General features: G+C 28.0%; 90 protein-coding genes, 3 tRNA genes and 1 riboswitch (2 of these 94 cut by a window edge). Of the genes, 32 read left to right on the forward strand and 61 right to left on the reverse strand.

Annotated features, from left to right (window positions below; all coding sequences use genetic code 4):
- From atpF to BCF59_RS00250, 5 genes are all read right to left on the reverse strand, one after another.
- A protein-coding gene (gene atpF, locus BCF59_RS00230) for a F0F1 ATP synthase subunit B (protein ID WP_134109994.1) crosses the window boundary here: on the reverse strand, positions 1-403 show its 5' portion. The gene continues 167 nt to the left of window position 1, outside the view; only the first 403 of its 570 coding nucleotides appear in the window; it begins with the start codon at positions 401-403; its stop codon lies off the left edge, out of view.
- Positions 404-408: 5 nt separating this feature from the next.
- A complete protein-coding gene (atpE, locus tag BCF59_RS00235; RefSeq protein ID WP_318025642.1) occupies positions 409-783 on the reverse strand; it encodes an ATP synthase F0 subunit C in 375 nt (124 codons plus the stop codon).
- 9 nt (positions 784-792) lie between these two features.
- Positions 793-1,578 carry a F0F1 ATP synthase subunit A gene (locus tag BCF59_RS00240; protein WP_134109997.1) on the reverse strand — a complete coding sequence of 262 codons (786 nt, stop codon included), beginning with the start codon at positions 1,576-1,578 and terminating at the stop codon, positions 793-795.
- Between the two features lie 2 nt (positions 1,579-1,580).
- Positions 1,581-2,009: a hypothetical protein gene (locus BCF59_RS00245; RefSeq protein ID WP_134110000.1), complete on the reverse strand. Its 429-nt coding sequence runs from the start codon at positions 2,007-2,009 to the stop codon at positions 1,581-1,583.
- 230 nt (positions 2,010-2,239) lie between these two features.
- Entirely contained in the window at positions 2,240-2,470 is a 231-nt protein-coding gene (locus BCF59_RS00250) for a hypothetical protein (RefSeq protein ID WP_134110003.1), read from the reverse strand.
- 211 nt (positions 2,471-2,681) lie between these two features.
- Here BCF59_RS00250 and BCF59_RS00255 point away from each other — a divergent pair, with 211 nt between their 5' ends.
- On the forward strand, positions 2,682-3,371 hold the full coding sequence (locus tag BCF59_RS00255) for a pseudouridine synthase (protein WP_134110006.1): 690 nt from the start codon (positions 2,682-2,684) through the stop codon (positions 3,369-3,371).
- Positions 3,372-3,402: 31 nt separating this feature from the next.
- On the opposite strand, the gene BCF59_RS00260 is transcribed toward BCF59_RS00255, so the two are convergent.
- From BCF59_RS00260 to BCF59_RS00290, 7 genes are all read right to left on the reverse strand, one after another.
- Entirely contained in the window at positions 3,403-7,011 is a 3,609-nt protein-coding gene (locus BCF59_RS00260; protein ID WP_134110009.1) for a hypothetical protein, read from the reverse strand.
- A gap of 265 nt (positions 7,012-7,276) precedes the next feature.
- Positions 7,277-8,785 (reverse strand): endonuclease, encoded by a 1,509-nt coding sequence (locus BCF59_RS00265; RefSeq protein WP_134110012.1) that lies wholly within the window; start codon positions 8,783-8,785, stop codon positions 7,277-7,279.
- A gap of 83 nt (positions 8,786-8,868) precedes the next feature.
- Complete coding sequence (locus tag BCF59_RS00270; RefSeq protein ID WP_134110015.1) at positions 8,869-10,605, reverse strand: Na/Pi cotransporter family protein; 1,737 nt, start codon at positions 10,603-10,605, stop codon at positions 8,869-8,871.
- Between the two features lie 145 nt (positions 10,606-10,750).
- Positions 10,751-12,025 carry a cell division protein FtsZ gene (locus BCF59_RS00275; RefSeq protein WP_134110018.1) on the reverse strand — a complete coding sequence of 425 codons (1,275 nt, stop codon included), beginning with the start codon at positions 12,023-12,025 and terminating at the stop codon, positions 10,751-10,753.
- Positions 12,026-12,033: 8 nt separating this feature from the next.
- Positions 12,034-13,218 (reverse strand): MAG3720 family protein, encoded by a 1,185-nt coding sequence (locus BCF59_RS00280; protein WP_134110021.1) that lies wholly within the window; start codon positions 13,216-13,218, stop codon positions 12,034-12,036.
- A 15-nt stretch (positions 13,219-13,233) separates the two neighbouring features.
- Positions 13,234-14,127 (reverse strand): 16S rRNA (cytosine(1402)-N(4))-methyltransferase RsmH, encoded by an 894-nt coding sequence (gene rsmH / locus BCF59_RS00285; RefSeq protein ID WP_134110024.1) that lies wholly within the window; start codon positions 14,125-14,127, stop codon positions 13,234-13,236.
- The gene (locus tag BCF59_RS00290; protein WP_134110027.1) at positions 14,127-14,552 is read right to left on the reverse strand and encodes a division/cell wall cluster transcriptional repressor MraZ; all 426 of its coding nucleotides are present in this window, start codon (positions 14,550-14,552) and stop codon (positions 14,127-14,129) included. Before BCF59_RS00290 ends, rsmH begins: the two co-directional genes overlap by 1 nt.
- A 257-nt stretch (positions 14,553-14,809) precedes the next feature.
- Between BCF59_RS00290 and BCF59_RS03680 the strand changes: the two genes are divergently transcribed.
- The 3 genes from BCF59_RS03680 to BCF59_RS00300 are packed head-to-tail and all read left to right on the forward strand — an operon-like array spanning position 14,810 to position 18,810.
- Entirely contained in the window at positions 14,810-15,166 is a 357-nt protein-coding gene (locus BCF59_RS03680) for a type III restriction endonuclease subunit M (protein ID WP_234851406.1), read from the forward strand.
- Positions 15,167-15,182: 16 nt separating this feature from the next.
- Positions 15,183-16,490 carry a site-specific DNA-methyltransferase gene (locus BCF59_RS00295; protein ID WP_234851419.1) on the forward strand — a complete coding sequence of 436 codons (1,308 nt, stop codon included), beginning with the start codon at positions 15,183-15,185 and terminating at the stop codon, positions 16,488-16,490.
- A complete protein-coding gene (locus BCF59_RS00300) occupies positions 16,477-18,810 on the forward strand; it encodes a DEAD/DEAH box helicase family protein (RefSeq protein ID WP_134110030.1) in 2,334 nt (777 codons plus the stop codon). Before BCF59_RS00295 ends, BCF59_RS00300 begins: the two co-directional genes overlap by 14 nt.
- Positions 18,811-18,843: 33 nt before the next feature.
- Here the strand turns inward: BCF59_RS00300 and BCF59_RS00305 are convergent, their stop codons facing one another.
- The 10 genes from BCF59_RS00305 to BCF59_RS00350 form a co-directional block, all read right to left on the reverse strand.
- A complete protein-coding gene (locus BCF59_RS00305) occupies positions 18,844-19,521 on the reverse strand; it encodes a potassium channel family protein (RefSeq protein WP_134110033.1) in 678 nt (225 codons plus the stop codon).
- An 8-nt stretch (positions 19,522-19,529) separates the two neighbouring features.
- The gene (locus BCF59_RS00310; protein ID WP_134110036.1) at positions 19,530-21,335 is read right to left on the reverse strand and encodes a potassium transporter TrkG; all 1,806 of its coding nucleotides are present in this window, start codon (positions 21,333-21,335) and stop codon (positions 19,530-19,532) included.
- Positions 21,336-21,358: 23 nt separating this feature from the next.
- On the reverse strand, positions 21,359-21,601 hold the full coding sequence (locus BCF59_RS00315; protein ID WP_134110039.1) for a YneF family protein: 243 nt from the start codon (positions 21,599-21,601) through the stop codon (positions 21,359-21,361).
- Between the two features lie 16 nt (positions 21,602-21,617).
- Positions 21,618-22,703, reverse strand: a complete 1,086-nt coding sequence (locus BCF59_RS00320; protein WP_134110042.1) for a zinc-binding metallopeptidase family protein — start codon at positions 22,701-22,703, stop codon at positions 21,618-21,620.
- 79 nt (positions 22,704-22,782) lie between these two features.
- On the reverse strand, positions 22,783-23,376 hold the full coding sequence (locus BCF59_RS00325) for a hypothetical protein (protein WP_134110045.1): 594 nt from the start codon (positions 23,374-23,376) through the stop codon (positions 22,783-22,785).
- The gene (gene rlmB / locus BCF59_RS00330) at positions 23,366-24,067 is read right to left on the reverse strand and encodes a 23S rRNA (guanosine(2251)-2'-O)-methyltransferase RlmB (protein WP_134110048.1); all 702 of its coding nucleotides are present in this window, start codon (positions 24,065-24,067) and stop codon (positions 23,366-23,368) included. The genes BCF59_RS00325 and rlmB overlap by 11 nt, the downstream gene beginning before the upstream one ends.
- 36 nt (positions 24,068-24,103) lie before the next feature.
- Positions 24,104-25,324 (reverse strand): class I tRNA ligase family protein, encoded by a 1,221-nt coding sequence (locus tag BCF59_RS00335; protein ID WP_134110051.1) that lies wholly within the window; start codon positions 25,322-25,324, stop codon positions 24,104-24,106.
- A gap of 85 nt (positions 25,325-25,409) precedes the next feature.
- Positions 25,410-25,485, reverse strand: a tRNA-Lys gene (locus BCF59_RS00340).
- 721 nt (positions 25,486-26,206) lie between these two features.
- Positions 26,207-26,938, reverse strand: a complete 732-nt coding sequence (locus tag BCF59_RS00345; protein ID WP_134110054.1) for a putative cysteine peptidase — start codon at positions 26,936-26,938, stop codon at positions 26,207-26,209.
- Between the two features lie 2 nt (positions 26,939-26,940).
- Positions 26,941-27,279 carry a hypothetical protein gene (locus BCF59_RS00350; RefSeq protein ID WP_134110057.1) on the reverse strand — a complete coding sequence of 113 codons (339 nt, stop codon included), beginning with the start codon at positions 27,277-27,279 and terminating at the stop codon, positions 26,941-26,943.
- A gap of 228 nt (positions 27,280-27,507) precedes the next feature.
- On the opposite strand from BCF59_RS00350, the gene BCF59_RS00355 reads away from it, so the two are divergent.
- Positions 27,508-28,494 (forward strand): Mbov_0400 family ICE element protein, encoded by a 987-nt coding sequence (locus tag BCF59_RS00355; protein WP_134110060.1) that lies wholly within the window; start codon positions 27,508-27,510, stop codon positions 28,492-28,494.
- A 38-nt stretch (positions 28,495-28,532) separates the two neighbouring features.
- Here BCF59_RS00355 and BCF59_RS00360 read toward each other — a convergent pair whose 3' ends face one another.
- Positions 28,533-30,929, reverse strand: a complete 2,397-nt coding sequence (locus BCF59_RS00360; RefSeq protein WP_134110062.1) for a putative immunoglobulin-blocking virulence protein — start codon at positions 30,927-30,929, stop codon at positions 28,533-28,535.
- Between the two features lie 282 nt (positions 30,930-31,211).
- Between BCF59_RS00360 and mip the strand changes: the two genes are divergently transcribed.
- Genes mip through BCF59_RS00375 form a run of 3 tightly spaced genes read left to right on the forward strand, consistent with a single transcriptional unit; the run spans position 31,212 to position 35,669 of the window.
- Positions 31,212-33,878 carry an Ig-specific serine endopeptidase MIP gene (mip, locus tag BCF59_RS00365; protein WP_134110065.1) on the forward strand — a complete coding sequence of 889 codons (2,667 nt, stop codon included), beginning with the start codon at positions 31,212-31,214 and terminating at the stop codon, positions 33,876-33,878.
- Positions 33,878-35,281 (forward strand): glutamate--tRNA ligase, encoded by a 1,404-nt coding sequence (gene gltX / locus BCF59_RS00370; protein WP_134110068.1) that lies wholly within the window; start codon positions 33,878-33,880, stop codon positions 35,279-35,281. Before mip ends, gltX begins: the two co-directional genes overlap by 1 nt.
- 1 nt (position 35,282) lies before the next feature.
- Positions 35,283-35,669 (forward strand): DUF1934 family protein, encoded by a 387-nt coding sequence (locus tag BCF59_RS00375; protein WP_134110071.1) that lies wholly within the window; start codon positions 35,283-35,285, stop codon positions 35,667-35,669.
- Positions 35,670-35,784: 115 nt separating this feature from the next.
- On the opposite strand, the gene BCF59_RS00380 is transcribed toward BCF59_RS00375, so the two are convergent.
- From BCF59_RS00380 to BCF59_RS00390, 3 genes are all read right to left on the reverse strand, one after another.
- Positions 35,785-38,265, reverse strand: a complete 2,481-nt coding sequence (locus tag BCF59_RS00380) for a PTS transporter subunit IIABC (RefSeq protein WP_134110074.1) — start codon at positions 38,263-38,265, stop codon at positions 35,785-35,787.
- A 143-nt stretch (positions 38,266-38,408) separates the two neighbouring features.
- Complete coding sequence (locus BCF59_RS00385; RefSeq protein ID WP_134110077.1) at positions 38,409-39,635, reverse strand: ECF transporter S component; 1,227 nt, start codon at positions 39,633-39,635, stop codon at positions 38,409-38,411.
- 27 nt (positions 39,636-39,662) lie between these two features.
- Positions 39,663-40,118: a hypothetical protein gene (locus BCF59_RS00390; RefSeq protein WP_134110079.1), complete on the reverse strand. Its 456-nt coding sequence runs from the start codon at positions 40,116-40,118 to the stop codon at positions 39,663-39,665.
- A gap of 365 nt (positions 40,119-40,483) precedes the next feature.
- Here BCF59_RS00390 and BCF59_RS00400 point away from each other — a divergent pair, with 365 nt between their 5' ends.
- The 9 genes from BCF59_RS00400 (at position 40,484) to BCF59_RS00440 (ending at position 51,516) form a co-directional block, all read left to right on the forward strand.
- Positions 40,484-45,160, forward strand: coding sequence for a DUF4011 domain-containing protein (locus BCF59_RS00400; RefSeq protein WP_134110085.1), 4,677 nt, complete (start codon positions 40,484-40,486; stop codon positions 45,158-45,160).
- 394 nt (positions 45,161-45,554) lie between these two features.
- Complete coding sequence (gene efp / locus BCF59_RS00405; protein WP_134110088.1) at positions 45,555-46,118, forward strand: elongation factor P; 564 nt, start codon at positions 45,555-45,557, stop codon at positions 46,116-46,118.
- A 1-nt stretch (position 46,119) separates the two neighbouring features.
- Complete coding sequence (locus BCF59_RS00410) at positions 46,120-46,431, forward strand: MMB_0454 family protein (protein ID WP_134110091.1); 312 nt, start codon at positions 46,120-46,122, stop codon at positions 46,429-46,431.
- Entirely contained in the window at positions 46,431-46,757 is a 327-nt protein-coding gene (locus tag BCF59_RS00415) for a hypothetical protein (protein ID WP_134110094.1), read from the forward strand. Before BCF59_RS00410 ends, BCF59_RS00415 begins: the two co-directional genes overlap by 1 nt.
- Positions 46,758-46,768: 11 nt before the next feature.
- On the forward strand, positions 46,769-47,743 hold the full coding sequence (locus BCF59_RS00420) for an MAGa3780 family membrane protein (RefSeq protein ID WP_134110097.1): 975 nt from the start codon (positions 46,769-46,771) through the stop codon (positions 47,741-47,743).
- Between the two features lie 18 nt (positions 47,744-47,761).
- Positions 47,762-48,784, forward strand: a complete 1,023-nt coding sequence (locus BCF59_RS00425) for a nicotinate phosphoribosyltransferase (protein ID WP_134110100.1) — start codon at positions 47,762-47,764, stop codon at positions 48,782-48,784.
- A gap of 240 nt (positions 48,785-49,024) precedes the next feature.
- Positions 49,025-49,108: transfer RNA gene (locus tag BCF59_RS00430), tRNA-Leu, on the forward strand.
- Between the two features lie 67 nt (positions 49,109-49,175).
- Positions 49,176-50,264, forward strand: coding sequence for a M42 family metallopeptidase (locus BCF59_RS00435; protein WP_134110103.1), 1,089 nt, complete (start codon positions 49,176-49,178; stop codon positions 50,262-50,264).
- A 157-nt stretch (positions 50,265-50,421) separates the two neighbouring features.
- Complete coding sequence (locus tag BCF59_RS00440; RefSeq protein WP_134110106.1) at positions 50,422-51,516, forward strand: restriction endonuclease subunit S; 1,095 nt, start codon at positions 50,422-50,424, stop codon at positions 51,514-51,516.
- Between the two features lie 74 nt (positions 51,517-51,590).
- On the opposite strand, the gene BCF59_RS00445 is transcribed toward BCF59_RS00440, so the two are convergent.
- The 4 genes from BCF59_RS00445 to BCF59_RS00460 form a co-directional block, all read right to left on the reverse strand.
- A complete protein-coding gene (locus BCF59_RS00445; protein WP_134110109.1) occupies positions 51,591-52,793 on the reverse strand; it encodes a restriction endonuclease subunit S in 1,203 nt (400 codons plus the stop codon).
- Positions 52,783-55,473 (reverse strand): type I restriction-modification system subunit M, encoded by a 2,691-nt coding sequence (locus BCF59_RS00450; protein ID WP_166666778.1) that lies wholly within the window; start codon positions 55,471-55,473, stop codon positions 52,783-52,785. Before BCF59_RS00450 ends, BCF59_RS00445 begins: the two co-directional genes overlap by 11 nt.
- A 192-nt stretch (positions 55,474-55,665) precedes the next feature.
- A complete protein-coding gene (locus BCF59_RS00455; RefSeq protein ID WP_134110114.1) occupies positions 55,666-56,568 on the reverse strand; it encodes a type II toxin-antitoxin system death-on-curing family toxin in 903 nt (300 codons plus the stop codon).
- Between the two features lie 380 nt (positions 56,569-56,948).
- Complete coding sequence (locus BCF59_RS00460) at positions 56,949-57,158, reverse strand: hypothetical protein (RefSeq protein ID WP_134110117.1); 210 nt, start codon at positions 57,156-57,158, stop codon at positions 56,949-56,951.
- Between the two features lie 264 nt (positions 57,159-57,422).
- On the opposite strand from BCF59_RS00460, the gene BCF59_RS00465 reads away from it, so the two are divergent.
- Positions 57,423-60,698 carry a type I restriction enzyme subunit R domain-containing protein gene (locus BCF59_RS00465; protein ID WP_134110120.1) on the forward strand — a complete coding sequence of 1,092 codons (3,276 nt, stop codon included), beginning with the start codon at positions 57,423-57,425 and terminating at the stop codon, positions 60,696-60,698.
- Between the two features lie 39 nt (positions 60,699-60,737).
- Here the strand turns inward: BCF59_RS00465 and BCF59_RS00470 are convergent, their stop codons facing one another.
- Positions 60,738-61,661 (reverse strand): site-specific integrase, encoded by a 924-nt coding sequence (locus BCF59_RS00470; RefSeq protein WP_134110123.1) that lies wholly within the window; start codon positions 61,659-61,661, stop codon positions 60,738-60,740.
- A 199-nt stretch (positions 61,662-61,860) separates the two neighbouring features.
- Between BCF59_RS00470 and BCF59_RS00475 the strand changes: the two genes are divergently transcribed.
- From BCF59_RS00475 to pfkA, 3 genes are read left to right on the forward strand one after another with little or no spacing between them, the layout of a single operon-like run.
- Entirely contained in the window at positions 61,861-64,344 is a 2,484-nt protein-coding gene (locus tag BCF59_RS00475; RefSeq protein ID WP_134110126.1) for a valine--tRNA ligase, read from the forward strand.
- The gene (locus BCF59_RS00480; protein ID WP_134110129.1) at positions 64,332-65,162 is read left to right on the forward strand and encodes a bifunctional 5,10-methylenetetrahydrofolate dehydrogenase/5,10-methenyltetrahydrofolate cyclohydrolase; all 831 of its coding nucleotides are present in this window, start codon (positions 64,332-64,334) and stop codon (positions 65,160-65,162) included. Before BCF59_RS00475 ends, BCF59_RS00480 begins: the two co-directional genes overlap by 13 nt.
- A gap of 10 nt (positions 65,163-65,172) precedes the next feature.
- The gene (gene pfkA, locus BCF59_RS00485) at positions 65,173-66,147 is read left to right on the forward strand and encodes a 6-phosphofructokinase (protein ID WP_134110132.1); all 975 of its coding nucleotides are present in this window, start codon (positions 65,173-65,175) and stop codon (positions 66,145-66,147) included.
- A gap of 26 nt (positions 66,148-66,173) precedes the next feature.
- Here pfkA and BCF59_RS00490 read toward each other — a convergent pair whose 3' ends face one another.
- The 23 genes from BCF59_RS00490 to rpmF all read right to left on the reverse strand — a co-directional run bounded on the left by BCF59_RS00490 (position 66,174) and on the right by rpmF (position 98,952).
- The gene (locus BCF59_RS00490) at positions 66,174-67,364 is read right to left on the reverse strand and encodes a hypothetical protein (protein ID WP_134110135.1); all 1,191 of its coding nucleotides are present in this window, start codon (positions 67,362-67,364) and stop codon (positions 66,174-66,176) included.
- 78 nt (positions 67,365-67,442) lie between these two features.
- The gene (locus BCF59_RS00495; RefSeq protein WP_134110138.1) at positions 67,443-69,407 is read right to left on the reverse strand and encodes a hypothetical protein; all 1,965 of its coding nucleotides are present in this window, start codon (positions 69,405-69,407) and stop codon (positions 67,443-67,445) included.
- Positions 69,408-69,409: 2 nt separating this feature from the next.
- The gene (locus tag BCF59_RS00500; protein WP_134110140.1) at positions 69,410-69,685 is read right to left on the reverse strand and encodes a hypothetical protein; all 276 of its coding nucleotides are present in this window, start codon (positions 69,683-69,685) and stop codon (positions 69,410-69,412) included.
- A 2-nt stretch (positions 69,686-69,687) separates the two neighbouring features.
- On the reverse strand, positions 69,688-70,710 hold the full coding sequence (locus BCF59_RS00505; protein ID WP_134110143.1) for a carbohydrate ABC transporter permease: 1,023 nt from the start codon (positions 70,708-70,710) through the stop codon (positions 69,688-69,690).
- Positions 70,667-71,704, reverse strand: a complete 1,038-nt coding sequence (locus BCF59_RS00510; RefSeq protein WP_134110146.1) for a carbohydrate ABC transporter permease — start codon at positions 71,702-71,704, stop codon at positions 70,667-70,669. Before BCF59_RS00510 ends, BCF59_RS00505 begins: the two co-directional genes overlap by 44 nt.
- Positions 71,685-74,261 carry an ATP-binding cassette domain-containing protein gene (locus tag BCF59_RS00515; protein ID WP_234851407.1) on the reverse strand — a complete coding sequence of 859 codons (2,577 nt, stop codon included), beginning with the start codon at positions 74,259-74,261 and terminating at the stop codon, positions 71,685-71,687. The genes BCF59_RS00510 and BCF59_RS00515 overlap by 20 nt, the downstream gene beginning before the upstream one ends.
- Positions 74,261-75,670, reverse strand: a complete 1,410-nt coding sequence (locus BCF59_RS00525; RefSeq protein ID WP_134110149.1) for a thermonuclease family protein — start codon at positions 75,668-75,670, stop codon at positions 74,261-74,263. Before BCF59_RS00525 ends, BCF59_RS00515 begins: the two co-directional genes overlap by 1 nt.
- A gap of 61 nt (positions 75,671-75,731) precedes the next feature.
- Positions 75,732-78,179, reverse strand: a complete 2,448-nt coding sequence (locus BCF59_RS00530) for a P68 family surface lipoprotein (RefSeq protein ID WP_134110152.1) — start codon at positions 78,177-78,179, stop codon at positions 75,732-75,734.
- 219 nt (positions 78,180-78,398) lie between these two features.
- Entirely contained in the window at positions 78,399-78,683 is a 285-nt protein-coding gene (locus tag BCF59_RS00535) for an antibiotic biosynthesis monooxygenase (RefSeq protein WP_134110155.1), read from the reverse strand.
- 8 nt (positions 78,684-78,691) lie between these two features.
- Entirely contained in the window at positions 78,692-80,230 is a 1,539-nt protein-coding gene (gene metG / locus BCF59_RS00540; RefSeq protein WP_134110158.1) for a methionine--tRNA ligase, read from the reverse strand.
- Between the two features lie 7 nt (positions 80,231-80,237).
- Positions 80,238-81,035, reverse strand: a complete 798-nt coding sequence (locus tag BCF59_RS00545) for a tRNA1(Val) (adenine(37)-N6)-methyltransferase (protein ID WP_134110161.1) — start codon at positions 81,033-81,035, stop codon at positions 80,238-80,240.
- Positions 80,986-83,196, reverse strand: a complete 2,211-nt coding sequence (rnr, locus tag BCF59_RS00550) for a ribonuclease R (RefSeq protein WP_134110164.1) — start codon at positions 83,194-83,196, stop codon at positions 80,986-80,988. Before rnr ends, BCF59_RS00545 begins: the two co-directional genes overlap by 50 nt.
- Before the next feature lie 2 nt (positions 83,197-83,198).
- Positions 83,199-83,435: a preprotein translocase subunit SecG gene (secG, locus tag BCF59_RS00555; protein ID WP_134110167.1), complete on the reverse strand. Its 237-nt coding sequence runs from the start codon at positions 83,433-83,435 to the stop codon at positions 83,199-83,201.
- 95 nt (positions 83,436-83,530) lie between these two features.
- Complete coding sequence (locus BCF59_RS00560; RefSeq protein WP_134110170.1) at positions 83,531-84,436, reverse strand: MAG1430 family protein; 906 nt, start codon at positions 84,434-84,436, stop codon at positions 83,531-83,533.
- Positions 84,436-85,011 (reverse strand): ribosome biogenesis GTP-binding protein YihA/YsxC, encoded by a 576-nt coding sequence (yihA, locus tag BCF59_RS00565; RefSeq protein WP_134110172.1) that lies wholly within the window; start codon positions 85,009-85,011, stop codon positions 84,436-84,438. The genes BCF59_RS00560 and yihA overlap by 1 nt, the downstream gene beginning before the upstream one ends.
- Positions 85,004-85,444 (reverse strand): pantetheine-phosphate adenylyltransferase, encoded by a 441-nt coding sequence (gene coaD / locus BCF59_RS00570; RefSeq protein ID WP_166666779.1) that lies wholly within the window; start codon positions 85,442-85,444, stop codon positions 85,004-85,006. The genes yihA and coaD overlap by 8 nt, the downstream gene beginning before the upstream one ends.
- Positions 85,419-86,618 (reverse strand): acetate/propionate family kinase, encoded by a 1,200-nt coding sequence (locus BCF59_RS00575; RefSeq protein WP_134110179.1) that lies wholly within the window; start codon positions 86,616-86,618, stop codon positions 85,419-85,421. The genes coaD and BCF59_RS00575 overlap by 26 nt, the downstream gene beginning before the upstream one ends.
- A 67-nt stretch (positions 86,619-86,685) precedes the next feature.
- Positions 86,686-87,204: a dUTP diphosphatase gene (locus BCF59_RS00580; RefSeq protein ID WP_134110181.1), complete on the reverse strand. Its 519-nt coding sequence runs from the start codon at positions 87,202-87,204 to the stop codon at positions 86,686-86,688.
- A 102-nt stretch (positions 87,205-87,306) separates the two neighbouring features.
- Positions 87,307-91,737, reverse strand: coding sequence for a DNA-directed RNA polymerase subunit beta' (locus BCF59_RS00585; RefSeq protein WP_134110862.1), 4,431 nt, complete (start codon positions 91,735-91,737; stop codon positions 87,307-87,309).
- A complete protein-coding gene (gene rpoB, locus BCF59_RS00590; RefSeq protein ID WP_134110184.1) occupies positions 91,730-95,371 on the reverse strand; it encodes a DNA-directed RNA polymerase subunit beta in 3,642 nt (1,213 codons plus the stop codon). The genes BCF59_RS00585 and rpoB overlap by 8 nt, the downstream gene beginning before the upstream one ends.
- Before the next feature lie 159 nt (positions 95,372-95,530).
- Positions 95,531-96,964, reverse strand: coding sequence for an ABC transporter permease family protein (locus BCF59_RS00595; RefSeq protein WP_134110187.1), 1,434 nt, complete (start codon positions 96,962-96,964; stop codon positions 95,531-95,533).
- Between the two features lie 396 nt (positions 96,965-97,360).
- Positions 97,361-98,545, reverse strand: a complete 1,185-nt coding sequence (gene cypl / locus BCF59_RS00600; RefSeq protein ID WP_134110190.1) for an ABC transporter thiamine pyrophosphate-binding lipoprotein p37/Cypl — start codon at positions 98,543-98,545, stop codon at positions 97,361-97,363.
- Positions 98,546-98,577: 32 nt separating this feature from the next.
- Positions 98,578-98,679, reverse strand: a riboswitch (TPP riboswitch).
- Between the two features lie 69 nt (positions 98,680-98,748).
- Entirely contained in the window at positions 98,749-98,952 is a 204-nt protein-coding gene (gene rpmF, locus BCF59_RS00605; protein ID WP_134110193.1) for a 50S ribosomal protein L32, read from the reverse strand.
- 147 nt (positions 98,953-99,099) lie between these two features.
- On the opposite strand from rpmF, the gene BCF59_RS00610 reads away from it, so the two are divergent.
- Positions 99,100-100,038 carry a nucleotidyltransferase gene (locus BCF59_RS00610; RefSeq protein WP_134110196.1) on the forward strand — a complete coding sequence of 313 codons (939 nt, stop codon included), beginning with the start codon at positions 99,100-99,102 and terminating at the stop codon, positions 100,036-100,038.
- Here the strand turns inward: BCF59_RS00610 and BCF59_RS00615 are convergent.
- The 4 genes from BCF59_RS00615 to BCF59_RS00630 all read right to left on the reverse strand — a co-directional run bounded on the left by BCF59_RS00615 (position 100,035) and on the right by BCF59_RS00630 (position 103,919).
- Complete coding sequence (locus BCF59_RS00615) at positions 100,035-101,285, reverse strand: hypothetical protein (protein ID WP_134110199.1); 1,251 nt, start codon at positions 101,283-101,285, stop codon at positions 100,035-100,037. The genes BCF59_RS00610 and BCF59_RS00615 overlap by 4 nt on opposite strands.
- On the reverse strand, positions 101,245-102,180 hold the full coding sequence (gene holA / locus BCF59_RS00620; RefSeq protein ID WP_134110202.1) for a DNA polymerase III subunit delta: 936 nt from the start codon (positions 102,178-102,180) through the stop codon (positions 101,245-101,247). Before holA ends, BCF59_RS00615 begins: the two co-directional genes overlap by 41 nt.
- A 39-nt stretch (positions 102,181-102,219) precedes the next feature.
- Positions 102,220-103,278, reverse strand: coding sequence for a ComEC/Rec2 family competence protein (locus BCF59_RS00625; protein ID WP_134110205.1), 1,059 nt, complete (start codon positions 103,276-103,278; stop codon positions 102,220-102,222).
- 143 nt (positions 103,279-103,421) lie between these two features.
- Positions 103,422-103,919 carry an MAG0490 family ComEA-like DNA-binding protein gene (locus tag BCF59_RS00630; protein WP_134110208.1) on the reverse strand — a complete coding sequence of 166 codons (498 nt, stop codon included), beginning with the start codon at positions 103,917-103,919 and terminating at the stop codon, positions 103,422-103,424.
- A 106-nt stretch (positions 103,920-104,025) separates the two neighbouring features.
- Here BCF59_RS00630 and ychF point away from each other — a divergent pair, with 106 nt between their 5' ends.
- The 3 genes from ychF (at position 104,026) to BCF59_RS00645 (ending at position 106,571) form a co-directional block, all read left to right on the forward strand.
- Positions 104,026-105,126 (forward strand): redox-regulated ATPase YchF, encoded by a 1,101-nt coding sequence (gene ychF / locus BCF59_RS00635; RefSeq protein WP_134110211.1) that lies wholly within the window; start codon positions 104,026-104,028, stop codon positions 105,124-105,126.
- A 9-nt stretch (positions 105,127-105,135) separates the two neighbouring features.
- A tRNA-Trp gene (locus tag BCF59_RS00640) sits at positions 105,136-105,209 on the forward strand.
- A 204-nt stretch (positions 105,210-105,413) separates the two neighbouring features.
- Positions 105,414-106,571, forward strand: coding sequence for a Vmc-like lipoprotein signal peptide domain-containing protein (locus BCF59_RS00645; protein WP_134110214.1), 1,158 nt, complete (start codon positions 105,414-105,416; stop codon positions 106,569-106,571).
- Between the two features lie 31 nt (positions 106,572-106,602).
- Here BCF59_RS00645 and prmC read toward each other — a convergent pair whose 3' ends face one another.
- From prmC to msrA, 3 genes are read right to left on the reverse strand one after another with little or no spacing between them, the layout of a single operon-like run.
- A complete protein-coding gene (gene prmC / locus BCF59_RS00650; RefSeq protein WP_134110217.1) occupies positions 106,603-107,319 on the reverse strand; it encodes a peptide chain release factor N(5)-glutamine methyltransferase in 717 nt (238 codons plus the stop codon).
- The gene (prfA, locus tag BCF59_RS00655; protein WP_134110220.1) at positions 107,319-108,398 is read right to left on the reverse strand and encodes a peptide chain release factor 1; all 1,080 of its coding nucleotides are present in this window, start codon (positions 108,396-108,398) and stop codon (positions 107,319-107,321) included. Before prfA ends, prmC begins: the two co-directional genes overlap by 1 nt.
- A gap of 57 nt (positions 108,399-108,455) precedes the next feature.
- Complete coding sequence (gene msrA, locus BCF59_RS00660) at positions 108,456-108,956, reverse strand: peptide-methionine (S)-S-oxide reductase MsrA (RefSeq protein WP_134110223.1); 501 nt, start codon at positions 108,954-108,956, stop codon at positions 108,456-108,458.
- Positions 108,957-109,136: 180 nt separating this feature from the next.
- On the opposite strand from msrA, the gene BCF59_RS00665 reads away from it, so the two are divergent.
- From BCF59_RS00665 to BCF59_RS00695, 7 genes are all read left to right on the forward strand, one after another.
- Complete coding sequence (locus BCF59_RS00665; protein WP_134110226.1) at positions 109,137-109,787, forward strand: hypothetical protein; 651 nt, start codon at positions 109,137-109,139, stop codon at positions 109,785-109,787.
- Between the two features lie 237 nt (positions 109,788-110,024).
- Positions 110,025-111,080 (forward strand): phospho-furanose lactonase, encoded by a 1,056-nt coding sequence (locus tag BCF59_RS00670; RefSeq protein ID WP_134110229.1) that lies wholly within the window; start codon positions 110,025-110,027, stop codon positions 111,078-111,080.
- A 17-nt stretch (positions 111,081-111,097) separates the two neighbouring features.
- On the forward strand, positions 111,098-112,990 hold the full coding sequence (locus BCF59_RS00675; protein ID WP_134110864.1) for a PTS ascorbate transporter subunit IIC: 1,893 nt from the start codon (positions 111,098-111,100) through the stop codon (positions 112,988-112,990).
- Between the two features lie 68 nt (positions 112,991-113,058).
- On the forward strand, positions 113,059-113,349 hold the full coding sequence (locus tag BCF59_RS00680) for a PTS sugar transporter subunit IIB (protein ID WP_134110232.1): 291 nt from the start codon (positions 113,059-113,061) through the stop codon (positions 113,347-113,349).
- 2 nt (positions 113,350-113,351) lie between these two features.
- Entirely contained in the window at positions 113,352-113,831 is a 480-nt protein-coding gene (locus tag BCF59_RS00685) for a PTS sugar transporter subunit IIA (RefSeq protein ID WP_208317569.1), read from the forward strand.
- 12 nt (positions 113,832-113,843) lie between these two features.
- Complete coding sequence (locus tag BCF59_RS00690; protein ID WP_134110235.1) at positions 113,844-114,500, forward strand: 3-keto-L-gulonate-6-phosphate decarboxylase UlaD; 657 nt, start codon at positions 113,844-113,846, stop codon at positions 114,498-114,500.
- On the forward strand, positions 114,475-115,343 hold the 5' portion of the coding sequence (locus BCF59_RS00695) for an L-ribulose-5-phosphate 3-epimerase (RefSeq protein WP_134110237.1). 7 nt of this gene lie beyond the right edge of the window; the window shows 869 of its 876 coding nt (coding positions 1-869); its start codon is at positions 114,475-114,477; its stop codon lies off the right edge, out of view. The genes BCF59_RS00690 and BCF59_RS00695 overlap by 26 nt, the downstream gene beginning before the upstream one ends.

Below are 115,343 nucleotides of genomic sequence, written 5' to 3' on the forward strand. Positions count from 1 at the left end.
CTAAAGCAGTTTCATTTAACATTCGTTTTGCTTCAGTTTTAGCTTTATTACGATAAAAATCAGAAACTTTTTCAGCTTTTATTTTAGCGTTAGTAATAATTTTATCGGCTTGTACATGTGCGTTTTTTAAATTTTCATTTGCTTGATTTAAAATAAGCACACTTTCTTCTTTTTGTTTAACAGAATCATCAATGTTGCCTTGGATGAATTCTCTACGTTTTTTCATTGCTTTTTTAACTGGTTTATAAAATAAAAACCATAAAAGAATTGCTGCTAAAATAAACGCTAAAATAGTAGCAATCATTAAAGGAATACTTGGAAATAAACCTTTAAATTTTTCTGATATTGTTTGGTTAATGTCAAATTTTTGAGCGACACTTACCGTTAATGAATATTGGAACATAATTTTTATTTAGTGAATAAGATAATGAAAGCAATAATTAAAGCATAAATGGATGATGTTTCAGCAATAGCAGCACCAAGGATAAGTGTAAGTTTAATTCTGGATTCAGCTTCCGGATTTCTACCAACGGCTTCAACAGCTTTACCTGACGAATATCCTTGTCCCAAACCTGAACCAATAACACCAACCATCGCAATACCTGCACCAATTGCTACAAGTCCTGCGTGATTTGAACTAGCTGCAGAAGTGGCGACTGTATTAGCGGCTGCTTCGCCAGCTTTTTGCATTACTTTTGATGTTACTTCTTTCATATTGTCTGCTGCTTTAGCTGTATTATCTGTTGCTTCAGCTAAAAGTTGAATAATTGAAGATGAAATCATAATAACTCCTTAATAAATTGATTCAATTTTTCGTTTTCCGAATTTTTTAAAAATACCAACTTGTGAATTTTGTACTTTTTTAGGTTTTTCTTCCTCAGCTGTTGATTCTATACTTCAATATACCGCTGTAAGAAGTGTAAATACCAATGTTTGTAATAAACCATCAAAAATATCAAAATACAAGTGGAAAAATGGTGTGAAAATAATACCTATAATAAATTTAAGTGGGTAATCTTCAGATGTCGATACACCTGGAATTTTGTGAAAAATAAAAGCAAACGCTGTATACATCATTGTTAAAATTAATGACCCACCGATGATGTTTCCGTAGATCCGAAAACTTAATGAAATAAGTGGCGGAACCTTGCTAATAAGGTCTCACGGAGCCTTAATATATGCTCATAAATATTTTAATTTACGATGAATTGCTCCCGCGATAAAAATTCCAAATCAAGTAGATAAAGCCAAAGTAAGTGGCACAGAATAAGCTGTAACAACTGGTTCCAAACCAAGAATTGGCAATAAGTTTCCAATTAATAAAAAGGTTGCTAAAGTAAAAATATAAAATTTTGCACCTGGAATTTTTCCGGTTGAAATCTCATCAAAGGTGCTATCTATATATCCGACGTAACCTTCAGCAACCTGTACTACACCAGATGGTGCTTTATCAGGTTTACTTTTTCGAATTTTTACAAATACGATAATACAAATGATAAAAATAATCAAAACCGTCATAATTAAAGAAAATAATTGCGGATAAGATCAATTTCAAAGCGATTCTTTAAATCCTGACAAAATTACCTCCTTTTTTTGCTTTTCTTTTTTAAATATATATACTGAACAAAAACAATGAAATAATTAATTCCTACTCCGGCACATAATGTAAAAATGTTGATTGGTAAGGTTCATAACTGTAATTTATTTACATAGTTTTTTAGTGTAAAAATCCGTGAATTTATTGCTCAAATTCCGTATAAAACTAAAGAAACTATAACAATAAAAATGAAATATTTCAAACTTATTAAAGAATAAGCAAATCATCTAGTTTTAAAACGAAATGATACAAAAATTGTTGTTATTTTATGCAGTATATAAGAGGTCAAAGCCCCAATTGCAAACCCAAAGAAAGCACCCTTAAATCATACCGATATGATTGCAAAAAAAACTAACCAAATACCAAAGAAACTTCAGAATACTCGATCGTATTCTTTTTGAAATTCTTTCATATCCCTCCTTGGTTTGCTTTTATAATTGTATAACTTTTTTTTAAATACAAAATAATTACAAACAAAAATATCACTATTTTTTAGGTGTTTGAAAATTTCTATTTAAGGGTTGATTTTTTGATGTCTTTTTGTGTAATTTTTATTTAACTATAATATTTATTTTGTTTATTAAAAAATGAAAATGTTGATCTATTAAATTTAGTAATTCATTAAGATTATTTAATGAAGAATTAACAAAAACCATTCACAAATAAACCTTCGCTTCATATAAATTTAAATTTTTCAAAATCATAGAGATAAATATTTTTTTGAATTTCTAAAAACTTAAAAATTATAAAACACTTTGCAAGTAAGGTTAAATATTGAAGATTTGATCATGAATTAGTGATATCACCTACAATATAACTGCGATCAAATTTGCATTTAGTATGTAGTTTCTGAATATTTAAACTTTTTGACAAAAATTTATCACTCACAATGCAGTTATATCATTTAATTTTAAAACCCTAGCATCCAATTCCTGCTGATAAAAAAAATGAAATATGTCAGTTTATTATCAAACATTACACTCCTTAAAAATCTTTTAGGAATTTTATTAAATTCATTCAATTTATTTTTATAAAATTAGTAAAATTAAAATTCCTTTTTTATTTTTAATTATAAAATTTAAAGATGAAACAACGAATTGAGAAAATCCTTGCTCAAAACACACAATATTCTCGGAGCCAAATCAAAAATTTAATCAAACAAAAACACATTAAGGTTAATAATATAATTATTCATAAAAGTGTTAATGTAGATTTTAATGATGAAATCAAAATTAATGATATAAAAATCCATCTTAAAGAATATTTTTATTTAGCACTAAATAAACCACAAGGTTATTTATGTGCTAAAAAAGATAACAAACATCCATTAGTATTAGATTTAATCGCTGCAGAATATAAAAATGATAAAAATATTCATATTACCGGGCGCTTAGACTTGGATACCGAAGGATTGTTAATCATTACAAATGATGGTGCGTTTACACACCGTGTTTTATCACCTAAAAAACATGTTAATAAAACATATTTGATAAAAGTAGATCAAACGCTTGATCAAAAATTAATAACTGAATTTACCAAAGGTGTTGATATTGGTGAAAACAAACTTACTAAACCCGCTACATTACATATCAGAGATAAAAATACCTGCGAATTGACTATTACCGAAGGTATGTTTCATCAAATCAAACGTATGTTTGCTGTATTTGGTTATCAAGTAATTTATCTTAAACGAATTTGTTTTGGAAAATTTATCTTACCTACTTCATTAAAAATTGGTGAATATATAGAAATTAATAAAGAAATGATAATATAAAAAGCATCATTATATAAGATGCTTTTTATCATTAATTTTGTGGATTTGAAGTAGATGCAGTTTGATTTTGAGAAGTTAATTGTGCTTGCGCTTTCTCTTTAACCATAAAAACAGACTTTGGAGTATCGGCCATTTTTAATTCGTTAAGTAACTCAGTTTTTTTATTTTGATCTTTTAACTGATTAATAAGTTGATGTGACTCATTGATTACCGATATAAATTGAGATAAGCTAAAAAGTTCTCCAAGCGATAAATTCTTAAAACTATTTTCTTGCATAAATTGTAGATTGGTATGTCTATGATTGTCAGATAGTGGAAGTTTCATCATTTCATCTAAAATCGCAAATTTGTTTTTTTCTAAAATTCGATTCATTAATATTTTAACTTTAAGATATTCAGCTTCGTTTCCTTTTGCTGCATTGATCATATTTGTAAGATCGGTTTCTTTTATTTTTTCATTGGTTTGATCATCTTTATTGATAGATAATTCATCAGGTAAATAATTAATGAAACCAGCCAATAAAATAGTAGATCTTTTGCGCAAATCAAAAAGTTCATCTGATAATGGTTTTAAACTATTTTGTGCGTTTTCATAAATAGTTTGTGCGTTGCTTAAATCAACATTATGTCCAAGTTTGAATTCTTCTCTTAATTGCATCAAGAATTTGGTTTTAGTTGCATTTGAATTAGTTTCATCAACTTTATCAATGAAGGTATCGTCTAATTTATTTAAATATTTAGCATATAAAGTAATATCAGAGTTTATTGTTCCCATTGTTTGATCGATAATTTTTCCTGAACCAAAAATAAATGCTTTTGCTTTAGTTATATCTCAGGTATCTTTATCTTTGTTAAATTCAGCAGTAAATGATTCTACTACTTGTTTAACTCCCATTGTTTCCAATAATGATGGAACCATTGCGCGATAAATGGTAACAACTTTTTCAGTAAATAATTTTTTATTTACTTCAAGTAATTTTTGAAGTTTCATTACATTATCAGTTTGTGTTTTAGCTGTTTCAAACTCTGCCTTTAATTCATTTAATTTGTTTGCGTATTTAGATGCGTTACTTTCTAATGTAGTTAATTCATTTTGAATTTGTGTCATAAACATATTTAACACATTTTCAGTAGCAGTAAGGTTTGCAGGAACATTTGATTCAAAATCTAAAAGCTTTGTATTAATTGTTTCTGAATCAGTAATCATATTTGCGTCTTTATCTTTTATGAGACTATCTAATCAAGCGACTTTAGTATCTGATTCTGCTTTGGTTGCATTAACTGCATCTTGTAAGTTCTTAATAAAAGTTAATTCAGCATCATTAATTTTCTTTAGTTCTGCATCTTCTTTTATTTTAGTTAATAAACCTAAATATTTTCCAAATAAACTTACAACTGGATATCTCACAGCTTTAGCTTCATCTTCTGTTTTAGCATTTGCTAATTGTGTAACTTTATCTACCACATCATTTCAAACAGCTTTTAATGCTTCAGCAGCATTTTCTTCTGCAAACACCGGTTTAATTGCTTCTAATTGAGTTATAAAAGCTTGTTTTTGTGTTTGATCTTGTATTGCATTAATTGTATCTAAAATATTTTTTCTATCTGCTAGATTCTTTTGTTGCACTGCAACTAACATCTTAATTAACTCTAATTTAGCCATAGAATCATTTTCAGGTTTATTAATTAAATCTGAAAATGCTTTTTTATAAGCATCGCTCAGAGTTGATTGATTAATAGCATCAATTTCTACTTTTCTTGCATTTTCTCTTAGTAATTCAGCAACTACATCCATTTTTAAAACATTAATATCATAAATTCTCGCAGTATTGCTTGTTTGTAAATCTTTTGATTGAGTTTTAAATTCTGTAAGTTTAGGATTATTTGGATTTAATTCATCTAATTTTTCAATTTCTTTATTTAATTTATTAAATGCTTGCGCCATCAAAAGACGTCCTTGCATATATGCATCAAAAAGTTCATCAAAAGTATTAGCATCAGTGATGCTGTATTGAATGGCTGTTGATGTCTTTGATAAATAATCACCGTCAAATAGCTTTTTACTATTAGTTAAAATTGTTGCTCTACTTGCAACAAAAACTTTTTGTTTAAGTGCTTGTAGTTTATCAAAAACTTCTTTAGTGTGTCATTCTACATATGTTAAATCTAAAAGTCTATTAATTTCAGGCATTAAATTATTCAATTCGTCTGCTGTATTAATAGTCATTAATTTATCTTTTAATCACATTAAATTTTGATGTGTTGATAAAATTTCTAAGAACGCATCTTTTTGAGCATTAAATTTCATTTCTGATAATTTCTCATTGCTTTGAGCAGAAAGTTTTGCTTCAATTGTAGTTTCTAAATCACTAAGTTGTTTAGCAATGTCCGCAATTTGTTGTTCGTCAATTTGTGAATCAAGTTTAAGTTTAATAGTGTCAATTTGTAATTGTAATGCAGGTTGTGAGTCTAGATTTGAAGCAACTTTATCTGTAATATTTTTAAGTAAGAAATCTAAAAAAGTAGCTTTCTCTACAGAGGTTGTATATAAAGATCTCATTGAAATAGCTTTTAGTTCATTATTAAATCCGTCTTTAGCGGTCGTATCTTCTAGCTGTTCAATAACATTTGCTAATTTTACGCTTGATTTTTCATTTTCGAGCGCTTCTTGAACTCTTATTGCATTTGCTTCATTAAATAATTCTTGATATGCAGGTAATGATAAGGTGGTTTTAAGTTTATCAATAAGTTTTGTTATTGTATTTTGATCCTTAATAGTCTCAATAATATTTGCAATTTTAACTAAGAGTTGTTGTTTAGTCATTAATTGATCTAATTGCACGACGTCAGTTACTGATGGATCTTGTTTTTTATCATCTGTATTAAAAATATTTAATTCAATTGATAATTCATAAACTTTATTATTAAAGTATGAAGTGGATGAAAATCTATTGGTTTGCAAATTTTTACTAATTGTAATAATATCATTAGCATAATTTTGTTTTTGTTTATCTAACTGATTTAATAAATCAACAATTAGATTTTGAACAGTACTATCATCTAAAGCATCTTTTAATTCTTTAGATAATTCATAACGACCTTTCACGCCTTTATTTTCATTATTAAATGCAATTTTATCAACTAATCTTGCCGCCTGAATGGTATCGGTGATAAATGGGAATAGCTCAGTTAATTTATCTTTGTTATTTTCTAAAGATGCGATAACTTGCTTAAATTTAGCAATTAAAGCTGCGCTTTCGCTTGGATTTTTATCTGCTATTTCAATTTTATTAAGTTCAGTAGTTAACTTACTAATAATATCATTTAAAGTAATTGAACTTTCTGAACTAACTGCATCTTGAGCTTGTTTAGTTAACGCATCAAGTGCGGCTGAATTTTCTTTTGAAAATCTAGGTGATAATGTTTGAAATTTTTTATCCAATGTAGCCGCTAAAGCAGGATTTTTAATTTGCTCAAACAATTTTAGATAAGCATTTCTATCATCATTATATTTCTTTTGATTCTTTGGGTCAACTTTCTCATTAGCAGATAAAACCGCAACAGCGACCCCAGCAGTTATTGCAGTAGCAACTGCAGCGGATGTTAAAATAATAAAACCAATTTTATTCTTGCTTTTCATTTAAAACTCCTAACTCAATATGAAAGTTATATTTAAATTCATAAATTATTCCAAATCGTTTTTTGGATTTTTCTTTCTTTAATGCACGTTATATTTTACTCTTTTTTTTTTTTTTTTGAGATTTATCACAAAAACTAGTTAATTTTATTAAAAAATTTTAAAAGATAGTAATAAATGCACCAATTTAACACAGTTTAAAGTTTCTAACATCTTAAAAATCATTTTTAACTACAACATAATAAAAGACAACTAATTTTGCAGTATTTTATCTAATATCCTTTAAAATACCTTTATTAACAAACGGTTTAGGATTTAACCCAAATAAGTTTTCAAAGAGATTCGGATAATCTATAAATGGGTTTCTAATTTGGGTTTTTTTATAAATCGCTTGATTTCTTGTGATATCAAATTTATCTATTGGATCTTTAGTAATTCAATTTAAATATGTTTGTAAAAAATGTCCTTTGATATTAGGGAAAACTGATGTAAAAACATTGGTATTGGGTTGAGACGTAGAAATGTTTTGGTCATGATATGCTAAAGCAAAATATAAGTAACTACGTGCAACATCGCCTTTGAATGTATCAATTACTTCAAAAGCGGTTTGGTTTTGGTTATTTTTACCTAATTTTGAGCCATTTAAACTCGTATATATTACTTTAACAACATCATCATGTGGATAGTCAGCACGCTTTGCGTTTACATAAATATCAGTAGGTCATACAAATTGAGGATCACTGACCATTGGGCTTTGTTTATTAAATCATGATTGCGGAATTAAATGTTCACGATTTGTGCCATCTCCTTCTTTTTTAGCACTACCACCGTTGCTGTTATAATTTTGATATTCATATGGGTCATTTCCGTTAGGATTTTCAGAATAGATGTCTAAAATACTGTGATCTTTTTCATAATATAAATCCTTAAATGCATCAGAAGTTCTATAAAAACTCGGGAGTTGTCTATATGGGGTTTGATATAAAATCCCTTTACGATGGCTTTGATGAATTTTATTTAAAACTTCTCAAAGTTCCATTCCACTTTTTCCATCAGCGGCAGCATATCAATTATCAGTGTTATCATAAACTAACTTATTAGTATCGGTTGCGTTCGGAAGTTGAATTTCGCTTGCTTGTTGGGGTTTGATGATTGGATCTTTAGCTTTAGAATCGTTCAGATTATTCAAATTAAATTTACTTAGATATGATTTAGTTGAAACATCCGAAACTACACCGGCTGTAATTTGAGCGATTTTATATTTTAGAATTAAAACATTATTTTCAATTTTAAAATCTATATCAGTGTTTGCTCTTATTTTAGAATCCCTAGTTGATAAATATGTAGGTTGATCAGCATTCACTAAATTAAATTCACTAGTAATTTTTGTTACTTTAAAAACATTAATGTTGCTACGATCTTTCGGAAGTTTGCGTCAATTTACTTTAGTATTTTTATCATATTTAATTATAACTTTATTTACATAATCATAAACTAATTTTAAGTTGTTATTAGTCATCAGCTCTTTAACTGTATCACTATTTAACACCTCTAAAATATTTTCGAAATTTGCGTCCGCTCATTGATCTACTTCTGAAACATATTTTGTTTTTGGTTTATTTGGGTCAACTATGATGGGTTGGATTGGTAGTTCAGAATTTGTGCGTGGTTTGGATTTCGATTTATCTTCTACGGGTTCCACCAATGAATTGCAAGCCACCGATATCAAAGGAACTATAGTCATAGATGTTGTTAATCATTTAAAAATTTTCTTCATTTTAATTACCTCATTATATAAAATGATTATATAAAATTCGCACAAATTTTTCAATTGCAAAAAACTTTGCAATCTGCAAAGTCTTATACATCAATAAATTTGTCTTGCTCAGTTTTTGAAATATTATAAATTTTAAATCTTGAGTTTTCTATATAGTGATTAATTCTTAGACAGTGATGTGCGATTCTTTCTATGGTTCTTAATAAAATGCTGTAATCAAAATCTTGTTGAAGTTGTTTTTTATCTACATCATTTTTTAAGCGTTCGATATTAGTTTTTGAAAATTCTAAAGTTAGTGAATGAATGTTTTTGTTCATCTTTTCAATGAATTTATGTCTTTGTGCAGTTGAACTATCTAGTTGATTAATTACATTTTTTAATAAGATATTTAATAAATCAACTAATTCTTTTATTTCTGTTAAAATTTCCTTTTCAATGTCAAATTCTTGTTTTTTAGTAAGATAAGTTTTATTTAGTTCGTTAATAACTTGTTTACCTAAACCCATTATTTTATCAACAGAACGTGATGATAGTACTAATGATAAATGTAGTTTTCCATCTTCACTACTTAAATTATGCGTACTAATTTGAATTAAATAGTTATAAATCGATGTCCGTGTTTCATCAATTACTGTTTCCAAATAATCATAATGTTTCAGTAATTTTTGATTTCCGGTATTAATATAGTCATATAAAATTTGCATTCCTTCGCGCGAAATTTTGCCTTGTGCATATAAAGCATTTTTAGCAGCTTTTAGCGCCAATGAAGCGTTTTGAGTGATTAATTCTCCAGGTAATAAAATTTCAAATTCCTTTTCAAATTTATTATCTTTAATCATTCAATTCACCATCTTTTCAAGATATTTAATCAATCAAAAAAAGATAAAAACTAAAATAAAGTTAAATAATAAATGCGCTATTGATAACTGCAAGGCTTTTTCGCTAGGTATCATTAATTTAATTAAGTCAGCATAATAAGTTAATGGATATAAAAATGGTAGGATTAATAGCGCAACAGAGAGGTTTGTAAATCCTCAAATAATTGCTATTTTTTTAGAATTATTATTGCGCGATGTAAAGGAAACTATTAAACCAGTTAAAGTGGTTCCTAAATTTGCACCAAAAACTAAGGCAATAGCAGAATTTAATTTTAAAACGGGTTCTGTTGAATTTGAAATTACGTCAGCAGAATTATAAACAATTTGATACAACGTTACCGTAGCGGATGAAGATTGCAAAATTCCAGTGAGGATAAATGAAAAAACAAACGACAACCATGGATTTATAGCAACTACGCCTAAAGTTGATTTAAAAAATGGTGTTTGAACAATCGTCTTAGCGGCAGATGACATAATTTTAAGTGATAAAAATACCATTCCGATTGATAAAATCAATAAAAAGATATTTGAAATCTTTTCTTTTTTAGTTAATAACGAACCAAAAACCCCAATTACCATTAATAAAATAAAATATTCAGTAAATTTAAAACTAGACTGAAACGAAACAATCAATGAAGTGGTCGCTGTTCCAATGTTTGCACCCAATAAAAATGCAATCGCCACTCTTAAATTAATAAATCTAGCTGCCAATAGTCCCATTATCAAGGCCATTGCACCATCTGATGATTGAATAAAGGTCGTAATTAAAACACCCACCAACAAGGCAATATAGTTATTTTTAGAAATAAATTTAATAACTTTTTTAAAACGCGAATCTCCCACGCTTTTTAAGCTTGCAGATAACTTTTTAGTAGAATAAATAAAAAGTGATAAACTAGCTAATGCAAAAATAATTGCTATTGGTATATCGATAAAGTTCATAACTAATATTTAATTTAAAATGTTTTATTTAATAATGAGATTATTATAATAGATATAATAACAAAACAAAACAAAAAAATAAACTAGCAATTTAAACTAGTTTATTTTTGAACACAGCTTCTAATAACTATAAATAAACTTTCTTCTAAAACTTCGAAAATCAATTTACATAGTGATCATCAGAATCTGCAGCAAAATCAGAATCGTTAGTTTTGATAGCGACTTCTTTGGTAGTTGTGTATAAGTTGAGTTCACGAGTTTCATTAAAATCAATGTTTTTACGTATGTTTTCTAAATTAAACATTGCTGGATCAAATTCATCTTCATCCAAATTATCTGATGTAGTTGAATTTGTATTTTCTAGATTAGTATCTTGTAAAATTTGTGATTGAGAAACAGATTCGTCAATCATATCTGGTGCGCTCATTAGTTGTGTTTGAATCGTAGTTTCATTGTTTTTTGTTGTAATTCCACTAATAATCATCGAGATTTTAATGGATTCATTGCTTGTTAAATTTTGTGAAAAACCTGAGATGATTTCTATATCATCACTTGAAATTTGTAAATATTCCAACAAACTATGATGAATTTGTTTGAGTTCGCTAATAGTAGTTTTGCAATCAGCATCAATATTAAGGATAATTTTTTGTGCACTTTTAATTTGATAATCAACTAAATTGTGCTCAAAAATTTTCTTTAAGACTTTTTCTGTTCGTTGGCTTCCTGTTGCCTTTGCAACACCGATAAAACTTAATTTTGCATCCTTTAAAACGGTTTTGATATCAGCAAAGTCAATATTAATAATACCAACTTCAAAAATAATATCATTAATGGTTTGTAAAAGATTTTTTAAAGTAAGATTTGATAAAGTATATAACTCTGAAATTGGCATTTCAGCATACAATTCTTCCATTTTACTGTTTGAAACTAAAAAATATGAATCAGTTTGTGGAATGATGTTTACTAAGCCGTCTTTGGCAATTTGATGTGTTCTATGACCTTCATAACTAAAAGGTGTTGTTAAAACACAAATTACTAATGCGCCTAAGTTCTTTGCAATTTCAGCAATCACAGGAGTCGCTCCGGTTCCGGTTCCTCCACCTAATCCGCTTGCTATAATCACTACATCCGCACCGGATAAGGCTTGTTGAATTGCCTCAGTATTTGCTAAGGCTGCTTGTTTCCCAATTTCAGGGTTATTACCAGTTCCTCAACCTTTATTATCGCAATCTAATAAAAGTTTATTTTCACAAGCATTATTATTCAATGCTTGTGAATCGGTATTAGCTATATAATATTGAAAATGAGGAATTTTATGTTCTTGTAATAAATGAATTGCATTTCCACCACATCCACCGACTCCGATAACTTTTACGGAAATATTTTGATTATGTAACATTTGTGAATTAATTTCTTGCATCTTAACCTCTATTGTTTAAATCAATTTTTAATTTTTCTTCACATCATTACTTTGGAGGTATTTGAAAGTTCAATTTCTTTAGTTAAAACTTGTAAATGACTACTATCTTCTTTAGCAAAATTATTTGCAGTTCAGACTGCGATTGATGCATAAATATCTAAATGATGAATTAAATTGAAATTTTCAATTAACAGATTTTGTCAATTTAAAATTTCGTAATTTATAACATTCTTTTCAGAAAGGACTTTTTTATGAAAAAATGAGAGTAAAAAATCTAATTTACTATAAATAAATAAACGTAAGTTTTCTTGAGTCAACCCGATTCAAGAATAAGTAATTTGTTTGTTTAAATAACTACTAAAATTTTGAAGTTTTTCTAAAATGATTTGATTAATTTCATCTAAATCAGTATTTTCGTTACTTAAAATAGTTTTCAAAACGTATTTTAAGCGCGCATAAAAGACCGATTTACTAAGTTGAAAGTTATCTAGATATTTATAAATGATATTAATACCAGCATTAATTTTAATCATCTTGAGGATATAACCATTTCTAACCAAACTAATAAAAAGGTTATCTTCATCAATATTAACTAATAAATTATTAGTGGTTTGATTCTTAAGTTGTTGTGCTAAGAGTTGTTGTTTGATATTCAGTAAATAAGTATTTTTATGGTTTGCTGATAAAAATTCTGTAAGTGAGCTTGTCAAACTCTCGAAAAATAGTGCAATTTCTAAATTTGTTTTAACTTGAAGTTGTGTTTTGAGGGTCGTAACACTTTGATATTCTTTATTGAGCGGAAAAAAATTATATGATTTAATAATTCCGTTGTGATCTGTTTTAAATTGGTAGTTGTAAGTGTTTAAAATAAATGTCTCTGAATTTACCTTTAAAAAAGTATGAAAATTTTGATTTTGATTGACAGCTAAATCCATGCTAATTTCTTGGATATTTAAAAATGAAATTTCTTCAAAAAGCTTTTCATCTAAAACTAAATTTAAATGTAGATGTTCTTTAGCATATAAATTTAACAAATGTTTAAGTTTAAAATCAATAAACTGCGTTGCTTGTGAAAATTTATTATAAAAATATGTTTCATCTTCAGCCGCACGAGTGTAATTTTTAGAGTTATTTTTAATTAAGGAAAAGGATATATTATTAATATTTATTACAAAATTAATAAACATTTTCATATACTCCTCCTTAATTTATAGCTTAACTAATTTTCGCAATTTTGCACTTTTTGAACGTCGATTTACTTCGATTTCTGCTTGTGTTGGTAAGATAGATTTTGTGAAATATTGTCTGGTTTCTTGCACTGGTAATTTTGCAGGATGTGTTGATTTAATTAATCTAGCAAAAGTTTGTTTAACAATACGATCTTCAATGGAATGAAATGTAATTACCGTTAAAACAGCATTACTGTTTAATAAAGCGATTGCCTCATCTAACATTTTTTGTAAAGAATTCATTTCATCATTAACTTCAATACGAATCGCTTGAAAGACCGCTTTAGCTGGATTTTTTTGTCGCAACAAAGCAGCTGGATACGCACTTTTGATAACTTCAACTAATTGTAATGTTGTTGCAATTGGACGATTTTTAACAATGGCTTTCGCAACTTGTTTAGCAAGTTTTACATCAGCGTATTTAATTAAAATTTCGCTTAATTGTTGTTGATTGTAATTATTGATTACATCATAAGCCGATAAACTTTGATTTTGATCCATGCGCATATCAAGCTGTGCGTCTTTGTTGTAACTAAATCCACGTTGTGCTTGGTCTAATTGAGGTGAGGAAACACCTAAATCCGCAATAATTCCATTAACTTCATAAACACCTAATTCATTTAATCGTGACTTAATATCCTTAAAATCTGCTTTGATTAAAGTAAAATTATTTGACACTTTTGTCAAACGTTGTCTAGCTACTTCTATAGCATAGTCATCTTTGTCAAAAGCATACAGATGTCCAGTGGTTAATTTTGATAAGATTACTTCAGAATGTCCGCCCATCCCAACTGTTAAATCTACATAAATTCCATTTGGTTGAATATTTAAAGCATCAATACTTTCTTGCAATAACACTGAATAATGTAGCATTATTTTTCCGAAATTCTTTCTGCTAGTTTTGCCATATCTGATAAACTGTATTGATTATTTAATGTATCCAATTTTTCTTTGGCTCATAATTCTACAACTGAACCAACACCAACGAATGTGATTTCTTTTTTGATAGCAAGATCTAAGGTAATGTTTTTAGGAATGCTAAAACGTCCGACTGAATCTAAGCTCGCTTGAAAAGAATTACCAAGAATAAATCTTGCAAGCATTCTAACTTCAGGATTGAATGAACTTTTTGATTCGATGATATTCTTATACTTTTCAAAGTCTGTTATACTTCGTAATTCTGCATTTCCGTCAAACCCGATGCTAACCATAAATGTACTTCCCAATGTCCCTTGAAACACCGAAGGTAAAATTACACGATTTTTATCATCGAGGTTCCGTGTATATTGTCCATACATTACCACTTCCTCCCACTATCTAACTCAATTTTACCACCAATTACCCTAGCACCCTAAATAATTTTAAAAAAATTTTTAAATGAATTATTTTTTCTTAATTTTTATTTTTAATTGGTTCATTTTTAGTCTTTTGATTATTTAATAAGGTAGTTAAAAAATATTTTGTAGTTTGATAAAGTGATTTTAAAAAATGTTCATTTGCTTTATTTTGCGAATGATAAAATATTAATAATGTAAATTTAAAATAAGGAGGAAAAATGAGTTTACTAAGCAAATTTAAAACACAACTTGATGAAATTTCATCAAAAGAACTTAATGCAGATCAAAGAGATCTTGCAATCAAAATTTTAGAAAAATTTGAAGATAAAGACTTAGAATATGTCTTTCAATTTATCATCCAAAGAGTTAAAACTGGGTTTCGTTTTGATGCAGCACCTGAATCAAATACACAAGCAATCGCATTGTTGCAAAAAGATGAAACCAAAAGTTTTAAACTAAGTGATAATGACAGTTTATATAACAATACTTTAATCATAGGAGAGAACTATGATGCATTAAAGAACTTAATAGTAATAGAGAGAGAGAGAGAGAGAGAGATTCGGCCTTGAGGCTAGATATGATGTAATCTATATTGATCCTCCTTACAATACCGAAGCAAGCAAAAACGATGGTAATAGTATCGCAGATGACAAAGAAAATGTTGCAGCAAACAAATTCGTATATCGCGATAAATATTCACGCAATGGTTGACTAAATTTAATGAACGAACGCCTAAAGTTAGCTAAGGAACTTCTCAAAGATGATGGAGTTATTTTTGTTTCAATCGATGATAGTGAACAAGCATATTTAAAAGTGCTAATGGATGAAATTTTTGGGGAAGAGAATTTTGTTGTAAATTTAAATTATCAGAAAAAAAATTCAGGTTCTGGAGCAGATACAAAATACATTAGACAATTAACAGAATACATCTTATTTTATGCAAAAGATATTGATAAACTGAAAATAAATGAAATTAAAAAAGATATACGGAATGAATCTAGATATAAATACACTGATGAATTTGTTGAAACACGTGGAAAGTATCAAAGAAAGCAATTGGATATGGCATCACTTACTTGGTCATCAGGTTTGGATTATGAAATAGAAATAGATGGTAAGAAATACTATGCCGGTGGTTCGAAAGAAAGATGAATTGATAGGCAAAGCGGAAAGCATGCACTAAAAGACTGGCGGTGAAGATGAAGTAAAGAAAAATTACAATGAGGTCTTGAAAATAAATTCATAGAAGTAATCAATAATAAAATTTTTACAAAACAATACCAATTTGTAGATAACAATAATAATAACACCATTAGAACTGAAAAATACACCAATATAATTAATAATGTAATGAATTCTGTGGGCACTGAAGAACAAAAATCTATTTTTAATGTTAAGGTTTTCGATAGCCCAAAACCTGTAGAATTAATCATACATTTAATTAAAATAGTAGAAAAAACCCAGGATACTCGTATACTTGATTTCTTTGCCGGTTCCGGAACCACAGGGCATGCTGTATTAGAATTAAATAGAGAAGATGGGGGAAACCGTACTTTTACACTTGTTACAAATAATCAAAATAATATCGGTCTTGATGTAAATTATGAAAGACTTTATCGTATCAATCATGGCAAAGGAACTAAGGATGAAACCTTTGAATGAGGCAAAAAGAATCAACCTTATCGTAGTAATTTAGATGTCTTTAATATTGAACATATTGATGTATCTTTATTTCAAAATAAAGATAATATAAGAGCAATCATCAACAAATTAATTAAAGTTTTAAATGATTTTGGTATAAAAACTAACCTTCAAAACCCAAATGAATATCTTAATTTATTAAACTCATTACACTCTTTAAAACCAGAATTAAAAAAGGACGAAGATGAAATTAACTAATTCACAAGAAAATGTTATCCATGAATTATTTAAAAAAACAGTCAATAGTCTTTTAAATAACGAAAATAGTTCTGTTTTCTTTAAAGCACCGACCGGTTCTGGTAAAACTTTTATGATGCTTAATTATATAAATCAATTAATTGAATGAAGCAAACAAGAATTTAATCAAAAATTAGTTTTTGTTATTGTTACATTATCTAGCGCTGAATTACCAAAACAAATGCACGAAAGTTTTAAAATTTATCGTCAACATCTTATTAATAAAAATATTGAAATCCAAAGAATTGAAAGTCCATCTAATATAAACAAAAACTCTAAAGTTGAAAAAAATTATCAATTTTTTGCAAAAGAAAATAATGTTTATATAATGGGTGGAGCATCATTTCGAAAAAAATCAATTTTATATGAACAAGGTTCAATTGATGCGTTTTTAGCTGAAATTAGATTGACAGGTTATAAACTAATTTACATTAGAGATGAAGCACATATCGGTTCTAAAATAACCCTAAATAAGGATGAGAAACACTTTGAAAAATCTATACAAGAGGCAGCACATTTTGTAGTTAAAATGACAGCTACACCTGATACAAGTGCCGAATGCATTGAACTTAGTGAAAAAGATTTAGAAACTGATGAAATTAAGCTATTAAAGTCATATAAAAAATATAACGCAGGATTAGAACATTTAACTACAATTGATAATGAAACAATCCTCCAAAAAGCTTGTGAAGTTTTTTTAGAAATCAAAAAACTTTATAATGATAATGAATTAGAACCCGGTTTATATGGAATTAATCCCGCAATGTTAATTCAAGTTGAAAACGATAGTTTTACTAACAAAGAACAAAATGAAAAATTCCAAAAAAACTTAGCTTCAATTATCAAAATTTTAGAAAAAAACAACTTAACTTGAGTTAAGTATTTTGACCAAAATAAGAAAGAAAGCAACCTAAGACACAAAGAAAATTATTCACTACGTGATATTTCTAAAGATTCTTCACCCATTGATGTGGTTATTTTTAAAATAGGTCCAGCAACTGGTTGAAATATTCCAAGAGCTTGTATGCTAGTTCAGTTGAGAGATGTAAGCTCAAATAATTTAAGTGTCCAAACTATCGGTAGAATTAAAAGAAATCCAAATCCAAATTATGAATTTAAAGATATTTCAGTAGCTAAAAACTATTACTTATATAGTAATATAGATATCAAAGATACAGAAATTAAATCATTCAAACTAAAAAACAAATACCAAGATCAAAAATTTATTATCGGTAATATTGAAACAAAATATAAAGAAAAAATTATTGATGAAAATGTTTTTAGCAAATATTGAATCGAAAAATTTAAAAATAAAGCATATTTCAATACTGAAGTTTTTGAAAATATGGAAAATTTAAATATAGGTAAAGAAAATGATAATAAATTTATTATTGCTAAAAGTAAAAATTATGGCGGAATTGAATTTATTAATACTAAAATTTATAACTTGATTGAGCTAGAAACTTTTAATTTCAAGTTATTTGATAAATACAAAAGGTTTTTAACATCTGAAATTTTAAAATATTTAGAAAACTTTTATCAAAATAACCTAAAAAACAAAATCACTGATACTTTATTTTGATATATTTTCTTCATTAATTATGTGGATGAAATTAAAGAGTATTATCTTAAACAACTACAAAAAGAATTGAATAACAATAGCATCAACTTCAAATTTGAAAACAAAGAATTACCACTTCAAATTAGCACAGTTAAAAAAGAAATAGTGAATATTAACGAAGATAATTTTGCTTATGAAGAGATGAAAAAAGATGAATTGCTTACGTTTTTCCTAGATTCTCAACCTGAAAAAGATTTTGTATTAAAATTGCAAAACTTTTTTGAATTTTCAGATAAAAAAATAGAGATTTGAGCTAAAAATCCAGCTAATATAGGTATCAATATTCAATATTTAACTATTCATGAACCACAGATTTATAATTCATATCCAGATTTTATTCTTAAAAATAATGATCATTATATTTATTTAGAGATCAAACAATACCATTCAAATAATGAACTTGATAAAATAAAAAATCTCTATAATGGCTATAAAAAATACATTGAGCAAAATAGGAATTCAAAGATTAAACTAACGCTTTGTATTTGTTTTGTAGAAAATAAGGATCATAATATTAAACTTTATTTTGCCGGAGCTTCCACAATTAGAGAATTAAACGAGATGTTGAATATAAGACAAACTAATGATATTAAACACCTCCACGATGAAATCAGAAGCTCTGATAAGAGTTTAAATTTAACTAAAATCTTATCGCAATAAAAAACGGTGTAGCAATAGCCACATCGTTTTTTGTTATTCATCAGCATTATTAAATCACTCAAAAGCAGCAGTTACATTATCTATTTCACCGATAACAGTTACTTGGTCATTTGGATTTAAAACGGTGTCTCCGGTAGGACGAATTTTAGTATTATTAGTTTTAATTAAAACAATAGTAATTCCATAGGAATTTAAATTTAAATCCTTAATTGTCATATTAAAAATCTTTGGATTTTTAATTTCTGATGTTCCTAACACAAACCCATTTCCGAGCTCTTGTAAATCATTGCTATATAAAATAAATTTTTGATTTGAGGCAATCAATGCAGCTCGCGTTCCAGCTTCTTGTTCGGGTCGAATAATAACACTAACTCCAATTTGACGCAATACTCTAGCATGACGACGTGATGTAGCACGTGCGATAATATTTTTGACATTCATTTCTAATAATGAAGCGATAATCTCAATGTTATCAGGAACTGCAACAATAACAGTTTCAATTTTTTCTATACCAATTGATCTTAAGAGTTTAGTTTCGGCCGCATCACCTACAATTAGTCGTTGCGCATCATCTTCATATAATTTTAATTTTTCAGGACTATCATCGATAAGGGTGATTTGTTTACCGAGTTTAATTAACTCATCTACCACCGCTGAACCAAAACGACCCAAACCGATTACAGCAATGTCTTTACTTTGTCTATATTTCATATTTTCTCCTAACCGATTGCCAAATCTGCATCGATGTATTCATAGTTACGATCTTTAGATTTTTTACGTTTTCACACTAGCAGTGTTGATGAAACTCCAAATTGACCAATAAACATAGTTAAAATGAAAGCTAATTTGGATGCAATATTAAGGTTTTTAGTAATTCCACTACTTAAACCAGTGGTTCCAAATGCGCTCGATACTTCAAAAATAATATGCATTGAATTATATACCGGTTGATTTTGTTGTTGAACTAAATTCACTGTTGCAATTGTTCCTCCGTGTGTATCAAATGATGTAAACGAAATTAAACTCACAATAATTACCAAACCAAACGCTAAAATAAAGGTTTGTGTTGCCATAAACACGGTACGTTTTTCGATTGCCCGCTTAAACATTCTGACGCGTTTGCGCCCTAACAATACCGAAAGGGTAGTCATTACTAACAACGCAAATGTTGTGGTTCTAATACCACCACCTGTTGAAGATGGTGCTGCGCCAATAAACATTAAAATGGTATATATTAAAGTTGTACTCGTAGTAAAATCGTGAATATTTACAGTTGCAAATCCTGCAGAGCGAGTTGAAAACGTGGTAAAAATAATTGCAAAAGTCCGATCAAATCAATTTCCATACATTGGACCTTGTTTGATATATTCTTGTAAAGTAGGTCAAAGTTGATCATTATCCTTGATTCTGGCTTGTAGAATATTATACAAACGAGCTTCGGTGGCATTTAAATTAGTTGCATTTTTTGCCTCTAAAACTTTTAGCAACTCAGGATTTTTATTTGTTATCTGAATTCATTGTTGATAGCTATTATAATATACTTTAGAATCAGGGAGATAAATTTTGTTTCACAATGATGTTTGCGAATGTGATGATAGTTCAAAACCTAATGCAAAAATTAAACCAACTAAAAATAATAAAACATATGAAATTAATGATACTTTGGAAAATAGTGAAAAACGATGTTTGCGTTTTTCTTTACGAAAGAGGTGTATGATAAATTCATGGATATCATAAATAGTCGGATATCCAATTCCACCAATCACAAACAAAATAATAATTCAAATTTGTAGACCATAGTTTTGTTGGTAAGGCATAATTGAATTACCAGAAACGATATCAAAACCAGCATTATTGATTGCTGAAATAGTATGAAAGAAGCCAAATCGAAACGCAATAGATCAATCACCTTGTGAGTTGATATAACCAAGTTCTCCATTTGAACCTTTTAAATATTCCCCAACACCTTTAGTATGCATTGCAGGAACATAATAAAAATAAATAGACATCGCAAAACCAGAGATCAAAATTACAGCAAGTAAAAACTTAACGGATGATAAAACTAGTTTAATAGTAGTATTAACATCTGAACCGCCACGCTCATTTTGCAACAATTGCACATTACCAATCGATGTCATGCTACGGCGAAAGATGTAATTAATAATAAAGAATTTTAACGCAAAGATTCCGATTCCGCCTAATAAAATTAAGATCGCGATAATTGCTTGACCAAAAGTATTTCAATAACTAAAAGTATCATAGACAACTAAACCAGTATCTGAAAAAGCACTAGCTGTAGTAAAAACAGCATTAATATAATTTCTAAATGAATATCAATCAGTTTGTGGATTTGCGTGAGCAAAGGGAGCTCATAAGAGTAAACTAAATAAAAAAACCACAAGAAAATACACAATTAAAAGGTACTTTAATTGTGATAAATTTCTTATTGAATTATTTAATTTTCTAAAAAATAAACCTATTTTAGAATTCTTAATGGAACTTTTGAATCTAAAAAACGATCCCATTTAACTCTCCTGATGCTTAGTAATTATTTTTTATCATCACCTTGCATTGAACGCATGATTTGTCTAATTTGTGTTTCGCTTGCTTTACGTCCCATTTGTTGGAACATAATTCTAATTTGCTTTTCAGTAATTGGTGGGTTTTCTTTTAGTTGTTTTTTAAACATATTTCTTGCTACAAAAAAAGTAACTAAAGCCGCTGCCAAGGCAACACCAATACATAAGAAAATAATCATTAATGAAAATGCTAGAGTAGTCATTGATACCATAAATAACTCCTTTTAATTAATTATACTTAATTTTTTGATATTCTTCGTTGTTAAAGTCTTTAATAAAGTTGATTAATAAATCACTAGCGGCTAATAAATCTGATATAGCACAAACTCCGATAGGACTATGCAAGTATCTTTGTGGTAGCGAAATTGTAACAGTAGCTGCTCCGCCGGGTGCAAATTGTAGTTCTTTAGCATCAGTTCCACCACCGGCTGCAACAAATTTATAAGCAGAAATTTGGTATTTTGTCGCAAGCTGAGTTAAATAATTTATTAATTTTGGATCCATTAAAGTTCCGCCATCTTTAACTCGAATCGCAACACCAACAAATAATTTTGTAGTTCCTGGAATGCAACCAAATGTATCATGTGATGATGTGGTATCTAAAGCAATTGCGACATCTGGATTAATCAAAGCAACCGATGTGCGCGCTCCTCGAGTACCAACCTCTTCTTGCACAGTTCCTACTAAATATAAATCAATATCTAAGTCTAAATTAGCAACATTGTTTGCGATTTCTTGTAAAACTGCTACTCCGGCACGATTATCCATAGCTTTTCCACCAATTAAATCCGGATCATTAAAATAAACTGTTTCACCAGACATATATACACGATCACCAATTTCTACACCACTATCAACAGCATGTTGTTGATTTTTAAAGCCAAAATCAGCATATAATTCATCATTTTTCATTGCATTTTTGATTTGTTCAGGCGTTTGGATGTGAATACTAGTATGACCGAAAACGCCTAGAAAAGTTTGATTTTGTGAGGTTAACAATTTCGCTTTAGTCCCAATTACGGTACTAGCTCAAATTCCACCAATTGGTGTTAGTAGGAGTTGACCATTTTTATCAATCATACGCACCATATAACCAACTTCATCCATGTGTGCAGCAATCATCACTTTAACAGCGTTTAATTTTTTACTTGGTTTATGAAAAATGACGCTCCCCATTTTATCACGACTAATTTTAAACTTACTTAAATCAATGTTTCTTTTTAATTGATCTACAACAGGTTCTTCAAAACGAGACATTGCTTCTATCTCTAGATATTGCACTAAAGTTTGCTTAAATTTTTCTGCTCTTTGCATAAATTCCTTATATTAAATTTTTATATTATTGTATCAAATTATAAGTAAAAGTAGCTAAAATACTTTAACTACTTTTACTTTAAAGATGTTTGTTAATTTTTTGTTTAATTTGCCAATTAAGTTCTTTAATTTTGGATGCTGAATAATATAAATTTCCTTGGTTTGAGATAAATAATTGTACGTATTTACGTTCTTGATTATTAAGATATTTTAAAAGTTTTTGGATTTCTAAGAAAGCCAGATTACGATAGTTTTGAAATTCGCTTTGCTGAATTCAATTCATTTTGCTTTGTAAGTTCGCTAAATTCATCAGATTATGTGCAATTTTAGTTTCAAATTTAGTTTGTGAATTATAGGTAGTATTAAAAGTATTTAAAATTCGAAACTTCAAAGTGGCTCAAAAGTAGTTTTCAAAGGGAACCCGGCTACTTTTGCGCTTAGTTGTTAAAATAATTAAAATTTCATAATAGGCTGAATTAATTAGTTCATCGACGCTAAAAACATTACAAAAATAAAGTCCAGCGATTTTATAACATAAATTTTGTAATTTTTTAAAATATAAGCGATTAAAAACAAACAATAATTGGTTTTGAGTGATTAACCCCGTTTTATTGATTTGCAAAAAATTAAGCACATCTATATCAAGGTCACTAATTTTTAACCTAGTTTGCATTGATTTTATTCATTAAATCAAAAAGAATAATTCCGGTTGCTACTGAAACATTCAACGACTGCACACTACCAAACTGTTTGATATAAACACTTTGATCGCATACCGAAAGTACACTTTTTGTTACTCCATCTCCTTCGTTACCAACAATAATAATTGTTGGGGTATTATAAATAATTTGAGTGTGTGGTAAAGCGTTTGCATCTAAGGTAGTTGCATATGCTCAATAACCATTTTTTTTGAGTCGACTAATACTTGCTGATAAACTATTAACTTTATAAAAGTTCATTCCAACAAAACCACCCGACGAAATTTTTAACACTGTAGCATTTAAATCCACGCTTTTTTCTTTTGCAAATATAATGTCTTTTATTCCTGCAGCATTTGCAGTTCTAATAATTGCACCAAAGTTATGTGGATCTTGAATATGATCTAAAATTAAAACACATTTAGGTTGCTTTTTAATTAAATAATTTAAATCCTTACAAATAATTTCATCAATAAGTGCAATAAAACCTTGATGATTTTGATTAGTGAGTTGATTTAAAAAATTTAGGTCTTTGATTTCTATATTCGCTAAATTTTTAAAAAAATGTTTGTTTTCTACTTTAGATAAATAAATTTTTTTAAACTTGATACCATTATTATAAGCATCTAAAACAGTGTTCTTCCCACACAGTAATAATTCTTTCATATTTATCCTTGCGTTTTTCATAATTTTAGTTCTTTTTTAGATTAACTTTAGTCTAAGCAACTCAGCGCGTAATAAATCAGCCTGTTCATAGTTTTTTTCTTGCAGTAAACTTTGTCATTGATGATATGTTGATAGATGACTTTGGTAATTAAAATCAGCGACATCAAAAGCTAAATCTTTGAAAATTTTACACAATAAATTAATATCATTGCAATTTTTATATAAGTTAATGTTTTTGATTAAATCATTAATAAATTTATTAAAATGCGAAAATTGACGTTGATATAAAAACTGCATCGCTTGTTGGTGTTGTTTAAAATCAAAATCTGAACTAGAGTTGTTGAGATGTTTTAAAAAAAAGATTTTTTTAATTCTAGCTAATAAAACATCAACATTATTAAGTAAGTTGTCATCTATATTAATGCTACTAGTTAAAGAATTAAGTAAAAAAATTAATTTTAAGTGATCGCCTGAATATTGATTTAAAAAATCTTTAGCTAAGATAATATTTTGCAACGACTTTGACATTTTTTGTCCTTTTAAATTGATTTGCCCGTTACGAATTCATTCCTTAGTAATATTATTATTTGTTGCGGCTCAATATTGAATATTTTCGTTTTCGTGATGTGGAAAGGTTAGATCCATACCACCACCATGGATATCAATTTCTGTTCCATTAAAATTTTTATCAATCAATGCAGCACATTCAGTATGTCAACCCGGTCTACCAAAGCCAAAAACCGATGGATATTTTACGCCTATGTTTGTATCTTTTCAAAGCACAAAATCTGCTGCAAATTCTTTAAATTCGGATTTTTCTTCATCAAAAATCATATGAGAAATCTTTTGATTTGATACTATACCGTAGTTATTTTGATTTTTTAAAACATTAAAATAAACATTTCCGTTTTTTTGGTAAGTATGTCCTAGTTTAGAGAGTTTTAAGATAAAATTTTCTATAACATCTAAATTTTCAGTTACATACTCTAATTTAGAAATTGTATCTACTTTTAAAATTTTTAGTAACTCTAAATAATTTTGAGCATATTTTTTAGATATTTCTACTTCGCTTCATTGATTTTTGATTGCTTGTTGAATAATTTTATCATCGATATCGGTGATATTATGCACAAAAAAGAAGTCTATTTTCAGATTTCTCGCAGCTTTTAAAATTAAATCCATCGTTAAGATTGGTCGTAAATTACCAATATGCACATCGTTATAAACCGTTGGCCCACATACATAAACTTTTAACATAGATTTATTATATATTTTTTGTTAATTTTGCTATTTAAAAATACAAATCAACTTGATTTGTATTAAAGTGATCAAAATTTTGAAATGGTACATCGTACAGGGTTCGAACCTGCGACCCGCTGGTTAAGAGCCAGCTGCTCTACCGACTGAGCTAACGATGCTATAATATTATATTACTTTTAAACAAAAAGTAATATTTTTAATTATTTATACACTAAGAAATTTTTCAATTAACGAGATAATTGTAATTGAAATAAGACCAGGAAAAGCCACGAAGAAATAAGAAACCATAAAAGGTTGATATTTAGAAAATAATAGAGGTCTTAAATCTACTGAAAGGAATAGAATTATTCATAACGTAAAAAGAAGTGTAGCATATCATAAAAATTTTATTTTTGGTTGATTTATTTTTAACGGGTTTTTAGTTAATAATTCCTTGTTTTTATAAATAATGAAAAGTGGTACTCAAATAAATAGAAATTTTTGCAATTTATTCAAGCTTGATTTTCTTACTAAAATAAATCTATATGAAATAAGGTGGAATCAGATAATAAATGCATAAAATGCTATTGACCAACTTAAGAAAAATATATTATTTCCACTTAAAATATTTGTAAAAGAAGTTACATCGCTAACAAATAACGCAAAGAATGTTATAAATAAAATAAAAAATGTTATTGAAAGGTAAGAGATTCATAAATATTTGTTTAATTTATTATATTTCATTTTATTCTATGTGCGAAAAGTCTTTAGGTGGGTGATTTTTTTTATATGTATCATCTGTTTTGAAACCATATCAATAACCAAATGAAAAAAACGATCAAACATCTTTTTTTGAAACTAATTTTTGTGCCGATTTTTCACTTCCTCAACCAAAATTTGCTAAAATTTATTTGTTCTTTTATCATATCCATAAATAACAACATTATGTCCTATATTAAAATTTGCAAACGCTAACATAACTGGTAGATTGTTTTTTAAAAGAAAATCTTCTGGATTCGATGAGTGTATTCAACTTGCACTTCATTCTGAAATAATATGATTTTTAATTTCTTTATTTTTTAAAAATGTCATTAATATTTCGTTTATTCATGAAGCACTTTTCACATTTTTCCACATACCAGAATCTTTATATAATTTCCATACAAATGAATCTTTTGGTTGATTATACATAAAGTATTTATGTTTTAATATAGCTTCATTTCCACTTTCTCCGCTTTTTGGCACATTAAAATATTGTTTATATTCTTTATTTGTTATAAATCCAGATGTTACGAAAGTTTCCATATACTCAATCATCATTGATAAAGCTATATATTCACACAAACCAACTCCATCATCTTCAACGTAACCAATTTTTTCCATTGTATTTTTTGCTCTAAATCACCAAGAATTAGGCACTTCATTGGAAACTCTAAAATTAGGATCAGCGTCACTTCAAGCATCAAAAATATCTTTTGATTTAGACCTATCTTCTATATTACTAATTTTGTACCAATAATCTCTTTTTAATTTAAATTTCGAATCATCTATTTTTAATTCCTTATTTTTATTGATGATTTGATTTTTAATGTTTGAAATTAATGAATTATCTAACTTTAGATTATCATCCATTTTTACATAACTATCGCTTTTTTTCAAACTAAACCAAAAAAAGGTAAATAAAATATCTTTTTATCTATAAAATCTGATTGATTAAACTCATATTTTGTAATTTCTTTTGATTCATATGTTTCCACATCAATAACTATATAAAAACTATTAAATTGTAAAAAAATAATTTTTTTGTCGTCTAAACTTTTTATATCTTTAATTAAAAATTTAAATGAAAGTTTAGAACCAATAAATGTTTCTATTTCTTTTCTTGCACTTTTTATATAATAGTCGTCTGTTTCAAAAATTTGACTAATATTTTGATTTTCCTGTTGTTTTTGTAGAAATTGAGTATCTATCATAATACTACCTCCTAGTTTAATTATGTTTAATTATTTCACTTTTTTAACGAAAAATCAAATAAAAAATTAATTTTTGATTTTTTTTGATTTTTTTTCATATTTTTTTCAAATTTATTAATACATTTTGTAATCTTTGATAATTTAATTTATAATTAAATTAGATAAAAAGTATCAAAAAGGGTTGATTTATATGCTAAATTTGCTCTTTTTGATAGAAAGCAGGAATTTATGAACGAAAAAGTACAAAAACATTTTGAATCACTTAAACCTTTCAAGCCTTATGAATCAGTTACTTTTGATCGACTTGAAAATAATTTTGGGGTGCATCCTATCATAATTTTTTTAGATGTATATAAAGACATTTATTACTATGTTAAAGCGCGTAGTGCGATTAATAAATACCACCACAAACGCGCTAAATTAGAACATGAAATCAAAGTGCCGAAAGCCAGAAAAGGATTATTTATCCATGATTCATTTGTAGATACATCAGAAATTTATAAAATCTCCTATGAAGATTTACACCAAGTTTTTGATGAAGAATCAATTTATTATTTAGAAACTGATTTTTTTACCTTACAAGAAATTAATGATTTATATACTAATATTATCCGAAATTTGGAAAGCAAACATCCTAGTGTTTCTCTTTGTCATGTTTTTATTGATAAAAATAAAAATGTGTGTGCAAAAACCTTATATGCATGTGAAAATTTTTTAAAACATGATTTCGAATGAGTACGACAAGATGCAACTTTAACTAAAAAAGCTCGCGAAGCTAAAAAAACTTTATTATTAGATATTCAAAAAAATCGTAATAAAAATACCAAAACATTAAAAGAACTTTCAGATTTAGCCATCTGATGTAAAAAAGAATACAAAGAAGCCTTGTTAGAATACCACGGTCGCATGAACGAGCAACAAAAACTAACTGAAAGTTTTCCTGAATTTTGTGAAAGTTGTGATTTAGGTTCATATTGTCAAGGACAATTACACGAAATTCGTAAAGGATTAGAAACTGGATTGGATATTAGTTTATATAATAATGGGTTATTTGATGCTTGGCAAATGGAAGAAATTCGTTTAGGTTTACAAACAGGTATTGATGTTAGTTTATATGCAGATCCAAAACTTTCTTGAGAACAAATGCGTAATAAACGCCAAGAACTTTCGGGCGATAACTTTGATCACAAAACATCATATCCAGAAGTAAAATAAAACTTTTATCCCTAAGTTAATGGGATAAAAGTTTTTAATTAATTAAATTCTAAATTATTACTTTGATAATCTACTCTATAACCAGCACTTTTTAGTTGGTTATATAAATTAACTTCATTATTTGGAACGAAGATTTTAAATTTATCGCCCGAAAAAGTTCCATTTGAGAAATTAATTAAGGTTGATAAGTTTGCTAATCCGGTTGAATTTAAGGTAGCGCCTTGTGCTTTTGGTTTAATTAAAATATTTTTGGTTCCTTTACCATTGCTGAAAATAATTTTAGATCTTGGCATTGGTGTTTGCTTATCAAGGATTGCATCAAATTGTGCTAAATTCATATTTTCGGTGTCTGTTTCTCAAGTTTCAGAATTATTATATAAAACAATTCTTTTAAGTTTTCTTAAACTACCTTGACCTTTATCCTCATCATAGAAAATCATATTTTTTAGACCTTTAGCTTGCGGGATTCTTGATAAATCTAATCCAGTTGGATACGAGTTTCCACTCGCATTACGGTCAGGTTTTAGACCCGGACCAAATGAACCCTGAAAAATTCTTTCGTTATTTCTGGTTACATATGCCATTCTTAAACCGTTATTAATTTTAGTCAAATCTTCTTCGCTAACTCAGTCTTCTTCATCAAAAGCTAATGAATCAAAGGTTATTCTAGTAAATACCCTAGCATTTTTTGCATAATCAAAACTTACATTGTAATCTTGAGTATTAACTCATGCAACATTTTTTAACGCTCATGGATTAATTGCTCAACGTTCATCTAAAGAATTTTGTGAAGTATATAAACCTAATTCATCGATTTCTTTATCTTGTAATGCTTCTAATCCATCAGTGTTGTATCCTTCAAAAAATAATTCTAATAATGGTAATTTATGAGGGAGCACCGATAAAATATCTTTAATTTTCTGTCTTGAATTACTTAAACCGATGTTAGTAAAACGATATCCGGTAATTTGTTCGTTGTTTTGAACTAATTTTTGTATTAATTCTTTCGCTTTTTGATAACCGCTTTCATTTGCAAAATCTACAGTTACCACAGTAGCTTCTTTTCTATTGCTTGGAATATTATTATCCGCATTTCTTGTGTAATGTGTAAATTTAATTCCATCACTATTAGAAAATCCATATTTACCTTCATATTGAGAGGTTACATTAGACTTGGTTCATCCTGGAATATCACCACTTTCAATTTGTCCGCCTGGTCTATTATAAATACTATTAAATCCAAACACACGTTTTTGAGTATTATTTCTTGTAATTTCTGAAGTTACTTTGTTAAAGATCGGAGTTCTGGTATAAGAATCAATTTGACCTTGTGCATTAACATATGTATTACGATCATCAGCACCAATATATAAACCTTTACTTAAATCAGCTTTTACACTTGGTGCTACTTCAGTCAATTTATTTGCATCAATATTAAATGCAATTCATAAATGACCCACTTTTAAAGTAGTACGATCATAACCACGAGGTGGAATATAACTTAATGTATCAGGCATGTTATATCATTGCTCATAATATTGTTGTTGCGAATCAAACATATATTTTTTAGCATTTCCAGATTCAATCAATTGTCTATATTTAAACCATAATTGTAAAATTAAATCTAATTCATTCGGTGAATTATCTAGATGCGTTTGAATGATTGCATTACCATCTCTTTTGTAATCATCAAAATATGTTGCACCAATTGATTTTCTATCACCCGGAATTCCGGTTCATAATTTATTAAATTGACTCAAAGATTTTACTCCGTTTGCTACACTCGCTTTAATATTCGCTTCAGTAACAGTAACATTAGATATATCCGGCGTTAATTCCGCAACATATGGAACACGATTCACAATTCCTTTTTCAACATCGCTTCGCTTATCAACACGAGGTGGTAGCGGTTGAGTTTCAACTGTAAATGTACCTGCATCAGTGCTAACTACTTGTTTAACTGTTCCAGGTTTTGGAGTTATTACAGCTGGCTTTGGAACAGGTACAGGTTTTACTTCTTGCTTAACCTCCGGTTTAGGAGGCACCGGAATAGTTGGAGTTGATGGTTTGGTTTGCGGTTTTGGTTGATCTGGTTTTGGAATTGGTACAGGTTTAATTTCCGGTTTTGGTTTTTGTTCAATAGGTTTTACTTCAATGGGTTGTTCAACTATTTTAATTGGTTCTTTTGGTTTAGGTTGCTCAGGTTCTTTTACTTTTGATTTTTGTTCTAAACCAAAATCTTTTGCAGAGTTAATTCCATTTTTTAAATCTAAATTATCTCTTGCATCGATAACAGGAACACTGTTTAAGTCATTATCATAATTTATCGAAGCTGATGTTTGGGTTAAATTAGCTAATGCCACAGAACCGGCAACAGAACTTGATAAAACTGCTCCTAGAACAATTAAATTAATCTTCAGAACTCTTTTTTTCATATTAACCTCCTATAGAGAAAATGATATTTATAATATATAAAAAAATATATAATATTATACTACACTAAAATTTAAAAAAATATCAACAAAAATAAAATTTAAGACAATTTTAAACATAATTAAAAATACTGAATTTGTTCATTTTCAGTTCATATCTAGTTTACTTTTGATTTTTTAATATATAGAAATTCGATACCAAATAAATATAAATCAACTTTGAAAGTCATAATTTCGCATTTAACATATGGTATAATTTAAATCAAAATTAGATAGGTAGGTCTTATGAAATCAATTTTGAAAAAAACTAAATCATTAAAACAGTTTTTATTTATTAACTCTACATTAATAACACCTATAATAACAATCGCTTGTACTCAAAATAACTCAAAAACTAATAATCCAACTTCATTACCTGAAGATAAACAGATTGATAAGCAAAAACAAAAGAATAACCAAGATAAATCTAATATGCAAGATACAGGTTCAAAACAAAAAAATCTGCAAAAAGATAGAACAGAAATTAATGAATCTAAAGATAAAGATGTAAAAAGTCCCCAAAATAATTATTATGATGATACAAAAACCCAACAATTGATAACTAATAAATCTTTTGATGAATTATTTAACATCTCTCCAATTGATAAGTCATCTATTTTGGCTTCAAAAGCCATTGCAAACACCAATGAAAGTAATTTTGGTTTTTCAAGGGATTTAATAACTATTGCCATTAGAGATACAAGAATAAAATTCAAAAGAATTAATCATATTGCTAATGACAAAAATGGTACCTTAGAATTAAGCTTTGCTTTCGGTGATGGTGGTTTTGTTAAAAACTATACAATTAGTGGCTTCCAAAAACAAAATGTTCCTGATTTCCTTATTCCAGAAGCAATTGCAAATGATAAAAATTCACAAAAAAATTATTTTAATAATTTAACAACACAGCAACAATATCAATATGATTGAGACTTAATCAAGAAATTTTATCCACAAAAAACCACAAATATAACTAATGCGCAAAAAACACAAATTAACACTGCATTAGCTAAATTAAATATTCCGAATTATGACCAATTGCATTCAAAAGGTTATACAATCGCTGTAAATAATAACGGCAAATTAACCTTACAACTTCCTGAAAGACCACCAATTGTAATCTCCAACTGAACCGATAATTTAAGACATGGTGGAAAATTAGAAGATAACACCGGTTTAGCTAGAACGCTAGTAAATCAATCATATTCAGATTTTGCTAAACAAACTTACCAAATGAATATTAGTTTTTATAAATTTTCTAGTGATCCACAACAAAGAAAATTATTATCACAAGCATTTGTTTATGACATTGATTTAGGTGAATTGATTAAATTACTAAAAGATGGTGCAACAAAAGATAAAATTAAACAAGAATTTGAAAAAATTAAAAACATCAAAGAGGCATGATATGTAGTCCAAGGTGAGGCAGAAAAACAACTTATTGATGATTATCAAGGACAAAAAGATGCAAATAATAGCGATTTATCAGCAGTTTTATATACTCAGTGAATTAAATCGGAACGACAAAAAGTTATTAATAAACTGAATACAATCAATGGTTTAAATGAAAATGTTAAAAACAGAGCTATAAATTTTGTTAATACAATAACTGATTTTAGAAAGTTAGAAAAAGCAGAAGAACAAAAAGAAGGAAATGCCGGAACTGCTTCTATTTTAGATTATCAAATCCCAGATAATCCTAATAAATATCCAACAAAATTTTATTTTATTACTAACTACCATGTGGTAAACGGATTAGCTTCTAGAGATAATTTTGATATTAGTTTAACTCGTTTAAATGATAATGGTTCATTTATTGGTAATACCTTAAAACCTTTATTTTATGATCAAAATTTTACATCCTTTAAAATTGATAAAGAAGCTTTCAAAGTAATAGTAGACGGTCGTGATTTTTTAAAATTTGATCCATCATTAGTTGCAAACAATACTGTTGCAAATTCTAATGAATTGGTCGATTTTGCAATCTTTGAAGTTGATACTACTAAAATTATCGATTCATATAATCGTTCAGCAGAGCAATTTGCAAAAGAATTAAGTAATAATTATGCAAATTTACCAGATGAGAAAAAAGTTAAGATTCCAACTTATGATTACTTGCAAAAAGAAGGTTATCAAAAAATAGATGCTCCACTTTTTGTCGGTCAAAAAGACAAAAAAGATGTCAATGATTATGATTTATTATATATCATTGGTTTTCCTAAAAGCCAAAACTCTCAAAATGGTTTAGTAGACTTCTTTTTATTAGAAGGTCCAAATGCACAATACGAAAATGAAGACCTTATCAAAAATGCTAGATACTCATTTTCTTTATGAACTAATGCGGATCGTTCATTATATAAAGTTGCGGACCTAGAAAATAACCGTTACGCTAAGAATGGTGGATTTTTATCAACTACTAATTCATTAAGTGAGTTTATGGATCGTAAAGGAGTATTTGATCGCTTTATCGCGCTTCCGTTTGTAGCAAATAAAAATACCGAAAAACCAACTCCTCAACTAATTGATTCTCTTGATGATAATAAACATTATTATAATGCAGGTTTATCATTTGCAGTACGTGACTTTAACATCGGTGGTGGTGCCTCAGGTAGTCCAGTACGTAGTAAAAAGAACGAATTAATAGGATTAATTGATTCAACTTTCTTTAATTCACACGTAACAATTGCAACTGCATTGCGTTCATCTGGTTTGGATTACCAACAAGCATTTGGTGATTATAATTTACCACAATATGACGTTGTTTACGGCGGTGGAAAAGACCAAAAAACTTCATTTAAAGAAAAATTAGCAACATTATACGGAAACAATATTAAAACCTGACTTCTCAAAAATGGTGTGAGTGTTACATACCCAGATTATGATTTTAATAAAGCAAGTACACAAGGGAAATAATGAAAAAGGTTCGTACACGTTATGCACCTAGCCCAACCGGGTATTTACATATCGGTGGAGCTAGAACTGCATTATTTAATTACTTATTCGCAAAACATTTTGGTGGTGATTTTATTTTTCGTTTGGAAGACACAGATATCAAACGAAATGTTGAAGGTGGCGAGGCATCACAACTAGATAATCTTGTTTGATTAGGAATTATCCCTGATGAATCTCCGTTAAAACCAAACTTAAAATACGGTAAGTATCGTCAAAGTGAAAAATTGCAACGCTATCAAGAAGTTGCAAATTGATTAATCAATCAAAATTATGCATATAAAGCATATGATACACCTGAAGAATTAGAAGCACAAAAACAAGAAAGCGATGCAAAAGGAATACCTAGTTTTCGTTACAATGCAAAATGATTACAAATTTCAGAGAGCGAAAAACAACATAGAGATGCAATCAAAGCATATTCAATTCGTTTGAGAATGCCTAAGAATCAAATTTATCAATGAAGTGATATCGTGCGTGGTGAGATTAGTTTTAATTCAGATGATATAGGTGATTGAGTTATTTTTAAATCCGATGGATATCCTACTTATAATTTTGCAGTAGTTGTAGATGATCATGATATGCAAATTTCACATATTTTACGCGGTGAAGAACACATCGGAAACACTCCAAAGCAAATTGCTTTATATCAAATGCTAAAATGAGAGACACCGCAATTTGGACATCTCACCATTATTACTAATATGGAAGGTAAAAAATTATCTAAACGTGATACATCATTAAAACAATTTATAGAAGATTATAAAAATGAAGGTTATCTCCCGGATGCAATTTTTAACTTTTTATCCTTATTAGGATGAACTGCAGCGGATGCAACCGAATTAATGGATAAACAAACAAATATTGTAAAATTTGACCCACAAAGACTCAGCAAGAGTCCATCTAAATTTGATATTTCTAAAATGAATTGATTTTCAAAACAATATATGAAAAACAAAACAAACAATGAAATTATAGAAGTTTTAAACTTAAATAATTTAAATAAAGACCATGCTTGAGTCGAATTATTCATTGATACATTCAAACAATCTGCAATTACTTTTGAGGATTTAAAGCACGATTTAGCAATTTATCTAAATTACGTTGATCAAACAATTACATTTCAAGATGATGAATTAAAAGTAGTACAAGAGTTTTCTAAAAACTTATCTAATAGCTTGGAGTTTTCAATCACAAGTATTCAAAACGCAATTAATCTAACATCACAAAACTTAGCTATAAAAGGTAAAAAATTATTTATGCCAATTCGTTTAGCTACTACTTCGAAAGAACACGGACCTGAGTTGGCTAAAGCCATTTATTTATTTGGTCAAGAATTTATTAAGAAAGCGTTAGGAAAGTATTAAAATGAAAATTAATTTTAAATCTACAATAAAACAAAATAACGATGAAAGAGTAGTAGACTTTGATGCAGATTTAGAATATACAAATGAAGATGGTTATCAAGTATTTACCTTTAGTGAACCGTCAGAAGGAATAAGAAATCGTATAGAGGTTTCTGATAATGAAATTAATATTTATGCAGGTTCTACTTCGGTATATCTAAAATATAATCAAGTTTATAATTTTGATTTAGATATTGACCATCATCAATGAAAAAATCAGATAATCAATTTAGATTCACATTGATTTCTTAAAGATTTTCAAGAAAACTCCTATTCATTCACATACACCTTATCACGTAATGGTACATTATTAGGTGAATATGCTATTACATTAACCATCAAAGAATAAGAAAATGTCCCAATAGGGACTTTTTTATTATATTTCATTTGCTTTGGCCAATATAATGTTGCTGACTCCATTAAAAAACCAGCATCTCTGCTGGTAAAAAGTTTTCAAACTTTTTTTATCTGACTCTACCAATTAAATCACTGGTAGTTTCAGCTGTAGTTTTATCTTCAACAATGCTAAAGTTAGACATTGTTCCTTCATTAAGAATGATTACAATTACATCACTACGCAAGTTATGTTGTTTCAATAACTCTAAATCTACAGCAACTAATTTATCTCCGGCTTTAACTTTGTCTCCAACTTTAACGAATTCGACAAATCCTTCACCATTTAATTTCACTGTATCAATTCCGATATGTACTAAAACTTGTACACCTTCTTTACTTGTGATACCGATAGCATGTTTACTTGGAAACACCGAAACAATCTGACCAGAAATTGGGGCATAAACATTTCCAATTTTTTCTGCATCAAATTCAACTGCAAAACCATTTCCCATTAGTTTTTCTGAAAAAACACCATCACGCAAGTCTTCTAAAGCAACCAATTTTCCTTTAGCTGCGGTTTGAATTTTAACAGATTTAGTAGATGTAACTACTTCACTCGGCATTTCGGTTTGAACTGATGTTTGAGTTTCATTTAATTTTTCTTGATTTTTTTCTACTTGTGATTCTAGAGCTTCGGGATTATTTACTAATGCTGCTTCATATTTAGCAATTAAACTTCTTTGAGATTTAATTTTTGCATTAAGCTGTTCTGAAGCCGGACCCATAATTGCTTGAGCGTGATTTCCACCTTCAAATTTAACTCCAAATGCACCAGCTTTTTTAAGTTTCTCAACATCAACTTTCGAAACGTCTTTAACATCATATCTTAATCTTGAAGCACAGTTATTAAATGCAGTAATATTATCAAGACCACCAAATCCTTCAACAATTGCAACCGCTTTCATATCTAAGTCTTTAAATTCTTCATTAGAATGAAATGATTTTTTAAGAAAATCTGCTTTGTTGAATAATTTAGTATTTCCACCTCTACCTGGAGTTGCTAAATCAAATTTCTTAATTGAGAAGTAGAATACAACAAAGTATATTGGAACATATCCAAGACCGATAACTAGTGATCATCAGAAGTGTGTTCCTTTTGATACTGGAATAATTCCGTATGAAATAAAGTCTAACAACCCACCTGAGAATGCTTGTGGAATATGCACACTTGCTAAGTTCGCAAACATAAAGGACAATCCGGCCATTAATGCATGGAACCCTCAGAACAATCAAGGAGCTAAGAATAAGAATGTAAATTCAATTGGTTCAGTAACCCCGGTTAACATTGCGGTAAATCCAGCCGGAAGCACTGTCCCTAAGGCAACTTTACGATTTTCCTTTGGAGCCGCCAAAATCATTGCAGCAGCTGCCGCAGGTAACCCTAAAATCATAAACGCAAATTTACCGTCGGTAAATCTTCCTATTTTCATTCCTATACTTGCTATAAAATCAAATAATTGAACAGAGCGTATATCTTTACCAACTTTTCAATCAACTGTAGAACCAAAATTTAAAAGTGATAAAGCTGAGGTTGAATCACCTTGAAACTTACTTGGTTCTGCAGCAACCGCTTCTTTTAAAGTGATTAAACTTTGCCCAGCTTCAAAGCCTGGTTTTGCGCTTTCTGCATTATATCATGTAGTTAGTAAACTATTGATATCTCCACCAGCGTTTGAATATCATAATGGAGCATAGAAAACGTGGTGTAATCCAAATGGAATTAATGATCTTTCAATAACACCAAATATTAATGATTCAAAACCATACGGTACTTTACCTAATGACTCACCAAATTTATTTAAACCAACTCCGATTCAAGGTCAAAATAACAAGAATATCAGAGCAAGCACAAATGATGATGGAATTGCGATCAATGAAACAAATCTTTTTCCACCAAAGAACGAAATAACTTGTGGTAATTGAATTGTGTGAAATTTATTATATAAATATTGCACCATCAATCCAACTGCAATACCACCAAATACCGAAGTTTGTAATGAACGAATACCTAGTGTATTACCGATTAAATTTTTCATACTTTCAGGGTTTCTTCCTCCACCTGAAAATAGAACAATATATCCTTTAATATCATTAACATTAGTAACCTTGCCAGTGACAAGATTCTTTGTCGGTACTTTTTCATAAAACTCTCAAATAAATACGCTTTGTACTGATAAAAAGATCAAGAACGCAACGATGGTTGCAAACACACCGACACCGGCTTCATCAGTAAAGGCAATGACAAAGGCTGTTGCAAATAATATTGGTAATGCAGCGAAAACTGGATCACCTAACGCTTTAATTGCATTACCAAACACACTTAAGGCATAATTTACTACGTTACCATCTTTATCAAGCGAACCGGTAAAAATCGCAGCACCAATACCTAAAAAAAGTCCGGCAATTGACATAACAGAAATAGGTAGCATAAATGCACCAGAAATTTTTGATAAAACTTTACGCGCTTTACCAGAATTACTATTATTTAATTTCTTATTTGCATCTACTTTTGCATTTCTGCTTTTAAATAGCAATTTAATAGATTTCATTTTTCCTTTCTAAAATTTTTAACAATTTCTATAATTATAACAAAATAATAATAAAAGAACAAATATATAACTAAAACTTGAAAAAATAAAACCAGTAAATTTATCAAATTTTAACTAAAAATTAACAAATATTTAGCCTGTTTTTAGTATGTAATTCCTGCTTCTTTTTTTGCATAATGTTTTTTGATTAATGACAGCGGAACTAATAACGCAAATAATACTACTATATAAATAGGAATTGAAATTAAAGAACGAATTACAATCGGTGTCATAAAGACTAAATAATAATCTTTAACTATATAATTTCTTCCTAGATAAAAATTAGCATATCTAATGAATGCAAATGGTCCTCAGATTCATCTTGCTACCACTATTATTGAAACTGTTAAAAAGAAAGATAAAATTAAAATTCCGATGCGATTTTTCTTATTACTATCGTTTTTTGTTTTTAGATAATAAATTGATAAACCAATTAAAATACTAATAAAAACTCCTGCAAAAGTCATTAAAATTATTCCAGCAACTAATGAAATTCTTGAAACTCCAAAAGTTTTAGAAATTTTAATTCCTTTAGGATCATTTACTTGTGTGCTAAAAACATATATTAAGATAGCAAAAATAACTATCAACGCCACATTCATCACAATCATTGATTTATTTTGATTCTTTTTAAATAAATCAATGATAAAACCAATCATTATCGTTGTTATTATCGGAACAATAGCATAAACTCAGTGATAAAAACCGATTCGTCCAGCGAATAACAATCCAAAAAAGTCAGCCATAAATGAAAGTAATGAACCTTTAAACTTACCAAAAAAATATGCGAACAATATATAAAAGACATATTCAAAATCTAAGTTAATAATTCTTGCAACGGTAAAATTTTTAATTAGCGAAATTATTAGAAACAAAGAAAACAAAATTCCTGCAAACGCAATATCTTGGATTGAAAATCCATATTTTCTCCGTCTTGCTAATTTAAAATTATATTGATAATAACCGTCTTCAAAATATATTCCAATTAAGAAAACTATCCGAAAAATAGAGCCAATTAAATACGAAAACAATGATATATAAAGTCATTTAACTATTTTTTTTTGCCTTAATTTTGGTGATAAAAAATCAAAAATAAAATTTTCTCAATAATAACCCTCTCAAAATGAACTGGCTATTGATATAAAAAATAACACTATTACACAAAAATATAAAAAAGCAAGTTGTGATACTTGCTCAACTTTTAGATTAATTATGCCTAAACTAGGGATTGAAATAATACAAAATATAAATAAACCTAAAAAAATAAGTTTTAATATTACATTTAATCATAATTTATTTCAAATTTGTTTTTCTTTAGCAATAATTTCCATAAATCAATTTTAGCAAATAAAATTAATTTAATGAACAATACTTTTACTTTGTGTGTTTTTTTTAGGATAAATATAAGTTAACTTAGTATCTGCATCTAACGTTGTAAAGTAATATTTTAATTTATCTAAAATATTTAACTCATTAACTTCACTAACTTGACCTAAGGAAATGGTTTCTTCGTCTTCATATATATATTCATTCAATATTTTAGAATTCATTCGATAAAAGTTTTTATAATATAGTGCTGAGTCTCACATTTTTTCGTGGTTATATAAATCTGTTACATCCTCGTTTTCTTGTACTTGATCAACATTTCTAACTTCACCAAAAATAATGTCATCTCCAATATATAAAATTGGTAACAATCTATCAATTTCATATGAAGCAAACTTGCTGATTGATTTTTTTAATTTATCAGTCATTTTATAAATTTTAAATAATTGGATTTTTGTTGGATTGATTTTTTGCATATTTTCTTTCATTTTTACCTCAGTTTCTATATAACACAAGTATTAAAAATAAACCAAAAAAGAACAAAAAAATTTTATGCGTAGCATTTCAACAAAAATACGTGAATTTGCAAAATAAATATAAAATGCAGAAACAACAATTTCTTCTCGGTTTTTTTAAAAAAATTAGACAAAAATCAAAAAAAAAAAAAAAAAAAAAAAAAAAAAAAAAAAAAAAAAAAAAAAAAAAAAAAAAAAAAAAAAAAAAAAAAAAAAAAAGAAATGTTTTGTGATATCATAAGAAAAATTTAGATTTTTCCGCCCACGAATTAACTAAAAAGCTATTTTAATTAAATAATGTTTTAAAAACAAATTTACCATCAAAGTCAGGAGAATCAATGAATTCAGAAAAAGAAAATTTAAGCAATATCAATATTGAAAGTTGAAAACGCAAATTATTAGACATCTCAAACAAAAATAGAAGTATTAATTTTGTTATTGATAGTTACAAATCTAAAAATCCAAGTCAAGTAAAAATCATCTATCCCGAACTACCTAAACTTTTAACATTAATAGATGAAAGTTCAAAAAGTACCTTTCATATTGAAGATTATTATTTAGAAGATGAAGACGACTATAGTGCAAATCCCAATTCTCCGCATACACTAGAAGAAATATCAGAACGCATAAAATTAAAGGAAACTAGTTTATATCCAGAATTTTTTGGTGTCTTTTTAAATAACGCACTAAAAAACCTATCTAAGAAAGCTACTGATTTTAGAAACGAATATTCTATTGACATAATGTATTTAACAGTCGGTTTATTAAAATGATATGAAGATGTAAACTCTGATATTGCGCATTTTGCTCCTTTAATTTTATTTCCTGTAAATCTTAGTAAATCATCAGATGGTAGGGGATGAGATTTAGAGTTTAATGATGTATCTAACATTCAAAAAAATGAAGCCTTATTTTTAAAATTAAAAGAAGAATATCAAATAGAATTTGACTGAAATTTTGAATCTGATAATGATTTATATAACAAGTATCAAGAATTAACATTTAGAATAACTGAAAAAATGCATCTGGTTGATAAACGTTGAGCAATTATTGATTGATGCTATATTTCTAATTTTAACTTTAGTAAAATTCATATTTTTGAAGACTTAGACAAAAATGCTCAAAAAATAGTTGAAAGCGAATTCTTTGAGGGTCTAAAAGGTAATGGTGATTTAAGTAGATTTAATATCGATAAAATTAATAACGAAAACATCAACGAACACATTGATATACACCAACAATTCAAAGTTTTAGACTCAGATTCATCCCAAGAAGTAGCTATTCAGAATGCTATTTTAGGTAAATCATTTGTTTTGCAAGGTCCACCCGGAACCGGTAAATCACAAACTATTACTAACATCATTACCGAATTAATTGCACGTGGTAAGAAAGTTTTATTTGTCGCTGAAAAAAATACTGCATTACAAGTTGTTTATAACAATTTAAAAAAAATCGGACTTGAAAAATACGCTATTCCAATTCATGATGCAGCAGTTGATAAACGAGTAATCTTGCGCGAAATAGTTGATTCAATTGAAAGTAGTAAAAGTTATGAAATCGATAATGAAAAAGTTAATTTAGTAATTTATAAGCACCAACAGACAAGAGAAATATTAGAAAAATATGGTGATGTTTTACTTAAAAAACGTAATCCAAAAAATCAAAATTTATATCAATATATCAGCGATTTTTATGAACTCAGAAATTATCCTGATTTAGAATTTGAAAATATTAATTTGGCAGATATAGATAATCAAGGGTTAGATAATATTTTAGAATTAATCAATACTTTTTATAAAGCATATAAAGAACTAAATTTTGATAAAAAACAAAATCCTTGATATGGTTTAAATATAGATAGTAAAAACGCAGATTTATACCATAGTATAGAAAATTCACTGAATCATTTAATACTACATTTAGACAAAATCAAGCCTTTAGTTTCTAAAATTTTAGATGTTCCCACTGATAATTTTTTAAGTGATGTGATGTTAATCTGAAAATATATAAATTTATACCAACAAAATAATCTCCAAAATTTTAAAATTACTAGTATAGAACACCTTATAGAAATTAAAAATGATTTAAATAAAATTTTAGAATTAAATAAACAAAATAATGAACTTTTAGTATTACTAAATCAACATTTTAATGATTCTAACGAATTATCAAACATTGATTTAGCAAAATTTTCTTATAAACTTAAAAAAGTAGAAAATTCTTGAAAAAAATTCTTTTCAATCACTTGATGAAGATCTAAAAAATTACTTAAAGAGGAATCTTTTTATAATTTTCAAAATAACGAAACCCCTATTTCTCAAATATTTTTTAAAACTGTTATATATCAAGAGAATATAAAAGAAATTAATAGATTATGAAAAAAATTAGAACATCCAAAATTGAATGACTTGGTTGTTTTAACTCAATTAAAAGATATTTTTGAAGAAATAGATAACTTTTATAATCTAGCATCGAAAAACTTCATCAATATCACCACTAATATCAATGAATTCATAAAAATATATGATGAAATACAAAACTTTGTCAATCAAACACAAACTTTTTGATCCTTTTTTAATGTAGATGAATGTGATTTTAAAGTATTAAATGCTTCACAATTAAATAAAAAATTACTTGAACTCAAAAATAATTTTTATTTAATTGATGCATATATTGAATTAAATTATGCAATCAAGCAACTTACTGATGCAAAATTAACATCATTCGTTGAAGCAATCATAAACAGTGATATTAAAAAAGACTTTGATAAAATATTTTTACGCAAAAATTATGAAAAATTTATAAGAAACATAATTTGAAGCGAAATTCCTAATACTCAAGCAGCTTTTTTAAGTTCTAATTTAGACCTTTTTAGAGAAAAAGATATTGAAAGTTTAAAATTATCAAAAGAGCGTATCAAATGACAGTTAGATAGTAACATTCTACAAAAAATCAGTATAACTCATAATAGTCCTGCATTTAGATTGTTAAAAGCTGAAAGCATGAAAAAACGGGCTTTTTTACCTTTTAAAAAAGTCTTTGAAAAAAGTTATCATTTTATTTTAGATATCAAGCCTTGCTTACTTTTATCTCCATCTATTGTTTCAATTTTCTTTAAGGATATTGATTATCAGTTTGATACCGTAATCTTTGATGAAGCTTCACAAATTAAACCAGAAAGCGCAATATGTTCACTATTTCGTGCTAAACAAGCAATTGTTGTAGGAGACGAAGAACAAATGCCCGCAACCTCATATTTTGAAAAGGTTTTAGAATCCGATTATGTTGCTCCTGTAGATGAAGAAGATGATTTATCAACCGGTTATGATTCACTCCTGACATTTGTTGCCGCAAGATACCGTTCAATTAAATTAAAATGACATTATAGATCTCTGTTTGAAGAATTAATTTATACATCTAATCAAAACATCTATAAAGATTTGGTGACTTTCCCTAACTCTAGACCACCTAAAAAACTTGAAGGATTAAATTTTATATACGCAGCTAATCATGATATTCGTAAATCCGATTTTAATCTTTTAATGGATGAAGCAACTAATTTATTAAAAGAAATTATTAGCACTTATAACGACAAATATTCAGTAGGTTTTGTGGTATTTAACACTAATGTCTTAGATATAGCGGAACGCAGAATAGATAAATTTATCGACGAGAATCCTGAATACTCATTCTTTTTCAAACAAAATAAAAAAGAACCATTCTTTATCAAAAATATTGATGGAGTACAAGGAGATGAGCGCGATATTATTGTTTTTATAATCGAAGGAAAACGCAATAGTTCTGGTCGTTTTAGTGCGGATTTTGGTGCGATAAATCGCAGCGATTCAGGTTATAAACGTTTAAACGTTGCTATTACACGTTCTAAAAAAGGAATGTTTGTTATTTCAAATTTCAAGAGCTCTGAAGTGGACTGATTTAGAAGTAATAAACGAGGAATTGCAATTTTAGAACAATTTATTAAAAACGCAGAATACGGTATTGATAACTTAAGTGATAATAAAGGTTTTAACCAACAATATTTTGATTCACAATTTGAGGCAGAAGTTTATGATAGATTAACTAATGAAGGTTTAGATGTACGTACCCAAATAGGTGTATCTGGATACCGGATTGATCTAGGAATCTTGCACCAAAATAAACATCATTTTATTTTAGGAATTGAATGTGATGGTGCTTTATATCGCTCATCAAAATCTTCTAGAGATCGCGATCGTTTAAGACAGCAAGTTTTAGAAAATCGTGGTTGAAATATTCACCGGATTTGATCTACCGATTGATTTATGAATCCGCAAAGAGAAGTTGATAAAGTTTTAAATAAACTTAATTATTTAAAACAACAAAAATATAGTGCTCATACATCTACCTTGAAAACCCAAATGGATCTAAATTTTAATGATGAAAACACCTTTATTAAAGAAAGAAAAATAGAAGAAATCAAAATCGACGTGTTTAAAGGCTATAGTGGATTTCAAAAAATTGTTAAAAGATATTCATTCGTTTTTGTTAATTCTCTATCAAAAGAAGAAAAAAGAAAAATTCTTATAGAAATTTTCAAATTAACCGGGGCCTTACCGTTAAGTAAATATCATCAGTTATTAAAATTACTTTTCTATAAAAGTAGCGTTGATAGTTCTATTAAAAATTTTGCATATAGTACTATTAAATTTTGAGATGTCGCTTACTTAGATGATGATGAATTTGTTATTCCTAATTATCCTGAATTTAATTTTGAATTTCGCGAAAGTTTTGAGGAAGTTGATCGTAGAACAATTACAGATATTCATGATAAAGAAATTGAATATTTCATTTTGAAATTATTTGAATATAATAATATTTGTGATTACATAACCATATCTAAAGAATTACTACAGAGAACCAAAAATAAATCACAAACTTATTACACATCAGATAAAATTAAAAAAGTTATTAACAATCTTTTATATCAGGGAATTATAAAACAAACTGAACAAGACTATTATGAAATAGTTAAATAACAAATCAAAAATACAAAGAGTTTTATACGATTCTTTGTATTTTTGATATAAAAAGTTCCTAATCAAAGAAGAAATCCATCAAAGGTTGTGTGCTTAATATAAACTTAAATAAAAAGATAGCTTATCCAAATATGTACCAAAAAACATAACTACTAATATTAATCAACAAAATGCACGAGTTTAAGAATAATCAAAGGTTCTTTCTTGTTTTTATTAAACGTTATTTGTAGAAATGTCAGTTATTTGTCACCAAAAAAACCTTAGTTTTAATATAAATAGTGTATAAGCAATTTTACATTTCAATATATATAAATAGTGTATTAAAATATATATTTTAAAGTATAATTAGCATAATTATTCAAATTTTAAAGATTTTATTAAAGGAGTCATATTAATGATTAATGTAAATGAATTTAAACCTGGAATTACTTTTCAAGATGAAGGTGAAATTTTTGTAGTTTTAGAAGCACAACATTCAAAACAAGGTCGCGGTCAAGCTAACGTCAAAGCAAAAGTAAAAAATCTAAGAACTGGTTCTACTACTATTAAATCATATACAGGTGGTGACAAAGTTAAACCAGCACACATCGACAAAAGAAAAACCGATTATTTATATTCAGATAACGAAAATATTATTTTAATGGATAAAGAAACATATGAACAAATTGAAATTCCATTAAAAGTTGTAGAATGAGAAATGAATTTCTTAAAAGAAGGACAAGAAGTTCAAATCCGTAAGTTTGAAAATGAAGTTTTAGACATTGAATTACCATTAAACATTACATTAAGAGTCACATCTGCTCCTGATGCAGTTAAAGGAAATACAACAACCAATCCACAAAAAAAAGTAATTGTTGAAACAGGTTTTGAATTAGAAACTCCAATGTTTATCAAAGAAGGTGATTTAATTACTATTTCAACTGAATCTGGTAAATATGTAGGAAAAAGTAAAGAATAAAATGCAAAATTACGTGAATGTTTTATTTAATTCAGACCAAATTTATGTGGTTAAAGAGAATGCTTTTTTAGATATTATTAAAAATGTTTTTGCAAACCTTAAAGGTATAAAATTATCTTCAAAACCTTTTCTTGTTTTCGAAACAGACCACTCAAATTTAACAATATGCTTAGACATAAAAATCAAAACAACTTTAAAAAATAATTTATACAACATCTGAAAAAATTTGATTAAACAAATTCAAGTCGGAATTCAAAACCTTATCGGCGTAAAACCAAAAAACATTCAACTTATTTTTAGTGGATTTTATTAGTGAAACAAAATAAGAAAATTGATAACTCTACAGATTTAGCGATCTTACGAACTAAATTTGATTTATTAATATCACTAGAATTACAAAAAATTTATAAAATTAAAAAACCCAATAAATCAACTTTAGATTATAAAACAACCATAACTCAATTACAAAAACAATTAAAAAACTATAGTATTAAAAGTAAGGATTTAAAGATTAATTATCTTGCTTTTTGTAAAATAAGACGCAATTATTATTTAAAAAAATATAATAAATGAGTTATCTTAGTTGTATTAATTGTTTTTATTATAGTGCTCGCTATCGCAATTCCATTATCGATATAAAAGAGGTTAAAATGAAAAAAACACTCAAGAAGTTTCTACATACTTATCAAGAATTTAATAAAAAAGACTGAGCAACTTTCTTAATTGGTTTTTTTCTGATTATGGTTTACCTTTGCATTATAATGTGAGATTGAAGTGATAAAAGTTTTAGTACTTGACAGGTTTTTAATAAAATTTATAAAGATGACCCAGACTTCTTTGAAAAAATAAATCAAATGGCTAATTCAGTAAGTTCACACGATGAAAAAAGTGCAATTTATCGCGCAACATTACCAAATGCTGTTTTAATTTTATGAGGTGGAACTTCATATTGATTTACCTTTATCTGTAATGTTTTAATGGCTATTAGTATTTTATTATTTCCTTTTTTTAAAGAATCTAAAAAAGCACAAAAATTTTATTTTGCCGGAATTGTTTATATTATTATTGTTGTCTTAGTTTTTTGGTTTGGTTGATTGACCGATAAAACTATCGGTGGTAACTTTAGTAGAAACGACTTTTATCGCACTTTAGTTTGACATGCGATTGCACCTTTTTTTGGAATTATTACACTAATTTGGGAGCGCAAAAGAATTCGCATTAGTACTCAAGTAATATGAAGTTATTCAATTTTTCCTATTTGTTACTTAATTTTTCTTTTATTAATATATATTTTTGGTTATAAATTCAAAAATTTCACTTCCGCTGATTTTTTACCAAACTCAGAAAATCAAAACCATCCTAATGTAATACCGAATGAATTCAATACTGAATTAGATCGCGGAATTGCTATTTATTCAATTATAAGTTTTTGAAATCCATTAGGGTACACTGGTGATAACTTTTATTTAAAATCTGTTTTAATAATTATAATCGTGCTTTCTTCTTTTTTGACTGCACCAACAATTGGCTTTATTTTAAGAAAAGTTTTAAGAATCTTACAACCAGGACAAAAAAAACTTCCACCACTTCGTTTTTCGGCACAGAAAAAAACAAAAAAATCCTAATTATATAAAGGGGCAAAAATGCAATCTAAAGAAGAATATATTGCAAGCTATTTCAAAAAAACTCAAGTTATTTTAGAAAACGAAAAACCAAATAATATAATAACCTTACAATTTTTTCAGCGTAAAGACAATTCTATTCTGGCAGGAATGCAAGAAGTTTTGAATTTATTACAAGAAGTAACTGATACATCAAAATATCAAATTAAATATCTACCTGATGGTAGCAAAATCAATAATTTAGATATAGTTTTAGAACTAACAGGTCACTATCAAGATTTCGGAATTTGAGAAGGAATGATCGATGGGATCTTAGCACGCAATACTTCAATCGCGACCAATGCTTACCATTGTAAAATTGCTGCCAAAAACAAAGAAATTATTTTTATGGGTGATCGTGCAGACCATTATATAAATCAAAAAGTAGACGGAATCGCTGTACATATTGGTGGGATTAAAATGGTGTCAACTTTGGCACAAAAAACTACCGAGACAGTCAAAGATGATGAAAACATTTTTGGTAGTATGCCACATATTTTAATCCAGGCTTTCAAAGGTGATGTAGTGGCGGCAACAAAGGCATTTCATAAAAATTTTCCTAAGCACAAAATTATTGCATTAGTTGATTATAATAACGACGTAATTGGTGATTCAATTAAAATTTGAAACGAATTAGGAAATAAGGTTTGGGGAGTTCGAATTGATACATCAAAAAATATGGTTGATAAAATGTTTGAAAATCAAACCCCTAAATATGGGGTAAATCCAGATCAAGTGATAAATTTAAGAAAAGCATTAGATATTGTTGGTGCCAAAAATTACAAAATTGTTGTTTCATCAGGTTTTGATGCTCAAAAAATTAAAGAATTTGAAGAACTTAATGTTCCTGTAGATTACTACGGAGTGGGCCAAAGCATTTTTAAATTGAATAATTCCTTTTCTGCAGATGCAACACTTTTAAACGGTCAAAAAGAGGCTAAACAAGGTCGCGGATATCGTTATAATCCAAATTTAATTTTATATAATAACAAAGATTCTCACTAAACATAGCGATTTTTGATAAAATTCAAGTTCTAAAGTTTTAAGCTTAATCGTGAAATATTAGAAAATTATATAAATATTTTTCACATTTTACTCCTTAACTTTTATATTAATATTTCACAATATTTATATAAATAATTAACTAAAAACAAACTAAATAAGAACAAAATAAAAAAACATAATATTACATTTAATTATATTTTTAGTTGTATATTCTTAAAAATAATGTAATATATAAATGATGCCTTAGTGGTGGAATGGCAGACACTGCGGACTCAAAATCCGCCGGAGAAATCCATGCAGGTTCAAGTCCTGTCTAAGGCACCAACATATTAATTTCAGCCTTATGCTGATTTTTTTATATAGTAGTTACTTAATTAATTGGGAGGTTAATATGGATCAAAAATATCAAAATTTAGCATCAAGGCTAAAGCAATATATGTCAATTAACGCTATTTCTCGTTTCGAAGAAGCAATAGTCGATAAATTAAAAGCTAACATCAAATCTGGTTTTCAAATTATACGCGATAAACTAGGTTCAATTATTTTTTATAAAAAATCACACCTTGCAAATGCACCTAAAGTAATGCTGGCAGCACACATGGATGAGGTAGGTTATATGGTGCGTAGTATTAAGGATAATGGAAATTTAATGCTTACACCAATTGGTGGAGTATGAGCTAGTGTTGTAATAGGGACAAAAGCATCTGTTGTAGCATCAGCTACTAATAAAATATATACAGGAGTTTTTGGACATACCAGTATTCACATCCAAACACCTGAACAAATCAAAAATGCAATGAAAAATGATGATTTATTTGTAGATTTAGGTTTTAAAAACAAACAAGAAGTCGAACAAGCACAAATCAACATCGGTGACAAAGTGTTTATGAGCGGAGAATATATTGAATTAGCTAACAATTTAATCGGTGGTAAAGCAATGGATAACCGCGCTGGAGTTACAGTATTAGAATTTATCGCTAATAATATTGCAGATTTAAAACTTAACTGCGATGTTTATTTAGTTGGTACTGTACAAGAAGAAGTTGGTACGCGAGGAGCAAGAACTGCTGCAAGCATTATCAATCCTGATGTCGCATTTGCAATTGATACCGGTGCAGCACACGACACAACTGGTGCCAAAGAAGGAACGCCAGTATGTGGAAACGGAGTAAGTTTATTAGTCAAAGATGGCGGAACTTTGCCAGATCCAAAACTAATTAAATATCTAACCGACATTGCAAAAGAGAAAGATATTCCTACATACAAATATGTTGCTGGTGGCGGCGGAACCGATGCGGCCGAATTACAATTTGCACCAGGTGGTGCATCAGTTATGACTATATCAATACCACAAAGGTACTTACATAGCCCAATCGGTGTAGCATCATTGGTAGACATTCAAGCAACCATTGACTTAATGACTGAATTTATTAAAAGTTACTCGCCAGAAAATCACGATAAAAGATTAGCGTATAAATAATTTTATCTAACCTAATTGGTTAGATTTTTTTATTTTGTTTGGATAATGACAAAAAGTACCGAGAGTTTGAAAGCGGTGAACTGCAAAGGATTTTATTGTTCCCTACTTTAATAAAAATGTTGAAAATCTTAAATTAGAAAGTTATTCAGTTTCTAATTTGCAAGGATTTGTAAATCAAAAATCCTTTTTTTCCAATGGTGGAAAAGCTATTAATGCAGACAAAAGAAATTCGCAAATAATCGATCAATATTCATTTGGTTTTAATCCATCTAGAATCAATGTTGGTTCCATTGGATACTATGAGAGAGTTGAAAAAGGTTTAATCGGACCATCGTATTTTGTATTTAAAACAAAAGATTTTGTTAATAATCATTTCTTATATACTTGATTTAAATCTAAGAAATTTAACAAAATCGTTGAATTAAATAAACAAGGAAGTGTAAGAGAAAATTTTAACATAGATGATTTACTACAAATTACATTTCTGATGCCGAGTAAGTTAGAACAAAATATAATTGCCGAAATATTTAACACTATAAATGCCTACCTATCACTTCTTCAACGTAAGTTAGATAAGTTAAAAAACATTAAAGAAACTCTTTTAGAGAAGATGTTTGTGAGTCAAAATCAAGAAATTCCAAGCATTCGTTTCAAAGAATTCACTGACGTTTGAAAGCGGTGAAGCGTGGGTGATTTGTTTGATTCTGTAGGTGGTTCATCTTTAGAAAAAGAATTTAATAAATATGGAAAATATTATGTAATAAATATTGGTAATTATTCAGAAGAATTTGTTTATAGAGATCAAGGCATTAGAATTGATTTAAATAAAAAAACAAAAGAATTTCTCTTGAATAAAGGTGATCTTGCTATGATTATGAATGACAAAACTTCTGAAGGAAAAATTATTGGTTCTTGCTTGTATATAGGAGAAAATAATAAATTTATATACAACCAAAGAACACAAAGATTGATACCAAAAACAGAAATAATTGATAATGAATTTTCATATATATTATTAAATAATTTTGTAAATAGAAAAAAAGTAATAAACGAATCACAAGGAAATACTCAAATTTATATAAACTGATCAAATGTTATAAATATTATTCATAATATCCCCCTCAATAAAACAGAACAAAAATTAATTTTTAATTTTTTTAACAATATAAACTCCTATTTATCACTTCTTCAACGTAAGTTAGATAAGTTAAAAAACATTAAAGAAACTCTTTTAGAGAAAATGTTTGTGTAAATTTTAATAAAAAATGTGTCTAATTAAGTAATTTCAAACATTTATTTACTTAACTAGAGACTTTTTTATTTTAATTAATAATTAATTATTATGACAATAATTAATGAATAATGCAATTTTACAATGATTATTACAAAAACTTTGTTGCGTTGAAGAAGTGATAGGTAGGAGTTTATAAATTTAAATGTATTTGAAATAAAAATTTGTTCATCAAAAGTTTTTGGTAAATGTATTTTAAAACCATTTAAGTGGGTAATTAAAATAGATGGTATTGTTGTTGTGTTTGATTTCTTTATTAATTCATTTTGTTTGTACTTTAAAGATAAATAAATTAAATAATTATTAATATTTTTATCAATAGAATCCAATGAATATACCGAATTTCCGGCTCAAAAATCACAATCTACATAATTTATTCAACCCGCGGCTCCTCTGGCAGCAATAATTATTTTATCTTTATATTGATTATAATTTTTATAAAAACCCGTATTTTCTATACCACCATTATAAACAGGAAATTTATAGTTATCACGCTGTAAATTTTTATTAACAAATTCTCCTGTAAAAATATTTGTAATTTCCCCCAAGCTTCACCGCTTTCAAACAAAAGTCATTTCTGAATAAAATACAATAATTTTGTTGTCAAAAAAACATATTTTGAACACAAAGACAGTTAAAATTGCAAAATTGTACTTTCGTTGAAGAAGTGATAGGTAGGTATTTAAAGAAGTAAATAAAGAAGTTATTTTTCCTTGTTCAGTTATTTTGGGGATTCACATTTCAATATTATTAAAATTATTTAGACTTATAAAAAATCTTTGTACTCCTTGTGCTTCAATTTGAAAAATTTGTCGATATTTCGAAGTTTGAACTATATTATCAATATAACTATCAACAAATATATTACAATTTGGTCTAAACCTTACTAAATGATACGAAAATACTGCTTTTTCTATCGTTTTTAATGCAGTTTTAGCATAACCAATATCCATAATAGTTTCTGATGAGGGAGTAAAAAATACATCGGATTTTCTTATATCAAATTCATATGTTTGTTTTAAACTAGCACTATTAAATACTAAATTTTTTTCTATTATTTCTTCACCCTTATATACATTTAAATAATTTAATAAATACACTTTATTTTCATTTGGTCTAATAACTTTATCTACTGAACTACTTTTAAAATTTCCTAAATCCCCCAAGCTTCACCGCTTTCAAGCGTCAGTGAATTCTTTGAATCTAATTGCGGGAACATCTTCTTTTTTAGAACTCATTATTACCCTTTAAAATCTTAATAAATTCATTTATTCCTTTTAAATCTGCTTCATCACCTTTTAAATCAGAAAGCATTTCAATAAGTTTAGTTTCTTGTTCTTTAATTTGATTATCAATATCACTTAAGGTTTCATTATATTTTTCGGATAAAGTTTGTAATTTATTTATAAAATCCTCAATGATGTTATTTGCATGATTATCGATATTTTCAAATAATTTTTTTAATCATTTAGATTGTAAATTGTTAATAATTTCTGATTCAGTTATTTCTAAAACAGATTGATAAGATTTGGTTTCTAATTCTATTGAAAATTCTTTAAGTTTGCGTTCTAATTTTTCTAATGAAGTATATTTTTCACCTGCTTCAATTAATTTTTTATCTAATTCTTCTAACTCTTCAGAAGAATTATTTGAGAGATTTTTAACATATTTTAATAATTCTGATTTTTTAAATCCTTTTGAAGAGAATAGTTTATCATCACGTTCCTCTTCGGTTATTGATTCATAAATGCTATCAATTTCACTTTTAAGTGTATTTATGTCTTCTTGTAGAATTTGGATATTTTTGAACTCATCATTGTATTTACAAGATAAATAATATTCTTTATCCAATATTTCACTACTCCATTTTTCTACTTTATTATCTTTAGTTAATTGCATATTCAACGTATCTTTAACAATTAAACTTAAGTCTTTGTTTTTTAATAAATTAGCTATAATTACAATATCTTCATTCATTAATTCTAGTGAATCAACGCTAATTTGATATAAGTCATATTGATCTAGCAATTCAATATCTTTTACTTCGTTAAAGACAAAATCTGTTATTTTGTTTTCAATAATACTTTGTGAAAGATTTAAAAGTTTTTTTGGAGAATCTGTTATTTGTTGAACGAAATCACTGTATTGTTGCTTTAGTTCATTAAATTTTAATAAAAATGCTTGTACTTTCAAATCAATATTTACGTCATCAGAGATATTTTCGGGATTTTTAAATGAGCTATAGTCATTATTAATTGTTTTAAATAATGTATTTTTAAGGTCTTTAAAAACATTAAAATATTTATCAAGTAAATTAATTTCTATATTTGGCACTCCGCCATGCATTGTGGCATATAAATCATAAGCTGTTGTTTTTTTAAAGTTATCTATGTATCTAGAAATATTTAAATTAAAGTCATTATTTTCAATTTCTTCGAAACTTACAATTTTTGAAAATCCTTCAATTTCTTTATATTGATTTACAGTATCGGCAATACGCTTAATATGTGCTTCTTTAAGTTGATTCTTTTTATTTCCTTTCACAAATAAATTTGATGCATCAATAAATTGCACACTACGATCATTTTTATTATCCGATGTTTTCTTTAGGACCATTATAATAGTAGCGATTGAAGTATTAAAGAAAATATCTTTTGGTAATCCAATAATTGCAGAAATATTACCATTTTGTAGTAATTTCTTACGAATTTCTTTCTCTTGTCCTCCTCTAAAAAGCACTCCGTGTGGTAAAACTATCGTAATAATCCCTTCATTATCTAAGTGATATAAACTATGCAATAAGAATGCATAATCGGCTTTTGCTTTAGGTGGTAATCCAAAACCAACATATCTTGGATCGTTTGCTTTTTCTTTATTTTCTCATTTCTGTGAATAAGGCGGATTGGCTACCACTGCATCTACTATTTGTTGTTTATTTCTATTAGCACGATCAAAAGGTCAATCCATTTCTAATGTATCAGCATTATTAACATAAATATTATCAATGATAATATCTTTCATTACTAAGTTCATACGGGTTAAATTAAAGGTTGCTTTATTTAATTCTTGTGCATAATATATAATTTTTTTACGATCCTTAATATATTTTTCCACTTCATCACCGATTGTTAAAAGTAATGAACCAGAACCCGAAGTTGGATCATAAACCGAAATTCTGTCGCGGTCTTTAAAATGATAACCTACAATTTGTGCCATTAATCTTGAAACTTCATGAGGTGTATAAAATTCGCCAGCTTTTTTACCCGCAGTTGAAGCAAACATACTAATTAAATATTCATAAATATATCCTAAAACATCGTAGTTTTGTGAATCGGTTGGAATTTCATTAACTGTTTTATATGCTAATTCTTGTAATTGCTTGGTTTGGACATTCGAACTACTTCCTAACTTACTCATTTCGTTAGTAAATGTATAGAAAATATCCTCAAATAATTTTTTAGATGCTTCATTTGAGCTTTCAGATATGGATTTATTAAAATCATTAATTGCATTTCTTAAATTATCAGCATTTAATTCATATTTAGATCTGTATTTTTCATTAGTCATAGTTGAATAAAGATATCTAAATTGAATGAAATAACCCAGTTTATTTTGAGAACTTTCTTTAATTTCTTCGTATTTTGCTTTATCAATACCATTAATATTAAAATTATCATTTTTGAACTTCTCATCTGAAAAATATTCTATTTCTTCCTGTGTATAATCACCAAGATTATTTAAATAATCTAATTGTTTTTGAGATAGAAATTTATAAAAAATAAGTGATAAGATAAAATTCTTATATTCTGATGGATCTAATTTTCCTCTTAAGTCGTCTGCAGATTCTCAGATTTTGTTAGCTAATTGTTGCTTACTAATTTTCTCTTTTTTAGAAATTTCTATTGATTTTTTAGTCATTATTCTCCTTAAAATATAATTTATATTAGTTAAATTATATTTAACATTTGAAATATACGAAAAATTTGTTTTAAATTTCATTTACAGCATTAAAATTAATAAGTAAATTTTTAGTATTAAAATCTTTTATCACTTTGTCATAGTAATAAAAGATTTTAATAAATGGTTTTCTCAGAAACACAAGTCTTTAAGTTATATTTTTGCTAAGATTTGTAAAACTTGATCTGTTTCCTCTCAAATGTTATTGTCTTTTAGTCAAACTTCGGTTGGATAATTGTTAAAATCATTTGTTAATTGATAAAAATCTTCATCACTTAATTTTCCTTTATTATTTAGCGATTTAGAACTTAGATCATCATTTCAAATTTTATCAAAACTAAAAACTACATTGTTTTGAATTCATTCTTTGATTTCTTGTTTTGTAGCGTCTTGTCTTTGTTTTATAGATAAATTAGAATATTTGCTTACTATATCATCGCTGCAATATTTAATATATTTGACATTCAAATCAACAGAATTATTTCCATTAAGATTTTTATAATCTGTAATGATGTCTTGATATTCTCTATTTTGTAACTTATATACAAAACAATAAACTTGAGCATCGCTTTGTAATTTTGATTTTTTTGATCTAAATTCAAAACCACAAATTCTTAATAAAGTAATTAAAAAGAAATAAGCAAATCTTTTATTTCCGTTAACTAATATATGACATTTTAAAAGGGCTATAAATAGCTTTGAAAAGAAATCAAAAATATCTGTAATTCCATATTGACAATGTCTTAATAAATATATACCGTGAGTATCTGCTGGATTGATATATTTAAAGTCATCTACTTCTTTAGTTCAATTTTTTCTTACGGTAAGCAGTGTCATATTACTAACTATATTAAGAAATTCAGCAAGTAAATAAAAATCTTCATCTGTATTTAAATCTAAGACATAATAAGATATCCGACATTCTTCGTTTGATTGGTTTTGACTAAAAAAATATTTGTTATTTTGTTTATATATCCCTTCTTTTTTATAAGTATCAATAAAATTATTGATCTTTTCTAGTTCAATTTTAGTAAGAATTAAGTTTATTTTTTTCATAGTTAAATTATAAGTTTAGCAATGAAAAGTTTGATATATTTTATAAATTTTGTTGTTTATGTTTTACAAAACATTAATTTTAGTTTCACAAGTTTCTATTAAATAAAGTTTTGAATAAAATAATTGTTAAAAAGTTTTATGTAGCAAATATTTCATAATTAACATTTTTTAATATAGATATTTTATTCTTTTTAATTTATAAATATCAACCCATTTTAAATTACTTAGTTTGAAATAAAAACCACAAATTCTAGTTAAATTGACCAAGAAGAAATATGCAAATCTTTTATTTCCATTTATAAGTTTATGACATTATAAGAGTAATATAAATAATTTAGAAAATAAATAAAATATACTATTAATTCAATATTAACATTATCTTAATAAACAATCAATGTGTGTATCAACCTTACTGATATATCTAAAATCCTCTGCCGCGCATTCACTGATAAAGATTTTGAAATTTTATCGGTGCTTAAATGATAAAACATCACTTCAATAGCATTTGCAATAACTGTTTTTAAGATTTCAAAATCTTTATCAGTATGAAAATTTAATCTTTTGCAAATGAGAGTAAATTTATCAACCATTGATTTATTAAATAGTTTATAGAAATATCTATCACATAATTTAATATCAAAAGACTCATGTATTTATCAATAAACTTAGAAGGTTTTTTGATCCATTTTCTCTAATAATAAATTTTAATATTTTCATAAAATTATAAGTTTTTTTGAAAATCAAATTATAAAAACATTATTTTTTATATTGGTATTTTTTAGTTTATTTAATTTAAAACTATAAATTTATTTTGAAAGTTTTATAATTTGTAAGATTATTTTATAAGGAGTAATATGCAAAATAAAAATTCTGAAAGTTACTTAGAATCAGAAATAATTAATATTCTAAAGGAAATTGGATGAAAAACAGTTTCTAAAGATAATAACGAAGTTGAAAACGTGCTTAAAAATTGCACCGAAAAGAAGTTAATTGAAAACTTTAGAAAAATTATTTTTCTCAGAAATAAAGCACAATTAAATAATGTTGAATTAAATGATAATGAGATGAATGAAATTATCTCTAAAATTAACGACAAAAACTCTAGAATCTGTAAATTTGGTATTTTATTAAATCAAAAAATCACCATTACACGAAACAATCTTAATGATACAGCAGGATATAATAAAGAAGTCTCTTTAGATATCTTTCCAAGAAATGTTAGTGGTGGTGCAGGACATAACTATTATCAAATAGCACAACAATTATGGCTCAAAGATAAATATGAAAATGTAAAGGCCCATCGCGCCGATATTGTTTTATTAATTAATGGGTTACCTTTAATTCAAATTGAACTTAAAAAAGAAAACCAAAGTTCTTATACTAGTGCAATCAATCAATTTAAAAACTACCATTTAAAAGGTGTGTATGACAACGGCTTGGCCTCAATGATAACCCTACTTATTGCAATGGATGATACACAAATGAGATATTTTAGCAATGTTGACAAAAATACAGAATTTGATAATTCTAACATTTATTTATCTTGAAGAGATGAAAATAATACAGAAATAATGGGTTATAAAAACATTGTAAGATCATTCTTAAGCATTCCAGCTGCACACGAAATGTTGGCTGATTTCATTGTACCAAAAGCAGATGAAAATAAAGTTTTATTATTACGTAGTTACCAACAACACGCAGTGAAAAAAATTATTGACAAACTCAAAGAAATCAAAGATACTTGATTACATTCCACAGAAAAACCACTGAAATTAGGTTATGTCTGACACACAACCGGTTCTGGTAAGACATTAACTAGTTTTAAATTAGCATCATTAGTAATGGAAAAAAATTTAGCACATCGTGTAGTGTTTTTAGTGGATCGCATCGAATTAGGTCAACAAACAAATTATGAATATAACAAATTTATCGAAGAGGGCGAAGTCACAATATTTCAAGCCCGAAATACCGATGATTTATATGAATTAATCACTAAAAATGATATTAGTAAAAAGGTTATTATCGCTTCAATTCAAAAAGGTTCACGCATTAATTTTAAAAAATTTACACAAAATAAATTAAACAAACTAATTGATAAAAAAATTCTTTTTATTTTTGACGAAGCACACCGCTCTACTTTTGGTGAAATGTTAAACACTTTAAAAGATAATTTCCCATCTTGTGCATTACTCGGCTTTACCGGAACCCCGATTTTTAAGCAAAATGCTAAAAATAAAGAATTAACTACTATAGACGTTTTTGGACCCGAAATACACAAATACACCATTTTAAATGGAATGGAAGATGAAAAAGTTTTAAAATTCAACATTGAAACAATTTATTTAAAAGACCTTGCTAAATTTTGGGTATGTCAAAGAATTAATAACAAGAATAATTTAGGAATTGAACTTAACCATAACACTTCTGATAATGAATTAAACCAAATAAGTTCTGATTTAAGAGATAAATACCCCGAATTTGAAAAGTTATGAAACTTATTAGATAAATGAAAACAAAACTACACTAATGCCGAAGAAAATAAAGAAGTAGAAAAATTTGAAAATGAATTTTTTAATGGCATTTTCGATAAAAAATTAGGCTCTGATGAAAATTATTTACAAACAATGTATAAACAAAGTATTGTTGATGATATTTTAAAAAATTGAAATGATCGTTCTTCAGATTTTAAATTTGGTGCTATTTTTGCAGTTAATAGTATCCAAGATGCAATTAAATATCACAAAATTCTCAAAGACAAAATCAAAAAAACTCCTTTAAATAAATCTTTTACAGTAACAGCCTTATTTGATCCAGGTATTGATTCTAGTGATGTTAACTACCAACCAAAACACGAAGAAATTAAAGAAATAATTGATGCTTATAACCGTAATTTTGCTACCACTTTTGATTATAGTAAACCAGACAAACAAGTACATGCTAATTTCAAAAAAGACCTTTCTGCAAGATTGGCACATAAAGAACCATATTATGAAGTTAATAAAAAAGTAGGAAATCAATTAGATTTATTGATCGTTGTAGACCAAATGCTAACTGGTTTTGATTCAAAATATATAAATGCAATCTACTTTGATAAATTATTAGAAAACGAGCATATTATTCAAGCAATTTCGAGAACTAACAGAATTTTAGATAAAAATACCAAACAATTTGGTAGCGCTTATTTTTATCGTAAACCATTTCAAATGCAACAACGCATTAAGGATGCTTTCAAACTTTATACCACCCAAGATTTCGAAAAATGCACCATTGCAAATAAAGATGTTTATATTCGTGAAATCAATGAATCATTTGATAAGATTAAAAAATTATTTTCAAACTGAAATATCAACAATTTCAGTAGATTGCCAAAATTAGATGCTAATGTTGATAACTATGATACTCTAAAAAAAGAGTTGATGTCATTTGCCAATGAATTTATTAAAATCAAACGCAATGTCGCTTCATTAAAGATTTTAGGAATTCTTTTAGATAACGAAAGAAAAGACCTTAATATTAGCAGACATATTTTTAACACCTTAAGCCAACGTTTTTTAGAAATCCCAAAAGATGAGATTAAAAGCGACACTCAAAATCAAATTAATTATGATTTAGATTATTCAATTGAACTGAATAAAACTTTAGCAAAAACCAACACTTCTAAACTAGAAGTAGATGCAAAATACTTAAATAATTTAATTAAACAATTAAACTCAGAAAAAAACGAAGAAAACTTAAATCAAATCCGTGAAAAATTTTGTGAAAAAATTACTATATTTCCCGAAAAATTACAGCAAATAATTATAGAAGTTTTAAAATCAAATCAAATCAGCAACTATGATGAATTAATAAACTTAGCTGAAAAAAGAGCAAATGAAGAAGAGGAAAGATTACACAATCAAGAATATATAAATTTAGGAGCTAATCCAGAAATTGCGCGTAAGATCGAAGAAAATAATTCGAATCGTTTGAATGAAGGCGGAATTTTTGATGAACTTCGTAGTACAATTAATTATCAAAGAGGAAAAGAGTATTTAAATAAGAAAAAAGAATTCGAGGGCACCCGTGTAGATAACATAACCCTAGAAACCCAAATCCGAAATACAATAATTAAAAATAGAGAGCAAAAATAAGGACTGAAATGTCCTTATTTTTGCATGAGTTTTACCTTTTTATGTCAAACTAGATACTGAACGCATTACTAAATCAATATCTTTGTTTTCTAATTCATTAATAATATGTAAATATACTTTTTCAGTAGTATTCATACTAGCATGTCCTAATCTACGTGCTACTGATGCAATTGAGACACCAGCATATAATAGAATTGATGCGTGTGTATGTCTTAAACCATGCACAGTAATTACTGGAATATCAGCTTTTTTGCATCTGCGTTGCAAAATATCATTAATTGTAGAATTAAATAGGTTTCCTTTGATCAAAAAGATCGGTTGATCATCAGGTAAATCTTTAATTAAACCAGCAAATTGCGATGTAGTCATTCAATCAAGTTGGATTTTACGTACTGAACTTTTGTTTTTAGTCGGTTGAAACCCACTATTAGTCTTATAATCTCAAGTTTTATTTACACTCAGAGACTGTTTGTTAAAATCAAAATCACTTGGTGTTAGAGCAATTGCTTCCGAAAAGCGCAATCCAGTTTTAGCAATTAGTAAAATTAATCAATCATAATTAATTTTATTTTTCAACTTAAGTTGCTTGATTAAAAGTTGTAGTTCAAACTTACTTAAATATTTTGGTTTCTTTTTTTTCGGGTGTTTTCCTTTAACTACCACATTGCGAGTGGGGTCTTTTTCAATTAAACCATCATCAAAAGCATCTAATAAACATGCTTTGAGATGATGGTGAAAATCCATTGTTGTTGGTCTTTCATGGTATAAAGCATATTCGTTTAAAATTTCTTGATATTTTAAACGATTCAGTTCACTTAATTTAAGATTCGGAACAATTTTAATTAATCAATCTAAAGCAGATGAGTATTTATTAAAACTAATATCACGAATGGAACCTTTTTTGTAAATATAAATTCAACTTTGAAAATATTTATAAAATAAAATGTCTTGTTTTTTATTCATTTGTCCTTCCTAACTCATGCAAGCTATAATTTTATCTATATTAAGCTATAAAAAAAGAATAAGTCGTCAGTAAAACCAAAACATTATCAATAAACTTAAAATTATATATTATAGTAAAAAAATTAAAAAAGCAATGCTAAAAAATGAAAATTTATTGTATAATTAAATAAGTTTTTCTATAACTTAGACAGGGGGTTTTATGAATAAAAATTACGATCATAAGTTAGTAGAAAAAGATATTGAAGCAAAATGAAGAACTAAAAAATTTTTTATGACTCATGACGAGTCTAAAAAACCTTTTTCCATCTTATTACCACCGCCCAATGTAACCGGAAAATTACACCTAGGTCATGCTTTAGATTCATATATACCCGATAGCATCATTCGTTTTAAGAAATTGAAAGGTTATGATGTTATGTGAGTTCCGGGAATGGATCATGCTGGAATCGCAACTCAGTCTAAAGTTGAAGATGTCTTAATGCAAACCGAGAATAAAACCAGGCACGATTTAGGCCGTCAGGCATTTATTGCTCGGATTTGAGATTGAAAAGAACAACATGCACAAATCTTCGTGCAACAGTGGTATAAAATGGGATTAGCATTAGACTATCAAAATTTACACTTCACTTTAGATCAACAGACAAATCAAGCGGTGCAAAAAGTATTTATTGAGTTATATAACAAAGGTTATTTATACAAGGACTTTCGTGCAATTAGTTGAGATATCAAATTACAAACCGCACTTTCAAATATTGAAGTAAATAATGTCCCCACTCCCCAAAAAATGTATTATATAAAATACAAAATTCATAATAGTGATGACTCTTTGACGATTGCAACTGTACGAACCGAAACTTTATTAAGTGATGTTGCGGTGGTTTATAACCCAAATGATCATAGATACCAAAAATATCAAGGAATGTTTGTAGAACACCCTTTAACGAAAAAATTATTACCAATTTTAGCTGATAGATATGTTGATCCTAAATTTGGAAGTGGTCTAATGAAGCTTTCGGCACACGCAGAAGCCGACATTGAAATTATCAGAAAACTCAATTTAAAAATAATTGAAACAATTGATAAAAACGGTTTTATTAATTGTCCACAAAGTCAATTCGACAAAATGGAGCGCTTTGAAGCAAGGCAAGCAATTGCAAATTATTTACAAGAAAACGGATATATTACAAAAATTGAAGATGTTATATCAAATGTGGCTGTTTCTGATCGCTCTAAAACCGTTATAGAAACCTTACTCTTGCCGCAATGATTTGTTAAAATGGATCATTTTGCTAAATTAGTTCTTAAAAATTTATCAAGCAAACAAAGTGTTAAATTCTTCCCTGTTAGACTCAAAAAAACCATACGTCAATGAATGCAAAATTTACATGATTGAACTATTTCACGCCAGTTATGATGAGGACACCAAATTCCTGCTTGATATAAAAACAATGAAATCAAAGTACAAATCGAAAGTCCAGGAGAAGGTTGAATTCAGGACCATGATGTTTTAGATACATGATTTTCATCAGGTATCGCGCCATTTGCGTTCTTGAATTGACCAAAAAAAAATCAAATATTAAACAGATTTTATCCAACATCGCTGTTAGTTACCGGGTATGATATTATTTTTTTTTGAGTGGCCAGAATGTACTTTTTTGGTTTAGAATTTATGAAACAAATTCCATTTAAACAACTACTATTTCACGGTTTAATTCGTGCTGAAGATGGACGTAAGATGTCTAAATCTTTTAATAATGGTGTAGATCCGATGCAACTAATCGATGAATATGGTTCTGATGCACTTCGTTGATTTTTGATAACCAATTCAGCACCAGGAATGGATATTCGTTTTTCAAAAGAAAAAATTGAAGCCGCTTGACGGATCAACAATAAATTATGAAATATAGCAAATTTTATTAAAGACTTACCTATAAATTCTGATAATACTTTATCTAATGCTGATAAATGAATTTTAAATAAACTTGCTAATTTGTCAAAAAACATTACAAAATTAATGCAAAAATACGATTTTGCTGTGGTAGGAAGTTTGATTTATAAATTCATTTTTAGTGATTTAAGTGGTTGATATGTAGAATTTCTAAAAACACAAAACAAAAATCAAGCACACAAAATTTTTAAACAAGTTTTAATTATTTTACATCCGTTCCTACCATTTATTACAGATCGTTTGTTTAATCAAATATATAACAGCGAATTATTAGAACAAAGTTGACCACGATTTAAACAATTTAAAGAAGTGGAATATATTGATGAAGTAATCAAAATAACCACACAACTAAGAAAATACCGTGAAGAAAATGCAATTTCTAAAAAAGAAATCCTTACATATCATTATCAAAGCGATTTAAACCAAACCGCGATAGAAATGATTAATAAACTTGCATATGCACAAACCAAAATTAATGTAGATTTTTTAATTAGCATTGACGGCAAGAAGTTATACATTAAAATGGATGAAGTTTTAAAACAAAAAAATAAAACGGATTTAATTAAAAAAATCGATCAAACCAAATTTGAAATAGAACGCGCCGAAAAGATGTTGACAAATACTCGTTTTATTGAATCAGCACCAGCGGAAAAAGTCCAATTAGAACGAGAAAAATTACAAAAATATCAATCCGACTTACAAAAATACGAAGAGGAGCTTAAATGAAAATATTAAGTGGTGTTGAATTAGCGCAAGCTGAATTATTAAAATTAAAAAACGAAATCGCACAATTAAGCGATGAAGACAAACCTATTTTATCTATCGTACAAGTAGGGGACAACCCTGCTTCAAATAAATATGTTACCTCAAAACTAAAAAAATGCCGTGAAATTGGTTTAATTGGACATTTACACAAATTTCCAGAAACTATTACACAAAAACTTTTACTAAAAAAATTAGATCATATCAATGAAACATCATCTGGTGTCATCATTCAACTTCCGCTACCAGATCATATTCCACAACAGGTAATCTTAGATGCAGTACCACACGAAAAAGACATCGATGGATTATCATCACGTAATGAATTTTTACTTTATAATGATGTTCCGGAAAAACACTTTATTCCTGCTACAGCGCGTGCAATTTTAGAATTATTAGAACATCACAATATTGATGTCAAAGATAAAAAAGTTTGTGTAGTTGGTCGTTCCAAAGTGGTTGGCAAGCCTATTGCACACTTAATTAAACGTATGGGCGCAGATGTCGCTACCTTTAATGAACGCACCGGTTTAAAAGGTGTTGAAAGTGGTGATATTGTTATCGTCGCAATTGGTGAAGCCAAACACGTTAAAGCACATAACTTAAAAGAAGGTGCAATTGTAATTGATGTAGGAACTAATTTGGACAACAAACTAACCGAAACCTTAGCTGGTGATGTAGATTTTGAATCAGTGAAGGATAAAGTTTCTGCTATTACCCCAGTTCCCGGTGGTGTAGGACCAGTAACTGTAGTTTCTTTATTAAAAAACTTAATGGATATTATTAGATAGGAGTACATATATGAAAAAAATTGCTATCTTAACTTCTGGTGGCGACGCACCAGGAATGAACACTGCTTTATGTGCAATCGCAAAAGCAGCTAAGGCAAATGGTTTAGAAGCTTATTTAGTTAAAGAAGGTTATAAGGGTTTATATAACGATGAGATCATCCATTCTGATGATATTGATTTAGATGCTTATATCAACCAAGGTGGTACCTGCATTTATTCGGCACGTTTTCCGGAGTTTAAAGAATTACCATATCGCATTAAAGCTGCTGAAAATCTTAAAAAACGCGGAATTGAAGCATTAATCGTTATCGGTGGAGACGGAAGTTATAAAGGAGCACAATTATTGCATGAATTAGGTGTTAAAACCATTGGACTTCCCGGAACTATTGATAATGATATTGCATCTAGTGATTTTACTATTGGGTATGATACTGCTTTAAATACCATTGTGGAAGCCATAGACCACGTGCGTGATACTGCGCGTAGTCATAGACGGATCATGATAGTAGAAGTAATGGGAAATAATTGCGGAGATTTAGCACTATATAGCGGTTTGGCAACCGGTGCTGAAATTATTGCTACATCCGAATACACTTTAAGTGTTGAAGATATTGTTGCAAAGGCAGTAGAATTAACTAAACAACCAAACCGTCGTAGCATTATTATTGTAGTTTCTGAAAAACGCTATGATATTCAAAAACTACAAGATGCAATTCAAGCAGCTACTAATTGACAAACCCGCACCAATCCTTTAAATCACATCCAACGTGGCGGTAGACCAACCGCTTCAGAACGTGTTTTAGCAAGTATGCTTGGAATTAAGGCTGTGGAATTATTATTAGATAATAAATCAGGCTTAGCAGTCGGAGTTATTAATAATTTAGTTCAAGCATTCCCAATTTTAGAAGCCTTATCAATGCAAAATAATTCAAAAGCTAAGGCAATAACTAGAGCTATCAAATACAACAAACACAACCAATACTAAAAGCACCCTACTCGGGTGCCTTTTATTTATTTAGAATGCATTTGTAGATACCTCTGGATATCATCTGAAGCATTTTTGGCAAATGTTTTGATATCATATGCTGTATTGAAGATATCTAAAAGCTTTTGATAGATTATATCGCGAGAATTAACGCCTGTTTCAATATTTTTTTGCAAGGCATTTAATTCTGCTTTATCAAAAATTTTATATAATTTCATATCATTTATTAACTCGTTAAGATCTTTTTCATTTAAATTCTTATTCACTCTTAAATCAATCATTACTTTAAAATATTCATTCCCAATAACTTGTAAAAATTCAAAACAATTACGTAAATAATTAAATTGTTCATTACTTAAAATTGGTTGAAATTGTAATGTCTGTAGAAACGAATCATCAATTTTCACATATATGTCTCTACTGTTTTTAAAAAAATTTTCAAAGAAATCAAAAAGTTGTTGAGTAATTTGTGTAAATTTAGTTCATTTACTTTCTATTTCTGAACCTTTAAAATATTCGGCTAGATTTTTTTGATAGTTTATAATTAAATTATTTAGATGTAAGGAAGGATTTGGGTTATTACTTAATTGATTAAAATTCTCTTTTTGTTTTTCTGTTTCTTTAAAATTAATATCATTTAATAACTTATATGTGTTTTGTGTGTCTTTGGTTAAATTTTCTAAATTAATATCATTGATCTCTAAAAAATAATTATATTGTAATCCTTTTTGCAATAAATTATAATCAACAATATATAAAAATTCATCGCTAGTTTCCTTCCATTGTTTAAAATTTTCTGCGTTGAGCCCATAAATAAATTTATACATTTCTAAAAATCTGGATGAACCAATGCCAAAGGTACTATTATTAATTTTATCATCTGGTATTTGATCTAATTTTTGTTTGAGTTCATTTAAAAATCTTATTTTTAAACTTACTGTTGTTGCAAAATTAATTCAATCATTATTCGAAACTTCGCCAACCTGATGATTTATTTCAATAAAAGTCTCATTCAAAGATTTATTTAGATAATTTGAAATTGCTCTAATGTATTTATATCTTGGATTAGTGGATTGATTTATTTCGTTTGTAAATTTTGATAATTGTTTGAGATTATTATCGGCTTGATTATAACCAGTAGTGCATGATATTGTTATTAGTGGTATTGTTATAGTAGATGTAATAAACGCTAGTTTTAACCCTTTTTTTAGTTTCATAGATTAATAAATTTTAGCATCTTTCATATATTTTATAAAAAATCACTCGTAAAACATAACAAGTGATTTTGGGATAAATTATTTTTTTAATTCTGAATTACTATTTGTTAGATTTTCAAATTTATCACCCAAAGAATCAAAGATAAAATCGTTTATGTTTGCATTTTTATTTGTTTTTAAAGTTTTAAATAAATCATAAACATCAAATAGTTTTCACTTTGCTTCTTTATAATTGTAAAACTCAACTCAATAAGTTAATTGTTTTCGATTACCATTTAAACGATATCCCCTGACAGATTGTGCTTTATAAACTTTATTTAAAAACAGTAGTTTTGCAATTAAATCAGCTAAAGAATATTGTGATGTTTTTGCATCATCAAATTTTTCTGTAATGAGTTCATTTAATCTTTTTGTATCAGCGGAAATAATTGAATTAGCTTTAAATTGATCAATAATATCTTGATATTGTTTTTTTTGCTCTACAGTTAAATTTGGATTGTCTAATTGTAAAAGCGCTTCTTTAACTTTAGGTATTATTGTGTTATAAAAATTAATACTATGGGTATTTTGTTTAATTCTTTGACCAAGAGTTCTTATGCTATTCTTTAGAATATTAACAATTTTTTCTTCTTTTTTAATTTGGTTTTTTATTTTTTCATTATTTGGTTCTTTATTGAGTTGTGCTTTTAATTCATTAATAGATTTAATTTTAAGTTCGATAGTTTCATTATTTTTTGTAATTGATTCATTATCTTTTTTTATTTCTTGATTTGCATTATTAATAGTTCTATAAAATAAAATATCTGGATGCTTTAGTAAATATAAGTGTGGATTTCCTAAAAATTGCTTTTGTTGTTCATCAGTTAATTTTATATTAAATACTTTATAGTCTTGATTTTCCTGGGTATTGGATGTAATTCTATCGGTTGGTGAAAATCCATATATTAAATAAATAGGACCAAATCCAAATGAAATTCCTTTTTTATCATTTTCTAAATTTTTGTTATTGCTTTCATCATTTTCTAAACGATATGTTGGATATGCATTATAAAATTCGGTTCAAATATCGGTTAAGATTTTATTAGCATCAATTTGCTTATAAGAAACATTATTATCTAAAATTTTAGTTTTATTCAAAATTTTAGATAATAAACTCGAAAGAATAGTATTTCCTGGAATTTTATCATTAATTTTAACCTCAAAAGTTCCTGTGGATTTAATGTAGTTAATAAGCTTACTAAATGGCTCAAAATTATTTAGATCAGCAGAACTCGCATTTGCAACATAATTTAAACCAGCGGCAAATGGAGTGTCTTTAATAAAGTTTTCTACAATTTTCATTACTTTATCCTTAGTAATGACTAAAGATAAATTAGTAATTTCATAAAATTCTACTTCTTTTAATGAATTAAAAATACTAATAATTTCTTGTTCTAGATTATCGGCAGGAGTAGTTTCTTTGCTACTATATTTATGATATAACATTTCAGTAACAGTTTTTTTGGAACCTTGTAAATTTTGATATTCTTTTAACTTCTCTATAATTTTTTCATTTTGTGATTTGATGTTATCTATTTCAGATTGATTTCTTGCAATGATGTCTTCAACCTCTGGGATTGTTGCATTATTTCTTGTTTGATAAGTTTTTAATAACTCTTGGATTTTCTTTGTTTGATTTTCTATAAGTTTAAGTTTTTCTTGATTTAACTCGACACCATTACCTTCAGTTTTAAATAAATTAGTTATTTTTTTTAGTAAATGCGAGTTATCAATAGTTAATGTAGATTGTTTTAATCTTAAACTAACATTTGCGAATGTATATTGTAAAAAGTTAGAATTATAGAGTTTATTTTCAAATTCAACTAATTGTTGAATTTTTTGATCCGCAACGCGATCTTTGATGATAAATCCGTTTTCGTTTGCAAAATCTTCAGCATAACGAATAGTAGGATTGTTTTGATATAAACAAGAGACTGCCGTAAAAGGAAGTGGTGAAGCAACTAATGAGGTGATCAAAAAGCGTTTAATTAATTTATATTTCATTGCTAACTAAACATTTCTGAGTATCTTCATGATTTAATTCCTGCATAAGTAATAGTGCAACCAATTATCAATAATACACAAAAAAATGCTAAACCTCCTATTGAATATGCTTTTGCAAATTGATAAGCATCTAAAATTTCACGATCAAATTCTACTTTTTCGTATAAGTCTAAAACATAGTTTAATCTAGTTATGAATATCGGTAATGCTATAATACCTACTAATGCAATAACGCTAATAATAGCTCATATAATAATTTTTGTTTTATAATTTTTCATTATTATCCCTTAATTGTCGAACCTTGTCTACTAATTGCACCCATAATTCTTTTTCTAAGTAGTAAATAAATAATAAACATCGGTAGAATTACAATCAACGCGGCTGCCATTTTAATGTTTTGTAATGTTTCGGCTTGTGTATCAGAATTATCAATCCCGGCTTTAAACAATCAAACTGATAATAAATTCAATTGATTTGAATCTGTCACTAAAATTGATGGTCATAAGTAGGCATTTCATGAAGCTAAAGCAGTTAAAATTATGATAGTTAAAGTTGTCGGCATTACCATTGGAAATGCAATTTTAAACATATATTTAAGCCCATTTGCTCCATCTATTAAAGAAACTTCCTTAATTCTTCCAGGGATTGCTTCAAAAGCATTTTTATACATAACAGTATTAAAGATACTCGAAACAAATGGTAAGACAATCGCGAATAACAAGCTAGTGTAATTAGCTCTTAAATTAGTTCTATACACAACAATATATTGTCCCGAAAGTAAAGCGACTTCCGGTAAAACTAAAAGCGCTAAAGCGATAAATCATACAACATTTTTACCACGTCATTTTGCAAGAGAGAATGCATAACCCATTAAAAAGGTGATAAATACTTTCAAAAGAACTGACAAAACAACATTTAAAGATGTATATCCTAATGAAGATCAATAACCAGTAGAGAACGCACGTTTATATGTGTTAGCAACTACTGCACTTCATTCTAAAATTTCACCATTTCCTTCTTTTCCTACGATGTGCGTACTTCCTTCGCGAAAATCTGAAATGACACGAAAATTAGTTGATAAATTACGAACTTCATCGTCGGTCATCAATGAAATTGAAATCATAAAAAAGAATGGAAACAAAATAACAATACCAAAGAAACATAAAACCAATAATTTTAGAAAACCAGAAAAAAGAACTGAGACAGGATTGGAGTCTTTTACTTGTGTTGAAACTACTTCTTGATTCTTTTTAATCTTTCTACGAATCAGGTGTTGTTGAATTCTTAACTTTAACCCAAACATTTCTTTCTCCTAAATTATTTAGTACTAATTGAACCATAAAAAACCCTCCTCTAATAATAGATGAGAAAGTAACTCCGACAATAAATAACAAAATCGCCGCTGCTCCTGCTAAATGAAATGTACCCATATTAGTTATTAAATACACATAAAGCATTAAGGTTCCACCACCATTTGCAAATGCATCGGTTGCATTATTGTTAAATAACGCTAATGGAAAAACTTTAAGTCCCCCAATGATTCCTAGAGTTATTAAAAAGTTAATTGTACCTTTAATTGAAGGTAAAGTGATACTAAAAAATTGTTTTACATTACTACATCCATCAATTGATGCAGATTTATATAAATTTTTATCCACCCCTAACATTGCAGTCGTAAAAATCAAAATATTAAATGCTAAACCACTTCAAATTCCATTTACAAACATTGCAATTAAGGCATTAAAGGTATAAGGATCCGAACTATTTAACCAAATGGTTCTTGATCCAGTAATATGATTTAAAATTCCATTAGAATCAAAAAATTGGATAAATACCAACGAAACAGCAACTGCATTAGTTATATATGGCATAAAGAACACTGTCTGTCAAAACCCTTTAGCATATTTACGATATAATCTTGCAATGATAGATGAAATAATTAAAGAAAATGACATTACAAATGGCAAAACAACTAAACCATAGATAAATGAATTTCTTACCCCAACGGCAAATCTTGCATCTTGAAAAACAGCCCTGTAATTTCCAAAAGTAAAATTACCAGATTCAGATACAAATGATTGGTAGATATTAATTCCCATTGGAACTAAAGTAAACATCAAGATTAAAACAAATCCTGGTAATAATAATAAAATCGGGATATATAGTGGTGTGCGTCTTTCTAAAATTGAATGTGATAATACAGCTTTTCGTTTGGCTTGTTTTTTGAGTGATCAATTAAGTAAAAAACCTAAATTTTTTGAAATAAATAAATGAAATTTATGATGTCAAGATTTCATATTCAAGTCTTTCTTCAGTTGCTGTATTAAAAATGTGTAATTTATGAATTGGTAAATCAAAGTAAATTACGTCACCAATTTGATAGTCGAAATTATTATCTAACAAGAAATTTATCCGACCAATTGCTTCAACTTCTACAACTAACTTACTTTCTTTACCAAAGTTTTCTTTGATAACAATCTTTCCAGCAAACATCGCTTCACTAGCATTATTTATAATTTTAAAATCTTCAGAACGAACACCAATATTAAGTTTTAAATTAGATGCATCAGCAATTTTAATGTTTGGTAATAATTTACCAGCCACATAAAGGTTTCCATCTCGATATTCTGATGCAAACAATCCCATTTCAGGCATTCCTAAAAATCTCGCAACAAATTGATTTTTAGGTTTGTTATAAAGTTGCATCGGTGTACCTAATTGTTGCACCTTTGCAGTCGACATACATACTATAATATCAGAAATTGACATCGCTTCTTCTTGATCGTGGGTAACAAATACTGTGGTAATTCCTAATGCCTGTTGAATTTCGCGAATTCATTGACGAGTTGAAATACGTAATTTTGCATCTAAGTTAGAAAGTGGTTCATCCATTAATAAAATTTCTGGTTTTTTAACTATTGCACGAGCTATTGAAACACGCTGTTGTTGACCACCAGATAAACGCGTTGGTTTTTTTTGTAAAATTGGAACAATTTCTACACGTTTAGCGACTTCCATAACTTCATTATGAATTGCTTTTCTTAAAGAAATATTATTTTCAGCTAACTTTTTAATTTGTTGTCTTGCTTCATTAGTTAGAATACTTGTCGCAATTTGTTTTTTATCATTGTGAATAACTCTTTTTAAATCATAGGTTTTAGTTAAATATTTAATTTGACCTAAAAATCGTTTCTGTGCTACAAATTTTAATTTTGTTGTATCTTTTTTGAGTTTTTTATACCCTTCATCATGAGCAAGAGTTTGTTTTCATTCTTTTTTAGCATTTAAATAAATTGTTTTAGTTGAAGCAATTTCTGATGAATATTTTTGATAAATACTTTTAGATTTCAGAATATATTCATATCTATTAATTAAAAGCGAAAGTTTTTTTATCACTTTGATTATTTGAAGACGATCATTTAGTACAAATTTTTCTAAGTCCAGACTTTCAAATCCTTGTTTATAGGTTTTAAGTTTTTGTATTTCTTCTAAAATAGTTGTTAAAGTAGTTTTTGTATATGTTAAGAAATTTTTATTTACAGAATGCAACTCTTGGCATTCCCTTAAGTTTGAAGCATCTAAACCTTGTTCTAATGCCTCGCGATATGATGCATTAGTTGCAAGGATGTCATCTTTTAAAGTGGTCAATAGTTGTAATCTAAAGTTTTTAAAATTAACTTCTTCATTATAAAATCTTTCTTGTAATCACTGATGCTCTTCCGGGTTAATAACTTTTAAAGATTGATTTTCACTAAGTTCGTTTTCTTTTGCATTTAACTGATACCTTGAGATTAAAATTTTAATTTTTGTAATTGTTTTTAATAATTTTAATCTATCACCTAAAACTAAATCATCAAAAGCAGTTGTTTGAATGTTTTCAAACTGAGATAAAAGTTGCTGTAGTTGGTTAATCTTATCGTCAACCGATAAATCAGATAATTTTTGAAATTTTAAATCTGAAAGTTTAAAATTTTTAAGGAATTCAGGAGTATTAACATTGAGTAAATTGATATCATCTGTTCTTTTAGGATTTAAAATATCTAAGGACATTAATTCCGGATTCAAAACACCATTGAGTGTGTCAAATTTATACTTTTCTTTAATTTGATTTAATTTAGTTTTAGTTTTTTTAATAATTTCGGCATTGGCTTTTAAGATATTTTTTGTTAATAATGAATTTTCTGATGTTTCATGGACTTTTGCTAATTTATAGTTTGTGTGCGCTTTTTCTAACTTATCTATCATTTGCGCATAGTATTCATTATATTTTTGTTGTAGATCATAAGAAATGGTTTTTCAATCTTTGTATGCTTGTCTTAAATCACTAATTTCTTGCTCACTAGCACCAACTGCTTGTAAATATAAAATTCGAATTTCATTTTGTGCTTCTTGTTTTTTAAGCATAAATTTATATTGTCAGTCAAAGTCATTTTTAAGTGGAAAAGCAATATTGGCATAAACGCTTAAATGTGGATATAAAGCATAGTTTTGAAAAACAAACCCTATTTTGCGACGCTGTGGTGTAAAATCAGTAACATCTTTACCTTTAAATAAAATCTTTCCAGATGTAACAGTTAGTAGTCCGGCAATTGCATTTAATGTGGTAGTCTTACCAGAACCTGAAGGTCCAAGCAAAGTAACTAACTTACCATCCGGAATTTTAAAACTAACATTATCAACAGCTAAAGTTTCACCAAAATCAATATTAAGATTCTTTAATTCAATAGCGGGGACACTATCTAATTTCTTATTTTCAAATTCACAAGCATACTCACGAATGCTATTAATTTCTTCGTCCGTTACTTTTGATACACTTACTCTCAATTTATTTAGTATTTTTTTAAAAAATAACATTAGTCTCCTTTCTTAGATATAAAATCCTTAACTTTTATTTCATCAACACCATCATCATAAAACGGACCATAGCCACTATTTCTTTTTAATCCATAAACATATAAAGAAATTTCTAGTGGTTCATTAAAATATTTAAAAAATCCAAGTTGTTGTTGATATGCTTGATTTGCGGCTTCAGACATTTTTGGATACATGATATAAATATATGAATCTTCTTCATTATGTATAAATGCATTACTTCATGTAGAGTCTTCTAATGGCAATGTTAATCCTGCTCTAACAATTTCGGTTGAATAACTGTATTTATAATTTCCGGTTGTTTCATCTTTACCAAAAATAATTTCACCTACCGTTCTATTATATGTATCCTTTCCATCAACAAATGAAATTAAGACATCATCTTTATATTTGTTAAAAAACTTTTCTGCAAACTCGGTAGATTTTAAAGCAAAATGATATTCAAAAGCACCAGAATATTTATAACCATCCTTTGCACCGACACCTTTTTCAGGAGTGTCAATACCCCTTAATCTTAATTTATAAGTTTGACCTTTTTCTACATTTACATTACCAATAATTTTATTTTCTTTTGCAAGGACACTAAATGTATCACCATCAGAAACACTCACTAAACTTGCTTTAAAAGAAATATCTTTGAGTTTTTTACTATTAAAATCTAAATTTAGTGATTGAAAGTTGTTTTCATCAATATCAACCTTTAAAGCATCAACCGGCGTCGGATAAACAATGTTTTTTTCAAATTCTAAAGAAAATGGAATAATATTATTTACTTTTTTAGCCTTATAATACAATGAGTAGTTAAGAAAAATTTTATTTTTTACACCCTTAGAATCCCATTTGCTTTCTTGTGACTCTTTATCTTGTATATTTATACCATCCAAAACCAATTGAGTTCTAACACTATTAAACTTTAAAACTGCATAATCATTGAAAATTTGTATATTAATATCTTTGGGAAATTTTGAATTTTGTTCATCTACTTTCGATAAGGTCTTCACGGGTTGTTTAAATGTAAAATGAATTTGATCTTTAAACTGTGATTTAATTTCCCTTGAAATTTCATCTTGCATTTTATTAATTGCTTTGTTATATTGAACCCTTTTAAAAGTATTTTTACTTAAATCTTCACTTGATGTTAATATATAAGAATCAGAATTTAATGATTTAAATACCAGCGGAAAGGAAATTAAGTTATTATCGACTTTATAATTTAAACTTTCCGCATTTATTAAAGGTTTAGCGGGTTCTTCGGTATTTTCTTTCTTTGTTTCTTTTATTTTGTTGGTTTCTTTATATATATTGGATCCACAAGAAGTAGCGATAGTTAAGGGTGTAATTAGTGTAGCGAAAGCATAAAAACCTAAAATTTTTCTATATTTTTTTCTCATTTTAAATCAATCCTTTCATTAAAATATAATTTGCTTACTTGCAAATTATATTTTACGGATGTTACTTTGAATTTTTTGTAAATGTTGTAATTTGATTAATGAATTTTGTAAAGTCATAGTCAGTTTTGTTTTTAGTTGTATATTGATCAACTTTCCCTTTTCATGCTGCCTTAATATTATCTCTAAATGTATCTGCTTTTGGACCGGCTGGTTCTTCAAAAGCAAAAAACTCATTAGGTTTTAGTAATGTTTCTTTTGAATCTGTTAAAAATGTTTGTAAGTAAAGGTTTTTACCAAAATCAGTATTAGAAAGATTTAAAAAGTCTTTAGTTCCAGCTATATATGATAATCCAATTTCTAAAAATCTCAACGGAGTGGTTGTTAAGGTAAGGGTATCAGACTGAAATTCATATGTTTTTTTAGTACTAATTAATCATTTTACAAAAGCTCTAGTTGCATCTTCGTCTTCATCATTAGATAATTGACCAATCAATGATGGGCCTTGTAAGTATAAAACATTTTTATTTACATCATCTGATTTTCATTTTAAAGGAGTAGAAAAAGCAAATAATTCATCTTGGGTTAAGACATCTGCCGCAACCACCGGTTTTTTTATTAAATTAGCCGCTGTTAATGCTGCTTCAAATTTAGCTTGATCAAGAGCGCCATTAATTTCTTCAATTTTTGAAATCGGTTTGGTGAGTACATCTTTTAAAACTATAAAGGCGAATGAGTCATTATTTTTATTAACTAATTCTATTATTTGAACTTTATCTCCAACACTATTTTCATTTTTAGTAATTTTATCTTTTAAAGTAGTAACAAAAGTACTTTTTTTCTCATCATCTTTTAAACTAAGAGATATAACTAAATTTTTCTTATCATTTTCTAATTGTTTTAATTTATTTTCATTATCGGAATCTTTAACTTTTAAGTCATATGATTTTAATGTAGAGGTTGTATTATGTGTATAAATGTTATTTTTATAACTTCCAACTTTAGCTAAGAGATCAGTTGCATTATCTTTTGATTTATCAACAAATCAAAAAACTTTTCCTTTATCGTTTGATGGAATTAAAAAATTACTATTTGCATCAGCTATTGAATAATCAGCATCCGATATAACTTTATAGTTTTTTTCAAAACCAGCTGATGAACCAATTGAAAATGCTACTTTATGATTTATTTGATCTGTTGATGCATATTGTCCACCCGGATATGCATAAACACCTTTGTTTGAAAATCCTTCTGCAAATTTATCAAAAATATCTTTTGATAATTTATATGCAGTACTTGATGAATTTTTTAAAGTATCATATTTAACTTCTTTTTGACCGTTAACTGTTGCAACTATTGCAATCATCTGATCAGCTTGAGCTCCAAGTGCAGAGTATAAAGCTTGATTATAAACACCTGCCATATCATCTATACCAAAAACATGAAGTGTTGTGTTGTTAGTGTTTGAAGAATTGGTAAATAAAGATTGCATTGTTTTAGAAAAATCAATCATCTTTGTATAACTACCAAACAAGTCTTCTTTTGTAAGAATTTTACCTTCGCTAATATAACCAGCATCACGTAAAATTTGTTCTGCTGTTGATACAGGTTCTCCTCATTTCTTTTGAACTACTGAACGATCTGCTTTTGATTTTTGAATAATTGCATCAAAGTCATTATTAAATTTAACCCCTTTATTTTTCATTGTTTCAATAAAATAACCCAAAACAGGAGCATTTATTGAGAGTACATTGGTACTTTTGAATAAAGGTAATACAAAAGTACCGTCTTCTTTCATTCCTTCTGTATTATAGTTTGCTGATATAAAACTTTTTGCAAAGTCTCTTTTGATATCGATGTCTAAAGAATCGTCTTCAGAATTAAAATTAAGTAATAAATTATAATCCTTATTTAATGTAGATGCAATAACAGGATATCCTATAAGTAGATTATAACCAGCATCAAAAACTGTATTTTTACCTTTTGTATTTTGTGCTGTTAAATCTCTAGTTAACGATTGTTGGCCATCTCCGTATGAATTACCATAATTTGATACTTCAATTTCTTTTGCCGCTGTTGAAATTCCTAATTCTTGGGATTTTGCTTCTTTTTGATTTTCAGGTGTTGCTTTCAATTCTTTAACTTTATCATTATAAACTTTAACAATAGCTTTGAGCGCATTTGTTTGTGTTCCGTTTTGAGATCAAGTAACACCTAATTTCAATGTTTGTCTAACGGGTTGTGTAAAATATCTATTAGTTTTTTGATTTACACTGTTTGCCACTCTTTGAGTATGCTCTTCTTCAAATTTTTGTCTTTCTTCTGGTGTCAACCCTTTCTCACCACCGCCTGGATTGTTTGGATTATTTCCTGGTGTATTTTCGTCTCCCGGGTTACTTTGGACTTTTGCTTGTTTATTTCCGCCTTGACCGCAAGCAACAGCCACAGCTGTTGATGATAAACCTAAAATTCCTCCGATCGAATATAAATATCTTCTAACTTTCTTAGACATATCTCTCCTTAAAATTAATAAAATTCAATAATAAACTATTTTGTTAATAACTTTAAATTTTAGAAATTTAAATTATTTTAGAAAACAAAAAATTTTAATTTATTCTTCAATTGTATATGAAATATAACAATTTATTTTTATTTAATTAATTAAAAATAAAAAAATAAATTTTTGTTCCATATATTTTCCACATTTAAAAAAATAGATAGACTAACAAATCTATCTATTTAAATCTAATTCGTATAAAACTTTCACATTTTTAGACATTTTTTCTATTGTTTCTATTTCTTTTGCAAATCCTGGAATTTTTATAAAATTTTCAAACTCACTACGAGTGGTTCATCTTTCGACAACTATAATATTTTCATGACTTAAGAGGCCATATTCAAAAGATAAATTTGTTTCACACATACGTGCTTTTTGAGTAAAAATATATAAATAATCAATAAAACCTTTTAATTTTTCAGGGTTAATTGAATATTGTGTGGCTTTAGTATATATCATAATTTCCTTTACTTTTTAATTCTTTCAAACAAAATAAATGACTGTTTCGGAAAAATTCGGTCAAATTTATTAAAATCATCAATTACATCAAAATTAAAATTTGAGACATTTAAACCTTGTGCAACTTCAGAAACTTTTTTTGGTAGTAAAATTTTTAAATAAACTGACACAGCATAAATTCCATTTAAAAGTCTATTTAAAATTTGTTCTAAACGTCGAAAATCATCTTTAAGTGTTCAAGGTTTAGTTAGATCAATATATTTATTTAACTGATTTGATAAATTCATTGCAGCAACATATGCTTTATGAATTTGATAGTTATCAAATTCAGTTATAAAGGTTTTTTTAGATTCTAAAATTGCAGTTTCTAGTTGTAAATCTTCAGTTAAATTTGTATGTTGATATTTTAATGGTTGATTAAAACTATTATGTATCATTTTTAAAGTTCGCGAGATTAAATTCCCATAATTATTAACTAAATCCGCGTTAATAACATCAATAAATCTGTTTTCATCAAAAATTAAATCATCGCCTAAACTAAATTGCGAAACAAAGAAATATTTAATCATTTCAGGATGATATTTTTTTAATAATTCAAACGGATCTACAACATTACCTTTAGATTTAGACATTTTACCTTGTGGGGTAAGAATTCAACCGTGCGTTTGAATCCGTGTTGGCTGTTTGATATTTAAGGCTTTTAAAAAAATTGGTCAATAAATCATATGAAATCTTGCAATTTCCTTACCTAAAATATGAACAATTTCTGTATCTTCATCATCCCAATATTTTAAAAAGTTTGTCGATGGGTTTTTAATATCAAAACCTAAGGCAGTAATATAGTTACATAATGCATCCAATCACACATACAAAGTATGTTTAGCATCTTCATTAATTTTTATTCCTCAATCTATATTAGTGCGAGTAACTGATAAATCATCTAAACCTTGGTTTAAAAAATTTGAAAGCATTTCTTGTTCGGTTTTTTTAGGAAAAATAAAATCAGGATTGCTTTTAATATAATCAATGAGTCATCCTTGAAAGCGTTTCATATCAAAGAAATAACTTTCTTCAGAAACTAAAATTAATTCATGACCTGAAGTAGGATGATAAAACTTTCCGGCTTTTTTGACTGCTTGTGCTTCGGTTAAAAATTCCTCGTCCGAAACAGAATATCAGCCTTGATACTTACCTTTGTAGATATAACCTTGCTTTAAAAAATATGAAAAAATATCTCTAACAATGTTTTGATGTTTTAAAGCAGTAGTTCGTGAGAAAAAATCATAATTAATATCAAAGGCAACTCACATTGCTTTGAATTTTTCTACCACCATATCTACAAATTGTTGTGGTTGCATTTGATGTTGTAAAGCAACTTGTTGAATTTTTTGTCCGTGTTCATCGCTTCCAGTTAACATTTTAACATCGTAACCGCGGGCTTTTTTGTAATTTGCAATCGCTCAGGCTAAAGTCGTAGTAAATAAATGCCCAATATGTAAATTCCCGCTTGCATAATAAATTGGAGTAGTAATATAAAATTTTTTCATTATGCTCCTAAACTTTAAGAGGTTTATAAAGTTTTTTAATTTCAGGTAAATAAGTATGATTTAATTTATCGTTTGCGTCATGTAAATATAAATTTGGTAAAAAATGTGAACCTCAACCCGCTTGATATCTACTTTCAATTAAAATAAATTTTGGTTTAGAGTTTTGCCTTGTAAAGACCATTTGAATGCGCTTTGGTTCAAATTTATATTTTCGTAAAGTTTCAAAAATATCAACAGTGCGCTCAATTGGTAAAACCAATGATAAAAACCCCTTTTGTTCGATAATTTTACTGCAACCTAAAACTAAATCTTCCAAATTTAAATTTATTTCATGGGTTGCAATTAATTTTGCAACATTGATATTTTTTTTAATTTTGGATGCATCATTTTTATAAAAAGGCGGATTACAAAAAATAACTTGATATTTTTGATGTGGTTTTAAAATCATATTTTTTCAATAATCTTTAAAATCAGAATGAATTAAATTAATTTGCTTATTTAAATTATTTATCCCAATATTGATTTGAGCTAATTCAATTGCTTTTGATTGAATTTCTATTGCATCAATAGATAAATTTTCACTACGCTTAGCAATAAAAATCGCTAATGCAGCATTATTAGTACCAATTTCTAAAGCGCGTTTGGTTTTTTTATTTAGTGAGATAAAGTTTCCTAATAAAATGGTATCAACCGAATAATTAAACATTGATTTATCTTGGTAGATTCATAAATTTGAATCAAAGCCTAGAGAATTTTTAACTCAATTTGGGTTTGCGGGATGTAATTTGTTTTTTAAATCTTTCATCTCGAAACTTTTTATTTAAGAATGCTTGGTATAAATCTGCGATGCAACAATCTACTTTTCCTTCAACTAAATCCACACCTAAAACCACAACATCTACATAATCACCAACTGTAAAAGTGCGCTTATTGGAAACTAGTTTAGTTAAATTTTGATTTGGTTCATAAGTAGCGTCAATTAAAGTACTTTTATGTACTAACCCACTAGCCATGAATTCGAACTCTACAAAAAAACCAAAATTTAAAATCGTAACAATTTGAGCTCTAAATGTTTGTCCAACTTTAAATTTTAAATACTCAGCAAATTTTAAATCATTAACACTACGCTCAATTTGCACAGCTTTTTGTTCGGCGCGAGTGTTTAAATCACCATATACTTCTACTTGTTGTTTAAAGTTTGATAAAGATTTATTGTTATTTTCTAAAATAAAATTACGAATGGTACGATGAATTATTAAATCTGGATATCTACGAATTGGACTAGTAAAATGACAATAAAATTCAGAGGCTAAACCAAAATGACCAATATTATGTGGTGAATAAATTGCTTTTTGCATTGTTCGTAAAAACATAAGTTTAACAAAATCATCATTACGTGCTTGTTTGATATCTTCAACAAATTTTGCAAATGCAAGTGGTGAAATTTGTTGATTTGCAATTAGTGATTTATTTGGAATATTTAAAGCAGTTAATGCATTTTTTAAATGATTAAGTTTTTCTTCATCCGGCGCTTCATGGATACGATATAAAACTGGTAGTTTTTTGTCAAATAAAAATTTTGCAACTGTTTCATTTGCACGCACCATAAAATCTTCAATTAATACTTCTGAAAATCCGCGTTCATTAATTACAATCTCTTTAACAGTTCCATCATTATTTAATTTAATTTTTGGTTCATTTAATTCAAAATCCACAAAACCTTGTTTGATTTTATATTGATGTAAAATCAAACTTAATTCTTTGGCATCGGTTAACATTCGTTTGAGTTCTGCAACCTGTTTTGGGTCTGCATCTTCATTAATTAAATTAGTTTGATAAAAAGCATCAACTTGCTTGTAGGTTAAACGAAATTTACTTTCAATAATTCCCTGAAAAACTTTGGTTGAAACATTATTTCCGTTGGAATCAATTTCCATTTCACATGCCATGACAAACCGCTTCACGTTTGGATTTAACGAACATATTCCGTTAGATAATTCAATTGGTAGCATCGGAATAACACGATCTACTAAATAAATACTAGTTCCACGCGATAGTGCTTCTTTATCTAATTCGCTTCCATCTTTAACATAATATGAAACATCAGCGATATAAACACCTAAAAAATAATTTCCGTTTGGTAATTTTTCAACATAAATAGAATCATCAAAATCTTTAGTATCATCACCATCAATTGTAACAATCATTTTATCGGTTAAATCAACACGATTTGAGATATCTTCATTATCAATGGTTTGTGGAATCGCAGCCACTTCTGATAGCATTTTCTCTGGAAATTCAGATGGTGCTTTAATTTGTTCTAAATATGATTTAACATATACCATCGGGTCAGCTTCATTAGTAATCACGCGTTTGATTTGAATTAAGACAGTTTTAGCTTCATATTTTAAGATTTTTGCAATAACTAAATCATTTAGTTTTGTTGGTACACCTTTAGAAACAATGGATCATGAAACATTTTTCATTTTATTTTCTACGGGTACAAAATAAGTTGCATTGTTTTTATGTTTAATAAATCCAACTACCTCATCATTGCCACGTTGTAAAATTTCTGCAACAACACCACTTTTTTGCTCGTTAGTTTCACCCCTAGGGTTTATATAAACATAAACTTTAACTTTGTCATTATTAATTGCTCCGTTAAAATTAAAGTTTTTAATAAAAACACTATCTTTAATATTATTTTCGACATCAATGTTATAATCTACAAATCCGAATTGGCCCTTAGAATTGACGTGTAAGATTCCTTCAATTGTATCAATTAAAATTGGTGCGTAGTATTCATCTTTGTTATTTTTAAATAGCTTGTATTCACGTTGTAGTGATGACAACAAACTGGTTAGTTCTTTGTTATTTTTTGGTAAAACACGAAATTTTCTAGCAATGTCTAAAAAACTGCGTGATTTTGCACATTGTATATATTTAATTACTTGTTCTTTATTCATAATTATAAGACAAACACCCTTAATAAAATTGTTAAAATAAATAATAAACTTCCTAAAATGATCATAGATCATTTTAGGAATTTTTTAAATCCACGTTCTTTAGAAACTTTAAATAAATCTAAATCCCCCGAACCAACCAATGCCCCTGAAAAACCATTTGAATCCGGTGACATTAAAAATGAGATAAAGATTAAAAGTAAGCTTATGAAGATCAAAATTATTGTTAATGCAATTATCATCGCTTCTCCTTAATTTTGTTAAATTATTATACTTTATTTTGATGAATTTACTTACAAATTCAAACAAAAGAAAATAAAGCATCCAAAAAGATACTTTATTTAAACTTTTCTATATGAAATGTTTTTTCTATTTGAGTATAAAACCCTTCAGTGTTATGAAATTGAATACTATTTAAATCTGTAAGTGTTGCAGATTTAATTAAAGGGGCTAAATAAAAGTTGATTTTAATTACGTTAGGATCTTCAAAAGAAACTTCGGTTTTTCGATAATCAATTCTTGCTGTATCTGATGTACCCGCCAAAACCAAAGTATTTTCAATGAATTCTGCACGTTTTTGAGAATCATTTTGAAGTTTTTGATAAGCTTCTTTTAAAGCGGTAAAAGTTTGATATTGATCAATTTGTTCGTTTCGTAGTTGTGTTGCATCATTTTTTAAGAAAATGGTATTTGTAACGTCAGATAAGGTTATTTTTTTAAACCCGCTTAATTTATAAATTGTTGTCACATTTGGAGTAAGATTTTTATTTAGATCTTTAGCAACAAATGATACCCTTAAATATAAAACCCCTTCAAGGTCATTTGCAAATGATTTAAACTGAATATTATATGCATCTTTAAAAACATTGAGTGGAACTGCTTGCGAAGTGGTTATATAAAAGTCTTGATTTTGTTGTTCTGATTTTGTAAGTATTTTTTTAGGAAGTAATAAATTTTCTCAGTATTTATTATTCGCTGTTATTTCAGAATTAGTTTTAAAAATTGGATCTTCAACATAAGCACTAGCAAAAGATTGTTTTGGATCCACTCTACCTGGTTGTAATTCAAACATTAAAGATTGATAATTTTTATATTTTAAATTTTGATTATTTGCTAAGACCGCCAATTCGGGTAGCTTTTCGGTTGGGTGTGATTTGGTAGCAACAGTTATTCCGGCAGTTAATGCAATAACCGCGACAGAAGTTAAACTAGTTGTTAGAAAAATTTTAAGTGACTTTTTCACTAGACCTCCAAAATGTTTGAAACACTTTCTGCAAGTTCATTAACACCAAAGTGTGTTTCAGCGGAAACAATATAATAATTATCAAATTGAAATTGCTGACGTTCTGCTTTAATACGTTTAAGTAATTGATTTTTTTCTTTTTGATTTAATTTATCAGCTTTAGTATAAACCGGTATAAACATTAAATTAATTTTACATAAAAATTCTATCACATTTTTATCATTTGCACTTATTCCGTGGCGACTATCTATTAACAGATAAACTGCTTTTAAATTTTCACGGTTAATTAAATATTCTTCAACCATATGCATCATGGTTTGAATTTTAGTTTTTGATAATCTAGCATAACCATAACCTGGAAGGTCTACAAATACAGCTTTATTTTCATTTTCAAAGAAATTTAAAAGTTGTGTTCTTCCTGGTGTTTTAGAAACACGCGCCATTTTTTTATTTCCTACTAAAGCATTAATCAAACTACTTTTGCCAACGTTTGAACGTCCTCAGAATGCTATTTCATAATTGTTATGTTGATACCAATCACTTTTTTGTGTTGATGATTTTATAAATTTAAACATTTTTGTCTTTCATAGCTCGGCGTAGTGCAGAAGAAACTTTTAAATAAGCATGATCAGGTATGATTAAAATGGTTTCTAGGTCTTTATTTAAAATTTTATTTCCTGAAGCTAAATCAATTTCAAAAGCATAATCCATTTGATTACGTGCAGAACGCACCAAATATTTTACTTCCAATTCTGCTGCAATTTTTGCAGTTAGCTTATCAGAATTGATCATAATAATAACATTCTCATATTGTTGGGTGTGTTGTATTAAATCATTGTAATTGCGTTTAAAATCATTATTATTTTTTTCAGGATTTTGACTAATGACAACATAAAGTAGATCAAATAACGAACTAGCTTTATGAATGATATCTAAATGCCCCTCATGCACCGGATTAAACGATCCAGCATATAAAGCTTTTTTAATCTTGGTAGATTGCTTTAGCATTTCTTGCAATAACTAATTCTTCGTTAGTGCGAATTACATAAACTTTAACCTCAGAATCAGGTGTAGAAATTAATTGATATTCACCGATTGGTCCTTCATTTTTAACTTGATCTAATTTAATATTTTTAAATGAAAGTTTTTTAACAATATCTTCGCGAACTCCAGCGGCATTTTCACCAACGCCAGCCGTAAAAACCAAGGCATCTAAATGACAACCAATTTTATTTGCGTACATAGCAATATAATCAGCAATTTTTTGTGCATATAAATCTAAGGCAAATTGAGCTTGATTATTATTTTGTTTAAATGCTGCTTCACGCACATCACGCATATCACTTGAAACACCCGAAACACCTAATAAACCACTTTTTTTATTTAAAACATCGGTAAATTCATCAATTGACATTTTAGTTTGTTTGCAAACAAATTGATGAATTGAAGGATCAATATCACCACTTCTGGTTCCCATCATAATTCCAGCTAATGGAGTCAGACCCATTGATGTATCTAAAGATTGCGAATCTTTAATAGCACATAAACTAGCACCATTTCCTAAGTGTAAGTTTATAAAACTAACTTTATCTTTACCTAAAATTTTTTGTAAGGTTTCGGTGATATATTGGTGTGAAATTCCGTGCATTCCATATTTTTTAATATTAAATTCGCTTGCTAATTGATGTGGAATTGCATAAGTATAATTTACTTTCGGCATACTTCTATGGAATGCAGTATCAAAATCAGCGCTTAGTTTTGCATTTGGAAACACTTTTTTGAATCCTTGCATTGCTTGCACTGCGCCCGGATTGTGTAAAGGTGCATAAATAGCACATTCTTTAATCAAAGCAATTTCTTTATCAGTAATTTTGGTTGTAGTTGCAAAATAATCTCCACCTTGCACCACTCTAAAACCAATGTTTTCTATTTCATTTTTATCTTTAACTATTTTCATCGCTTGCATTAAAGCATAAATTTCCGTAACAGCAACCTCATGGTTTGGCATTGCTACATCTAGTTCCTTTTTTTCACCTAAACATTTAATAGTAATATTTCCTTTCGGTAAGGTAATTCTTTCAGCCAAACCGCTAGCGATGAGTTCAAGATTGTCTTTTTTAAACAAACTTAATTTAATTGAACTACTTCCAGCATTAATTACTAAGATTTTTTTTTCTTGCATTATTACTCCTTTAATTTTTATATTGTATCAAAATCGGTTGTATTAACTATGAAAATTTCCATTTTGACTAATAGTTGCTATAAATCCGTTTAAAGTTTTTTTGATTCTTATAAAAGTATGCTTGAAATAATTGTGCATAAGAAAAACCCAACATCACAAAACTCCCGATTGCAATTTCAAAAACTTTTAAAATTTGATTTTGAATAGTTTGAAAATCATTAGTTTTTAAAACTGAAATAATTTGTGCAATTTGATAAAAAAGTTCTTGAAATTGAATATTAATATCCTTATTTAGAATTTTAGGTTCTATAATAGGATTTACTTCATATGCATAAGCTAAATTGATTAAAAAGTGTAATAAATCTGCAAATTCTTCGGTGATTTTTTGTTCATCAATGTTTTTTTGATTTTTTCAATATTTAAAACTTTGCACTTCATTAACGTATTCGCCCGCTTCAATGATTAAAGCTAAGGTTTTTTGAATCAAAATATCTTTGTTTGTTAATTTAGGTTGTGTTTTTTTGCGTTTGATATCAATTTGTGCGTCTAATTTTTTCTGCATATCAAACAAAATGGTTAAATTCATATGTATATTATATTATCATTTTTTATTTTGCTAAACTTCATTATCAATAAGATTGTTTCAGTTACAAATTAAAAAAATACTGTCTTAAAAGACAGCATTTGCTTATTCGTAACTATCGTCATTTTCGAAGTTATCATCATAATTTGAATCATAATCGTTGTTATAATATCCAAGTTCAAATTGATTATCTACTAAATCACTAAAATCTAAATCATCCATAACTTCGTTTGATAAATCATCAAGTGGTGAATTAGGATTGTATTTATTTTTAAAGTATGATTTTGGATCGCGAATATCATATTTACCTTTTAGTTCAAAATTAGAATTAGTTCCGGCCGGGATTTTGTGTCCTAAAATAATGTTTTCTTTAAGACCCTCAAGTTTATCGACACGATTTCCCACGGCCGAATTGACTAAAATCTTAGCAGTTTCTTGATAAGATGCTGCTGATAATCATGAATCAGAAAGTAAAGGTACTTGTTTAGCTCCACGAATTTTAACTTCTCCATACGCGGGTTTTTTACCTGCTGCTAATAATTTTCCGTTTTCTTTTTGATATACAAAAGTATCAATTAAAGAACCATTAAAGAACTTAGATTCTCCCGGATCGGTAATCATAATTTTCGATAATAATTGACGAATGATAATTTCGATGTATTTATCAGCGATGGTAATTCCTTGTAAACGGTATAGTCGTTGGATTTCTTTTAATAAGTAGTTTTGTACCGCCCTTGGTCCAGCATATTCTAAAAGTTTTTTTAAAATAATTGGTCCTTCAAAAATCTTTTGTCCTGGATATACTTTATCATTGACTTTTACACGTAATTTTTGAGATAGTTTTCCGCTATATGTAACTTCGTGAATTCCTTCATCATTTATTGGTAAATCGGTACGTATAGTAACTTCGTAAATATCAGTTTTTTGTCCAGTTTCTTTGTTTTTTGCTTGTTTAATTTTGGTTACAGTTCCACGCACTGCCGAAATCACCGCCGGTTTTCCCCATGGAGAATCATAAGCATCAATTAACTCAATCAATCTACCGAATCCACCAGTAATATCTTCAACTCCAGCAACTCCACCGGTATGGAAGGTACGCATTGTAAGTTGTGTTCCGGGCTCACCTATTGATTGAGCCGCAACAACTCCTACCGCTTCACCAATACTTACAACGCGGTTGGTTGCCAAATCTTTTCCATAACAATGCTTACATACACCATTACGAGTATGACAAGATAAAATTGAACGAATATCTACTACTTCTAATTTTAATTCTTTAGTAATAAAATCAGCAATTTCAGGAGTAATTAAGGTATTTGATGCTACCAAAATCTCACCATTTTGATCATATATTGCAGTATTAGTATATCTTCCTTCGATTCTATCTCATAGTGATTCAATTACAGTATCAGTTTTAGTATCTTTAATCGCTTTAACTTTGAAACCAAAATCAGACCCACAATCTTCTTCACGAACTACAATTCCTTGCCCGACATCAACTAACCTACGAGTTAAATATCCAGATTTAGCAGTGTTTAAGGCAGTGTCGGTTAGTCCCTTACGAGCCCCGTGGGTTGATGAATAAAATTCATACGCACTAAGCCCGTCTAAGAATGATGATTTAACAGGAATTTCAATGGTTGAACGAACCACACGATCGTTTTCAGCATCGGCTTTTAAAACTTTAGTATTATTACTCATCAATCCACGCATTCCGGCTAATTGAGTAAAGTTAGATGCATTACCACGTGCTCCCGAAAGCATCATCATAAATAATGGGTTGTCTATATCTGATTGGGTAACTTTTTTAAGCTCTTTTTCGATATCTTCTTTAACTTTGGTTCAATGTTGAATAGTTAAATTATAACGTTCGTCATCAGTTAAATATCCATATTGGAAATATTCAGTTAATCTAGCAGTATGTCTTTCACCATCTGCGATTTTTTGTTTTGTAGATTCTAAGGTTTTAACATCATTCATTGAAATAGTAGTTCCCGATATAGTTGAATAGTGGAATCCTAAATCTTTAATTTTATCCAAAACACTTGCAACATAGTTTGTATAACTAAATCAAACACTTTCTAAAGCTTCGGTATATTCATCAATGGTTCATGGTTTTTGTATTTCATCGTGACCATGGTTTTTGTAGTTAATTTTATCAAATTCAGCAATAATAAAATTATTAATTAATTCAGCATGTTCATAAGGAATGCTATTATTATTATAATCTTTTAAGTTTTCACATTCTTTTAAACGTAATGTGTAATTTTGTGGAGTAGTCGCATCAATTATATTAGCTAAATCTTCTTTATTTACTAAATGTACATATTTTTCGTAAATTTTACGGATAATTTTAGCAATATCTTTTTTAGCTAACGCATTATTTGTTTCTAAATGTGCAATCACATCTCTAAAGTTTTCACCATAATTTAGACTATAGCGATCTAAAGCGTTTTCTGAAGTATGAATTACTTCTCTTTCTTTAATTACTTCATTTCCTTGAGAATCTTGATGATATGTTTTTTCAATATATTTACCAAATACAAATTCAAATTCAACCGGAAATGCTTGGTTTAAGATAAATTTACCAACACTAGACACCAAATAAGGTCGGTTAGTTTGTCTACTTAAAAAAGGTTTATTTAAAGCCGCAATCGGCAACACAACACGAGTATGTAAGGTTATGTAACCTCTTTCGTATGCAAACATCATTTCATCAATGGATGCATAGTAATTTCCCTCGCCTTTAGCACCCGCTTTCTCGATAGTTAGGTAAAACAATCCTAGAATCATATCTTGCGACGGGTTGATAATAGGTTCTCCATCTTTAGGTCCTAAGATGTTTTTTGAGGCTAACATTAATTCTTTAGCTTCACGAACTGATTGTTCTGAAATAGGAACATGAACTGCCATTTGGTCCCCATCAAAATCGGCATTAAATGCAGTGGTTACTAATGGATGTAATTTAATTGCTTTTCCACGAATTAAAACTGGATAAAAAGCTTGAATTGAAAGACGGTGCAAGGTAGGGGCACGATTTAATAAAACTGGTCTACCTTTAATCGCACGTTCTACATAAGGTCAAATTTTAGAATCTAAGGCTTCAATTAATTTTTTTGCAGTTTTAACACTAGTTACACTTTCTTCATTAGCAATCAACTCACGTACAATTCAGGGTTCGAAAAGTTTTGCAGCCATATCACGCGGGATACCAACCTCATACATTTTAAGTTTAGGTCCACCAACGATAACACTACGCCCTGAGTAATCAACACGTTTTCCTAATAAGTTTTGACGAAAACGTCCTTTTTTACCAGTTAATGCATCAGAAATTGACTTTAATGGTTGTCCATCTTTCGAAGAAACTGGGGTAGGTTTTTTACGTCCATTATCAATTAAAGCATCGACTGCTTCTTGAATCATCCGATATTCATTTTGTTTAATCAACATCGGAGCATCAGAATCTTTTCATTTTAGTAAACGGTTATTTCTAATAATAATCCTACGATATAATTCATTAATATCACTAGTTGAATGTCTTCCACCATCTAATTGAACTAACGGTCTTAAGTCAGCCGGAATAACCGGTAGGTTATAAATCAGCATATCAATCGGTTTTTGACCACTACGTATGAATGAACTAATAATAGTCAAACGTTTGTATAATTTAATACGATCTTGTGCTTTTGATGATGAATTGGTTAAATTATTTTCAGTAATTTCTAAATTGATGGCATCAATTTCTTTTTGTACTGCTTTACGTTCTGCTTCTAAATCAATGTGTTCTAATAAATATTCAATCGCTTTAGAACCGGTTCCGATTTTAGCGGTTGTATATTCTTCAATTACTTCATTGTATGAATAAAAGTCAATTCCGAATGATTTTCCGTCTTCAGATTGTGCGTATGTTAAGAGGTCATTTAAAGTTGCTTGAATATCTTCGATTGCATTTGGATCATCGTATTCAAGAGTTAACATTTCTTTAAGAGCTTTTAAATATATTTCCGGAGCTTCATTGATGTTAATAATGGTATTTTTTTTAAGCGATTTTAAGTTTCCACTTTCTAAAACAATGTGTGATTTATAATAAATGAGTTTTTCTAGATCGGCTTTGGTAACTACTTTATTAGAATCATGTACACGTAGTCCTAAAAGTTTAGAAATAATTGAGTGATCAATTTTATAAAATCAAAAATGCACAACAGGATTTTCCAATTTAATGTGTCCCATCCTGTTTCTGCGTGAAATTTTAGGTAAAATTACTGGACGATATTTATCACATTGTGGGGTTTTAGTACATGTTCCACCTTCATCGGTTTTTTTGTATTTAGTTCCACAAATAGGACATTTATAATCAGTTACTGGTCCAAAAATTAATTCATCAAACAAACCATCTTTTTCAGGTTTATAAGTCTTATAATTAATAGTTTCTGGTTTAGTTACTTCACCAAAAGATCACGATTCTACATCACCACGGGTGGCTAATGAGAGGGTAATATTATTAATTTGAGCTTTTTTATTAAAGTTTTTATTCATCATCGCCTCCTGTGTCAAATTGATAGTCAAACTCAGTAGGTTGCTCACTATCAGTTTCTTTATTTGAAAGTTCTAATTTCAATCCCAATCCTTTAAGTTCATGACTTAAAACATTGAATGATTCTGGGGTTCCAGGTGTTGGTAATTCTTTTCCAGAAACTAAAGCACTATATAGCGCATTGCGACCTAAAATATCATCAGATTTATAAGTTAAAATTTCCTGTAATACGTTAGTTGCTCCGTATGATTCTAAAGCTCATGTTTCCATTTCCCCGAATCTTTGCCCACCATTTTGAGATTTTCCTCCTAGCGGTTGTTGGGTAATTAATGAATATGGACCAACTGAACGAGCATGCATTTTATCATCAACCATATGATTTAGTTTCATTATATACATCACACCAACCGAGATCGGCTTGTCAAATTTGTTTCCTGTAATTGGATCAATTACTACTTGTTTTTCACTACGATCTAATCCTGCTTCCTCTAAAGCTGCTTCAATATCTTGTTTTTTAACTCCATCAAAACTTGGACTTACAAACTTTTCATTTAGTTTTAATGCAGCCATTCCAAGGTGTAATTCTAGAATTTGACCAATATTCATCCGTGAAGGTACACCTTGTGGGTTTAACATAATATCAAGCGGAGTTCCATCTTCTAAGTATGGCATATCTTCTTCAGGTAGCACGATAGAAATAACACCTTTATTACCGTGTCGCCCAGCCATTTTATCACCAACTTTGATTTTACGTTTTTGTGCGATAGAAACTTTAACAATTTTTTCAACACCTTCTTCCAAAAGGTCATTATTATCCTTTGAAAGCACTTCAACGTGAATGACGGTTCCACCGTGTCCATTTTTAACTTTTAAAGAGGTATCTTTAGTTCCATTTGAACGAGAACCTAAAATAGCTTGCAACAGTTTTTCTTCTTGGGCCGGGTTTTCTTCTCCTTTAGGTGAAGTACGACCTACTAAAACATCTCCCGGAAGCACTTCAGAACCAACTTTAACGATTCCATGTTCATCTAAATGACGAATTGAATATTTAGAAATTTGTGGGATATCTACAGTTAAAACATCATTACCTGAACGTGAACTTCTGAATTGAATAATTTGTTCTTCAATATGAATTGATGTATAAACATCATCTTTTACTAAACGTTCATTAATGATAACGGCATCCTCAAAGTTATAACCATTTCATGTAGTAAATCCAACTAAAACGTTTTTACCAAGCGCTAGTTCTCCATCCTTAAATGATGAACCATCGGTCAATAAATCGCCTTGTTTAACTTCTTGTCCTTTAACCACAATCGGTTTTTGTTGAACTAAAGTTCCTTGGTTACTACGTTCAAAATTACGAAGTGAATATTTATCACTAACACCATTTTCTCTTTTGATAGTAATTTTTGAACCATCAACAGCTGTTACAATACCTGCATTTTTAGCAATTAAATTATATGAAGAGTATTTTGCAATATCTGCTTCAATTCCGGTTGCAATTAAAGGAGCTTCTGCTTGAATTAAGGGAACGGCCTGACGTTGCATGTTCGATCCCATCAATGCACGGTTAGCATCGTCGTTTTCTAAGAACGGAATTCCGGCAGCAGCTACCGAAACCATTTGTTTAGATGAAACCTCTAAATAATCTACTTCTTCAGGTTTACCTAAACGATAAGTATAATCACTTCTAATGGTTAATGAAGGAGTAATAATTCTGTTGTTTTCATCAACTTGTACTGATGATTGTGCAAATGAAAGACCTTTTTCTTCTGCAGCAGTTAAATAATCAACAGTGTTATAATCAACTATGCCATTTTTAACTTTATAATATGGAGTTTTTAAAAATCCAAATTCATCAACCTGCGCAAAGGTTGCAAAGTTTAATATCAATCCTATATTTAATCCTTCTGGTGTTTCGATTGGACAAATTCTTCCATAGTGAGTTGAATGCACGTCCCGAACTTCAAATTGAGCTGTATCACGACTTAAACCACCAGGTCCTAAAGATGTCACACGACGTTTATTAGAAACTTCGGCTAGCGGATTAATTTGATCCATAAATTGAGATAATTTTGAAGAATTAAAAAAAGTTTTCATTTGATTGGTAATCAATTTATTATTAGTTACATTTTTAGCAGTTACTTTGTCAGCTTCCTTTGAACCAATGCGCTCGCGGGTAGTTTTTTCAAGTTTTGCTAGTGCAATCATTAACTGTGATTCTAATAATTCACCTACAGAAACAATCCGTTTATTAATCAATGAATCCGGATCGTCTTCTTGTCCTACGCCTTGAGTTAAGTTGAAATAATAACTAATTGCAGCAACAATATCAGAAATTAATAAATGAGTTTCAACAGATTTTGGATCATTTCCAATAACAATAATTGGATCATTTCCGGCCTCCATTAATTTCTTGGATGGAAATACTTTAACCTTAATCACACGAATTCTCTTAGCTAATTCAGTGTTGTTATTCACATAACTAGTTTCGGTTGGAAATTTTGTATCATCTTTATTAATTGGACGGTACACCTTATGATAAACGTGTTCGGCCTTAATATCCTCAAGTTTTTCAGATTTACAAATTCCTTTATCAAATCAATCTTGAATTTTTAAAGCGGTTTTATAATCAATATAGTTTCCTTTACGCATTAAAACATCACCAGATTTATTTTTGATATCTTCAGCTAAATAAGTATCAGTAATACGATCAATTAAAGATAACTTTTTATTTAGCATATAACGCCCGGTTGCTGACAAGTTGTATCTTTTCTTATCAAAGAGCATACTTGGCAACAGTGATTTTTTGGCCTCAGTAGTCTCGCGATCACCTTTTCTAATTGTTTTAAAAATTTCTTCTTGACAAAGATCAATAATTTCCTCTTGAGTAAGATCAATATTATTTAAAATTTTATCTTTCTTTATGGTTTCCTCTAACAATTCAGACTTGCCAAATAACTTCAACATTGTTTTTATTGAAAAACCAAAAGAACCCATCAAGGTTCCCAAAGCAATGTTTTTGTTTTTATCAACTTTTACTTTTACTATATCTAAATTTGATGAAGTAACTTTATGTGAAACCTCAAATCATGAACCAACTCTTGGTAGAATTTCGAGTTTGTTAAACAAGTCATCTGATTGCTTATTACGCACACCAACCCCAAAGTATGCACCCGGCGATCTAATTAACTGACTAACAATTACTTTTTCAGAACCATTTATTATAAAACTTCCACCTGAAGTCATGTATGGAATTTCACCTAATAAAACTTTTTCTTCTTTTATAACCCCAGTTTTTACATTTTCAACCTTTAAAGTTGCATAAATTTTTGAACTGAAGTTCATCCCTTTCGCCTTACACTTATTGATTTCATCACCTTCACTAGTGATTTTTTTGTATGGTAGCTCAACTTCAAAAGTTGATTTAAGGTATTCAAGTTTAATTTGTCCGGTAGTAATTGGATAAGTTTCCATCAAAGCATTTTGAATTCCGGTTTTCATAAAATCATGAAAACTATCTTTGCTGGTCTTTAAAATATCCAAAAGTTCAAGAGATTGTTTGGTCACTGAATAATCTCTTCTTAATGTTTTAGGCCCAAATTTTTTCACTTTATATTTTTTATTTTCCATTTTTGACCTTTCTATGCTGCAATTAAGTAATTTTTAAAATAAAATTTAATTTTTTAAAAAATGTATATAAATTTTACTATATTATTTTATTTAACATAATAAAAAATAAAAATTTTTAAAACTGAAATACACACTTTTTTAGCGTACTTTTTAGTTAATTTATGATTTAAATTTAATAATTTTTAAGTAAATTTTCTGTCAAATTTGTGTTTTATAAATTAAAAAAATAAGTTCTAATAAAAAATAAAAAATAAAAGCAGGAACAAATAATGGTAATATTTTTTCCTCAGAATTATCTCGATTTGAATATCTATCTACAAACGTATAAAGTGAATAACTGCTGAAAATTCCGTAAGTTATAAAGTTTCGATATGTTCCTTCACTTTCAAATAAAACTAGGGAAAGAATGGCCTTTCTATACATTGGAAAAAGAAAATTTTTATAGATAAAAAATTTTGTATATCCCAGAGATTTTCAATAATCAATTTTGCTTTGATCTATTTTATTAATTGTTTCCGAAAACTGCTTGCTCATAGACCTAAAAGTAAGAATTATTACCGATAAAACCAATGAAGTCGCAGGATTTAAAAATGAATTAAATAAAACATAAAAAACAATTACCGGAATGGATTTTAACAGGATAATGAAACTTTTAAAGATTATACTTATTTGAGATTGAATTAATTTCTCACTCATTAAAATTGCAAACCAAAATGCAAATACAAAACCTAAATAAATTGCTATATATGTCTGTTTAAAAATTTCTCAATAAATTAGGTAAATATCAGGTTTTGCTATAATCTCACTAAAATCGAAATAGAAAAGTACTTTAAGATGTGATATGAAACTATAAAAATCAGTTTTTATTTGTGATAATTCTAAAAAACTTATGATAACAATACTAAAATAGATGCTGAAAATTACTCAATTTATGATTTTTTTATAATTATATTTTCAACTTTTTGGTGTATTTTTATTACTATGTTTAATTTTTGGTGCAATAAATAAATATTTATTATAAAAAACTAAAATAAGTTCAAAAATAAAAACAAAGAAAACAATATATAAAACACTAATTCCTAAATATTGAAATTGATTTTTATATAAATTAAATAAAAAGCCAATTCCAAATACACCAACCGATCCTAAAATTGAATTTCAACGTATATTTGATTCTATCGCTAATAAAGAATTCATTAAAAATTTATTTTTGTGATTTAAAAAAATATTGATATAAAAACTTTTAAAATGAAACATCCCATTATTTATATCACGATAAAATTTATTTGTATCACTAGATTCAAAAATATCACAAAAATATCGTTGCAATCATAATCAAGTACTATATCAAAAAATCATAAAGGCTATCATTTCACCTCTATATGTGGCTTTGAAAATAGTAATAATCAAAATTATTGGGAGTGAACGAAGCACTAAAATAATAACTCTTAAAATTCAGGTTCACCAATTATGTTTTCATAAATTTAAAGCAGTGAAATATGCGCTAAAAAATGCTAAAATCAATCCAACAAAACTTCCGCTAAAAACTAATTTAATAGTGATTCACATTAATTCTAAATTTTTTATTCACAATGATTCGCCTTTAAATTGTGGATCGATGTTTACAAAAGAAAAAAGATTTTTTAAATGTTGATAAAATTGCTTTAAGCCTACTAAGGAAACTGAGAAATTTAAACTATATAAGAAATAACATAAAAAACTTAAAGATACTATAATTAAACATCATTTAATAAAATTGCGTTGAAAAATTTTATTAAAAAATCGTGTTTTATTCATAACAAACACTTTTGTCATGTTTTAATTTATATAGTTTAAAAATTTTATTATTTAGCAAACATAAGATATTTTTAAAATTTCATAATACGAAGTATAGACAAAAAGCAAAAACTTGTATTTTTTGCTTTTTTATTAAGAAACTATAAATAGTTCATAAATTAATATGATTAAAAACATCTTCAAAGAATAACATTATTTACCGATAGTATTTTTAATGACCCTTCAGAATTCTGTTTCTGCATTCTGTATAATTCTATATGAATTAAAACCAACTTTTGGTCCTCAAGGGTCGTTTTTCTTTGTTGAAAGTGCAATTAGTGCATTTGAAAGTTGTTTAATTGATTCATCGCTTAAATTTGAATTAAATAAACCAACATTATAAGGTAAGACATCCGTTACTGAAAAAATTTCTATTTTTTCATTTTTTCTTTTCACTTCAAATGCATCTTTATTTGCTTTAAATTTAGTGTAAGCATATGAACCTTCATTATCAAAGAATATGTGTTTATTTGAAAAATTAGGTTCATTCATTTGTTTTAATTTACCTTTAACAAAGCTATTTTTATAATTATTTGATGTTGCCAATTTGGCTAATGAAGTGAATTCTGAACCAAAATGTTTTTTAAGTAGAGCTTCAGGAAGAATATACTTAGACCCAGAGTCAGTATCTCCAAACACTATTCCGAATTTTATAAATTTCTTTAAATCTTTTTTATCTCAGGCATCTTTAATTTCAGTAATTTGTTGATCAGTTCCTACTAAAATTATCGCACCGCGTTGATATGGCACTAAAGACTCATTATAAAACGCTTCATAAATTGAACCATTTCATTTATTTCCAGCCGTTGTATCATCTCACTTATCGCGTGGAATACGGTGAAACAAATCATTTTCTGCTTTTGCAATTTTCCTTAAATCGTCATTTTCACTACCATCAGAATATCCGCCTTTTGATTGTTGAGAATTAAAATCATATTCAATATCACCATTAAATTGTTTGGTCAAAGTTTGTAATTTAATTTTTAAACCAGCGTTTAAAATATCAGTTTTTTTAGTCAATAAACTGCCTGCAGATACAAAGGCGACATCGGCGACATCTTTTTTAATCTCATCTGCATTGATAACATAATCATCAGTACTTTTAAAATTAATTTTAACTTTAAGTTTTGAACCTTGTGTAACTAATTGAGTATTGAGTTTGTTTTCAAAATCAACCTTCAAATTGCTAATTTCATTAGGTGATAAATCATAAGGTGACGTTAAATTAAGTTTAATAATATTACGATTTCTATTTTGTTGAGCGCACGAAACAGTAATAGCAAACGATAATGCCGTTACTGATATAATTGAAGTTGTTAATAGTTTTTTAAATTTCATTTTTTCTCCTACATATAATATAGGACAGAAAAAAATATACAAGAAAGACTCGCCACGCTAGCATTACCTAGATCGGCTAATAAGAGTATTTCTCAACCTGTAGTAACGTACTACAAGTACCTCTGTCCACATATTTATTATACTAAAATAATAAAATTTATAAAAAATAACAACTGTATATCAGTTGTTTTCATATCAAATAATTATTTTTGAATTCTATCGTTCAATGCAACAAAGTGTTTAACTTTTTCGCCTTTGTAAAAACCACAATATCTGCATGCCACGTGCTGTTCAATTAACTCAGAACAATTGGTGCATTTTACTAAATTTGGTAAATCTAAAGCACTATGTGTTTGTCTTTTGTGTTTACGTTGTTTAGATGTTTTACGTTTTGGTACAATAGCCACGGTTCCTCCTTTTGTGGTCTTTTTTTAAGAAATCGTTGATGATTTCAATAGCTTTTCAATTATATTAAAAATTATTTATTTTATAAATAAATTTAATATGAAATTTAAAATAACCATAATTAGGTAAAAATAATTATAATATGAATTATGAAATCTGTAAGCAAAAATATAAAAATAGGCATTGTTGTAGAATATAATCCTATGCATAATGGTCATATTTATCAATTAAATTGAATTAAAGAAAATTTTCCTGATAGCAAAATTATTATAGCAATGTCTGAAAAATATTCACAACGCGGCGAAATTATTTGCATACCTTTCTGAAAAAGAAAATTAATGGCTAAAAAATATGGTGTAAATAAGGTAATTAAGTTAAAAACAAAAATTTCTGCTCAAGCAGCACATATTTTTGCCTCCGAAGCAATTAAACTACTTTCAAAACAAAAGATTAATTACTTAGTTTTTGGTTCAGAAACTAGTGACATAAATATTTTTATACAAATTGCAAATATTATTAAAAATAATTCAAATTTGTATAATGAATTGGTTAAAAAATATCTAAAACAAAAAGGAAATAGTTTTCCTAAGGCTACAAGTTTAGCATTAAGTAAGCTTTGTGGATATCAAATTAATCAACCTAATGATATATTAGGCTTGGAGTATGTAAAAATCATTGTCAATAATAATTTAAATATCACACCAATTGTAATTAAAAGAACAATAGGATTTCACTCTGAAGAAATAAGCGGTAGTTTTGCTAGCGCGAGCAAATTAAGACAAATGTTAAAAAACAATTTAAACATTGAACAATATTCACCATTTAAACTAAATAAAATTAAACCAAAGTATTTAATTGAAAACACTTACCCAAAGTTTCAAAAAATAGTTTCTAAACTCTCAGCACAGGAAATAGCACAATTTCATATGGTTAATGAGGGGATAGAAAATTTATTTAAAAAAAATATAAATTTACCAAATTATGAGGCTTTTATAAATGCTTGTATAAGCAAAAGGTATACAGCAAGTCGCATAAAACGAACATATTTGTATGTTCTTTTAAAAATTAAAAAATATAATATTAACTAAAAAGTTTTGATATTGTATGGTTCTATATTTTGCAAACTAAAATCACTATTATTAACTAAAATTTGTTTTTTTGTTGTATCTATATATAATTTGACAAATAATAAATTTGAATCAAATAATTTTGATGTTATCTTGATACTAACACTGCGAGCTACCGGAAAGTGAAAGTAATAGGTTTTTTGTTCAATTTGTTTAATTATGAAGGTATTTAAAATATCATAATAATTAATTTGATATAGTGGATGCGTTTGTTCAATTTGTTGTTTTTGTTGAATGTAAACAAAACCAAAATCAATTGGTGAAAAACCAATAAGTTTAATCAACATTTTTATTTTATCTATTAAGTAAAAATATCCATATTTTTCAAATATAAAAAAATCTTGTAATGAAAAAACCGGAATATAAGAGGTTTTAAAACATTTTAAAATATCTTTTATAGTTAATAAAAAATTTGATGTAGTGATAAATTTATAAAAATATCCACTAAAAATACCACTAGATTCAAAATGTTTAAAATCTGCTATATTATCTTCATAAATATATAATTCAATATTATATTTAGTGGTGAAAAAACTAAGTGCTGATTTAGTGTTTTCGTATGATTTTAAACTATTTTCTTTTTTTGCTCCCTTTAATTCCGAAGCAATATTTTTTATTAATATCCCACTAATATTAAAAATTTTTCTAAGCTCAATGACTATTGTCTTGAGGTTTTCAACAATTAATTCGCCACCCATTGCAATTTCATTGACATCATATTTTTTTGTTGCTACCATATCATCCAAAATTATAAACTTAGTATTTGTAGCTGTTTTTTCTATTGTTTCATCATTTATTTCTATTTCTTGGCTTATTTTTTTTTGAATTACTTTTGGAATGTTAAAGATGTTCATAAAATCTAATTCACAAATAATTGAAATATTTACGAATGAATTAATTTCATTTATGAAATCTCTTAAAATATTTAGTTTTTTTTCTTTTTCTTTTTTATTTTCAACAGAAAATTTAGACATTTTATCTAAATATAAGAAATCTTGATTATAAAAATATAAATAAATATCAGGAATAACTAAAACAAATTTAGAACCGGAATCCTTAGTGTTTTTTAATTTCAAATATAGTTCTTGAAAATATTCATTATTTTTTTCTGAATTAGTTTTAGTGATAATATCAATGTCTAAAAAAATATAATGAGAATTATCAAAATTATGAGAAGTTTGTGACCAAGAATGTTTCAAATAATACATTAGCTCCTACCCCCTCACTTTTGAGTTGCAAATCTAATATAGCTAAATTAAGTAAAATATTTCTTATTTTTTCTATACCATATAATTTAATAATATTCAAAAATTTACGATATCTTCAATCTTGTAATTTTAATTTGAACATAATTTCGTTATCACTTAGCATCATTTTTTTGTATTGATAAATATTCTCAGTAATACTAAAAATATTAAAAATTTGAACTAGCAAAACCATTTCACTTTCCCCTTCTTTTATTCTTTCTACAAATTTACTAAATATTTTACCTAAATCTCCAGTTTCTAATGCATTTGACAATGCAAAAGGATTATTAATCCTATATTCAAAAACAAAATCATCAATTACTTTTATGTCAATTATTGAACTTGATTGGGTTATTTTATCAACTTCTTTTAAGATAATAGATAAATTATCAGGTAATTTTTCTAAAAGATAAATTAAGTCACTTTGTGAAATTTTACAATTTTTATTTTTTATATATTCTTTTATTTGTTCCCTTACTTGTAAACGACTTAGTTTTTCAAAGTTTAAACATTGAAAGGTATTTTTAATAAACTCAGTAAATTCATTCTTTGCATAGTTCGCTTGATTTAAAACAAAAATAACTTTATTTTTTAAAACTTTAGAAAATATTTTTTTAAACGTCTCTATGCTTTGCAAATTTTTTTCTGTTAATTTAGTTGTACTAAAGTAAGGAAGGTTATAAATTATAAATAATTTTTTTTCCTCAAATAGATTTTCAAACAAAATTTGTTCTAAAATTTCGTTAATTTCATAATTTTCACGATATATAAAAATATTTTCTTGATGAAAATCTTGTTTAAATTTATTTAATTCACGCTCTATAAAAAACTCTTCTTCACTATATAAAAAATACATAAAATTATTATAATAAATTATTTTTTTTAATATAACAACTTATTTATTCATTAAAACTTTCGCTTCTCTAAATTTGAAATAATACATAACTCCTAAGCAACTTTTATACAACATCACAACAATAATTTCTTTATTAAAAATAAAATCTAAATTTATAGCGATAACAAATTTTTTAAGAAGATAAATAATATTCATGATACTTGCCGATAATAAATATCCAATAATTGGGAATCAAAATAATATTAAAGATAACAATAAAATTACTTCATATATCAAACCAAATAATGGAGCAATAAAAATTGATAAAAGGTTAATTTGTTTACTTAAAAAACTTATAAATAACACAGAAATAAATCATAAAAAGAATGAAATATAAACTCTATCTTTAAACGTTTTGAAATTCTTGGTAAATAAAAGTAAATAACTTAATGAAAAAGTTATAAAAAGTCCTATACCAACATAATTTTGATTATTTATTAATAAACATATAAAAGCAATAAATAAGTATCTATTTTCATTTTTTGCAAAAATTTTCTTTTTTGGGATCGTTTTAAACATAAAAGCACGATTTACTGAAAAACTTCAACTACACACAAACCAATAAATTCATATAAAAACTGTTGCAATTCATTTATGTTTTTTAAAAATCCTTTCAAATACTGCATAAATAATATTAAAATGAAAACCACTAATAATCAAAATATGTAGAATACCTATTTCACTAACATCAGATAATAATTGAGATTCACCGTAAGTATAACCAAAAGTCATTGGTATAAGTGTTTGTTTATAACCATCATATCCTGAATAAAATTTAAAAAGTCAATGTCTAAAATCTCAATTAGTGAGTTCTGTAGTTTGTTTTATTATGATTTGATGTTTTTCTTTGTTTAAAATTCCTTGAATATTTAAAAATTGATACAAATGAAAATCTTGTTTTTGCAAATTAGTAACTGAAAATTTAAGATTAAAATAGTTTCTTACTTCTATTATCTTATTTTTTATTCCAATAACTTGAAAGTTTGCATTAATTTCTTTGTCATATCAAAATGTATAAAGTAAATTCTTAATTTGATAAAATAATAGCAATATTAGCAAAAACGAAATTATTCATATGATATATAGTCGCAAAAAGTAAATTTGAATACTAAAACAAACAACTCAAAAACCTAATAAATTTCAATTGAAATCATTTAACAATACATAAAAAACACTTATGATTAAGAATGCATTAAATGATGCTATTCTAGAATCAAAAAGGTTTTTAATTTTTCTATTGTTTTTGGGCCAATACCAGAAATTTTGGAAATATCGTTTCATGAAACCTGTTTCCCTTTTTGTTCTTTAAAATCAAAAATCTTTTTTGCATAACCTTTACCTATACCAAACAAAATTAATTGACTATCATCTCTAAGATCTTCTCAATTTAATTTATAGTCTTTAAATGGAACATAAATTTCTTTGTTTTCAACAGCCAAATCATCCAAATTAAATGCAGAGGTATCACCTTGTGGCATCACCTTATTAATAAAAAATAATTCACGATACGTTAGATGTTTCGCACTTTCATGCACTCCTGGATGCTTAAATGCCCCTTTTAAAATATAACGCTTAGATTTCGTAATTTCCTTCCTTTCGATGTTTTGAGTGGATTTTTGAAAAGTATAATATCCAACCGTTCCTATGATTGTAAAGAAGAAAATTATTAAAATAATGTATTTAAATATTTTTTGTTTCATACTTTGCTTATAAAAAAATTTTTAATACGAACATTTTATAAACCAAAAAAGAACTATTTTTTTAAATTTCTTATTTTTAAAGTAAAATTTCATTCGAAGGAGTTATATGTCATTAAAAGCGGGAATTGTCGGTTTACCAAACGTAGGTAAAAGTACTTTATTTAGTGCAATTACACGTAAACAAGTTGAAGCAAGCAACTATGCATTCACAACTATTGAACCTAATGTTTCGTCAGTTCCTTTAATAGATCCTAGATTAAAAGAAATCGCTAAATTAGTTAATCCAAAAAAAATAATTTGAGCAACTTTTGATTTTGTAGACATTGCCGGTTTAGTTCAAGGCGCATCCAAAGGTGAGGGTTTAGGAAATAAATTTTTAGCAAACATTCGAGAAGTTGACGCAATCATTCATGTAATTCGTTGTTTTTTAGATAAAAACATAATGCATGTTGCTAATTCAGTAGATCCAATTCGTGATAAAGATGTGATTAATACAGAACTAATTTTAGCTGATTTAGAAACGATAAACAACGTTTTAAATCGTGTTGCCAAAAAAGCAAAATCCGGTGATAAAGAAGCTCTAATTGAACAAAACGCAGCACTTAAAATTAAATTAGCTTTAGAACGAGAAATTCCTGTACGAGAAGTAGTTTTAGATGAAAGCGAATTAAAATATGTTAAAGGTTACCATCTTTTAACACATAAACCAATTATCTATGTCGCTAATTTAAGTAATGAACAACTTTTAAACCTATCAAACGATACAATGTTTAATAATTTAAAAGATTCATTAAAAGATTATGAAACAGTAATACCAATTTCGGTAAAAATTGAATCAGAATTAATTGAAATTGAAGATGAAAGCGAAAAAAACGAATTTTTACAAGCATACGGAATCACCACCAGTGGTTTAGATTTACTAACCAAACAAGCTTTTAATTTACTAAATCTAAAAACATATTTTACTGCAGGCGAAATGGAAGCTCGTGCTTGAGTATTTGTTAATGGTTGAAATGCTCCAAAATGTGCCGGAATCATTCATAGTGATTTTGAAAAAAAATTTATTAAAGCTGAAGTAATTTCTTATCAAGACTACATTAATTGCGGTGGTGAACTTGGTGCTAAAAACACAGGAAAAATGCGACAAGAAGGCAAATCATATATTATGCAAGATGGCGATGTCTGTCACTTTAAATTTGGTAAATAACCAAATTTTGGGGGTTTAGTATAGTGGTATTATGACAGTCTCCAAAACTGAGGATAAGGGTTCGATTCCTTTAACCCCCGCCAAATCAACATTGATCAAAGTTCCTATTTTTGGGAACTTTTTAATACTTTAAAATTATAAAATAGCCTTGTTTTAATTTTTTCTAAAATTTTGTTTCAAAAAAAAAAAAAAAAAAACTATAATTATTTTTTCTTTTTTGTAATAATAAAATTACATTTATTTATATTTTTAAACTTATTTATATGTAAGTTTAAAAGAAAGGAATTATGAAAACAAAGAAAAAATTATGATTCTTTATATCTTCGACATTGTCGCTTGCTACTGCTACTTCAGTAGCGGCCGCATGTGGAAACCAACAAACAAATACAAACAAAAATGTTAAAACAAATGATGAAGTTGTGAAATTAGTGTCAAAAGCACAAGTTACTACAAAAGTTGACTTAGCAGCAAATGGTATTAATTTAAAGAACTCAGTTGGAACAAGAACATTCTTATATCCAGCCGCTACTGCTGAAAACTATATGCATTCAGATGGTAGTTTTACATTTGGCTTACACGAAAAACCATTAACAAATGCAACCGGTGAATGAACAGCTTTTGCAATTAAAGTTAAAGAACAAAATGATAATACACCAGTAGAACCATTATCAATCAAAAAAGCTACAGCAACTGCCGACACAACTAAAGATCCTTTAAAACATGAACCACGTTTATTTTTCACTTTTGACGCTACACATAACAATGCATTAGATGTAGATTCATTCTATACTTTTGAGTTCTATAAAAATGATGGAAGCGAAAGAATTGTTTATTCAAATGAAAACATTCAAAACAAAAAAAATATCTTCTCTACAAAGATTTTAAATGATCAAACAATAGATCCAACCAAATATGGTGTTCAAGCAAATACTGCAGCGGTTCAAAAAATCGAATTTTTACATCCGGCCGCTAGAGATGAAAATTATTTAGCAAAAAGTGATGGTAGTTTTACATTCGGACTTCACGCACAACCATTAGTAGGTGTTACCGGTGAATGAGTTGCAATAGCAACCGAAGTTAGAGGTTTAGATGATAATACCTTAAAACCAAATGGTCAAATTGTTAAAGCTGAAGCAACAGCTGACGAAACACAAGATCCAACAAAATCTGGTGAATATCGTCTATTCTTTACTTTTGATGCAACAAATAAAAACGCATTAAATAAAGATAGCTTTTACACATTTACATTTTTCAAAAAAGATGGTAGTCAAAAAATTGTTTACTCTGAAGCAAACATTAAAGGAAGTAAAAATACATTCTCTACAAAACCAATAGATAAAGCACAAAAAGTAAAACCTACCCCAAAAACAGTTCAACCAACAAATACCCCAAAAACTACTAATCAACCTACAACAACAACCCAACCATCAACACCAGCAGCTTAATAAGCTTATAAAAAATAATCCTCACAAAGGATTATTTTTTATAATGTCAAATCACAAAACGCGCCCTATTACTTAAATCATTAAGAATTTCTAAATCATAAAACTTTTTTTGTTCCTTTCATCAATTTAAATGTAAAGGATTAATTTCAAAAAAAACTTTTGCTGTATTTTTCAAATACGTTGGCGCTTGTTTTAAAATTTGTTTATAAAAATATAAACCATCATCATTAGCAAATAACGCTAAATGTGGTTCAAAATCTAAAACTGAATGATCTAACTGCTCATTAAAAGAAATATAAGGCGGATTACATACTATAATATCATATTTATTATTTATATTTTCGAATAAATCAGATTGAATAACATTAACATTTAATTTATTATTTTTTGCATTAAGTTTAGATTGCAAAACGCTATGCAACGAAATATCCGATAAGTCTAAACACGAATTAAAAAAGTGTTTTTTAAGCGCTAAACCAATAAAACCAGAACCACAACATAAATCTAATATTTTTAATTTTGCATCTTTAGTATAAGCATCAAAAACCAAATATATTAATTCTTCTGTTTCATATCTTGGAATTAAGACATCAAAACTTAAATCAATAAGAACGCCAGCCATTTCTATATAACCTATAATTTTTTGTACCGGCATTCCTTTTTTTAATAATTTTTTTTCAAAAGAAGATACGGTTTGTTTAAGACCATATCTTCTTTTTTCAAGTAGCAAATTTTCTACTGTCGGCATTAAATTCCTGCTTCTTTAATTTTTTCATTTTGTTCTTCTGCTAATAGAGCATCAATAATAGTATTTAGTTTGCCTTCCATCACCGGAAATAAAGAAGTTGAATAACTAATACGATGGTCAGTAACGCGATCTTGTGGATAATTATAAGTACGAATTTTTTCGGCACGAGCACCCGAACCAGCTAACTTGCGAAACGCAGATTCTTCTTCTTGTTTCTTTTTAATTTCTATATCATATAATTTTGATTTTAAAATCCGCATTGCTATTTCTTTATTTTGAATTTGACTTTTTCCCTCTTGACAAGATACTACAATTCCTGAAGAAAAGTGTGTAATACGAACTGCCGAATCAGTAGTATTGACTGATTGTCCACCATTTCCGCTAGAACGAAAAACATCGATACGAATATCTTCATTTTTTACTTCAATTTCTACATCATCATCAATTTCAGGCATAACAGTAACTGTTGCAGTAGAGGTATGTACTCTACCCTTTGTTTCAGTAACCGGAATACGTTGCACACGATGTACTCCGGATTCAAATTTAAGTTTTGAATATGGTTTTTCGCCTTTAACAGCAAAAGTAACTAATGTAAAACCACCAGCTTCAGCAGTTATAGAATCTAATAAAGTTGTTTTCATATTATTTTGTGCACATCATTTTGAATACATACGATATAAATCACCGGCAAAAATATTGGCTTCATCTCCACCTGCGGCACCACGGATTTCAACGATAACATCACGGTCGTCATTTTCGTCTTTTGGCAAAATTAAAACCTTTAATTTTTTAGTTAATTCATACATTGTGTTCTCTACATCTTGAATTTCTTGTTTTGCAAATGATAATAAATCTTCATCCTTTTCAATATTTAAGATTTCTTTAGCTTGTTTTTGGTTTTCTTCAGCTAATAAATATTGATTAAAAGTCATTACAATTTCCTTAATTGAATTGATTTCTTTATTAATTTTATTGTACTTTTTAATATCAGAGATAACATCAGGTTTCAATAAAGCATTCTCTAATTCTTCATATTTTTGTTTGATTTGATAAAGTGATTTATACATTGTTTGTTCCATAGTATTTTTATTTTATCACAAAAAAGCAGTTTCTTTTTGATTAAGAAAACTGCTTTTTTAATTTTTTAGATACTTATCCGGAATATCATTTAAACTAATATGACAATAACCATTAGGATTCTTTAATAAGTAATTTTGATGATATTCTTCAGCCCTTGTATCATCATAAACATCCATAATCTCAATGTAATTATTACGCTGTTGTTGCTTTTGAAAAACATCATTTAAAAATTGAAATTCATTACGTAATTCTAAATCACGACTATAAATTCCAATGCGATATTGAACACCTTTATCATTCCCCTGTTTATTTAATGAATATGGGTTAATAATATTTAAAAATAATTCAAAAATGTTTTTAGGTGTCAAAACTACGTCATCATAAATAATTCTCACTGCCTCTACATGCGATGAACTATCACAAACTTCACGATAACTCACACCTTCAAAACCACCATTAAGATAATGCACACTTGTTTCTAAAACACCTTTTATTCTTTGAAAATAAGCCTGCACACCCCAGAAACAACCACCAGCTAAATAAATTTCTTTTTTCATTTTCTTCCTTTCTTAGCATATATAATTAAATATTAACAAATTTTAAAACAAAATTTCTAAATTTTTATCCTAAAATCTTCTTGATATGTCAAGTTAATTAACTGAAATAAATTAACTTTTTATTTAACAGATCAAAACATATATAATATAAACATCATATATATTATTTTAGGAAAAATTATGACTAAAAAACAAAAACATAAGATAATCAAGATTTCGCTTTATGGCTTTGCATTTACTGCTATTGCGACCTCAATATCTGCTGCAATAGCAGTACCAACTTACAATTTAAAACTAGTTGATTCTTTTACGCCAGAAGAAATTAAATTTCGAGCATATAACAAGCAATATATTGACTTAAAAAGGGAGATCGGAAAAGATAAAAATGAAAAAACTTTTATCTTTAATTTAGATGAGCGCAAAAATCAAATGTTAAAAAATAATGATTTAACTAACGAACAAAAATTTCAACAATTTGAACTTATTATTAACGAAATTAAAAAAGAAATAAATATTAAAGAGCAAAAAAAGGTTGAAAATTATTTACAAAATTTTGGTCAAGATGTTAAAGAGCAAACCGATTTTATGCAAAATTTCAAAAAACAAATCCAAGAATATTATGCAAAAAAAATTAAAGAAATGTTAGATAACACCACACAATTAGAAAATATTTATAAAATTCTTGCACAATTAAATCAAATATTTAAAAATATCCCTGCGGCAACAAAGAAGAATCCTAATGTTGAGAAATATCAACAAAAATGAAATCAAAACAAAGATAACTTATCTGAAATTCAACAAATTTGAAAAGAAATACAGGCATTTATTTAAACATTAATCAAAAATACCTAATCCATTAATTAGGTGTTTTTATTTAAATATTCTTTTTTCATTAACAAATGTGGTATTTTTTCCACATTTTGACAATTTTATTGGATTTTTAACTTTTTTTATGTTATTTTAAAATGTTTGGAGTATGATAAGAGTAAGAATATATTTAAAAGATATTATTTAAATTAAAACAAAATAATAAACTATAAATATATCAAAAATATTGAAGGAGATTAGATGAAAAAATTCGCAAGAACCGTCTTAGGAGATATCGATCCAGTTGAATTAGGTGTTGTAGATTGCCATGATCACTTAATTAAAAATTATGGACCTGAAGCACACGAACATCCAGATTTTGTTATGTTATCAATCGATGCGGCATTAAAAGAAATGGATGAATATATTGCAAAAGGTGGTAAAACTATGGTTACTATGGATCCACCTAATGTTGGTAGGGATGTTCATAGAATGTTAGAGATTGCAGAAAAACTTAAAGGCAAAGCTCATATTATTATGGCTACCGGTTTTCATAAAGCTGCTTTTTATGACAAAGGTGCTTCGTGATTGGCTTTGGCACCAATCGATGACATTGTTGAAATGGTTAAGGCCGAAATTGAAGTCGGAATGGATGAACTAAATTATAGTGGTCCAGTTGTAAAAAGATCAAAATCAAAAGCCGGAATCATTAAGGCCGGAACCGGTTATGCAGCAATTGATAGATTGGAATTAAAATCACTTGAAGTTGCTGCGCGCTCAAGTATTGAAACAGGGGCACCAATTTTAGTGCACACTCAACTTGGAACAATGGCTTATGAAGCTGCACAACATTTAATTGACTTTGGAGCAAATCCTAAAAAAATTCAATTATCACATTTAAATAAAAACCCAGATAAATACTACTATGAAAAAATAATTAAAGAACTTGGAGTATCTTTGTGTTTTGATGGACCTGATAGAGTTAAATACTATAGCGATGCAACTTTAGCTGAAAATATTAAATATTTAGTAGATAAAGGATTGCAAAAACACATTACCTTATCTTTAGATGCAGGTAGAATTTTATATCAAAGACACTATGGTCTAGAAAAAGGAAAACAAACTTTTGGGTTAGGTTATTTATTTGATAGATTTCTCCCATTACTTAAACAAGTAGGAGTTAGCCAAGAAGCTATTGACGATATGTTAATAAATAATCCAAGAGAAATCTTAACATTTGATGAACCAAGAAAATTTGATTTATCAAAAGTAAACCCAAGAGTGTTAGAATTAAAAAAACTTTTAAAAGTTAAATAAAATTTTCGGAAGGAATGATGATTAAAAAACTTAACAAAAAGAAGAAGATTGGTTTAATCATCGGGTGAAGCATATTTGCAGTAATTAACATAACCATTATTTTGGTGACAATGTTAGTAAAAACTGCATTTCCAAGCCCAATTATTAAAGGTGATGGCACTATAACCAAATTAATTACTCCATGAACTAACGAAGCCGCAAAAGATGCTTTCTTGTTCTTATTTAATAAAGTTTATATGGATAACTTCTTCAAAGTACCCGCCCTATTACTTGGTTCACTAACTTTTGTTGGTTATCTAGTTATGGGTCGCGGTCTTAGACAATCTTTTATCGGAATGCTTAAAACCATTATTGGTTACTTATTATTAGCTATAGGATCTGGTGCTTTGATTTCGTTAGCAAAACCTGTTTTTGATACAATTAGTCATGCAGGTGGCGACAGTATCAAAGTGGTACCATTAGATCCTTACTTTGCCTTATCAAGTGCTAATACTTTCTTTGAATCGGCATTCGGTGACAATAATTATGTATCATTAATTTCATTCACATTCATCTTTGCATACGCAATCAACATTATAATGGTTGCACTCAAAAGATGAACTAACACAAATAGTTTAATGATCACAGGACACGTTATGTTACAACAAAGTGCCGTTGTAACCACAATCTTATACATTATTTTATTTGGTAATTTACAAATTTTCACCGGGTCAATCCCAATTGGTCACCAAGTTGGTTTAGTAGTTATGTCTGGTATTATTCTCGGAATTTACTGAGCTACTGCTTCAACCGCAACCACCAAAGGAACTAACGCAGTTACACAAAATGCAGGATTTTCTATCGGACACCAACAAATGTTAGCAATCGCCGCTACATATAAATTAGGTAGATTCTTTGGTAAAAAAGAAGATTCAGCAGAAAATAAAAAATTACCATCTTATCTCAAAATTTTTGAAGACAACATCTTCACTCAAACTATTATTATCTTTGCTTTATTCTTAGTATTATTCATTGTTGTTTTATCAACTGCACCATTACCACACATCGTTGATGCTAACAATCATTCTGTATCAGCAGCTGCTGTAAATACTAAATTAGTAGATGGAGCAATTATTAATAAAACATGAACAAGTTTTACAACCGGATTCGGTCAATGAAATAAAGCGTTTGGTGGAGCTAACTTTGCCGTAAACATCCTTGGTGGATCATTACAAATTGTTGCCGCTTTAATGGCAATTATTACCGGAGTTAGAATGTTCATTACCGAACTTCAACAATCATTCCATGGAATTAGTGAAAAAATTATTCCTGGTGCCGTTGTTGCAGTCGACGTTGCTGCTGTGTATGGATTCTCAATTAACTCGGTAACATTCGGATTTGTTTCAGGGGTTATCGGTCAATTTATTGGAGTAGGTATTGTGATAGGTTTATCACAAATCCCTAACCAACAAGTTATTTCAATCGCTATTCCATTATTTATTACTTTATTCTTTAATTCAGGATCACTAGGAGTATACGCAAATGCAAGCGGTGGATGAAAAGCTGCGATCTTATTACCTGGAATTATAGGATTTTTAGAAATTTTAATTGTTTCTTTTGCTACAAAAGCTGTTACAAATGAAACATTACAAATTGCTCATGATGCAGCAAAACACGGTTCAACCGCAGATTTAACTAAATTCGTTTCTCCGGTTGCTACCGGATACATTGGAATGGCGGACTGAAACTTATTCTTTGGTTTATTAATGTGAATTTCTACATCTGATATAATTGCTGCTTGAATATTTGTATGAGTTGCAATTATCGGATTACTATTTATGGGACAAATCGTAGATAATGGATCACAAACCAAATCAACATTTTTACAAAAAGCATTTAAACTAAAACCAAACTTAGTTAACGCTAATTAAACAAATAAAAGGTTAGCAATAACGCTAATCTTTTTAAAATCAATTTTATTATTTATTAGGAGAAAATCATGGATAAAAAATTAAAAATCATCGCTGCTTGTGGAAACGGAATGGGAACAAGTATGCTAATTAAATTAGCCGTCCAAAATATTATGAAAGAACTTGGCATTGAAGCCGAAGTTGATGCACTTTCAATGGGTCAATCAACCGGTATGACAAATTCAGTAGATATCATTATTTCTTCAAAACACTTATCAGATCAATTTAATCATAATCAAAAAGCAAAAATTGTTGGAGTAACCAACTTAATGGATAAAAACGAAATCAAACAAGCACTAAAAGAAGCGCTAGGTTTATAATTATGGAAACAATTAACTTAGTAAAAATTTTAAAAAAGTATGACACTGTAAATGTCGGATTAGAAGCTAAAGATTGAAAAGAAGCAGTTTATTTATCAGTTAAACCTTTAATTGATAAAAACTTAGTTGAAGCTAGATATTACGACGCAATTATTGAAAATACACATAAATATGGACCTTATTATTTGATTGCCGATAACTTAGCAATGCCGCATGCCCAAAGTGAAGCTGGTGTTTTAAAAAATTCATTTTCATTAGTTACTTTAACAAAGCCGGTCTTCTTTGAAAATGATGAACGACCAGTTCGTGTTTTAATCACACTAGCGGCAACTAGTGCCGAAGTACACACTTCAGAAGCATTACCACAAATTGTAAAAATTTTTGGCGACCCCACTAATATTGAAACTATTATGAAGGCAGAAACTAAACAAGAAGTATTTGATTTAATCACAAAAACAGATCAAGAAAGCACATCATTTTAGAGAGAGGAGATTATGGCTTTACCTTTATTACAAATTGCATTGGATAATTTGAGTATTGAAGATGCGATTAATTCCGCAAAAAAAGCATCAAAATATATCGATGTAATTGAAGTAGGAACTATTTTATTAGCATCAGAAGGAAAAAAAGCAATTACCGAATTAAAAAAGACATTTCCAGATAAAATTATCGTGGCCGATGGTAAAATTGCCGATGCTGGTAAAGTTTTCGGAAAAATGTTCTTTGAAAACGGAGCTGACTTTATTACCACAATTTGTGCCGCCGAAACAGCTACAATGGCTGATTTAGTTCAATTTGCTAAAACTTACGGACCAAATAAAGAAATTCAAGTAGAAATGACTAATAACTTTAGTTGACAACAAGTACAAGAATGAAAACAAGCCGGAGTTCCACAAGTAGTTTGGCACCGTGCTCGCGACGCACAAGCGGCAGGAGTTAAGTGAGGGCAAAAAGATATTGATACTGTTGCAAAACTGGCTAAGATGGGATTTAAAGTTACCGTAACCGGTGGAGTAGAGATAGAAGATATCAAATTATTTAAAGATATTCCTATTTTTATTTTCATTGCCGGCAGATCAATTCGTGACGCTAAGAACCCGGAAATGGCTGCAAAGGAATTTAAAGATGAATTCAAAAAATACTGAAAATAAAGCAAGATTTTTAGGTATTTATGAAAAGGCAATCAACAATAAATTTGATTGAGCCACAAAAATTAACATTGCAAAAGCGGCTGGTTTTGATTTTATTGAATTTAGTATCGACGAATCAGACTTTCGTTTAGAACGCTTAGATTGATCCAATACCCAAATTAACGAACTACGAGAATTATTAATAAAAAAAGATTTTTATTTTAACTCAATGTGTCTAAGTGCACATCGTCGTTATCCATTTGGCTCAAAAGATCCAAAAATACGCGCTAAAGCCTTGGAAATAATGCAAAAAGCGTTAATTTTAGCCAAAAAACTTGGAATACGAACTATTCAATTAGCAGCTTATGATGTCTATTACGAAAAATCAAATGAAACCACTAAAGCAAACTTTGTTAAAGGAATGCAATTAGCAGCCAAATTAGCACAAAAATATAGCATTACCTTAGCTTTTGAAACTATGGATACACCTTTTGCCGGAACCATAAGTAAATGTTTATCATTTTTAAAACAAATTAATTCACCATTATTTTATATTTATCCAGACTTAGGAAACCTAAATCAATTTACACCAGATATTGAAAACGAGATCTTTTTAGGAAAAGATAAAATCATAGCCTTTCACTTTAAAGATACCTTACCAAATAAATTCAAAGAAGTACCTTGAGGTAAAGGAAGTGTAAATTTTGTTAGATCTTTAAAGGCAATTAAGAAAAACGATTTAAATGTCCCAATTTTAATTGAAATGTGATCTAAAAACCAACCCAACGAAACTATTGATGAAAACATCGCACTATTAAAACAAGCTAAAGAATTTTATCACACACAATGAAAGCGAGCTAAAGG

The sequence above is a fragment of the Mycoplasmopsis mustelae genome (genome assembly GCF_004365095.1).
Taxonomy (GTDB): Bacteria; Bacillota_I; Bacilli_A; order Mycoplasmatales; family Metamycoplasmataceae; genus Mycoplasmopsis; species Mycoplasmopsis mustelae.